Here is a 113,608-nt window from a genome sequence, read left to right on the forward strand (position 1 = left end):
GGGCTGCTGGAACGGGCCGGAAAACAGGGGTATCGGTCCTCTATACAAACGACAAAGTCCAGAAGGTTCCGATTAGGATATGCCTCTCAGAGCAATTTGCTCCCATTTACTACAGTTGTGACCGATGGGCTGATTACTGCTGCAAGTGCAGCGAATGTCGATCTGCTAATCCTCAACAATAAATTTAGTTCTCGGATTGCATTGCAAAACGCCGAAACCTTTGTGTCTGAAAATGTGGATCTAGTTATCGACTCGCAGATCAATCTAAATGTGGCAGCACAAATTGCCGCGAAATTTTCGGACGCGCGTATCCCGTTTATAGCACTTGATATCCCTCATCCTGGAGCTGTTTATTTTGGTGCGGACAACTATAAAGCGGGGCGTCTCGCGGGTCGTTACTTAGGAAAATGGACGATTAAGCATTGGAAGGGCCAGGCAGAACAATTGATTCTATTGGGAGTCGATGCTGCTGGGCCACTTCTTAATGCGCGCCTTACCGGGATTGTTGACGGTCTTGCGGAGGCATTGCCGAGTGCCGCGGCGATTCCGCACCATCACTACGATACAAAAGGGGGACAATTCGAGGCGACCCTGGATTTGGTGCGAAAGCATTTGCGACGCCGGAAAGTTGAACGTGCACTGGTGGGTGCAGTGAATGACACGACTGCGATGGCGGCACTCCAGGCATTTCGAGAGGCCGGCTTAGAAAGAGAGTGCGCTATTGCTGGACAGGATGGTAGTCCTTTGGCCCGAGAAGAAATGCGGAGACCCTCTAGCCGGCTGGTCTGTTCAGTTGCTTATTTTCCCGAAACTTATGGAGTACGAATTATTCAATTAGCGCTCGATATCCTGAATCGAAAACAGGTATCGCCCGCCATTTTCGTCGAGCATGAAGTGCTTACTCCAGACAATGTGAATAAGGTTTATCCGAACGATGCATGGATGAAACTGCCTCCGCGCCGATTAGGTTAATGGATCGCGCTCCGGGAGATGGCTTGGTTTTCGGACGATCCTGATTTTACTAGACAAAACAAATTAGCGTATTCATCGCCACGGTTTTCTGTGGGTACGAATCAATGTGCTTTGAGATGCGAAGAGGATGTATCCCCTCTTATTAGCGAGCGTAATTCGCTTCTTTAAGAGATTTTCTCGATAGTTTCCCGGTCCTGATGGGGTCAGCTTTCGAAATTTGAAGAGATCCGATGAGGGATTCAAAAATAAAACAAATGTCACTTTCTGTAAAAGGCACAACGAGCATGTTGACACTCCATCATCACGCACAATACAAACCGTTGTCGGAATCATGAATAACGTATCTGGCAGGGTGACGGCTCGTTCCCATCGTTGTATCCGTTCCATCAAACTGCTGAAGGTTGTTCGTGATTGAGGAAAATGCGGGCGAAATGCATTGGCGTTGATAGGGGCCGTCAGTAGTCGGTCCAGGAGGATTTGAGGATGGCCATTTTGAAAAATTTCATGTTCCGGATGATCTGTCGGGAACACACAGGTCGGGGTGTACAGCACGTATTCCAAATGTCCGGTTTGCTCAGTGTATTGATGATTGCGATGGTTCTGCTTTCAGGGAATTTAATTGCACAGACAGGACAGGGTTCGATTGCAGGGACTGTACGAGACTCGAGCAGCGCATTTATCCCAGGTGCTGACGTCGAGGTTCTTAATACGGCAACAGGAGTTAAGCAGGTCACAAAGACGAATAGCGCGGGAGCTTTCAGTGTGGTCTCGTTGAATCCTGGGAATTACAACGTAACGGTTTCAAAAGAAGGATTCGATCGTGCTGTTACCAATGCTGTAACTGTTAGCGCGGCACAAGCGACAACATTGAATGTGGCGTTGCAGATTGGCGCATCTACGCAAACGATTACAGTCAATTCAGACGCTGCTCTTCTTTCGAAAGACACGTCAGACGTGACGACGACAGTGGATCATGCCATTGTTGAAGCTTTGCCTTATCCAGAACGAAGTTCTCTTGGAGCGACGCTGTTAGTGCCCGGCGTCAATGGCGACCCGCTGCAGCCAGGAGGTATTGCGACGGAGAATCCAAACGCCTATACAAGCTATGTTGTGCCAGGCGCGAGCATCAGCATTGGTGGCGCGCCTCCAGGAACAGCGTCGATTCTTGTGGATGGATCAGATGTGACGCAGGGAAGTTATGCCAGGGCCGGCGTAAATCTTTCGGGGCGCGATGTGCAGGAGACTACCGTAATTGTGACAGGTCTGTCTGCCAAATATGGTCGCACCAGCAGCGGTGTGATTGTGCAAACCAGCGCTCCGGGAACGAATGCTTACCATGGCGCGATTACGTGGCGTCACACGGATCCGTATTTCAACGCATATCCGCTGGGCTCGAGTATTCCAAATGCACAGCATGAGAATTACTACGGTTTTTATGTCGGTGGCCCTGTGTGGCTTCCCAAGATTTACGATGGGCATGACAAGACTTTCTTTTTTGTGGGTGCGGAGCCGGCGCGCATGAGGAACCAGTTTGCGTTTCGAGGCACCTTCCCGACGCCGGATGAGCTAGCAGGTCACATGCATAATTCGTTGACCCTATTGAATCAGTCCGTGCTAAAGAGCCAAGGCTATGCTGCCGCGCTCGCAGCTCCGAGAATTGGTGGGATCAACTATCAGTCGACTGTGGATGCGAATGGCTTTCCGAACGGCCCTTATAGCCAGTCGCAGATACGGGCCATTCCTGGAGATGACGTCTCTCAACAGTTAGCGAACAATCCTTTCGCGAAGATGGTTCTGTCGTATTTCCCGACACCAAGCAATCCTGGACCGTACATTCAATTTGATAATTCCACAGCGGCTTCGCAGAATGATGGATCTAACGCGGTATACCGGCGAGGTGTTCTGAACCAGGACAATCGCTACTCCTTCCGCATCGATCATCAATTCAGCAACACAGATCAGATTTTTGGCCGATATACATCGATTCCTGTGACTGCGAATCGCTTCTTTGCTGTGGATGCGAATAACCCGCTGACGATTGTGCCGACCGATTCGGCGCGCACGCACGATGTGGCGCTGGGTTATACGCACATGTTTTCGAACTCGGTGGTGAATGTCTTCCGTTATTCGTTTATGCGTGTGAATCAGCAACGGCTTTCTCCACCAAGCGCACAGACGCAGGATTTTGCAGCGAAATACGGTTTGACCCCGGCAACCTTCGGCAAAGGATTTCCCAGCCTGGGGAACCTGAATGCGAATGGTGTGGGGTATACGATGCAGATGGGCCTGGGGACTGCCGCGATCCAGGTGGACCAGAATTTTATTGCCGGCGACGATGTGACCTGGACGCATGGCCGCCACGTCTTCCAATTCGGCGGCGATATCCGCTGGATTCAGTCGAACCAATATGATTTGAGCGGTGCGACGGGCGGCAAGTACACGTTCTCTGGAAATCAAACCAACAATGGAATTGCGGGCGGCGCTCCCCTGGCTACCTTTATCTTGGGTACGATTTCGACCTTCTCAAATACTCCGCAACAGGTGCCGGGATACTATCGGTGGCACTATTACGCGGGCTACTTCCAGGATGACTGGAAGGTGTTGCCGAACCTTACGTTGAACCTTGGCGTGCGATATGAGGTAGAGACTCCGCGTTCGGAGAAGTTCAATAACCAGGCGTATCTGAAGCTGGATGTTCCGGGAACGTTGAATGGGCTGCCGACGGCGGCGGCGTTCTGCTTCTCAGGCGCTTGCGGTTTGCCACATTCGATGTGGCCAACTAATTATTACGGATTGGAGCCACGCATCGGCATCTCGTATGCGCCGACAGAAAAGTCGACGATCCGTGCGTCTTATGCGATGTCGCGCTTGCCACTGACCGGTTACGAGAATGTGCCCGACCCGAACTTCAATGTGGCTTCGCAAACGGTCACCTATCTGGCGGGTGGTGTTTCGCCGAGCGCGATGACTAACTACATCACCAATCCGGTGGGGTCGCTGACCTCGGCTTTCACGGCATTGAATGGAAACCGTGGGCCGATCCTTTTCTCGACGGGGCTGGCTCCTGTGTATGTTTCGCAATCGAATGCGGTGCCGTATTCGCAAACGTGGTCATTGACGGTACAGTATCAGCCGGCATCGAAGACGTTGTTGCAGGCAACGTATCAGGGGTTGAAGGGCACGCACCTGGCTGGGGCGTTCAATGGAACGAACCCTAATAATGCGGGCAATAAGCTGTTGAATGTGCCAAATCTTGGCAGGCTGATTACAGCGGTACAGAACCATGAGAACCTCGGCGGTACAAGTCCGAATCCTTACGGCATCACGCAAAACGGAGTGGTGGTTACGGAGAGCAATCTGCAACTGCTCAACCCGTATCAGAACTTCTTCAATCAGTCGTTGCCCGAAGTCTTTCCGCGGTTTGGAACCTCGGAGTATCACGGCTTTTATGTCAGTGTGAACCAGCGGTATGGCAGCGGTTTGTCGCTGTTGGCGAATTACAGCTGGTCGAAGGTGATGGACAACGTTCCGGATACGAATACCGGGGCGAACTCCGGTGGATTTGGAGCTGCCGTGGCGCAAAACCCGCTTGATCCTTCGAGTGAGTGGGCGATCGCCAGTTTTGATCAACCAAGCCGCTTGAAGGCAGGTTATGTCTACCAGCTTCCGTTCGGCAGGGGGCAGAGGTTCGATACTCATGTTGGGATTCTGAATCAACTGATTGGGAACATCTCAACTTCGGGAATCTTTACGATGGGTTCTGGTTTCCCCAGCCAGGTTGCACTTGGAACGACGGGTTACTTCACGTCGTTTACCCCAAAAGGGACGGCTGGTTGCACAACAACGGCAAACTACTGCAGTGCAGCGGCTCTGCCAGCGAGTTACAGGCTGAGACCTAATATTGTTCCGGGAGTTCCGCTGATCAATAAGAACTGGAAGAAGAACGCGTTCAATCCGCAGTTCACGCCGTATTTGAATCCTGCTGCGTTCACAACGCCGGGGTCGCCAAACGACCCTGCGCTTGGGAATGCTCCGCGTACTCTTGCGGGGGCGAGGAGCCCTCGTGAGACGATGTTTGATGCGATGGTGAGCAAAGGCTTCAGCTTTACCGAGAGGTATAAGTTGAACGTTACGGGAACCTTTAGCAATGCTTTCAATCATCCTGTGTACTACGGATCGAATGGTACTTTGCAAAGCTCGATTGCAGCGAACAACAATACCGGAACGGTTACGCTGAACGGATCATCCAATTTCGGGCAGTTCAACTCCAGCAATACGGCGGGCATGTCGCGCATCATCCGGGTGGGAGCGGAGTTTATCTTCTAGCTGCGTGTCGGGGCGCGATCAGGTGCAAATGATCTGATCGCGCCCTTGCTACTGTTCTATGTTGTTTCTCTTTAAATGAAAGACCTCAAATTGAGTTGTATTGCGAATTGCATGACAGGAAGACTGAGTTACTTGTTGCAGTCGTTATGGTTGTCTACGGCGCTTCTTTGCATAAGCAGTCATGCCCAGATGACGACCGGGGCAAAGATGCCGGGGTATGCAGAAACATTTGGTCTTACGACAACCGAACAAGCCATCGACTATGCAGTGCAGCAGATCACTGTAAAAGCAGGGAATAGCACAATGGCAAATGTGTTGCTCCCAAATGAGCATGTTGAGCTGACGTATCGATTTACGAATAAAACAAAGCAGCGCCTTCAAGCTAAAGGCGCTGTGCATCTTATCCGTTATCGCACGAGTGTTCCTCCAGGCGATATTTGGGTGCCTCATGTTTTCAAAATTGCAGAAGAGAGTTCAACTCCGATAGATGTCGACCTGCCAGCATCCGGATTTCAGGACATAACCGTACATCCGGAGGTCCCTGAAAGCTTTGGCGGATATGTATTGGTGGTTGATCTTTCGGGACATGGACGTGCTTTTGCCTCGGCTCTGGTTCGTTCGATCAAACCAGATGCGGGACGTGTGCAGTATCCCACTTATGCGCTCGATGCTACGTGGCCGCAATACATGAATGAAGGGGTGCTTGTTCTTTTCGAGAAGCTCGGAGTGAAAGGGATGCGTTTAAGCGCTTCGTATAGTCCGGAGAATGCTCCCGAATATGCGAAGAACATGCAAGACCTCGACCGTTACATGCAATGGACGAAAAAGCATGATGTCACGGTGATGTTGACGCTTGATAACGGAAGCATGGTGACCCAGCCTCTTGGCAGGCCGAGACCCTGGTTGACCCCCGATGGGAAGATGCTGAAGACCAAGTCCGATATGGCATGGCTTCCGCAATATGATTCCGATTTCCAGAACTGGGTGCAGCGTATCTCAACACGTTATGGTTGGCCGAATGGAAACCTTAATGCGGTGGAGCTATGGAATGAGCCGTGGGAGAGCATCTCTATCTCAGGATGGGGAGCAGACATCCCTCGGTATCAGGAGATCTTCACTCATATGGCACTTGGCGTGGAAGCCGCACGCGCAAAGGTTGGAGTGAAGATTTTGATTGGAGGAACATGCTCATCCTCCAATGCACGAGACAAACTTTTTGCAGATGGTTCTGACCGTTATCTAAAGTGGTTGGATTTTGTCAGCGTCCATTATCAGATGCTTGCTGCCGATCCGGCGGAAGTTCCGGAGTGGGTAAATCGTAAAAGTGAATATGGACCTGTTCGGGTATGGGATACCGAAAGCTGGATTGCGAATTCCGAGGATCGCTTTGCCGCGGTGATTGCTTCTATGCGTGCGGAGGGACAGTCGCGCACAGCTGGTATTTATGGAGGCAATGTATATGACAGCAAGAATGTGAAATTTGGAGATCAGACTTTTCCTATCGTTCAGGCATGGGCTCCTGCAGCAGCAGTTGCAGCGACTCAAAAATTTATTGGGCAACGAGACTTCAACAAGCTGCTCTTCCAGAATGGGCTGCCCTGGATATTCGTATTCGACGGACTGCCTTCAAAGACGCCACAAACACAAACTGAGGATGGGACGGTTGTCGTTCTCGGTGATCTTAAAGCGCTTTATGACCCCAACCGCACAGTCTTTCGTTCTATTTATGTTGCCCCCGATGCACATTTAGCGATTTCGAATCGAGGCCATTTTCTCCGAGCTTTCGATTTTTACGGCAATCCGATGCCCGAAAGCGATACGATTCGCATTCCGCTCAATGGACAGGGATATTTTCTGCGAGGAGATGGCCGACCGGGATCCTTCGCCAAACTATTGACCGCACTAAAGAGCGCTAACATCTCGGGTTATAGTCCGGTAGAGTTGGTAGCTCACGACATGACCGCTCCAGTCGATCAAGGTACCTCTCTGCGCCTTTCGTTGACCAATGTTTTGAACCACCCTCTAAAGGGGCATATCCAAGCGTCATTGAGTGGTTTGACCGTTCGTTCTGAATCTCAAGGAGTCTCCATCGGAGCGAACGAAACGAAGGATGTTGTTCTCCAAATTGAGAGAGGCAAAGCTGTAGCCAGCAATATCTATCATTTATCTGCGGAGTTTGATGCAGGTGCGGACGGCAAATCATCTCTGCAGGAAGATCTGCATGTGAATCAGATCGCTCATCGCACAATTCAGGTCGATGGGGACCTTAGCGACTGGAAGGGAGTGCTCCCCCAGACCCTTCCAGGAACCGGCATTGGCGCGAACACGACTGAAGAGGCCTGGTTGCCGTTCAAGGACTTTACGCAAGGCGCTGCAAATGGGCTTGAGACTGCATACCTGGCCTATGACGATAAGAATTTCTATTTCGCAGCGAAGATTGCTGATGCTACTCCTGATGCCGGAATGCTCCGCTTCGAAAAACGTGATGATGATTCCTACTACTACCCTGACCGCGTAGAAGATTCTGATGGGAAGGAACTCTTCTGGCCCAAAGGTGTTCGGCATTATTCCTATCGCAGGCACTTCGATGTTCCTTCAGGAAGCGGAGAACACGATAATGTTCAGATTGCTTTCAATGTTCTCGAGAAAAAACCGTGGCTGCCGCATCCACCAGGAGTGATGCCGCACTTCATTACATACTGGGACACGGACTATGAATATGCACTCAATCCTGTTGCCAGCGAATATGGCGGCGGTACGGAGATATGGCGACTGCAATCTCCGGGAATGCCACGCAAACACTTTTTTCCACGACAGCCGAAGTCTCCTATCGACGGTGGTCCAGTAGCAGGAAAGCTCGTAGTGCGTCGCGAGGGCAACACGCGGCTGGTGGAAGCTTCAATTCCGTGGAGCGAGATGCCTGCGGTGTATCAACAGATCGCTGCCGGAAAGCCAATCAAATTTACATGCCGGATCAACGACAACAAAGGGCCGGCGCATGAACTGGCGACCGGCCGAAGTGTTTCCATCACAAACTCCATCACGTTTCATGATGACTGGAAGACACATTGGGCGAATGAGCTCGAATTTGGTGTGGAGAAGTAACTAGAAAATTTCGCAGCTTTCTAGATAATCCGAAAACCAGTTACAGGAACATCCTTCGGGTGTGCCTGTCCGAGACAATTCTGTAATCCGTGAATTCGGGCATTGCTTATATAGGAAGAAGGTGTTTCTTTCTTATGTCCCCTCCCACTATTTGGATACAAAGTATTCAAAGGACAATACTTACGTGTGTACCTCATACGCTCTTCGTGAATAGAAGCTCATAAAATCAATAACTTATCATTCCACTTGCTCCAAAATATTGATATCAATATAGTTATCAAGCAAACCTATGTTGAAAAGAGAACGCCCCGATTCTGGCCGGGGCGTTCTCTTTTCTATCGTTAATTAATTATAGCTATTGAGATGATATGGTCCTGCAGTGGGCAAGAGATTCTTTTTGACCGTATAAATCATTGTCTTTGTTTGGTTTGGGACGTTAGAGTACGGGTCTACCGGGACGGGAGGAGTTGACAGGAGAAAACGATAATGGCTTCGAGCCAAATCTGCTTCTGATTGCTGTCCGCAGTCCGATTTTTGACAGGTCGCTGTTGATTTCAAGTTATCCATAGTTTGAAGATTGTTTTTGAATGAGGACTAAATTAGTCTTATATCTAATTTGCAGGCTGGCAATGGAAGTCTTTTTTGGCGAAGCGTCATTGCTGGTTTGGAGATTCGGCGATAAACCGTGCGTTCAGGCGCAGCACTGATCTAAAGAATTCTGGGGGAGAGATGGCTGATACGAACTTGATATTGGCGGAGCATGCAGGGTTGGGAGAGGTGCGCATCTGCGGATGCAATTCGATCCATCTCCGTGTGGGACCAGTGACGATTACGCTTGCGCCTGAGGCGTTTGCGCAAACCGCGATTCTGATTCGCGAGGCGATGGAGTCACTCTCAGTCCTTGTGGCAGCGGGGGAGCTGGAGACACAATCGCAGACTCAGTATGCGAACTGAGTGATGCTTGGGTTGTATCGAAATGAATAAATGAGGAAGGGATTTGTCTGGCGGAGAGAGGGGGATTCGAACCCCCGATAGAGCTTTAGACCCTATAACGGTTTAGCAAACCGCCGCCTTCAGCCACTCGGCCATCTCTCCGGATCTTGCTTGTGTCAGTTTCTTGCTGATTTCTGTATGCCAGCTTTCTGCTGATTATACCGGATGCATGTTGATCCCGCCGGGGAGGCGAAAGGATTTAAAGAGCCACTGCAAAAGTGACACCAGAAACTCGGCCCCTCAGGGGCTAAAGCCCCGTTCTTTGATCTTGCGGCACGGCTAAAAGCCGTGCCCTTAACCAGCTGGGTTGAGTTCTTACTTCGATCCAGCGTTTGCTTTTTGATCGAGGAAACGCTGCTGGGCCTCAAGGACCTTAGCACGGGCGAAAGCAGCATCGCGCCAACCCTTTACTTCGACGCGCTTGCCTTCGAGGTCCTTGTAGATCGCAAAGAAGTGGGTGATCTCCTTGAGCATGTGGGGGTAGATCTCGGAGAAGTTCCAGACGTCCTTATAGCGTGGATTTCCTTTACCGACGGCCAGCACCTTTTCGTCGCCGACGCCCTGGTCACGCATCTCGAGCAGGCCGATGGGGCGGACCTCCATGACGCAGCCGGGGAAGCTGGGTGCATCGACCAGCACGAGCACATCCAGCGGGTCGCCGTCATCGCCCAAGGTGGAGGGGATGAAGCCGTAATCTCCGGGGTAATGCACGGGGGAGTAGAGATTGCGGTCCAGTCGAAAGACGTGGAGCTTCTTGTCGTACTCGTACTTGTTGATTCCTTCGAGGGGAATTTCGATTACAGCGTTAATCACCTCGGGCGAATTTTCGCCTACGGGGAGTTCAAGATAGTTCGGCATAAGGTTTTTAAATTCTCTTCTCGTATTCGCTAAAAGGCCGAGATTGGCCGGGGAACGCTTGCGTTTGACTTCAGGGGCGAAAACCGCACCATGTCTATAATCAAACAAGATGAAGGCTCATGTCTATGTCACGTTGAAACGGACCGTGTTGGATGCCCAAGGGCAGACCGTCGCGGACGCGCTGCGCAGGATGCAGTATCGCGGAGTTGCCGATGTTCGGCAGGGGAAGTACTTTGTGTTGACGCTCGATGACGGAATCGGGCGCGCGGAGGCGGAGGCCGAGGTCGGTCGCATTGCCCGCGAGGTATTAACCAATCCGGTGATCGAGGAGTGCAGCTTTCGCCTGGAGGATTAAGGCGGGCCTTTGTCTTCCGGCGGTCTGAGGCCACGGTGGAACAAGGATTGAGCTGTCTGTTCATCGTCTGTTCTGTTCGATCAAGGAGAAAAAGTGTTGAAGGATGCATCGGTAGAACCGAAGAGCGTCGCGACCCGTGAGAACGAATCGACTGGCGTGAGCCGGTTTGTCCGGGCGTGTCTGCGGCAGCCGGTTGATCGGACGCCTGTCTGGTTGCTGCGGCAGGCTGGGCGCTACATGCCGGAGTATATGGCGGTGCGGAAGCACCATTCGCTGCTGGAGATTTGTAAGACTCCCGAGATCGCTGCCGAGGTAACGATTACCGCCGCGGAGAGGCTTGGTGTGGATGCGGCGATCATCTTTGCTGATCTTCTGCTGCCCTTTACTCCAATGGGTGTGGATTTCGAGTTTCTCGCTGGTGAAGGTCCGGTGGTACATGCTCCGATACGAACATTGGAGCAGGTGCAGGCGCTGCGTACCGATCGAGTTGAAGATCTGAAATATGTGGCTCACGCCATCGAAAAGGTAGCGCGGCATTTCTCTGCGCCTCGTGCCGATGGCGACCAGCTCGGCATCATCGGATTCTGTGGGGCTCCGTTCACGCTGGCCAGCTACATGATCGAAGGTGGATCGTCGCGCAACTACATCGAGACCAAGCGCATGATGTACAGCGACCGTGCAGCGTGGCCGTTGCTGATGCAGAAGCTGGTGGATGTTCTAGTGGGCTATGCCGCGCAGCAGGTGGAGGCAGGCGCCGATGTCATCCAGATCTTCGATAGCTGGGTTGGCGCATTGAGCGTGACCGACTATCGCGAATACTGTCTTGAGCCCACTAGAGAGCTTGTGCGTCGCGTGCAAGCGCTGGGTGTTCCCGTAATCTACTTTGGCGTGGATACTGCTTCGCTGCTGCCTGCGATGCGCGAGACGGGCGCCGATGTGATCGGCCTGGACTGGCGCATTCCTCTGGATCAGGGATGGAAGGCTTTGGGTTATAGCTGTGCGGTGCAGGGAAACCTCGATCCCATCACGTTGTTCGCGCCTGAAGATGTTCTTGAAGCGCGGGTGCGCGAGGTGCTCGACGCAGCGGCCGGACGACCAGGGCACATCTTCAATCTGGGACACGGCATTGTGCCGGGAACTCCGGTCGAGAATGTGATCCAGACCGTGAAGTGGGTAAAGGAGTACGAAGCGCGATGAGTCGGGCTGTGCTGCTGCTGGCTCATGGTACTCCCGATGTGCTGGGAGAGATGGCCGAGTATCTGAGCAAGGTGACGAGCGGCCGGCCCATGCCGGAGAATGTCGTCGAAGAGCTGAAACATCGTTACGCACAGATTGGGCTGGGGGAAATTCCTGGTAGCGAACCACCTCCACTGACGAAGTGGACGCTGGCACAAGGTCATGCGCTGGACCACGAGCTTGGCGATACGTCTGTCTACGTCGCCATGCGGAACTGGCATCCTTATATTGCAGATGTCGTCGACGAGATGCGCAGGGACGGTGTAACCGAGATTCGCGCTATTTGTCTGGCTCCGCAGAACTCCCGCACAAGTGTTGGCCTTTATCGCAAGGCGCTGCTCTCAGCTGCTGCCGGGTTGGAGGTTGAGTTCCTCTCCGCGTGGGCTGAACATCCTCTTCTTGTGCAGGCCTTTGCGGAAAGGCTTGAGCCGGCATGGCGGGACGCCTGCGCCGAGGCGGGACGAAAGGTTCCGGTACTCTTTACGGCGCACAGTGTTCCTACCCGCACCGTGATGACTGGGCCAGCCTCGATCGAGGGAGCCCGCCCTGGAACACCCATGCAAGATACTCCTGATCCTTATCCGGAGCAGGCACAGAAGACAGCAGCGTTAGTTGCGGAGCGGCTTGGGCTGACCGGACACGACTATCGGTTTGCTTTTCAGAGTCAGGGCGTGAGCGGTGGACCATGGCTTGGGCCGACGGTGGAAGAAAGCCTGAAAGCTCTACAACAGGAGGGGCATCCCGGTGTTGTGATCCAGCCGGTCGGCTTCGTCTGCGATCACGTGGAGGTTCTGTACGACATCGACATCGCCTTCAAGGAACTGGCCTCAGGAATGGGGTTGAAGCTTTGGCGTGCCGAGAGCTTGAATGACTCAGCGACGTTGACCAGAGCGCTGGAGGACTTGGCGACCTCAGCGACCGTTCCTTTCGAGAAGGCCGGTGCATGAAGCGCATTGCGATTCTTGGGGGCGGAATTGCGGGACTCGCTGCGGCCTACGAACTAGCGCAACTTTCAAGCAAAGGTATATCGATCCGGGTAGAGCTTTTTGAGGCGTCCCCCCGCCTGGGTGGTATCGTCGAAACCATTCGTGAGGGCGGTTTTGTCATCGAGGGTGGGCCGGATGGCTGGGTCAGCGAAAAGCCCTGGGCGCGGGAGCTTGCAGTTGAGCTTGGGCTTGAAGAGGAGCTGATCTACTCGAACGACGATCAGCGCAAGACCTATGTGCTGATCGATGGCGCGCTCAAGGCGATGCCGGATGGAATGCGCATGATGGTTCCGACAGACCTTGCGGCGCTCGATGCCTCAGAGTTGTTCAGCGATGAGGCGAAGAGAGCTTTTCATTGCGAGGTGGGTCGTGCTGAAGAGTTGCGCAAAGCTGTTCCTGAGCACGACGAGAGCGTGGCTGAATTCGTTAGACGACACTTCGGCGATGAGGTGCTGACGAAGATTGGTGCACCTCTGCTAAGCGGTGTCTTTGGTGGTGATGTGACGCAGTTGAGTGTCCGCGCCGTGATGGCTCCGTTTGTAGCGCTGGAGCGCGAGCATGGCAGTTTGATCGCAGGACTTCAGGCTCGCGAAGCGAAGGCGACAAAGAAGACGCCCATCTTCACTACGTTGCGGAGTGGATTGGGGGCGCTGATTGATCGTATGGTTGCTGCGATTCCGCAGGAGTGGATTCATCTCAACAGAGAGGCGAATGGGCTGGAGCGTGATAGCCAGGGATGGCTGGTTCGAACCAGCTCTGGAGTGGAACATTTTGACGCAGTTTTGCTTGCTACACCGCTCCATGTCGCACGAGCTCTGTTGGAGCCTATCGATTCGCGTTCAGCTGAGTTGATGCAGATGGATGCCAGCTCAGCAGTTGTTGTGGGCTTCGGCTTTGACGATGCAGCAAAGGCACCTGTTCCTTCAGGATTCGGATTCCTCGTTCCGCCGGATTCGAACAGCCTCCTTCTCGCCTGCACGTTTATGGACCAGAAGTTCAAGGATCGCGTTCCTGCTGGCGGTCGCTTATTGCGAGCCTTCTTCGGAGGGCGGTCGGCGGAGCGTGTTCTTGGGTGCGGCAACGACGAGATTGTAGCGATCGCGCGGATGGAGTTGGCGCGGATTCTCGGTCCACTTCCGGAGCCGCAGATCAGTGTTGTAAGACGCCTGCCATTTTCGCTTCCGCAATATGCCGTCGGGCATCTGGAGCGCATGGCAGAGCTGGATGAGCGAATCCGCGGACTCGGCGGTCTTTGGCTATTGGGAAATGGATATCGCGGTGTCGGGCTGCCGGACCTCATTCGCGATGCGCGCGCAGCCGTTCGCGCCTCTTGCTGATTTTCGTAATTAACACGGCTCGCAATCCAGCATAGTAAATCGGCCTCGAACCCGATTTGGTACACGTTATCCACGGAAATTTAACACTGGATGCTTCAAAACTCTTGAAGGACACGGGCTTTCGAAGGATACTCCAGATGAGGAAGACGGTTGTTGCCTAGAACCCGATCGTGACCCGATATAGCCGTCAAGACGTCCTTCGAATCCTACACCTGAACGCACGACAGATTGTGTCGTGGGAGCGGGCCGAGCTGATCGCCCTTAAAGAGGAGTATTCCTTCGAGGATCTGGGCCAACTCCGGGCATTGCGCGATCTTCAGGCCCATGCGGCGACCACAAAGAAACGCATCTCGGCCAGTAGTATTCGAGCTTCGATTGCTGCGATGGAGCGTGTGGCGGGGATGCGGAATCCTTTGCTGGAGACCTCAGCTGTACGGCGTGGATCACGTCTGGCATTTCGATTTGATGGAGTTCTGGTCGATCCACTGACACAACAGCTGGTCTTTGACTTTGACGCCCAAACCGGGCAGCGACTTGAGGTTGTGCGGACCAGAGAGGCCCAAGCCCAAAGCCCGGCGCAGAGGGATGCCGAGTTGCAGGACATGTTTCTTCGGGCGGTCCAGTTTGAAGAGAATCCCGCGACCCTGCAGCAGGCCATCCTGCTCTATGAGGCTATTCTGATTGTGGAGCCTTCCCATGCACCAACGCTGATCAATCTGGGAACGATTCACTACAACATGCGGCACTTCGAACGGGCCGAAGGACTTTATCGGCGGGCAACGATGGCAGATCCGGAATATGCCCTGGCATTTTTCGACCTGGGAAATGTGCTGGACGAGATGCAGCATCTGGAAGAGGCGATCTGCGCCTATCAGAAGGCGATTGCACTGGTTCCGCAGTATGCGGATGCTCACTACAACCTGGCGCTGGCCTATGAGCGGCAGGGGCAACGGAGGCGTGCGTTGCGACACTGGCTGATGTATGTTCGGCTCGATCCGGTGGGACCGTGGGCGAGCCATGCACGTGATCAGGCAAGAAAGATTCTGAAGGTGGAGAAGCTCTCGATCGTAAGTCGCCGAGGCCACCTGGTTCGGGCAGGCTGATCTCTCTGATAGAGCATGAGTTAGCTTTCCCGGCCTAAAAGAAAAGGCGGGGGTGCGATATTTCAGGGAAAACAGTCGTTCTATGGCGCACCTAAACGATAAGAGTTATCATCTATTAGATAGAGCGAGGACATTCCCATGGCATATAGCGAGAAGGTCGTAGATCACTACAACAACCCACGGAACGTCGGCACGCTGGATAAAGCTGCGCAAGAGGTCGGTACAGGCCTGGTAGGCGCACCGGAGTGCGGTGACGTGATGCGCTTGCAGATCAAGGTCAATCCTGATACGCAGGTGATTGAAGAAGCGAAGTTTAAGACCTTCGGCTGCGGTTCGGCAATTGCTTCCAGCTCGTTGGCCACCGAATGGGTCAAGGGCAAGACAGTGGAAGAGGCCCTGGCGATCTCGAATACCGATATCGTTAAAGAACTCGCGCTTCCCCCGGTCAAGATTCACTGCTCGGTGTTGGCTGAGGATGCTATCCGTGCTGCGATCGGCGACTGGAAGAAGAAGAATAGCGTTGCTGAGACGGCCCCTGCTGCGGTTGCGGCTCAGTAAAGTTTGGCCCAAAAAGTTCTGCACCCCGCATGATGGCGGGGTGCTTTTGCATGATTAGAAAATCCGCGGCCTACTATAGGACGCGGTGAGGCTTGTTTATGTCGATGGTTTCGATTCAGCCGACTACTTCGCAGGATGCTACTGCGGCTGCTCCTGAGCAGGTGAAGGACCCGTTTGCAGGAATGACGCTTTTGACTGCGGAGGGGCAGCAGCCTCGCGCGAAGGCAGCGGTGGAGATTACGAAAAATGCGCTGAAGCGTATCCGTGTGGCGATGGCTAAGGAAGGCGTCTCTCCCGAGCAGGGCGGCCTGCGCCTCGGGGTTATGGGCGGAGGGTGTTCCGGCCTGAGCTACTCGATCCGGTTCGATTCGCAGCCGAGGGAGCGTGACCGGGTGTTTGTGTTTGGGGCGGGGGTAGAGACGCCAGGCGATCCTACAGACGCGAAGCCAGTGCGGGTGTTTGTCGATCCGAAGAGCTTCCTGTATCTGGCCGGGATGGTGCTGGACTTTGAGGAGACCCTGATGCGACAGGGGTTCAACTTTATCAATCCCAACTCAACCAAGAGCTGTGGCTGTGGTTCGAGTTTCACAGCTTAGAGTTAACGCCTTATCTCCAGCCTGAAGAGAGAGGTTTCGTCAAAATGAAAAATCCCCGTTTTCGGGGATTTTTCATTTTGGAGCTACGAAAATTTGTGCTTAGGTCAGGCCTGTGCAGTGACAGGTTCGGTCGAGCCCGACTCAGGCTTTGCAGGAGCCGGTTTCTTGGGGGCCGATTCGGCTTTTTTGGAAGGAGCGAGGATGGCGTGGAGAGTGGTCCCTTCCATGCGTGGCATGAACTCAACAACTCCAGCGTCACCGATATCGGTGATCAGACGATTAATGATCTTGTAGCCCAGATCGCGATGGGCCATCTGCCGGCCTTTGAAGCGGAGGGACGCCTTGACCTTATCGCCTTCATTCAAAAAGCGCACGGCCTGATTCTTCTTCGTCTGATAGTCATGTTCGTCCACTGTGACGGAGAACTTCACCTCTTTGATGGTGATGACCTTCTGCTTTTTACGGGCAGCGCGCTCGCTCTTGTCTTTTTCGTAGAGAAACTTGCCGTAGTCCTGGATCTTGCAGACCGGGGGGACAGCATTGGGAGATATCTCGACCAGATCAAGCGAACGTTCACGAGCCATTTTCAGGGCTTCGAAGGGAGGCATCACACCGAGCTGTTCGCCGTTTTCGTCAATGACGCGGACTTCGCGAGCACGGATTCGTTCGTTCGTTCGGATGAAGGACTTGGCGGAGCGTTTATCGATCGGTGGAATAATTCGCCTCCACAGCAGGCGTCAGGGCCTGCCATGCATTTTCTATTCTGGATTTACGGCACTTTTACTACAGAACGCCGTAGAACGAAGTATAGCACTCCTTGGGATGCGCCTCGGGTGCTGTAGGGCTCGTGGAATTTCCACTTTATGCAGCAAAAATCAGCAATTGCAGGCTGTATCGATTTTGCCCTTGCCTAAGGGGGAGAAGCAATTCAGGGGCATATGTGTGTATCGTAGAAGCGATACGGAAACGGGCTTGGCGGAGAATGGAGTACGTTTGCAGGAGAAAGAGATGAAAAGGCGCATTCTACTGGTCGACGATGAGGTTGCAGTGCTGCTGACCCTGAAGGCGGTGCTGGAGATCAATGGTTTTGATGTGGATACGGCTGCTTCGGGCCGAGAGGGCAAGTTGAAGCTGCGCGCGAACGAGTATCACATGGTGATCAGCGACATGCGTATGGAAAGTGAGAAGGCCGGGGCGGCCGTCATTGAAGCGGCGCGGTCGGCATCGTATCGTCCTGCGGTGGCCTTGCTAACCGCATTTCCGCTGGCGGAGGAAGACTGGCAGGAGTTGGGTGCGGATCGCATGCTGGTCAAGCCGATGCAAACGCGCCTGCTGCTGGAGCAGATTGATCGATTGATGGAAGCTCATGCGACCCAATCGAATGGGTCCATCGCTTCTGTTGCTGGAGCGGCCCAACAATCGAGCGGTTCGGATACGAGCCGGGCTGCAAAGAAGACTGGCGCGAAGCGCGCCTCTGCTTCCGAGTCGAAACAAGCACCCAGCAAGAAGTCAGCACAAAATGTAAAGGCAGAGAAAAAGGCTGCGGTCAGAGGAGGACGCAGGGGTTAGGCGAATCTGTTATGGCTGTGTATGCGTTTTAATGTAGTTGCGTAACGAGAGATTGATGTCCATGGCTTTATGGACGCCATTATCCATCATGCGAAGCCAATCCGACCCTGGTTCCTTGAGGTTGAGTGTCCCCAGAAGATAGCTGGTCTGAACGATGATTTCGAGAGCATTGCTCAGCTCATGAGCGAGTTTACGGATCTCGGTTGCCAAGTCGGGCGGAATCGTCTCAGAAGACAGGGATTGGTTCTTCGGTGGTTGTTCCATCAGGGGCGTTCCCTCCTCGCAATCTTTATTCAGTCTAGATGACGATACAATTGACACAAAAGCTCCGTCTTTGCGACACTTAAAACTCGCGGTTGTTGTGTTCAGCCTTTGTGGGCAGAGCGCGGAGACACCGTTGCCGAAGTGGCGGAATTGGCAGACGCGCATGGTTCAGGTCCATGTACTCGCAAGGGTGTGGGGGTTCGAGTCCCCCCTTCGGCACCAAAGAATCAATATCTTATAAAGAGCCCTGGGCAATCCCAGGGCATTTTTGTTTTTCTGCGAAAGCGAGAGCAACCGCCTTGTTATTGGATGTGCGCATACGGTCGAATTCAACCTCTCCGTATACCTGGGAAGTCGTGTGCGTGTCGGCGTGCCTCATTAGGTCTCTCTGTACAGTCAGATCGGCGCCGGCTCGTTCAAGCAGAACTTTATAGCTATGCCTGAATGTGTGCCATCCGAGGTTGAATCCTAGATCGATCTTGTCTCCAGCAGGGGAGAGGTCCCTTGTTTGTATTCCCCTTGAATCTCGTGGCTTTTTCCCGCCGTTGAGTGGGCTTGCAAATACCCAGTCTGTTGGCTCTTTCAGATCTACTGAATGGTAGTAGCTTAGGAACGCCTCCATCACTTCCCATGCGAGAGGCAGAGGAGCCTCAGATCGTTCAGTTTTTACTTCTCCAGTATGCGATTCCACGATAGCTCTCCGAATCCATACCTTCTCCTCTAGGAAGTCAAAGTCTTGCCATTGAAGCGCGAACAGCTCGCTAACCCGTAGTCCAAGACAATAGGCTCCTATCATCGCAGTCTGTAGAAATAGTGGTGCTCCGTTCATGAGCTGCCAAAATTGCGATGCGTTTATGACGCGAGGCTTTCTGCGCCGTTTGGTAACTCCCGGTATGGTGAAAAGCGACATGGGGTTTACTGACGCCGGAATCCACTTCCATAGCATCGCAAACCTAAACATCGACCTCATTTGTCCGAGGATGTTCCCCTTTGTTTTTGGGGCTAGATCAAGTTCTAGTAGCCATTTCCTTACCTCCATTGCGTCGAGCTGCTCTAGAGGTGTCGGTCCCCATTTTGGGCGTATGTGGTTGCGGTGGATTTGAGAGTATCCTCTGCGGGTCGAGTAGCGCTTCGGCATCTCTTCCTTTTCGTATCTGTCGATGACGTCGCCGAACGTGCGTGCTGCTTTCTTTTCTATCCCAGGTCCATTGAACTGATCTCTTAGTAGCTGGGCGGCTCTAGAGGCTTTGGCCTCGGTGGAGTATTCCGAGAGCAATCCGATGCGAAATCTGGGGCGCTTGCCGTTGGTTTCCGTGAAACGGATGTACCAGCAAGGCCCCAGAGATGTCTTGATCTTCTCGATCGTTCCGGCTTGATATCTTCCTTGTCTTTCCATAATTGCCTAAATTTACAACAAATCTATACAAATTGCTCTATAGATTTACGGCTAAATCTCCACAAAGAGCCGATCTGTTTTCCGGGTAATTCTCCCCTGATAGCTCGATTTATGACCGTTTTATGGGACATTCTCAGATATTCTGCCACTTCTTTGGCCGTCATGATGTCGTGAAGGTGCTCTTTTGTGCTGTCTTTTATTGCTTCCATGGGGTTCCTCTTTATGGACAAAATTACTAATAATTTATCTATAACAAATTTCTCGTTGACTTACGACAAATTTGTCGCTAATGTTGCGACATTGTGCAACAGGAAAGGAGTGGAATGACTGCCATTCAGGAGTTTGGAAGACAGAATCTCGAAGTTCATGCAAGGCGATTTTCTGTAACGGAGGCTATTCGGGCAATTTGCGGCCTTTTTGCTTCCTGCCCGCACGTAAACACTCACTTTGATGGATTCCGCCAGCGTTGCTGGGACTGCGGTCGCGTTCGCACTGATCGCGGCTTGTGGTATCGGGAGGTGCGCCGGTGAATCAGCCTCTTCTCGATCCGAAACACCTCTATACGCACCCAGTAACGAAAAGCGACTGCGTGAGTATCGCCGATGACTACGGATACGCGTCCGCTGAAGGTGATGGCGCTACTGCGGCCTCGGCTGGCGACCTCTCTGTCTCAGAAGCGAATGGTGACAGTGCGAAGTCGGCGAGTGCCGGTAATGGCGCTACGTCCATCGCGAGAGGTTATGCCGCTCGGTCCTCTGCTGCCGGAGACTTTGCAAAAGCGCATACAGAAGACGACTTCAGCATGGCGTCCGTGGCCGGAGATCACGGCTCAGCGTTGAGTTCTGGCGAGTGCTCTATCGCAATGGCTGCTGGCGTCGGCTGCAAGGTGCAGGCTGGCGAACGCGGAGTCTTTGCTACTTGCTACTACGCTCCGGGGAATGTCCTCCGCATACTTGTTGGCTATGTCGGCGAGAACGGCATAAAGGCTGACACTCCGTACCGAATCATCGTTGACCGCGAGGGTAACGCGACGTGGCGGGAGGCCGACTAGATGCTCTTCGACCTCGCTATCGTCATCGGTTCTTTTGCCTTCGTCCTCCTCTGCCACGGTGTCCATCTCTGGCTCCGTTACAAAGAGCGCCAAAACCTCTACAGACTTCGCAGTGAAAGGAGAAACCATGCAGACACACAGTCTTTTTGAGCAATCCGCAGAGCCCATTCCCGCTGTTCAGTTCTCTGGGTCCGACTACGAGGAGTCGCGCGATAAGAAGCGTCTCACAACACAGCTTGAGCGCGTTCGCCTTCTGATGGCCGATGGAACTTGGCGGACTGTCGAGCGCATCGCGTCGGAGCTTCGACGAGCATATCCCGGCGTAAGGTTCCCTGAAGCATCCATCTCCGCTCAGCTCCGCAATCTACGCAAGATCGACTATCTGATCGAGACGAGGAATGTATGTCAGGGTGGCCTCCTTTATGAATATCGCCTGACGGGAAAAGTGGGGGTGCAGGTTGGCTAAGCTCTTCCACTGGCGTATCGATGTAGCTGCCGAGCTGAAGAGGAAAGATGAAGAGCTTACCTCTTCATTCGTCGGCGATGGCGGAGTTCCTCTGGCTGCGGACAAAATCCGCGTCGACCTCACTACTCTTCTCGAAACAGGTGTTCGCTATCTCCCGGCAGATTCTCGCTGTGATTGCTTCGACCCTCGCCGTGGCTGCATCGGCCACGATTTAGAGCGTGCGGAGGTGGCGGCGTGATTACTGCGGAAGAGTTGAAAGTAAAATGGCTGGCCGACCGGCGCAAAGGTATTGGTGGTTCAGATGTTGCTGCGGTGTTCGGCGAGAAGTACGGATGTCCGCGAGCTTTATTTCTCGACAAGACGGGAGTGGAGCCGGATTACGAGCATACTGAAGCGAGCCTCGATCTGTTCGACCGTGGCCACTCTTTAGAGCCGCTCATCGCTGATAGATTCCAGCGCGAGACTGGCCTTGCCGTCCGCAGGATGCCATCGCGGGTATCGAAGGATAGGCCGTGGATGAGGGTCAATGTCGACCGCATCATCCTCTCCAGCGCAGAGCTTGGACCGGAGTTTGAGGGACCAGGGTATCTGGAGTGTAAGTCAGCGGATCGTGAAGTGTTCTTTGAGATGCGGGCTCACGGAATGCCGGAGCATTACATCCTTCAGCTTCAGCATGGTCTGGCGGTGACGGGATGGGGTTGGGGTGCGTTCGCTGTACTTGAGCCTTATACATTCAAGTTCCTTCACTTCAAGGTGAAGCGTGACGAGCGGCTGATCGACGTTATCAAGCAAGTCGAAGAGGTGTTCTGGAAGCGCGTAAAGGCTGGCGATATCCCCGACAAGCTGGAGGACTTCAATGATTCTCGCTGCCAGAACTGCGGCTATCGGTTGAGTTGCCGCAATGCTGAAGCTCTTCCGAAAGAGAAGAAGCGTAAGCGGATATACGAGCCCGACGACTCCGAAGAGATGGACATCATTGTCGGAAATATCAAGATGCTCGACGCCTCGATAGAAGAGGCGGAAGCGCAGAGGAAGATTGAGCGGCAGAAAGCCGTGATCCTCATGGGGGACCGCGAAGCCATTCTCGTTTCCGGCCAGGGAAAGAAGCTGCTCAATTCCATGCGAAGCGGTCGCCAGTCCTGGGACACGAAGGCTCTCGATACAGAGCAGCCGCAACTCGCTGCGAGGTACAAACGACGCGGCGAAGCATACAGCGTGCTCCTGATGTACGACGTAAACGGCAACGACGAATAACCGAAAAAGGGATTTGATTCATGGCTATTTTCAAAGCACCTGTAACGCGGGCAGATGGCCTCGCAAACGCTGATTACGCAATGACTCTTGAGGAGATCGGTGCGATTGAGGGTGTTACCCGAGAACGCGTCCGGCAAATCATCAATCGTGCGCTGAACAAGCTGAAGATTCACCACATGGATGAGCTTCTGACGATGCGCGGCCTCGCAAACGAACAGCGCAGAAACAGCGGCATAACCGCTCATGGGGTGATTCGGTAATGCAGATAACGCGCATCTCTGTAAGTTCACAGCTCAAGGTTCAGCATCCGGCGCAAGAATTTTCTACTATCTCGAACCTCGTGACGTTAGAGGCTCAGGTTGCCGATGACGAGTCGCCCTCGGCCTGTCTCCAGAAACTCCAAGCTCAGGCGGATTCGTTCAATGACGCTCACATGGAGCGCCGAGTAAAAGCGATTGCGGATCGCGAGTTCAACAAAGCTGCATCACGTCGGGCGGCTGACGCTACCGCTGAGAAGTCGGCAAAGCTCGCCCAGAAGCACGAACAGTTTTAGCCCTACAAACCAACACTGAAGGAGAAAGTAAATGGCAACAGCAGTAATAGAAGCTCCCATGGTAGGAGTGAAGGCGGGTAAGGTTGTTCTCCCGCTCTCGTCTCTGCAAGCAGCCCTCACGAAAATATCACCGGCCATCCCCGGCGCGTCATGCGCGGTTCCCGTCCTCCGCACGATCAAGATCGAAAACACCAGCACGGCTACCACGTTCACGGCAACAGACCTTGAGATGGCTATCCGTGCTTCTGTGCCGGTAGAGCAAGAGCCTGGCGGTGCATTCCTGATTGCAGCAGAGCGCTTCGTCGGATACGTGAAGCTGCTTGAAGGTGAAGAGGTGTCGATTGCGCCGCGTGATCGACGTGCCACGCTCAAGTGTGGCAGAGCCACTACGCAACTCCCCCTCGACATCCTCGCCAATTACCCGGCCACTGAGTTCGTCGGTGAGTCTGGTTCCGCTCTGAAGATTCCACAGAACGTCGCGCTACGCCTGCTGAAACATACGGGGTTCGCCATTTCTGCGGAGGAATCAAAATACATCCTCTCGGGTGCATTGCTTGAGGTCTTTGATGGCAAGGTGCGGATGGTTGGCACGGATGGGCATCGCATGGCGATATACACCGTATCTCTTGAAAGCTTGGTAGGACATGGTGCGGTTGGCTCGTTACTCCCATTGCATCTACTGAAGGCGCTTGAGAAGGGCATGAAGGATAGCTCTGACCAGCATGTCGCGCTGTCAGACGACCCGAACGCTTCGAGCCTGTCTCTCCGTGTGTCCGGCGCTCTTCCCGTAGATATCGTCTGCCGGAAGATGGTCGGCACCTTCCCGAACTATCGCGGCGTTATCCCCCAGGGAAGCCCTGAAGTCTTCGTTACCGTGAACGCGACGGAAATGCTGGCTTCCATTATGCGATGTGTTGCGATGAGTGACCGTGAAAATTTTGCGGTCCGGCTTACTGTGTCGAGAGATTCCATCGGCATGAAGTCGGTCGATTCCACGGCGGGAGAGACTGAGGAGTCGATACAGGTTGGCCCTGTCGGTGAGTGGGAGCCGTTCACGACAGGATTCAATGGCCAGTACCTCGTCGATGTCCTCAAGGTGTGCAAGGGCGACGTAGAGATCAAGTTCTCGAAGCCCGCAAACAATGTGCCGATGGTTATGTCGTGCTCCCCGGAAGATGGCGAGGAATTCGACTACGTCGTCATGCCGATGAAGGTGTAGCGATGGTTATTCCTTCGCTTGAGCCATCGAGCACAGAAGCAAAACTCAAGTACTGGAGAGAGCTGGCGCGGGCTTACGAGGACAGTGAGACGCGCTACCTCTATCAGGTAGCAGAGCTTGAGGAAGAGGTTGGCGATTTGAGAGAGCAGCTCGCAGGGGCTCATCGCATCATCGACCACTTACGGAAAAGGGTTAGACAACAAGCCGCATAGCGTATCAGGGGTTCAGTAGTGCTTATAGATCAATCAGGATTACTTTACGGAGACCGTATCGGTGCTTGCAGCGACGAGGCCCAGCTCCATTTCCCACGCCTCTTGGTTGCCAGCAATGGATTCGGGAGGATAGAGATGAGCTATAGCAAGCTCGTCTCTGCGGTATATGGAAGGTTCAAGCGGAAGCCATCCAAGGAGGAAGTTACCCGGTGGATGCATGAGTACCGGGACAATTTTCTCCTGTTTGTTTACCAGGCCGCAGATGGATCGGTATGGGGTCAATGGGATGTGCCCGCTAAGATGCTTCCTCGATTCAAGCGCGACGAAGATAAACGCAGCCCTGAGCCGGACGCAAATAGGTTTCATGCGTTCAGGACTGCTTACATCGAATCGCGCCGGGCGGCATATGCGAAGCACGACGACTATGTAGATTTCGGAAGTATTTCGGAAGGCTTCGGAAATGCTTCCGAAGGCTTACAAAACGTTTCCGAAATGGTTCCGAAGCATTCACAAAACATTTCGGAAGACTTCCGCGTGAGTAGGAGAGGTGTAGGTATTGGTGTAGGTATAGGTATTGGTATTGGAGAGGAGAGGTATGTATGCTCGGAGCCTTCGGCTACCGAGCCCTCCCAGCCTGCCATTGCCCATCTTCCCACCAACCGTAAGGGTGAAGTTTTCGAGGTGACCGCCGAAATGGTCGCGACCTGGAAGCGCCTGTATCCCGCCGTCGATGTCGACCAGCACCTCCGCAACATCGAGGGATGGCTCGACGGGAATCCCGCGAAGCGCAAGACACTCGGCGGGATGAAGAAATTCATCAATACGTGGCTCAGTGACGAGCAGAACAAGGGCGGGCGCGCGTCCGCAGGAGTGGCTTATGGCAGAGGGAATGGAGCTGGCGCTAGACCGAATCCTGCGAGCGCCAGAAACGAACAGTCTCGCTCAAACATCCGGAAAGTCTTTGACTCGTTTGGAGCTTCAGCAAGTGGGAATACTCATGGAGCAGACGAAGAACTCGTATCCAGCGCAGGAGATTCCAGAGGAGACGGTGGAGATGTGGGCTCCGGCTTGGATTGCCCTGTCAACTTTGTACGGGATTTCGGCGATGAAGAAGGCGCTACAGCGTCACATGCTGGCGTCGAGGTTCTTCCCCCTACCCTCGGAACTGCGAGAGCACCTGGACGCCCTCACGCCCCGGCAATCTACGGTCTATGTCCCGCAGACACGGCGTGAAGTCGCCAAGCTGTGCGGATCGAAGGTCGCGGAGTCGATGAGCGAGATGACGGTCGAGGACGTTGAGAAACATTACGGAGCGGAATCGGCCAAGCGGTACAAAGCAAAACTGGACACGGAGCGAGGCGGAAATGGTCGTTAGAGTGTTCGAGAAACGAATGGTAAAGCGGGCGCGGATTCGTCAGCCGAAGGATGAATCCATTCGTTGCATCCCGCTTACACAAGGGCAAAAGGCGGTCGTTGACGCCGAAGACTATGAGTTCCTGATGCAGTGGAACTGGTTGGCAAAATGGGATGACGGCACACAGAGCTACTACGCTCGGCGACGGGTTCAGAAGCTAGATGGGCTCGAAGCCACTCACCTTGGAATGCACAACGCGCTGATGGGAGCGTTCAATGGAACGATTGTCGATCACATCGACGGCGATACGTTGAACATGCGGAAGAGCAATCTGAGAATTGCTACGCATGGCCAGAATGCCTGGAACCATCCGACGCGGAGGGATAACCGTCTCGGCGTGAAAGGTGTCCGGTAAAAGGGGCGGCTGTTCGAGGTGCGTATCGCGGTCAACGGAAAGCGCGAGAGTAAGACGTTTTCGACGGTAGAGGATGCGCTGTTGTGGCGCTACCAAGCCGCAACAGAGATGCACGGCGAGTTTAGGAGGGTGGCGTAATGGCAAACATAATCGACAAACTGCAAAAGCTGATATCGCACGAGAGAAGCGCCCGTGAGATAGGCAACGTGGCTGAAGCTGAGGCTTTCGCGAGTAAGGTGCAGCGGCTTCTAGCTGAACACAAGCTCACGATGTCAGAAGTGGAGTTTGAGGCCCAAGATAAAGACAACCCTATCAATTGCGAGGATGCCACTTTTCCGGGAAGCAGTACTCCGGCGTGGATGAAATATCTCTCCCATGGAATCGCATCAAGCTGCTTCTGCGAGGTCTACTCTATTGCTCGCGCGAATACCCAGACTTTCGTGGGGAGAGATTCTGACCGTTTAGCCGCAGTCGAGATGTATCGATACCTTGTGGCCACAGCAAATAATCTCTGCAAAAAGGAGACGAAAACCTTCACCGAGAAACCCGCTTTTGTGTTGCTGAATAAGCTGGCTCGCCACGGAAGTAAGGAGGCATGCGCCATGAAATCGAGGCACCTGCGGGCCTTCAAAGCGTCCTTTCTTTTGGGATTCGGAACCGCCATTTACAAGCGGCTTATGGATGACAAGAGGGTTGCTGAGGGCAATGCTTCGGAGCAAGCTTTCGGCCTAATCCTTCGTGATTCGGTAGCCATCCGTCGTTTTGCTGAAGAGCAGTTCGGAGTCGTAAATGGACGCACGGTGAAAGCTGGGTTCCGCTCGGAAGAAGGCTTTCAGGCTGGAAAAGCGCATGGCTATACTGTCGCGCTTAGAAGCAGATTAGCGCTGGGGGTGGCGTAATGGCAGGACTCAACGTTTCAAAGTGGCAGGCGGCACGGCGCAAGCAATTTTATGACCCGGCCATGCAGTTCTTTCTTCGTATGATCCGCACGGCTCTCGATGAAGCCAAGGCCGTGAAGGGCGTTGCTTGCCCTTATGTCGGCGGATGGTACGCCAATGGTTCGCCGATGGAATTTGCTGTTGCTAACAAGGTGTTCAAGCTGTCGGACTGGCAATCTTGGGATGACGCAATCATGGCGCGTCACTGGATTGCACGAGAGACGCCAGACCGTCATCTTGATCCTTGCGGATACCTGCTTAGCTTCGAGCACTGCTGTGAGTTGCTCAGCCTGAATCCAGATTATGAGGCAACGTGGATGCTTCGCGAGATAGACGAGTGTGCAGACTTCGATACGGAAGAGGTGCATACCCGCATCGAGTTTCTAACCAACAATCCGCCTGATGATGTCGAGGAGGAGCTTTTCGAGGGATTCCGCGTCGTCGCGAAGGTAGATCAGATGTCGATGTTTGGAGGGATGGCAGCATAAGCCTGTTTAGTGCGTGGCCTGTGCGCTTTCTGGCCACGCACTATTCGTCTGCTTTGTATCCCCTTCGCTGTAATTCGTCCATGTCTACTGATGCCTCAGAGATTAACTGTCTGCGAATGTCGGCAACGTACTTTGTGCGGGTTCCCATGTTGGTCTTTATCGTCATGCCAAGCGACTCCATTTCGAGCCACGCGTCATGCTCAGTCCGGTAGGTTTTCCGCCAAACACGTGAGCCTTCGTGGGCGCACACCGTGAGAGCGCCAGCGGGATCGGGAGGGATGATTGAAACTGTAATAGGAGCTATATTTGCCATAACACCGTCAGCTTACCACTGGACTTTTCAACAGGTAGTCGTGTTGCTAGCCCAGTCTGCGATATTGCTCGTCGGTTAGATTGACATAAATACTTCCTCTACCCCAGGCGCGGATGTCGTGCTCGAACTCTTCGAGTTGCTCCGCGTCTGGGTTGCATCGCTTCACGAAATACCGAAGCTCTTCGATGCTTACGAAATCGATGTAACGAGTCTTCTTCCCGATAGGCGTGCGGCAGTTGGCGTCGATGAAATGAACACTCCAGATACCTGTGTATGACTGGAAGTTCATCAAGACTCGGTGATAGCGGATCGGTGGTTTCGTGAACGGCTTGGAAGTGTAGTATGCGCCCATGACCAATCCAGGCTAGGCGAAATAAAGGCGAAAGTCATCCACAGATGTTATGTGCTTTATTTACCGCTATTTGGTTATGCGGCATCTGAAAGTGTCGTGATGTGTAGCGTCTTTCCGAGCGCTTTTAGTGCAGAGGCAATGCCGTCGATTTTGGAAGTGTGACGTATGTTTACCAGGCGATTTACCTCTTGCGGTGTGGTGTGAAGTCTCCGGGCAAGTTCGACGGGGCGCACCTTCTGACGGATCATCTCGTTCAGTAGTAGAACCTTCGCCGACACACTTACCGGAAGTTCCACGAAAGCCTGACGCTTCTTCAGTGGTGAGGGCTCTGGAACTTCCCGTCCATCATCGAAGTAGAAGTCTAGGGCCGTCTCAAGAGCATCCTTAGCGGCCTCAAGTGCTTCCTCTTCCGTTCTTCCTTGAGTGATGGCCTCGGGGATATCGGGAAAGGTAACGAGGAAGTAGTTGTCGTCGCGCCGCATTTTGATTGGATATCGCATCATCGTCTCCTTATTTGAGGCCAAGTTGTTTTTTGATGGCATTGACCAGACCAGTGCCGAGTTCTTTGTTGTGCATAGGGAGAACAGATTGTTTCCCGTTCAATGTCACCTTCAAGTGTGAACCCTTGCCGGGCTTGAAGTTTGCCCCCTGCTCTGTCAGCCAACGTTTGAACTCGCTGCTCTTCATAAGAAGAATATAAACAAAAATGTTTATAAACGCAACAAAGAAAGATTAGCTCAATACATAATTTGCCGCATTTCAGGCAATAGCCATACACAGGAATCAAGAGCAGGCGAGAACTATCAGGGCGTTGAGCCGAACCGGTCTCCGGTGACACATCGATAGGAATTCTCAGCCTGCTCTTGCTTTGTCCTATGCTCGCATTTCCGAAACCAGGTAAGATGCCGCGTCGATCAATCTTCAGTGAAGGCCGGGAAGTGTGCCGGGATAAAGCATGGGAGCAACGGCGTAAGGAATGCCATGACAGGGCTGGTGGACGATGCGAGAAGGTACGGAATCGGAGGCGGTGTAACCGTATAGCTCCGCTCCATAACGTCATCGACCCGGATTATGGCGAGGTGATGACTCCGGCTGGCCACGCGCACCATAAGAACGGAACGCGAGGGCTGGGCGGAGGAAAGCGTGACGATAGCTTAGAGAATCTGGACTGGCTTTGTTCTCGCTGTCATTGGGGTGAGCATATACCGGCGAAGGTGATACCGAGCAAGAGGTGAGACGACCATTTCGTTGACGTGCACGAAATGGTCTAAGAGCACACAGGATGGTGCTTCCGTAGTTCTCGTTCGCCCATCAGTGCTCCACACTTAGAACACTGGCGCTTTACTTTCGGCCTTCCGCCTCGATACGTGCGACGGCGTTTGCTGTTTCTGCGGCCAGCCTCGGCGCTTAGGAGCCTATCAGGGACGTGCTTGAGCCACTCGCGGATTGAGTCATGATCGTCCATGCACTAACTACTGTTGTTTGTGCCGGAATTTGCGCGGATTCGGCAAGTGGAGAGATAACCATCTCAGAAAACTTCACGGCGCTGGCATCCATTGACGGTAAGCGACAGCGGCATCCTGCTCTGACGTGAAGGAGGCGAGGTGTGATGCGAGCCCTCGTACTACTGGCCCGTTCGTGTAATGCGGCGGGCTGGTTTTCGTGTGCTTACCTATTGTTTGATTGATAAGATTGACGAATACCACTGAATCGCTTTTGCCAAAGTTCTCTTCCGAGGAGATGAAAGACCGTGTTCTGCCGTAAATCTGTGCTTTGCAATATAGCTGTCGCTTTATCGTTTGCGCCGTTGCTTGTGGGGTGTGGTGCCGCACAAGCTAAACCCTCAGATACGTCGCCTAGTCAGGTAGCCGGACCTCCTGGGCCTCCTGGCATGGTGTACCGCAAGGCGTATGATCCATCGGCGCAGTATGCTGCCAACGATGCGGTGACGTATCAGCGATCTACCTACATCGCGATTGCGAGCACTACTGGCGTCCCGCCCGTTGGAGCTGCGCAGAGTGAATCGAAGTGGGCTCTGCTCGCGGGTGCGGGAATAGATGGAGCATCTGGGGCGGATGGTAAGCAGGGCGCGCAAGGCATACCGGGAGTTCCTGGGCCTACTGGTCCAACTGGGCCACAAGGGATTCAGGGTGCAGTCGGACAGGACCGCACGTCATTCCTCGCCGGTAAGCGGTTCTTTGTGCTCGGGGATAGTATTTCTTCTACCGACTATTCCAATAAGGAGTGGCAGCGCGTAGTCGTGCAACGTACAGGTATGGTTCCGACCTATACCGACGCGTGGGCGGGTCGACGCTTGCGCGATGCGTTTCTCTGCTACGGAGCTACCAATCCGGGTGATGCACTGGGTGCGTATACGTTGAGCCCAACCTGCACGACGGATGGGGGTAAAGAGGGTGCCACGCTCGCGCAGAACCTGGCTGACTCTGACATGGCAATTATCGCGCTGGGAACCAATGACCAGGCACAACCTGTAGGCCAGCTAGGTGATGATGTTACGTCTGGCACGTCTATGGGGATGTTGCGATGGATTGTGGAGACCATCGAGACGGCGAATCCCAAGATTCGAGTAGTGGTCGTGACTCCGCAGTTGAATAAATGGGCTACCGCGAATCAAACAAAACTTCTGGCCGATGCCGAAGTGTCGTATGCGGAAAGCGTTGGCGTGCCCGCCGTCAATATGTTCCGGCATGGGGGCGTGAGCGCGGTAAATCTCTACACGCTGACGAAAGACGGGATACATCCTACGCAGTGGGCATTCGATAACTTCTATGGCCCGCTCATCGCTCAAAAGCTCATGCAGATTTTCTAAAGCACCGCTCCATCGCAAATGAAACACAAACTGCTGTTGTTTGTGATTGCATCGAAATTCGCCACGTTTTCTTATCTGGCCGCATTGTGGCTGTGAGGAAAGATAAGTGTGGCTTTACATTCCCAAAACTTCATCAGCCTCTTTGCCGGAGCCGGAGGTCTTGACCTCGCCCTCGGACTCGCTGTGCCAGATGCTCGCTGCATCTGCTACGTCGAGAGGGAAATTGAAGCAGCCGAAATACTGGCTGCGCGCATTGCAGACGAGGCTCTTGACGACGCGCCTATCTGGTCTGACGTTACAAACTTCGACGGTAAGCCGTGGCGTGGACTTGTGGATGGAATTACTGGCGGCTTCCCATGCCAGGACCTCAGCGTCGCAGGAAAGCAAAAGGGGTTCTTCGCCTGCTCTGAATGTGGCGTGTCATCCGAAGGGCCAGACGGAACCGCGTGCGGAGAATGTGGGGGGGGCGTCACTACAACCCGAAGCGGACTTTGGTTTGAGTATGTTCGGATCATTCGGGAAGTTGAACCCCGATGGGTCTATATCGAAAACGTCGATGCAGTCCTCGCTTTTCCAGCAGGAGGAATTGTTCTCGGAGAGCTTGCCCGCTTGGGGTTCGATGCGGAATGGGGAACTGTTCGCGCGTCCGGCGTGGGAGCCAGCCATCAGCGCAAGCGCAGATTCATCCTGGCCTACCGCCACGGTACACGGAAACCACAACTTTCCCGGATCGTCAGAGAACAGTGGAGCGGGATTGGCGACAGCGGTCATGGCGTGGGGAACGCCGACGACGCGAGACTGGAAAGATGGAGATACATCTCAGGCAGACGTGGAAGTGAATGGTCTTCTGGGGCGGCAGGTTGCGAACTGGAGTTCTCCAACCGTGCTGGATGCGGAGATTCAATCGGGCTCCATGCGGCCATCACGCCTAGCAACGAATCGATCCACGGATTATCTCGCTCGACAAGCTCATATGTGGATAGTCCCGATAGAGCAGTCTTCGCACCGGGCCCGAGAGATTCCATCTGGGGCGAAGTGTTGGTGCGGGATTATGAACTGCGGCCAGCGCTCGCACAGGCGGAAGCTGAATCCATTGTTTGTGGAGTGGCTGATGGGGTGGCCAATCCGCTGGACCAACGTATCGACCGCCTTAGAGCCTGCGGTAATGGCGTCGTGGCGATTCAGGGCGCGGCGGCATTTATTGAACTTGTTCGACGTGCGAGCTTGTGATGTGGCTGCATAAACACAAACGCCTGCTGTTTGCGTAGAAGAGTTGCCGTAAATCAGCGAGTGAGTACAAGGTGTGCTTATGGCGAATCACTGGGACACGAAATGCACCAATGAAGGATGCGGGCATCGGAAGGGTAGTCACAACCTCAGATTCGGGAGTGACCTGGCTGGTCCGCTATATCGAGGGCTGGGAACGATCGGCTATTGCCATGTGCAATTTGAGTTTGGTGGCACCGTAAAGCGAATCTGTCACTGCAAGGGATTCAGCGACGGGAAAAGATGGAAGGACGGCAAGCGGATATGAGGACCTTGGTAGGCATCGCTCGCGAGATGATGCCATTGGCGGATGAGACAAGCGTCGGGACTCTTGCCAGTTCTGGACTAATTGAGATGCTTCTTGAGGCTGAATATGTACAGGCTTCAGTGGGTGCGAGTCGTTCTGGGGTGCATAGCGATGTGACCGGGTATTACCAGCGGAAAGGCATCCGGGGATGAGCGGCGTATCGAAGGCAATGAATGAGATACAGCGAATTGCGGATGTCTTGCAGGCATTGGAGGTCACCGAAGAGGCGCTTGCGGTTGCTAAGGCCACATCTGAGTGTGACTGGTCTGTTTTGATGGATGATGCCTCTCCGCTCGACATCATGGGACGAGAGGTTGTTTTGCTGACGAAGCTGGAAGCTCGCGAGAAAGAGATAGAGAAGGCTCGCGGCATAATCAGCTCGTTTATCGTGGCTATGGGACTGGACCAGGATGCACCAAAGCATTCGGCGATGCGAGAAGGTCGGATTTGGCTGAAGAGGTATAACGACTGCGTGCATCCGGTGAAGCGGACGCCATCATCTGATGATGAGTTTACGGCGGCGGACGATGATGCGCACATGGAAGGACACGCGCTGTCGGTCTACGGCGTTTGAGCACAAACAACTGTTGATTGTGTAAATGGAGGATGGATGGACGCCGAACAGGTGCAGCATGGACCCAAAGAGGCCGGATACAGCAGCGACGGGGAGAAGTATCGGCCATACATCGACTGCTTGTGTGGGTTCTCTACCGGGCGGTGCATCAATTGGATGGATGCGGGCGAAGTGTTTGACGATCACTTACGCGATGTTGGATTGGGCGATTGAACACAAACAACTGCTGTATGTGTGAAGGGAGATTAGATGAATTATCGGTACTGGTACTGGTCTTCAATGGATCGCATGTGGCGTGTGGTCACGTATACGGGATATTGCTTCGCTAAAGACCTATGTGTGTGTACGGCAAGGGAGAAGGTGGCATGAGGCGGCTCGCGATTGCGCTCTTGTTCTATGCAGTTAGCGTTCGTGAAAACCCAACGACGCGGGACTGTGTGCTGTTTGTGGTATCCGCGATAGTGTTATCTGCGCTTGAGGTATCAGAGACGCTCAAAAGAATGAATATATCGCTTCAGGTGGTGTCTCCGAAGGAGATGACGATCAGGACTGGCGAGAAGGCGGTAGAGCAATGAATGAGGCTTTGCCGTGTCCGCATGTGGAGCCTGGAGCGGGATATATATTCACGATGCACGGGGGAAGCAGGTTTGAATATTGCTTCGCCTGCAAAGAGGCGTTCGACAATGAAATGGCTGATAGAAATCTGTCTCCTATACAGTGGCAGCGCAATGGATGTCCTGAAAGGATTATGCCAGCCAGACTGGGTAAGCGGTTGCATGGGGAATTGGATGAAGACTCCGTTGAGACCGCTTTCAAGCGTTGGCAGCAGAAGACACATCCTCGGGTGAGTGCATCTGTGCGATTGTTTATGCTGGAATCTTGGATGGCTTGCTGGGAGGAATTGCGCCGAAGGAGATGAGGGTCAAGACCGGCAAGAAGGCAGGTTAGTAGGTATGTAGTTGGGGTTTATACTGCGGGAGAGGTGCGGCATGAGTTTCGTCAACAGTGATGACGCTATTCGAGCGGCAAACTTGGCAGTGCTTGAGAGTTCGATAGTTATCGGCCAGCTTACGGAAGAAGTGTTGATTCTCCGAAAGGTTATGAGCAAAGTTTATAACGCCGACGCGCTAAAGAAAGAGGCGGAGTCGGAGCGTCTACGGGGCGCGACTGGGTGAAAGAGCGCTTTATGGACGACAAGGGGCTCGATGTTATGACCTTGGATATGGTGTTTCCGAATGGCATGTGGCGCGATGTGGATGCGAGGACGACTGCGGATTCGCCTAGGCCGATGATCGTAGCCAATCTTATCGAGAAGCTGAAGGAATTGCCGCAGGATGCTGAGTGCTGGATTGATGTTGATGGCTTCGGTGAGGGCTCTTTACCTGATCCGCAGTTGAGGGTGGATGGTAAGGTGTGGCTGTAGGGCTTAGCTTCTCTTTTGTTGGCGCTCCATTGCTTCCTTCACTATAGCCACCATATCCTTACGTCATTTGCCCGTATATCTAGTATGGCTCCATGTTGGCGGCATGGATAGGCGCTATTGAACAGCAAACCCTTTGATATCAACGTTGGGTCCTTCCCAGAGGTTGCGCTTTGAGGGTGACGCGCCAGCGCATATATCTCCTAGCGCCAGCAAATTTTAGACCTCATTTCCATTTCCGCGATATGAACGGTTTGTGATCGCGAACGAAATGGAAACTTTGGAGCTTGAGGATGTCGCCTCGCTCCTCGGCGTGTCTGAACGTATGGTGCGCAACTACATAAAAGACAATGACTTGCCTTGCGTTGGGGATGGAAGAGGGAGGCGTTTTGTCTGGGCGGACGTGCGGGAATGGTATGTCGGATACCGTATCGAAAAAGACGGAAGTCGCGGAAATGAAGCCTGTCAAATTTCTGGCGATGATGACGAAAGCATGGAAGAAGCCCAGCTCCGGAAGTTGAAGGCCGAAGCTGACCTAAAAGAACTTGAGCTTGCGACAAAACGTGGCGAGGTCGTCGCTATCGAGGACGTGAAGCGGAGCGTGGAGAACGTCGCCGCCAGCCTCAAGTCGGCGATTCTGGCCATGCCCTCCAAGTTGGCGACCCGCCTTGTGGGAATGAAGGACAAGCGGGCGATAAACGATGTCTTGACTGGCGAAGCTGAAGAGCTTTGCACGAAGTTGCAGCACGTTGCCGATAAACCGGTCGATGATGAGGGGGAGTCTGACGGTGAGTAAGTATGTCTCAACGCCAGACAGTATCGATGCGCTGTGGGATGCGATACGCGCTGGCCTCTCGCTTCTGGAGCCTCCTCCGAAGCTAACCGTTTCGGAGTGGGCCGACCGCTATGCGTATCTATCCGCAGAGAGTTCGGCTCAGCCTGGTAAATGGATCACGGCGACGGCAGAGTATCAGCGCGGCCTCATGGATGCAGGTAGCGACCCTGCGATTGAGCGGATTGTCGCGATGTGGGGAGCCCAGCTCGGGAAAACGGCATGTCTCCTGAATATCAACTGGTACTACACGGCTCACGATCCTTCGCCAATGCTCATCGTGCAGCCGACGCTTGAGGCTGCGGAAGACTTCTCGAAGGAGCGTATCGCACCTGCAATCCGTGATACTCCCGCTCTCTCTATGCTCTTTCGTCCTTCTCGTTCGAGGGATTCAAATAACACTCTCCTCAAGAAAGAGTTCCCTGGAGGTGGCCTGGCGCTAGCTGGTGCGAATTCTCCTGCTGGTCTTGCCTCGCGCTCTCGACGCATTGTCGAGGGCGACGAGGTCGACAAGTGGGAGGCTTCGGCGGGCGCTGAAGGTGACCCTGGAAAGCTGATGGAAGCCCGTACAGTGACCTTCTGGAATAAGAAGATCATTTACACGTCAACGCCATCCATCAAGGGAGCTTCGCGCATTGAGCGCGAGTTTTTGAAGAGCGATCAACGTCGTTTCTTCGTTCGTTGCCCGCATTGCGACGAGGAGCAGGCGTTGGAGTGGGGAAACTTGAAGTGGCCTTCTCCGAAACCTGACAACGATGTCACCGAGCACAGGCCAGAGGAGTGCTATTACGTCTGCGCGGCGAACGGATGCGAGATACTTGAAGGCGATAAACCGGAGATGGTCAGGCATGGCGTATGGAGAGCGACAGCCAAGAGTATTGATGGTAAAACGGCTGGCTTCCACCTAAACGCTCTTTACTCTCCGTGGATATCCTGGCCTGACCTTATTCGTAAATGGCTAGATGCCCAGGGGAATCCTCACGAGCTGCAAACGTTCGTTAACGCCAGCCTTGCAGAGACGTGGGAGCTTCAGGGTGATCGCGTCGAGGCAGACGTGTTTCGCGACCGAGTCCATCGGTATAAAGCCCCGGCTCCGGCTGGCGTGCTTGTGATTACCGCTGGCGTCGACGTGCAGAAGGACCGCCTGGAAGCCAGCGCTGTAGGCTGGGGCGTCGGCGAAGAGTCATGGGCGATTGACCATCGCATCTTTCAGGGCGACCCATCGAGGCCGGATGTTTGGGCTGAGCTGGATGAGTGGTTGCAAAGCGAATGGGAGCACGAAAGTGGAGTCATGCTTCGTGTCCGATGCACTCTGGTTGACTCCGGAGGCCATCACACGAAACAGGTCTACTGGTTCACTAAGTCCAGAGAGCATCGTCGGGTCTATGCCTGTAAAGGGCGCGGCGGTAATCATCCGCTGCTCGGCAGGCCGACAAAGCAGGGAGATGCTCAGGCGCTGCTCTACATGGTCGGTGTCGATTCTGCAAAGGAGCTTTTCTATGCGCGGCTGAAAATCGAAAAAGAAGGGGCCGGATATTGCCACTTTCCTGATGATGCGCGTGTGTTTGACGAAGAGTTCTTTGCACAACTCACAGCGGAGCAGCAGCTCACTATTACGCGAAACGGATCTCCGGAGCGCATCTGGAGAAAGCGTCGGGATAGAAACGAGGCGCTCGACCTGCGAGTCTACGCGATGGCTGCGCTTGAGCGTATCAAGCCTAACTTCCCGCTGATCGCGTCGAAGATGCAACGCAAAGCGGAGCGCGTGAAGGCAGAGCCTGAGAATGAACCAATCATTCTAGGTACATCGCCAGAGCCGCAGAAGGCGAGGACGCAAAGGCGTCCATCTCGACCTACAGGATGGATCAACGCATGGAAGGGATAACTTGCTTGTTTCTTTCATTCCCCGGTAGAGGTGGATCGTGAGTTCATATATCGACCCTCAAGATGTTTACAACGCGGAGCCGCTTGCCTCGCGGCACGAGCCAGAGAGAATCGTCGCAGGCGATACGGTTACTTGGAGCAAGGTTGTTTCTGGTTATCCATCTGGGGCAAACACGCTGTCCTATACCATCATCAATCGAACGAACGTGTATCAGGTGAATGGCGAAGAGGTATCGCCTAGCGGAGATGGATTCAAGGTGACAATCCCCTCGTCTATCACGAAGGACTGGGCACCTGGGCATTATCGTTGGCAGGCTTATGTGCTCGACGGTGGTGGAAATCGATATACGGTGGGCACTGGCGAACTGGATATCTTTCCAGACCTTCAGGCGCAGACTACCGGCATCGATGATCGAGAGGACGACGAGAAGATTCTTGATGCAATCAAGACCCTACTTGCTGGGAAGGTGCTCGAAGACGCGCAGAGCTACTCGATTCACGGCAGGGCGCTAACCAGGTACACATTCACTGAGCTTCAGCAGTTGCGCGGTCAGTACGAGCGACGTGTGCGGGCTATCAGAATTCGGCGAGGCGAGAAGGTGCGTGGCCGGGGAATAGGAGTGGTTTTCCGTAATGGGTGCTAATTTGACAGTATTGGACCTGACAGAGGCTAAAGCCTCGATACCAGCGCGTAAACCGAGCGTATCGGTCGCTAAACGTACCTTTGCTGCTGCTCAGATGAATAGGTTTACGTTCGATTGGGCGGTGTCGATCCTAAGCCGCGATCAGAAGCTATGGCAGGATTTACGAAAGCTGAGGGCTCGTTCTCGTGAGTTAGCCGACAATGATCCCCTTGCAGCAAAGTTTCTCTCGCTTTGTGTGGCTAATATTGCGGGGCCAAAAGGTATCACCATGCAGTCAAAGGTGAAGATGCTGCGCGGCCCCCAACTCGCCGCTGCTCTGAATGAGCAGATTGAACAGGAGTGGAAGTCGTGGGGGCGTCTGGGTAACTGCACGGTCGATGGAACGATGAGTTTCTCTGACCTTGAGCGCCTGTTTGTGCGTACCGTTGCTATGGACGGAGAGTTCCTCTGTATTCTCAAGGCGGCAGATAATCCCTGGGGGTTTGCGGTTCAGGTAGTCGATGTCGATCAGCTCGACACGAATTACTCTGTGCCTCCTGCAAGAGGACAGAACGAGGTTCGGATGGGAGTGGAGGTCGATAAGAACCGAAAGCCGGTTGCTTATTGGCTATGGACCCAGCATCCAAACGAGTGGTCTGCAAGTGATCGGACTCGCGTGCGCGTTCCGGCCGAGGTTGTGATTCATTGCTTCCTGCCGGATAGCGCCAGGCAGACGCGCGGCCTTCCGTGGATGACGCCAGCTATGTATCAGATGAACATGCTGAAGGGGTACGAGGAGGCGGCTATTACTGCGGCCCGGGTAGCCGCTTGCCAGTCCTTCGCTATCACCGTGAAAGATTCTGGTGCAGATGATGCCTTTGAGGGTGACGGCGAGAACTTGGATGGAAGTACGGCTCTGGAGCTTACTCCTGGCGGTGGAATCCGTTTGGGACCGGGAGAAGATATCAAGTCCATCGCTCCGGAGCATCCCTCAACGAACTACGGCCAGTTTGTGAAGGAGTGTAAACGAAACATCGCCACAGCTCTCAGCGTCTCTTATACGTCGCTTGCTGACGACCTTGAGGGCGTGAACTTCTCTAGTATTCGCGCCGGTCTCCTCAATGAGCGAGATATGTGGAGGGTGCGTCAGAAGTTCGCTATTACACAGTTCCATCGGCGCATATCTCGTGCGTGGCTCTCAGCCGCCGTTTTATCCGGGCGTGTTGATCTTAGTGTGAGAGATGAAGATGAAGTCGCGGATTGTATCCACTGGCATCCTCGCGGCTGGGACTGGGTAGATCCAAAGAACGATCAGAATGCGAACGTGTTGGCGGTCGAGAACGGATTTACCACGAGAACGCGAATCCTTGCAGAACGTGGATACGATCTTGAGGAGACGCTTACAGAGTTGGCGGAAGAGGAGAAACTTATCGAACGTCTCGGACTGAAGCTGGGAACTGATACGACCGGTAAGGCTGATACGGCCTCCGACGACCAGAAGGATGACGGAGCACAGGGCCAGGACGATAAGTCGAAAGAGTAGAGGCACTGCAATCTGAAAGGAAACCCGGTAAAATTTGCCGGGTTTTTTCATTTGGGCGCATAACCGCGTTGTGAGCAAGCAACGTATACCCGACGCCTTACCCATTCAGCATCGAGCGGCGACTGTTTCTGGATTCGACTATGACAAGCGCACAGTAACATTCGCGCTCACGTCGGAGACGCCGGTTGATCGCTGGTATGGAGAGGAGATTCTCGACCATTCAGACGGTTCGATTGACGATGAGCGACTGAAGCGCGGGATTCCTCTCCTCTTCAACCATGACTCTAACCAGCATATCGGACGAATCGAGTCCTACGAGGTCAAGGATAAGAAGCTCTATGTAACCGCTCGTTTTGGAAATTCACCTCTCGCGCAGCAGAAGCTCGATGACGTTCGAGACGGTATTCTCGTAGACGCCAGCGGCGGTTATATCCCGCGAGACTACCAGTTCACAGAGGGAAAGAAGGGCTCTCCAGATACGGTGCGTTGGACGAATTGGATGCCCTGCGAGGGCTCTCTTTGTCCGGTTCCTGCGGACCCGACTGTAGGTATCGGTCGATCAGCCGATGGGCCTACAGTCCCGGCTGGAACCCCGATCTTTCCAGTTCGCAACCTTGGCGCTACGACTCCGGTAGAGGTTGCGAACACGGAGGCTGTTGAAGAGCCTGCCGCCGTTGATGTTCGTTCCAATCAGTCCAATCCGGCTCAGGCCGAAAACAAGGAAGAGGTAAGCATGTCCGCAAACGCTACCGGCCATAATGAGGCCGTTGCCGCAGAGCGCCAGCGCGTCAGCGAAATCAACGCTATCGCGAGTCGCTACTCGAAGTTTCTCAACAGTGATCAGCGCGATAAGTTCATTTCCGAGGAAACCTCGGTCGACGCTGTTCGCAAGTTTGTTATGGACAAGCAGGTCGAAGAGGCTCAGTCCAATGAAGTTCGCAACCTCAACCCGCTCGGTCTGAGCGAGGCAGAGCAGCGCAACTACTCTATCACTGCTGCACTTCGCGCCGCATCGGGCGATGCTCAGCGTGGATTTGAGCATGAAGTATCTGACGCGCTGGCGAAGGCTACCGGTCGTACTCCTCGCGAGAACGGGCTCTTCATCCCCATGAACATGAAGATGCGTGCAGGCGACCTGGACCGCATCGCCTCTCGCAATGGCCTGCCAATCGCCACGCGTGCGGCGAACGACACCAGCTCCAGTAATGGTAACGGTGCCGCCACTATCTTCACCGAATTCGTCTCGCTGATTGAGCTGCTGCGCAGTCAGGTGAAGGTTCGTCAGATGGGAGCCACTTTCCTCGCCGGGCTGACGGGAAACATCGCGTTCCCCAAGCAGACCGGTGCAACTACGGCATCCTGGGTTGCCGACAACCCTGGATCGGATGTGGCCGACTCGAATATCAGCTTTGCTCAGATGAGTATGACGCCGAAGATTCTTCAGGCATCGACCGGCTTCTCTCGCCTGCTCTTGCAGCAGAGTTCGGTTGATGTGGAAGCCCTTATCCGTATGGACCTGACTGCGGTTGCTGCGCGTGCAATCGACCTGGCTTCTCTCGTCGGAACCGGACTGAATAATCAGCCGAAGGGCATCCTGAACCAGACCGGCATCGGTTCTATCGTTACTGGCGGTTCTGCTCTTAGCTTCGACCATATCACCGAGTTCGAGACTCAGATCGCGGAAGCTAACGCCGACGTGCTCGGGACGATGGGGTACCTGACCACGCCTCGCGTGCGTAAGAAGCTGAAGAACGCTCCTGAGCTGGCCAACACCATCGCACTCCCGATTTGGCGCGACGGTGAGGTCAACGGATATCGTGCCGACGTAACCAACCAGTTGCCGAAGCCGATGTCCTCGGGCGGTTCGCCATATGCTCAGCACGCGATGATTGCGGGTGTGTGGAGCGAGCTTCTGATTGGTGAGTGGGTCGCCTATGAAGTCATCACTGACCCATTCCGTCTGAAGAAGCAAGGCGTTGTTGAGGTCACCACCTACGACACCTGCGACGTCAATGTCCGTCACCCGCAGTCTTTCGTTGCGGCCACAGACATCAACCCGAACGCATAAAAGAAACGCGTTCAACAGCGGGCCGGGATACACCGGCCCGCCAGTAAACCGCCGTGTGGCGAGAAAGAGGTTTTGTATGGCTGATGAGAAGCCGAAGGTGGCGAGTTTTATTACCGTCAACCCTGGCAAGCGCATGAAGGTGCGGACGATTGCCGAGACGCGCATCGCCGGACGGCACGTGTCTACAAACACGATTGCGGAAGTGACTGAGGATGTGGGTTACGAGTTGATTACTGCGGGCAAGGCCGAGAAGCACACGGACAAGCCCGAGAAGTCTGACAAAGATTCATAAACCTAAACAATGAGAGAGCCGGTGGGCCAGGAGTAAGGTGAGCATCCCTGTTGCGGCAGGGACACCTTACCAACCTGCAACGGAGTAAAAGGCCGGTAGATGACAACGGTGGCGGGGCCGCAACCTCGCCAGCTTCGGTGATTACATGGCTCGATTGAAGTGTTTTCAACTCGCCCCGGACATCTTTGCAAACCTCTTCACGATTGGCGATCACGCGGCATATGGCGTGGACGAGAATGGGTTTCCGCAGGGTGTAACCGTTGACAGCTTTAGTGAGGTTCGCGACCCGAGCGGGAACCTTGTGGGCGTCAAGGTGCTCATGGAGCACCAGACTTTTCCCGATATTGATCCGGGCGGCAGTGTGCCAATCGTTATCCCCGGAATTTCAAAGGTGACAGCTTAGTGCTGGAGGACTCGTGGCAAAGGGGATGAATAAGGTTTTTCTGCTGGGGAATCTTGGCAGAGCGCCAGAGGTGCGCACAGCAAACAATGGTTCAATCGTGGCGACGTTCTCGCTTGCTACTCCGGAACGATTCAAAGACCAAGGCGGCAATTGGCAAGACAGGACCGAATGGCACAACTGCGTGGCCTTCGGAAGGACAGCGGAGATCATCAGGGACTATGTCGGAAAAGGTTCAAAGCTCTTCGTTGAAGGAAAGATGCAGACGCGCTCCTGGGAAGACAAGGACTCCGGCCAGAAGAAGTACAAGACGGAGGTCTTTATCTCTGACGTTACGCTGCTCGGTGCTCCGATGGGTAAGCAGGCTTTCACGCCGACGGCTGACGACGAAGAGCAGCCCGGATACGCCTATACGCGCCAGGTGCAAGACGATGATGTTCCTTTCTGAGGGTGATAAATGAGGTCTTACAGCGACAAAGGAATAGCTATCACGGAGTCCTTCGAGGGGCTACGGTTAGTTGCCTATCAGGACTCCGTTGGTGTGTGGACGATTGGATACGGACACACGAAGGGCGTGAAGGCGGGCGACACATGCACGGCTGCGCAGGCCGACAGGTGGCTTCGTGAAGATGTTGCCTGGGCGGAGGATTGCGTAAACAGGTTGGTCAAGACGTCCATCACTCAAAATCAGTTCGATGCTTTGGTCGACTTCACTTTCAATCTGGGATGTAAGTCCCTGGAGGGGTCTGAGCTTCTTCGTCTTGTGAACGCCGGGCGATACGCGGATGCTGCCTGTCAGTTTGCTCGCTGGAATCATGCAGGCGGCAAGGTAGTCGCAGGGCTTACGCGAAGGCGGGCGGCGGAGGCAACGTTGTTCGTAATTGGCTTGATTTCTTAGATCGGCGGTATTTAGAGGATATGCCGATTGGTGATAACGACATCGCGTCCGGAGTGTTCTTCGGCGACTTCGCCGTCGATGTCGAGCTTGAAGGTCAGCCGACCGCTAAGGGGAATTTCGATAGTCCGGGGCAGGATGCAGTGTTTGGCGAGTATACGACCGCCAGAAACAGTAAGTACCGGATAGAGATGTCTGCAACCGCGTTTTCTCCGATGCCTGAAGCTGAATCTTTTCTGACGATCAAGGGTAATGTCTACGTTGTTACATCCGTGGAGCCTATTGACGACGGTGCAACTGTCGAGATTTGGTTGAGAAAACTATGAGCAGTCAGTCGCTTCGGGAGCAGGTCTTACAGATTGTCATCTCTCGCCTGGGTGCCACTGGTAGCCCAGCTAAGAAGGTGTTTCGGGCGAACACTGACCAGATACCTCCAAAAGACCTTCCTTGCTACAACGTTTTTCCTGGCGATGAGGACCCGACTGTCGGGGGAGATTTTGCTGACAGAGAGTCGACCGAGAGAAGGCTAGATGTCACTGTGCAAATTGTCGTAGATGCGGCAACACAGAAGACGAACAACTCTCCCGATTTGCGCGGTGTACCTCTTGATGATTCTGTGCTTGATCCGTTCTATGTGTTCGCTATCCAGCAGTTGACGGGGAGCGATGGTCGTCTCGGTGGGTTTGTGAATAAGGCGGATGAGGCGAGGCATGTAACGGTGTTTCGTCCAGAGGGCCGGGATTTGATCGGTCTGGAGATGGGATTTTCGTTTGAATTTTCGACATTGCGTGGCGACCCCACGCAGAGGGGGTAGTAAATGGCAGGAGGGGCAGCAAAGAAACTCCGTGGGTATGAGGGAAAACTTTACTACACGGTTGGCGCGAATCCGTCGAAGAAGTTGGCCAGGGTGGTCGACATCGCGATTGATGTAAAAACGGATTCCATCGATTTCAGCGATCACGACACCGAGGGGTGGAAGGATACGGGCTCCGGGCTGAAGGCGTTCTCTGGAACGGCGACGGTGAACTACTTCACTAACGACGCATCGCAGAAGGACATCTACGATGCTCTCATTGGGAATCTTGACTTGACGATTGAATTTCGTCCGCTTGATTCGGTCGGAGAGGACAGCTATAGCGGTGTCGTGAATATCACTAGCTATTCGCTGAAGTCGCCAAACAGCGGCTCTCAGACTACGGACATCGCTTTCGATGGTCGCGGGCCTCTTACCAAGACGGCAATCGTAGCGCCTGCCCCATAAGATTGTTCGGTTTTCTCCTGACGGGGTGCTCTCTGGGCAAGAGCACCCCGGTTTTTTAGATGAGGTGATTTATGGGAAACACGATTGCAGGGCGAGTACACCTTGATATCGGCGGAAAACGTCGGACGCTTGCTTGTGACATGAATGCTGGAGAAGTTCTGTTCAATCAGCGCGGCGAGCACTGGGTGTTGTGGCTTATTGAGCGGTTTGTGGGGACTCCCGTTCGTGACAGCGGCAAGGTGGTTAGTTATCGGCGCGAGAAGATGTCTCCTGTGGATGAGATAGCAACCCTGTACGCCTTGCTGGCCACAGATCGCGAAGACACAGGAATTGAGGACAGTGAAAAAGTGCTACGTCGCTCAGTCGGCATGTTCAACCGGCAAGACGTATCCGACGCCATCACGAAAGCCATACTTGCGAGCTTTGGTGTACCGGGGGAAGACGTCGAGGTCGTCGCGGACGCGGCGGACGCGCCTCGTGGAAACGCAGCCGCGTAAACGCCTGGAACTGGCATAAGGTTCTCAAGGTTGGACTTGTCGAACTTGCTCTCACTCCGGAGCGGTTCTGGAGAACTACTCTGGCCGAGTGGAGAGTGATGCTCGACGGTCTTGTCGATACACAGGCAACCGATATGCGCAAACGGGCGTGGGAGCTTTCTCACCTGTTGGTAGCTGCGGGATGCAAGCCCGAAAAGGTTACCGTAGCGAAGCTGCTGGGCGAGAAGGAGAGGCCACAGCGCGACCCGCACGCACGCGCAAAGCGTGATGCTGAGCGCATCTTCAAAGCGATTCACAAAGGACGGCAGGAGGGGTAATGGCTGGCTCTGGAGTAACAATCGTCATCGCCGGTCAGGACAACACTGACAAGGTGTTCAACCAGATTCAGGCTAATCTCAAGAGGACCGAGGAGAGGGCGCACGAGACTGAAAGCGCCCTTTCTCGGCTTGGAGAGAAGGGGAAGCAATCCTTAGAGTTGATTGGGATAGCACTTGGTGTCCGCGAGGTTATTGCGAGCTTCAAGGAAGCGGTACATGCTGCTTTGGAATATGGCGAAGCGATCAATGACGCCAGTACAAAGACTGGGCTTACGACAGAAACACTGTCTGTATTGCGCTATGCGGCCACTCAAGCGGGAGTAGACTTTGAGGGCGTATCCAATGCGGTGGCAAAGATGGATAAAACCATCGCTGCTGCTGCTAACGGAAATAGGCAGGCGTCGGCTATTCTGTCCGCCATCGGCTTGAACGCGTCCGACCTCGCAGATAGGGTTGACGGGGCGGAGATTGCATTCAAACGGGTTGCTCAGACCATAGGGGCCACAGAAAACCCGATTCGCAGAGTAGAGTTGGCTACCAGTCTTTTCGGAAAGTCTGGTGCCAATCTTATCGAGACGCTTATCAATATCGGTAACAATTGGGATGCGTTTCAAGAAAAGACCAGTCGGCGGGGATTGCTGCTCTCTCCCGAAATGGCGGAACGCCTTGAGGCTGCAAATAAGGCTCTAAAGGATTTAGATCAGGCTGCTCGGGGTACTAGTATTCGCCTTACCTCGGCTCTGGCCCCGGCCATTGAGCTGATAACCAATGCGTTCATTGATGCGACGAATGGTGGACAGACATGGACTGAGTTGGGGAAGAAGATCGGAGCTTTTGCGCTGACTACGGCGGAAGACTTCGCGTTGCTAGCTAAATACATACGGCTGGCGAAGGCGGAATATGACTCGTGGTCGTCGCATATTGATGCGATTGGAGACAAGGTTGATTCAAAGATAGGGTTTACGGCGTCTCAGCGTGCCAAATCTCAAAGCAAATATGAAAACGATATAAAGCGTTCCCTGGATGCAGCTCAAGAGTATCGGAATGCGAGTAACGATTACGAGAAGGCCAGAGGTGCCATTCTAGAGGCGATAAAAAAGACCACGGAGGATTCCTCCCAGGGGAAAGGAGATCTAAAAACTAAGCCCAAGCCTGGCGGTTTTGGTGGGGCGGGTGATGTTGGCGAACAAGACAAGCTGGAAGCTGCTCGCAAGCAGCGTGATGCCGCGCTTCTTCATCTCGCTGAGCAGGGCGAAAGCCTGCGCCAGCAGCGGGCTCGTAACGCGCAGGAGGTTGCTCTCGCTCAGCTTGAGAATGACCACAAACAGCAGCTCATCTCAGATGAGGATTACTACGCTCAGAAGCTCTCTATACAGAATGCGTCGTATGACCAGCAGCTCGCGGCTGCGAAGACGAAGATTGCCCAGATCAACGATGCAATCTCGAAGTTGCAAGCCGATGAGAGAAGGCAAGGCGCGGGAACTTCCAAAGGACTTGAGGATGCGTCGAAGATAGCGGACCTTCAAACGAAGCGCTTGCAGGTTGAGGGCGAGATCGCGAAGATTCAGACACAGGCCGCTAAAGATCAAAAGGAGTCCGCGCAGAGCGTCTATGGGCTTGCCCGTAAGAGGCTTCAATTGTCGGATGAGCTTGCGGCTAAGGTAGAGGCTCAGCACGGCCTTTCCGTCGATGCCCGTCTCAAGCAGAACGACGATCAGTACGCGATTGAACGAGAAAAGCTCGTCTTGGAGTATGGCGCGAACTCTGTCGAGGTTGGAAATGCCGACCAGATCGACAAGGCTCGGCGCGACCGGATCGCAGCTTCACTTCCAGAGGCGCAATCTGGTGTCGATATAGCGGGAATCAGTGCGCGTCGAAGTGGCGTTGCTGGTGCCCGCGCTCGCGGTGCCATCACCACGCTGGATGCCAAGCGCCAGATGATTGAACTGGATCGCGAAGAGGCTAGAGCGCTTCAGCCTGTCCTAGAAGCCTATCAGCGCTTAGCTGACGATGACGGCGACCTGGAAGCGGCGAAGAAGGTTGTTGAGCTTCAAGAGCAGATTCGGGATCTGAATTCACCGATTGACGACGTTGCGCAGAATATACGCGAAGGGTTAGACGGAGCGTTTGAGGGGCTCTTCGACAATATCGCTGCCGGTAAGAACGCCCTTGAAGGTTTCGCGCACGACGTAGAGCGAATCCTGAGTGACGCCGTTTATAAGCAGTACGTCGAGCCACTCATACAAAATATGCTAGCGGGGGTTATGCCCGGAGCCTCTGGCAATGGTTCGTCGTTGCCGAATGCTCAGACCGCAGGTAATCCCGGAGCTGTGCCGAAGGGCCTCAACGCTGGTGCGATCCTCGGTGGGCTCATCCCTGGTCTGGCGAAAGGACCGGCCACGACCGGCAATGCGTCGAAGGGTACGGGGATGAATGTCACTGTAACTCTCGTCAACGACAGCGATACTCAGCTAAAGATTGGCGACATCATGAAGCAAGGCGGGACAGACCTCGATAAGTTCGAGGCCCTGTTTGCGAAAAGCTTTGGAAGTGGTGGGATTGTTCGCCAGCTCATGATGGGATCGTAACTCAGATACGAATGCCGTTGGCGTAAACATATCTCCAGTTCGCTTCCCAGTTAGGGCCAAAGCGCTCTCTGGCTATTTGGTTCACTGTCTTCTCGGCCTCTAGTTTGGAGCGTTTCACGTTCGCACTGTGGATCAAAAGGTAATAGGGGTATGCGTACCTTTCGGCGACTGGCCTTCCCATGATGGCCAGGTCGCCTCCACGCATCCGCTGAACGAAGAATACGAACCCGTTGACAATACGCTGCGAGCGGAACCCAGATTTTCCGTTACCCTGGCGTACTGGAAAGCGTCCAGCCGATGCACCGAGAAGCGCTTTGGGGCGAAGCTCAGCAGGTATCACGCCGGAGGCCATGCGACGGAGGTACTTCGTCGGTACTGCAAGGTATTGATGGCCCCCGTATGGAACTTTCGTCCCGCCCGATTCCTGTCGGCCAAGGTAATCAGGAGCACCGGTCTTGCGGTTAGCCGTGTCGGTATGGACATCGGCCTCAATCCTGCCATTGTTGCCTTTCTTGTCGGCTGGTTTGAAACGGACGCCGCGAACAGTCCATTCGTTACGCAGTGTGAACGCCTGGCGCACGTTGCGCTGCACGCCTGCCTGCGCGTCTTTCGCCGTGTCGGTGAGAGTCTTGGCGGTGACGAATGGCAATTGCTTCTCTTCAAAATTTCGTCTTCCTGCGACGTACTGGCTGATGTCTAGTTTGACTTTGAATGTCGGCACGACTGCATCATGCCAAGATTTCCCCGATTTTCGCCAATAGAGAGATAAGTGGGGTATGCCGGTGTTTCCCCAACTGTCTCGTGCGCCAAAGATGGCGGTGGAGGAGAAATTTGAGGACTCTACAATCCGCGACGAGGTGGAGGGCGGATTCGTCTTCACGCGGCCTCGATACGTTCGTCTTCGTGAAACCAGAAAGATTCCCTATGAACACTGCACGGCGATAGATCGGGCGGTAGTCAAGGATTTCTATCGACAGGTCGGCGGGTGGGCTTCGTTCACTTACACGGATCGACGCGTTCCTAATATGGCCCCCGAGGTTATGACGGTGCGCTTCAAAAGCCCTCCAGAAATCAAGGATGGCGGCTGGGCGCGAGGAGAGAAGCGCTTCATTATCACGATTGAGATTGAGCAGGTATGAGCCTCAATAATATTTCAGTCGCTGCCAACTTGGAGAAGAGCAAGCTGGCCAGCTCTGATCCTTGGTATGCGCTCGTAAAGATCACCTGGCCTAGCGGCGAGGTGATACGACTCGTCAGGAATACCGATGATATTCCGTTCGACTGTGGCGACGGGGTTGGTGTGCAGGCGTATACGGCTTTCAATTGGGAGTTTGACGCTCTGGATGAGAAGTCTGACGGCTCTATTCCCACGTGGGCCGTGAAGTGCTCGAACGTGAATCGATCGATGGAATCTTTGATTGAGAAGTACGGTGGAGGTGTCGGAGGCCACGTTGCCATTTTCATTGTGAATGCGGCTAGGATGAAGCGCGAACCCGAGATCGAGCTTTACTTTGACATCGTTGAAAGCTCCACGAATTCAAAGCAGGTATCTTTCACGCTCGGCGCGGCAAGCCCCTTCCGTATTATGTACCCTCGCCACGCCTACTCTCCTGATCGTTGTATATGGCAGTACAAATCGGTTCAGTGTGGTTATACAGGGGCTATTGCGACTTGCTCGCTACAGTTGGGCGGAACGAACGGGTGTCGCGCTCACTCGAATCAGGCGCGGTTTGGAGCGTTTCCGGGGATTGATTCCAATGGTGTGAGGTCTGTACAGATCAAATGATCGTAGATGACCTCATTGGAAAACCATACAGGCTGGGCGGGCGTGGTCCTGATGGATATGATTGCGCGGGACTCGTCGTCGAGTTGCTGTGTCGGAGGAACATCCCGATTCGCATACCGGACACGACGGACAGTCGAACGCGAAACGTCATCGCCATGCAGACAATTCTCGCGGCGCGATGGGCCGGAGTAGAGAAACCGTTTCGAGGTTGTCTCGTTTTCTTGAAGCCTGACCATGTAGGCGTCATGGTGAATCGTCGGCAATTTATTCATGCGGCGGAAGACATCGGGCAGGTCTGCATTGAGTATCTCGATAGCGGCGTGTGGAGGCCGCGATTCGACGGATTTTATGAGTATGTGGGGGCGCGATGAAGTTAGTAGTGTGCCGGAATCCCTTCGACCCGACGAAGGATCGGACTGAGGTCGAAGTCGAACAGGACGGCATTGAGGCGAAGCTCGACGAGCTAGCAATCGTTCGCAGCCGTAACGTTCTCTGCTTGAACGGTGAAGTGCTTCCCCCGGAGCGCAGCCTGGCGACCCTTGGACCTGATGACTACCTGACTGTCGTTCCGAAGCTGGAGAATAGCACGCTCCGAATCATCGCTCAGATTGGAGTTGCTGCTGCTGCTATCTTCGCCTCTGGACCTCTAGGTGCTTGGCTCTCGGCCAGTCTGTTCACATCTTTGACAAGCGCTCAGGGGGTGGCGCTCGCCGCTTCGCTTATCAGTGTCGGTGGCAATCTTTTGATTGCTGGTATTTCATCTCTCTTTCAGAAGAAGCCGGTTCCATCCTATGGATGGAATGGTCCTCAGACGACTGGGCAGAGTGGGCTACCCATCCCTAAAGGATTCGGCATAATGCGGTCTGCCGGGAATATCGTGATGAGTTGGGTCGATCTACAAAACGCGGATACCGACGAGCACACCAATGATGACGGTGCGAACGACATTGGCCGGATGTGGATGAATATCCTCGTGTGTTTCGGATTCGGCCCGGCCAAGTCGATCAGCAATATCAGAATCAACGATAAGGATGTCGCCAGTTATTCCGATGTCGCCTATTTCACGCGGCTTGGGACAAATGATCAGACTGCGCAGACCGTTTACGACCCGTCCTGGCGAATCCTAAACCAGACGACAAATGGCACTGCTCCTAACACTAGGCCATTCACGAGCTTTGATCGCATAGTAAACAACTATCCTATTTCTCAGCGCATTCTTAGCGGAGTAACGAACAACTTCATTATCGTGGAGGGTCAGAGGAGCGATACGCAACAGCTAGAAGTTGTTGTACAGTTTCCGCAAGGCGTGTGGCGTATCGACGGCAATGGTGAGCTGCAACGCCTCTGTATCTACTACGACATCTACTACCGCACGGTCGCTCCTGGCCGCACTAGTTTCGGCGCGTGGGTTCTCGGAAGCTCTCACGGATACATCAATGTGAGGCAGTCGATTCTCCGTCAGATAACTACGATAAACGGTCTTGCGGCAGGAATGTACGATATCAAGGTCGTCAAGCGTGGCTCCGGCGCTGTCAATAACCCGATGGATGCCTATGAGCACGAGTCGAACAAGTTTGGCGATGAAATATGGATTGAGTCGGTGCAGGAAACATGCTTCGATACCCTCACCTATCCGAACATGATCTTGCTAGGTATGAGGATCATGGCAACTGACCAACTCGCGGGGAGCAATCTTCAGATCAGTGCAGACGTTGAATATGGGGCGAGGATGCCTCGTCCTGCGCAGCTTGCTGCATACAATGACGACAATCCCGCTGTCGTTGCATATGACATCCACGCTGACCCTCTTGTCGGTGGCGGTTCGAGTACAGGAAATATCGACGTCAATGCCCTTCAAGATTGGGCTGACCTGTGCAATACGTTGGTCAATAACGGTATAGGAGGCACACAAAAACTCGCTGTATTCAACGGCGTTTTCGATCAGGACGGTAAGACTGTTTGGGATGCTTTTCAGAGTGTTTGTGTGATGAGCAGAGCAACTGCCATTCAAGTTGGCACGAAGGTCAGTGTTGCCTTGGATCGCCCCGAGGATCCGGTCCAGATGTTCCATATGGGCAACATCCTGAAGGACAGCTATTCCACGAAATACCTCCCTCTCTCCGACCGCGCTCAGGAGGTTGATGTCGACTACGCGAACGCTGCCGACAACTATAAGACTCGCACCCCGCTCCGCGTCATTACGCTCGAAGACCAAGGAAGCTCGGAAGTTCTCAAGCGTACACGTGTCAATCTGCTAGGTTGCACAAACTCTCAGCAGGCATGGTATTGGGCGTATCATCGCCTGCTTGAGAACAAGATAAAGCTCCGCACCCATACGTGGGATTCACCCGCTCAGGCTATCGTCTGCCGGATTGGTAATGTGGCCTGGTTGCAGCACGACGTACCGCAATGGGCGAATGGTGGTCTTATGCTTGGTGGAACTTCGAGCGCTGTAACTCTTGATCGCTCCGACTATGACTACTCTCCCTCGGGTGGGTATACGCTCACCGTTGTGCATCCTATTCTGTGGCGTCAGACGCTTTCCGTGAGTAATGTCTCGGGAAATGTTGTCAGCCTCACCGGGTTCAATTCATCTGTGCGCGTGATGAGGGCTGTGAAGGGTGATGTGGATGTCGCCATTACTGATATTGGCTCTGGATCGATTACGGTGGAGGATGCCAGCCAGTTCCATAACGGCGACACGATCCAGCTTTACGATACGGATGCCATCGAGACGGTGAGCGTCACTGGTTACAGCAACGGCGTAGCGAGCGTTTCTCCTTCTCTCTCGGCCACGCCAACTCCGTATGCTGGTTACATCTACCAGTCCTCGACTAAGAAGGCAATCAAGGTGAGGATCAGCGGTATCAAGCGGACGGGAGACCAGAAGTTCACGATTACTGCGATGGATTATGTGCCGGATGTCTACAACGTTCCGGCTCCGCTCTAATTTTGCTTGGTTTTCGCTGATGGCGGCATAACTGTGCTATGGCTTCGCAATTGAAGATTGTCGCTCAGAATTGCCTCCGTCAGGCTGGTGGGGATTTTATTACCGCAGGTACTTTCTCGGTCGTCGGGACCGACGTTTTAGGGAGGCCGATTCCAGTCAGCGACTCGGCGGGGAATCAGTTCACGGCAACTCCATCGGTTCGCCAGATCAATAACGGGTCAATCGCCGGTCCCGACTTGAATATCCCGAATCCTGAGACATCGAGTCCGCGAAACTATCGGGTGCAGATCAAAATTGTCGACCAGAGCGGCCAGGTTTATACGACAACGACCTATCCGAATTGCCCCGTCAGCGATAGCGGTAGTGGAACGTGGAACTTCGCATCCATGAAGACGGGCTCCGGAAATCCAAACGCGCTTGTCGTTCAGGGGGCACAGGGTTTTTCCGCATACGATCTTGCTGGAGGGGATGCGGCTTGGGGTTCAATGGCGAGTTGGCTCGTCTCCCTGAAGGGCTTGCCGGGTGATGTCAGCTCCCCCCAGTTGTATAGTGCGGTTCTCCCGTTGGGGGGATATTACGACACAAATAGCGTTGGTGTATTGAATATCGTGCGCGCAACGCGCACCCCGAATGACTCAAGTTACTATACGATGATCGACAAGCAGGCAACCGCCGTTCTGGGCGATCTGGCTTCGGTGAGTACTGTATTGGGTAGCCCCACGGACCCGAATACTCCCGTTGCGGGGTCTAAGATTCAATTTGTCATCGCTTCAGTGGATTCGTCTACTACCCCCGTCAAGGCGACGATTACTGATACCTTCACTTGCACGGTAAAAGGCAATGGCCAGAACGATTTCTATGCAGGAACCGACTTCGATCCGAGGACCGTTCCTGCCGGATCGTGTATCGGTGTCGTGTCTAGGGTAGAGGACCCGGTCTATTATGGTGGTGGTGGCAGGAAATTGTGGTTATTCAACCAGAACACCCCTGTAGTCGTTTCTTCCACTCCTTATAACGTCAATGACAATGGGAACTCTTTCAATTGCCAGATGACGATTCGTCTGCGCACGTCCACGCAGAAGGTTCCATCTCCTTCTCAGATTGCACAGGTTGCCTCGACCAATAAGAACGCAAAACGAACTGTGCTTTACGACACCACATTTTCGGGGACAGCGTTGCCTGTAGGATGGACCGCGACTTCGGGGTGGGCTGCGAGTGATGGCCTCGTATCTCCTGCGAGTGGACAAGGGTACAGCTCAATTGCTTACCAGCAGTCCACCTACAACGTCGAGCAGCGTACTACACGTATTCTGTTTTCTCCGCTGGCTTCTAACACTACCGTTGCTGTCGGGGCGCGCAACGAAACTAACATCAGTGATCCATCTTTTGGGACGTTGGTCCTTGTTGATTGCGCAAATGGCAAACTGACTATTTCACAGAAGTGGAACGGCTCTGCTGATCCTGGCACGAATACTTCGGTCAATATACCGTTTGCAATAACGGTAGGAACTAAATATTGGCTGTCCGTGTATTGCAACAAGCAGGAGATTACGGCCACACTTGCCGACCCAATAACAGCGCAGACGATATCGGTACATGTTGGCAACAATTCTACGGATACAGGACAGAGGCCAGCATACGGTCTGATGATTGATTGGTTTGCGGCGGTGGCTCCTGCTGGCCAGTACAAGATATTCAGGATGCAGGTGCTGGCAGAATCGGTAAAGCCTCGTGTTTATATTGCCGGTGACTCGATAACTTATGGGTTAGGCGTGGCTCGTTCTGCCAGGTGGTCTGAGCAACTCGCGTCGGCAGTTGGCCCGTCCGCAATCATCAGCGCTAGGAGTGGAGACACCTCGTATAACGTGTTAGCAAAAATGACGTCTGAGGTGCCTTTCCTGCTGCCGGACACTGTGGTCATCTTGATTGGGACAAACGATGCTGTAAATGTCTCTAACCTGGTAGCCTTTGCGAACAACCTCTCGCAATCGGTAACGTTTGCTCGAAAATACGCTCAGCGTGTCGTTCTCGGTGTTATCCCTACAGCCACGTCTTCCTATATTCCAACGGCTGCTTACCCACAGTTTGTCTCGGCAATACAATCCGCAGGAGCCGATGCGATTCTCCGCTTTGATCTCGCAACGAGCGTGAACAATGATGGGGTGACGCAAAACGCAACGCTCTTTCAGGGAGACCTTTTGCATCCGAACGCTGCTGGACATGCGGCGATGTATGCCCGTATCGCGGCTGACGCGCCGTGGCTTATTGACTGACAGTAGCCGCCGTTTTGCCGCAATCAAAGATTGTGGTGCATAAACGTCTTGGCAGATGGTGGCCGATGCGATGAGACCAATTCTCCAAACTATGTGGGCGACCGACTTTGATGCCCTAAGAATGAAGCTCATCAGCATTGGCCAGTTTGTCACGTTCGTTGTTACCGCCTGTTCTGTGATCGCCAATGCAATTCCTAAGTACGAGAGTATGGCTCGTCCTAAGCTCCGATGGGTTTGCAGGCAGCTTGCGCGGATCGTAGCTTTTGGTGCTCTCAATTGGCGTCGACAGGTGCATGTTTTAGGGTGGCGAATCTGCCGGGAAGGAGAGGTGCGACGTGATGACGACCATGAATAAAGTGATGGTTGCCTTTCTGATTGGGATGGTGCTCGCCTTTTCGTATGCGCGTGAATTCAAGGCGCGAACAGTCGCCGATGCGCAGCGCGAGGCTAATAAGTCTGCTTCAGATCGTATCGCAGCTAATGAGCAGAAGAATCGGCAGGAGCTTGCGGAAGCCCTGAAGGGGCTTGAAGAGATGAAGCGCCAGGTAAAGACACCCGCTCAGATCGTCCGGGCTCTGCCGAAGGTTGTCGATGTTCCGGCCCCAATTGTTGAGGTCACCCCGGAGCAAGTAAAGGCGGTGAACGCGCTTCCTGATACTCCATCGCGGCTGAAGGATGGCGACCTGATTATCCCCGCTGAATCGGCGAAAGCGTTCTATGACTCGCAGGTCGACTGTAAGGCAAATGCAGTGAAGTTGGCCTCGTGTCAGGTTACGGTTGGCAATCGTGATGCAGAGCTGAGCTTGAAGGATGCGGAGGTAGCTCAGCTCAACATGGTTCTCAAAGGAGGCACTAAATGGGCTCGCGCTAAGGGTGCTCTCAAGTTTATCGGCGTCGGAGTTGTCGTCGGCGCTGCAACCTCAGCATATTTTCTAGCCCGATAGGAGGTGTCGGAGGGTGTTTGTATTCGCCTTGAAGTTGATCCTGGTGTTTGTGATTGCTCTTGCTGCTGGCGTAGCAGCTAAGAAGGCGATTACAAGGCTGGATGCGAAGTACGGATCAGGTGTTATTGACTCCGTTGAGGACGCGGCGGCTAAGGCGGCTCGTTCTGCTGAGAATGCGGTTGTGGAGGCCGCTGAGAAGATCACTGGTCATTGACCTGGTGATGCTGTACGGGTAAGCCGCGCAAAGCCCGACGAAAAGCCTAGAGCGGAGACAGCCGGAGAGACGGCCTCGATTCCTTCCACAATGTGAGGCGCTATGGCTCCGCAAGAAACCCAGAAGCTCGAAGAGATACGTGAGGAACTGGGAGAGTTTCGCGGAGACTTCCGCGTGTTCGTGACAAAGATGCTCGGCGATGATGAGTCGGAGAATAGCGAGGGCCGGGTCCCGAGGCTTGAGCGTGAGGTTGGCCGCTTGAAAAAGCAGGTGTCTCGCCACAACAAGATCATCGCTGGTGTGGCAGGCGTAATCATCTTTCTCAAATGCGTATCGTGGGGCGCGGAATCATACCGCCACGTGCTTGAGGTTATCGGTCGATAATGGGCGCGACTCTTCCAATCAATATGCACCATAAGGTACTAAAGCTCATCGCTGCCGGGAGTACTCACCGGGATATCGCTAAAAAACTTGGCGTGTCGATTAGCTATGTGAGTAAGGTTCGCAACTCGGCTGATAGTGCATCGGACAAGCCCGAGATGAAACGCTCTGACGAAGTGTCCGGGGATAAGTGGAGCATTTCCCTTCCGAAGACGCGGATACACACGCTCGATGAGCTTGTGAGGCAATGCGGTATCGACCTCAACGTTTGGGAGGTTGAACGCTTTGTCTGTAATAAGTGGGAGGTCGGCGCTGCGGACAAGCGCGACGGGGTATTGCGCGGAATCGTAGTTGAGCCACTCTTTCAGGTGAAGGCATTCCTGAAGAAGAAGAAGCACACCTCTGTGATCCTTGCAGACATTGAAAGCCTCAAGAAAGAGGCTCTCAAGTACTCGCCCAAGTTCACTGCGTTCAAGCCTCGTAAATCGTCTGGAACGGGTATCGCGGCTGAACTGTTCAATACAGACCATCATGTGGGAGGTCTGATTTGGGGTAAGGAGACTGGCGGGGATAGCTGGGATAGCAAGCTCGCAATGGAGTCTTGGCGAGACGGCTTCTGTACCCTCATGAATCGGGTCGATGGGTATAGGCCGGAGATGGCCGTCGTGCCTCTTGGAAGCGATCAACAGAACGCCGATAACAAGAATGGGACCACGACCAACCTTACTCCGCAATCGATGGACTCGCGCTTTCAAAAGGTCTATGAACTGTCGAAGGCGGCTTCGAGATTCGCTATTGATACGGCTCTCCAGAAGTATGGTAGAGTTCATGTTCCAATCGTTCCGGGGAATCACGACAGGCTTACGTCCTGGCACCTCGGCGACTACCTGGCCACCTATTACGCGAATTGTCCTGCGGTAACTATCGACAACACTCCTCTCCTCCGGAAGTGGTGGGAGTGGGGCATTGTTATGTTGATGTGGGAGCATGGCGACAAGGGCAAGTTTCCCGACTACGGAAAGATCATGGCCAGCGAGATGCCGGAGATGTGGGGGCGCACAAAATGGCGCGAAGCTCATACAGGCCATCTCCACACGCGACGGGTCTTCGAGGATAAGGGGTACACGGCGCGTATATGCCCGTCACTGAGACCTTCCTGTGCGTGGTCCGCAGAGAACCATCACACTGGATCGATCAGAGCGTCAGAGGCTTTCGTGTGGAGCAAGCTCGAAGGGCTCATCGGACAGGCGACGTATTCAATTCTTCCGAAGTTGAGGGTGGCGTAAGTGGAGAATCAGCAGGCTAAGAAATTCGATGTGGGTAAACCCCCTCTCGGCCTCATCCCCCGGCGAGCACTTGAGGAAGAAGCGCATGTGCTTGACTTCGGCAGACAGAAGTATGGGCCTTGGAACTGGGCAAAGGGAATGGAGTGGTCGCGGTTGATCGATGCAGGTCTCCGCCACATTGCCGCATTCGCAGACGGTGAAGATGTAGACCAGGAGAGCGGTCTGTCTCACCTTGCACACGCTCGGGCCTGTCTTGGCTTCCTACTGGACTACGAGAAAGAACATCCGGAGATGGATGATAGGCGTAAACGTTGTGTTCCGTGACTAAGTGGCGTTATGTTACGAACTTCGCGTCATCCCACTCCGGAAGGCCGATTAGACCGCCAACTTTCTTGAGTTTGTTGGAATCTGGACCAGTACTTATTTCAATTGAGATACGAATGTTGCTTTCCGCTCTCTTTTTACCGAGGGTTGCTCCTCCGGCTACTAATCTGCGGGTTATCTCTTCCTGAGACAGCGCCTTCCCGGCCTCTCTCAGCACCTGGCGAGTAGCTTCGAGGGGGCGCATCTGATAGAAGCGAACTTCTGGGCCGCTCTGCTTATCTAAAGCGTGTTTGTCGTAAGCCTTGAGCATGGCTTCATGAGATTTCAGCTCGGCTTTTAATTTCTCTATTTCGGCTATAAGATCGGCTCTCTGGAACACAACTATATCTCCGGCTAAAATCGCCCGTTATGGGCTAATTGCTTCTGTTAGAAGGCTCAAGACCTCAATCAATCCACGGTAGCGATCCAATAGCTCACTCCGGAATCGTTGGGTCGACCAGCCAATAAAGAATTCGATCAACAACTCAAGTACTGCAAGGCCCGAGACAAGCCTAATGTTTCGGCTGTCAGCGACTATTCTACGACAAATAAGTGTCAAACTTGCGTCTCGCTTATTTGTTGATGTAATTCTTGCAGATAAGTCGCTCGCATACAACGAGTTTTTGTATATTGCACGAATTTCTGAAAACGCCACTCCGTGAAGGTATTTTCCTCCCTCTGATTGCTTTAGTGGACTCAATAGAAAGGGCTTGCTGGTGATGGGGGCTTGCTCTACATAGGAGAAAAAGGCAGATTTCACTACATGGATTCCTTCAGGGAAAAGATAGATAAAGTATCAGTTAGTAACTGTTAGTTACGAATGGTATCGAATGTCTGACTTTTGTCAATAACCAGAGGGGGTTACTGTAAAAAGATGTGAGTGACTAAGAAAAGAGACAATCAGGCGGCGGTCCGGCTTACAGATGCGGAGATGCGCCTACTAGATAAATTGGCGGCTAAACGGGGTCTCCCGCGATCCGCAATGCTGCGATTAGCCTTCCTCGACTATGCTCATAGAAGTGGTGAATTAGAAAAAATCTCTGGGCAGTTAGAGGGCAGATAATTCAGTCAGTTGATGACTTCGTTACAAAAAACAACCGCAGGCGGCGCAGAATACTGCGAATATCGCGCTGTCTGCGGGTTCGAGTCCCCCCTTCGGCACCAAAGATTTTTTGAGGATTGAGTAAAAGGAGCGCTACGGCGCTTCTTTTTTGTTTCTGCCTGTCTATGAAATCTTCAGCACTTAGAATGAGAGATATGCCGACTCGACTGGACGAGATACTTGCTCATACCTCCGCTGTGGTCAAGGAGCGCAAAGCAACAACGAACCTCGCCGCGTTGGAGAAGAAGGCGTTGGCACACACTCCGCGCGGATTTGCGAATCGTCTGCGTAAGGTAAGCGTGAGCCGCCCGGCGATCATCTCGGAGATAAAAAAAGCTTCACCTTCCAAGGGATTGATTCGAGCGGATTTTGATCCGCCAACCCTGGCGAAGGGTTTTGAAGCAGCGGGGGCCGCGGCACTCTCTGTTTTAACCGACGAAAAGTTTTTTCAGGGCTCGTTAGAGGCCCTGGAAGCTGCTTCCGGCAGTGTGCAGATACCGTGCCTGAGGAAGGATTTTATGGTCGATTCTTTCCAGGTTGTTGAGGCGCGAGCCGCTGGAGCCGACGCGATCCTCTTGATTGTTGCTGCGCATACTGATGCGATGTTGGAGCAACTGCGAAAAGAGGCCCAAAGCCTGGCGCTGGATGTGCTCTGCGAGGTTCACTCGGCAGAGGAACTGAAGCGTGCAGTTGGGATGGAGTTCGATGTCATCGGAGTGAACAGTCGCGACCTTCGCACCTTCGAGATGCATCCGGAATTATTGTTCGATCTAGTGAAGGCGATGCCTGCGAATGCAGTTAAAGTCGCAGAGAGTGGCTTGCGCAGCGCGGAGGAGATTGCTGAACTCCGAGATGCCGGTTATGACGCATTTTTGATGGGCGAGACGCTGATGCGACAGCCAGATCCCGGAAGCGCACTGGCAGCGTTGCTCGGGCACTCTTATGCCGAACGAGCGCTGCGATGATGTGGGTCAAAATCTGTGGCAACACGAATCTTGAGGATGCGAAGCTTGCGGCGGAATTGGGAGCTGATGCGCTGGGTTTTGTCTTTGCAGAGAGCAAACGTCGTGTTACCCCGGAGCAGGTGAAAGCGATCACCTCGCATCTGCCTACCCATATTGAACGGGTTGGTGTGGTTTATGGCCACGATGCAGCGCAAATTGCAGAGATCATCGGGGCAGCGGGTCTTAATGGTGTTCAACTCCATGGCGATTTTGATCCGCGTCTTGTAACGCAAGTGAGAGGCTTGCTGGGGAATGAGATCGGCATTATTCAGACGTTGCATTGGGTGGTAGGTTCGGACAGCAGCACACAGATGCGCGCAGAGCTGCGGCAGATTGCCGCAACGAACATGGTCGATCGTGTCCTTATCGACTCACGAGTGGGGAGCGCGGGAGGAGGGACAGGGGTCGCGTTCGACTGGAAGGCGGCTCGCGCTGTCCTGGATGAGTTTGCCGATCAGCTCAAGGTGATTATTGCGGGTGGATTACGCCCTGAAAACGTGAGGGAAGCAATTCAAGAGTTGCATCCCTGGGGAGTGGATGTAGCGAGTGGGGTAGAGATGTCTCCGGGACGAAAAGATCCTGAGAAGCTGGCAACTTTTCTTCGTCTTGCGAAAGGCGTGTAGTAAGGCGTCTTTGCTAGCGGCGATGTGGCTGCGGAGCCCGTTGATGGATCTTGGGTGACCGATCGTGCGCCGTTTGAGTGCGTGTGCGTGTCTCAGTCGTTTTTTGTCCAGCCAAAGCAAAGACAGGGCTAAGTACTAACGAGAGCAGAACGATAGCGCCCAGTTTCATAAAGCCCCTCCCTCCTATTAGAGGCTTCAGAGAGTACTGCGATGCAAAATCGTTTGTCTATTTAACAATTCAAAGTGAACCTGTTTGCGACGTTTTCCAGCTCAGTCGTTCATCCTAAGTTGCTGGTAAAGAAATGCGAACTGATCAGCGACCAGATCGACTCGTTTTGTAAGGGGTGTTCCGGCACCATGGCCAGCACGGGTTTCGATACGAATCAGAATAGGCTTCGGGCCGGACTGTGCTGCCTGCATGGCGGCGGCGAATTTAAAGCTGTGCGCAGGGAAGACGCGATCGTCGTGATCTGCCGTGGAGATGAGAGTTGCAGGATAAGCAACGCCGGGCTTGAGGTTGTGGAGTGGAGAGTAGCGGTAGATTGCTTGAAACTCGCTTTCATCTTCACTCGGTGCGCCATAGTCGGTCTTCCAGGCCCAGCCGATGGTGAACTTGTCGAAGCGAAGCATGTCCATGACTCCCACAGAAGGAAGCGTTGCGGCAAAGAGATCGGGACGTTGAATCTCGCATGCGGCGACAAGTAGCCCGCCATTGCTTCCGCCAGAAATGGCGAGCTTTGCTGGGGCAGTGTACTGATTAGCGATTAGCCATTCAGCCGCAGCGATAAAGTCGTCAAACACGTTTTGCTTGTTAAGTTTTGTGCCTGCCTGGTGCCAGGCCTCGCCATATTCACCCCCGCCACGCAGGCTGGGCTGGGCATAGATGCCTCCCATCTCCATCCACAGCAGGTTACTCGAGGAGAACTCGGGACGAAGAGAGACGTTGAACCCGCCATAGCCATAAAGAAGCGTGGGGTTATTGCCGCTAAGCTGCAGGTCTTTTTTATGGCTGAGAAACATGGGCACGCGCGTGCCATCTTTGCTGGTGTAGAAGACCTGTCGAGTTTCGTATTGCGAAGGATCAAATTTCAATTTCGGCTGACGGTAAACGGTAGAGCGGCGGGTCTTCATGTCGAGGCGATAGATCGTAGCCGGAGTTGTGAAATTGGTGAACTGAAAGAACGTCTCGGTCTCGGTTCGTTTTCCTGCAAAGCCCGCTGCTGTGCCGATTGCGGGCAGTTCAAGCTGATCGATCCGAACGCCTTCCGGGGTGTAGAGTTCGACCACACTCTGTGCATCGGCAAGATAATTTGCAATCAGGGTGTTGTCGATCATGCTGACGCTGTCGAGGTTATGTTGGCTTTCGGGGATTACGGTCTTCCAATGTTCGCGATCCGGTCGCGCGAGATCAACTTCAATGACACGGCCATTTGGTGCATCCAGAGTGGAATGGATCCAGAATCGGGTGCCATCATTATCAATTGGGGCATAGAGAGCATCTGCGGTCGAGGCGATCTCGAGGATAGGAGAATCGGGCTGTTCAAGGTCTTTGACGGAGAGCTGGTTATTTGGACTCGATCCTTTGCTCTGATAGAGGATGAGGTATCGGCCATCGTCAGTGACTGCAGTACCAACGGTCATCTCCTTATCGTCAGGCCGATGGAAGATGAGCTGATCTTCGCTTTGTGGCGTTCCAAGCTTATGGAAGAAGACCTTGTGAAAATAGTTTGCTGACTTAAGGACATCACCTTCCGGAGGATCGTATCCCTCGTAAAAAAAACCGGAGCCGTCTTTAAGCCACGAGGCCGAGCTGAACTTTGACCACTCGATTACATCCGGCAGGTCTTTGCCGGTTGCGACATCGCGGACGTACCACTTGACCCAGTCGGAGCCGGCATCGGCGATGGAGTAAGCAGCGAGATGCCCATCGTCGGAGATGCTGAGTCCACTGATGGCGACAGTGCCGTCGGTGGACATCTGATTGGGATCGAGAAGAACGTTCGGCTCTCCGTCTAATCCTTCGGTCCAATAAATAGTGTTCTGGTTCTGTAGGCCGGAGTTGTAGGAGTAGAAATAGCGTGTGCCGCGGCGCACCGGCGGTGTGTAGCGCTCGAAATTGATCAAATCCAGGAGTCTCTTGTGAATCGTTTCGCGCGCAGGAATGCGGTCGAGGATGCTGCGCGTAAGCTGGTTCTCCTGATCGATCCATTTCTTTACCTCAGCGGAATCGAGATCCTCCATCCAGCGGTAGGGATCGGAAACTTTGACACCGAAATAGCTGTCTACCTGGTCGACTGTGTGGGCCTTTGGATAGGAGATGGCGTTCGTAACGGCAGGGAAATTCTCTATAGGCTTCATCTGGACTCATCTTGTGCGGAACTGGAGGATTTCAGGGGAGGAACTCCCGACATCTTCCGTGGTGTCTGGAATTGTTTTATAAAGGCAAGACCTGTACCGTCAAAGAATCCTTTTTGGGGAACCCGGGCCAGCAAAGGCTCTACGAGAAGAAACGCACCTTATGGCTATTCGTCTTCAGGACATCGCGGATGATCTCAATCTCTCGAAGATGACCATCTCCAAGGTTCTGCGCGGTCAGACGGACGTGAGTGCTGAGACGAAGGCACGTGTTCTGAAGCGCATGAAGGAGCTGAATTATCGCCCGAATATCTCGGCCCGCGGACTTCGTACCGGGCAAACCTACAGCATAGGCATGGTTGTCCCCAGTCTCGCGGATCCTGCTGTGGCGATGATTGCGCGCGGGATGAATGAGGTCTTTCGTTCTGCAAATTATGGCTTGGTGATCTCGTCTGCAGATGGCGATGGAGAGGCGGAAGAGAAGGAAGCGGAGTTGCATCTTTCGCGGCAGGTCGATGCCTTGATCTTCTATCCGAGAAGCGATGCATCCGATGTCCCACCAATTCTAAAGACAACGACGGTACCCGTGGTCTATGTTGGCCCATGCCCTCCGCGAATCCCTGGCCCGAATGTTGGTTTGCGAGAAAACGCTGTGGGCCAGATCGCAGCGGAGCATCTGCTGGAACGTCGATGTCGCCGCATTGCTTATCTACGTGGTCCGCGTACGGCGATTGCGGACCAGCGCTTTGCAGGATTTCTCGAGGCGATGCGAAGTGCAGCTGTTTCTGTTCGACAGGATTGGATTCTGGAGATCCTTCCCTGCGAAAAAGAGTATCGCAGCGGATTTGAGGCGTTGCGCAGGCTTATTACTGCCAAAGGGCGTCCTGATGGAGTGGTGGCGTATACCGATTGGCTTGCTGCAGGAGCACGCGATGCATTGATCGCTGCCGGGATGGAAGTACCTCGGCAGGTTCAGGTGATTGGCTGCGGAAATCAGCGTGATGTGTGTGAGACGGGAGTTGCGCTCACTAGCATAGACCTGGCATATGAGGAAGCGGGCCGCCGGGTGGCGCGTTTGGCACTCAAGCGCATTGGAAGTAAGGGAGAGATGAACCTCCGTGGCATAACTCTTTTGCCGAAGCTGGTGCAGCGAGAGTCCACGCAAAAGATAGATGGCTGATGCCGAGTCTGTTTTCGGCAGGAGAAGAGGATACGGAAGATGGCGCGAACGAATGTTCGATTGTTCGATCTGGTGGTGTTCGGAGAGTTCTTTTCGGACATGATCTTTTATCAGCTCCGGAACCAGCCGCGGTTTGGCGAAGAAGTTAAGACCGATTGTTTTTTGATCGCTCCGGGGGGAGGGCTGGCCACGTCGGCTATTGCAGCCAGTCGACTGGGAAGCACGACCGGCATCATCACCCGTGTGGGCGCAGACGCCAGCGTACTTCCAACGTGGAATGAGATTCTGAAAGAGGGACTGGATGTTACCGCTTGTGAGGTGCGGAAGGACCAGGCGACAGCTCTAACGGCTTCCATCGCATATCAGTCCAACCGCATGATGGTGACGCATGACCCCATCAATCAGAATTTGGAAGAGTTGCTTTCTCAGAAGCTGGTCCTTGAAAAATTGCATCGTTCCAGACACGTTCACTTTGCTTGTGCTTTGCGGCACCCGAGAAGGTGGATCCCGGTTTTAAAAGGCCTGAAAGAAAGTGGAATTACCGTCTCGGCAAATTTTGGATGGAATCCCGATCTTTCGCCAGTTCAGCTTCATTCCATCGTGAAACATTGCGAATTTATCTTTCCTAACGAACACGAAGCCAAGGCGATTACGGGAACACGCGATGCTGTGCGTGCGCTGGAAAAATTGCAGGAGTGGGTGAGGATTCCTGTCGTCAAACTTGGTAGGCGAGGCGCCATGCTGATGGCAGATGGTAAACTCTATCGTCAACAGGCTTTGCCGATTGCCATTGTGGACGCAACTGGCGATGGTGACGCCTTTGATGGAGGGTTTCTTCATGCTTTTCTCCATGGGGGAGACTGGGATGAGTGTTTACGAGCGGGAAATATCTGCGCAAGTCTGTCGGCCTCTCAGCCGGGCGGATCGCAAGGTTTGCCGGGCCCAAAAGAATACAGACATCACCTGTCGATGATGAAGGGCATGTCTGCCCGGAAGAAGATTAAGAAATAAAAAATTAAAAATTGTTGACACGGGTGTCCGGGGCCATCTAATGTTCCGGATAATCCCGTTACCGATAACGATACCGATAAATACGGTATTCAGGATGGCGTGACCATTGCATCCGGTCCCGCAAAGAGAGTCCGTTCAGGAGACGAGCAGATGGCAAAGCCGGTCGTTGTGCTTCCCAGAGTCGTTCGAGGACAGAGGTTCAGCAGGTGGATTGCAACACGCATGGTCTTGATGGGGATACTGATCTTCTCCGCATTGAGCGCCTATGCGCAATTTGATAATGGTTCGATTACTGGCACGGTACGGGATGCCAGCGGAGCTGTGATTCCTGGTGCGAAGATGACGATTCGCAATATTGCAACCGGAGTGACGACAGCGTTGCAGACCAACCAGGATGGAACCTATCAGGCGCTGGCCCTTATCCCGGGAACATATTCTGTTGAAGCAACAGCTACGGGATTTGGCACGGCAAAGAACCCATCTGTCGAGGTCCACGTAAAGACGCGGGCCCAGGTAGATTTTGAGATGAAGGCTGGCGCGACGGATACGGTAGAGGTAAATGCCGCCGCGGTGACGCTTCAGACGCAGTCGGCGGATGTGGGAAATGTCGTGGGAACAACACAGATCAACGATCTCCCGTTGAATGCACGACGTTATGCTGATTTGGCGTTGCTGGAACCTGGCATCTTTAAGAATCTTGCCGTTGCCAATCCAGCCCCTGATCGCTTTAGTTCGAACGGAAATCTCGAGACGCAAAACTACTTTGCGTTGGATGGTGTGGATAACAACTCCGGTTCGACAAACTTGCAAGAAGGCTCAGTGCAGAATGTGCAGCCTCCGCCGGATGCGATTCAGGAATTCCGTCTCCAGACTCGTACCTACTCGACAGAGTTTGGAACTTCCGCAGGTGCGGTTGTCAATGCTTCTACCAAGAGCGGTACGAATCAGTTTCACGGTAGTGCGTGGGAATATGCACGCAATAGTGTCTTTGATGCGAACAGTTGGGCGAACAATCATGTGACACCGAAGTTGCCCAAGGGTAATTTCAGCCAGAACCAGTTTGGCGGCACAATCGGCGGCCCTATTCTCCATGACCGACTCTTCTTCTTCGGGGATTATCAAGGTTTGCGTAGCACGCAGCAGACTACAGTGAATTCTGTTGTGCCATCCGCGAAGATGAAGCAGGGCGACCTATCTGAAGTGACAAATTACAACCCAATAGCCCTGCTTCCGAACCAGACGGGTTGCATAGTAGATAAAGTCATCAAACCTAGTTGCATCGATCCAGTAGCAGCAAAGATCGCCGCGCTTTTACCAGATCCGAACAACATTCAATCGGCTAACGGTGCCTGGGACGGCTCGAATAACTATGTCTTCACATATCAACTTCCACAACAGGTCAATTCATTCGATACCCGTATCGATGACAAGCTGAATGATAAGAACACAATCTTCGGTCGCTATAGTTTTCTCAACCAGCATCGCCAAGATCCTCCGTGGACCTCGAACTTCACAATTGGTAATGGTGGTTTTGCGACGGACTATAACATTCGCAATCAGGGACTGGCTTTAGGTTTGACGACAATTCTTTCGTCTACCGCAGTCAATCAGCTTCGTTTCGGTTGGAGTAGGGATAGCGCGCACAGTAATCCCATTGGCGTCACTCTTGGATCATCGGCAGCCGGGCAGGTAGGGCTGACGGGCATTCCCGCAACGCCATATTCCGCAGGGTTACCCCCTATTGACGTTTCAGGTTTCCGGCGAGTGGGTGTGGACCTGTACCGGCCACAGTTTCAGGCTGCTCAGGTGTGGCAGGTTTTGGAAAGCTTTACGAAGCTTGTCGGAACGCACAGTCTGATGTTCGGATACGAGTTTCACAGTAATACAGTGAATTTCCTTGACCTGGCTGCTCCGCAGGGTTTCATGGGATTCTCGGGATTATTTACGAACACGAATGGTTTTGGATATCCGGATTTTCTGTTAGGCAATGTAAACCAGACCTATTTCAACAGCGCGATTGTGGTGCATAACTATCTTCTGGGCAACTCATTCTACGCGCAGGATACGTGGCGCTTGAACAAGCGGTTGACCGTGAACTATGGCACGCGATATGAATTGTTTTCGCCCTGGTTGAATCGTACAAATTCACTTGCGAATTTCAATACTACAAACGGCGGTGGGTTGACGGTTGCCTCAAGTGGAGATTGGTATCAGCGTTCACTGATACATCCAGACAAGAACAACTTCGCTCCTCGTTTTGGTTTCAGCTATCAAGCAACGGACCGTATCGTACTACGTGGTGGTTATGGCGTTTTCTATCAATATGTTAATCGTATAGGCTCTGAGTCTCAGCTAGGTCAGAACCAACCGTTCATGAAGTTTGTTAACGATTCAAGGACAAGTTACACCCCTAACGTGACGACGCCTATTTTCTATCTGCAAAACGGGTTCCCTGGTGCGACTTATGCGAATTCGAACCCACCGCTCTATATTCAGAAGACCAACTGGCAGGACCCCAATCAACGCACAAGCTATGTGCAGCAGTTCAGTTTTGGTCCACAATTCCAGATTTCTCCGACGACGGTGCTTGAAGCTGTTTACGTTGGCAACCTGGGACACAAGATGAACCGCCTTCGCAACGCCAACCAAGGGTTGATCACTGGCTTTACTGGTGCCACACCGAATGTAGTTTTTCCATATGCGAATCTTAACAACGGTAGTGCTCATGCTTTCCTGGAGCTTGCGACCAACGATGGGAATACCAATTACAACGGCTTAGTCATGAGCTTACGCAAATCGATGAGTCATGGACTTGCCTATCAATTCAGCTATACCTATGCGCATAATTTCTCCGATTACGCGGATAACCTGACGGCAACTTCGACACCACAGAATGCTTATGACCGTCAGCACGAATACTCCAATTCGCCATTCGATCAGCGACACCGCTTTGTCGCGAGTGCGCAATACAAGCTCCCTATCGGTAGGGGTGGCATGGTGCTCAACAACGATTCGATGACCTCAAAGCTGGTTGGTGGCTGGCAGCTCAATGCAATCGTTACGATGGAAGCGGGAAATCCCTTCCTGATTACGGCGATCGATCTTACTCAAACGGGCGGCAATCACGCCATGTATGCCAATTGCATTGGTGATGCTTTTGCCGGTGCGACGAAGGATCGCTCGATAATTACGAACCAGTCAGCAACCGGACGATACATTAATCCTGTTGCATTTTCTCAGCCGGGAATCGGCCAATTCGGCACTTGCAAGCCTCGCCCTTACGCGGGCCCGGGGCGTCACAACGAAGACCTGAGTCTCTTTAAACAGTTCGAGTTTACCGACATCCGTAAACTCGAACTTCGGTTCGAGTTCTTCAATGCACTCAATCATGCTAATCTCGCGAATCCTTCAGCAAACTTTATTGGCCTCGCGAACCCGGGTCCTTTTGGCAAGGTGAGCAGTGTCTTGAATAGTGCTCGTCAGATCCAGATGGCTGCAAAATTCTATTTCTGATCTTCATCGCGGAACGAACAAGACAGAAAGGCTCTTTTGATGAATATTTTTAGAAGGCTGATCTGCGCCGTACTTATTCCGGCGCTTTCCTCGGGAGCGATGCTCTACGCGGCTGAAGTTAAACCGCATGTCGATGCAGAGGCGATTGCTCCTGATCAGGGTGCGGCGGCGACATGGCAGGCATTGAAGCGTCTGCATACCAGAGCCAGCCTTCTTATGATTGTGGCGCATCCAGATGATGAGGATGGCGCTACGCTCGCTTATGAGAGTCGCGGTGTCGGCGCGCGCGTGAGCTTATTAACATTGGATCGTGGTGAGGGTGGTGCGAATGTCATGTCGTCGGATTATTGGGATGCCCTCGGTCTGGTGCGGACGGAGGAGCTGTTGCAAGCAGATCGATACTACGGACTCGATGCGCAGTACTTCACCTCAATGGCCGATTATGGTTTCTCAAAGTCTCTAAATGAAGCTTTGGGGCAGTGGGGGCATGATCGAGTTCTTGAACAGGCTGTACGTGTAGTTCGCACAGTGCGGCCCTTGATCGTGTGTTCCGTCTTTGTTGGTGGCCCTACGGATGGTCATGGTCAACATGCAACCGCGGGTTTGATGGCTCAAGAAGTTTTCAAGGCAGCAGGGGACCCGAAGATGTTTCCTGAGCAGATCAAGGAGGGATTGCTTCCCTGGTCTCCGGTAAAGACTTATGCTCGTGTTCCGTTCTTTCGCGTGTCAGAGAAGGGAATGTATGACTATGCGAACCATACCTGGGGGCCTGTAGGAGTTACGAACCACATTACGGGGAAGTGGGAACCAGGCAAGCCTTCGGTAACGGTCAGCGTTCCATCTGGAACCTTCGATACTGTTATTGGGCAGACGTATACGCAGATATCTCACGAAGGGTTAGGTTTTCAGCGATCGCAAAATGGAGGGCCCAATGTTCCTTTGTCCGGCTCGCTGATGAGCGACTATCACCGGTTTGGTTCAACGATTGATTCAAAGCCCACGGAAGAGAGTTTCTTCGATGGCGTGGATGTCTCTCTGACCGGGATCACAGATCTTGCTGGAAACCAAGCGCCGCAGTCACTTCGTAGTGGTTTATCGGAGATCAATAGCCTGATCGAGAAGGCAATCACAGAATTTTCGGCAGCAAAGCCGGCGGCAATTGCTCCAGACCTTGCACAAGGGAAGAAAAGGTTAGAAGTACTCATTGGTGAGGTTGAAAAGAGTGCATTGTCTAATCCAGCCAAGGACAACGTGCTCTATGAACTGAGAGTGAAGGACAGGCAGTTCAACGATGCATTGGTTGCAGCGCTACAGATTTCGCTGAATGCAGATGTCACGGTGGGAGGCAAGGACGATCCCATGATGGCAATGTTTCGCGGCGCTCAATCGACCTTCCAGATGGCGACGCCGGGATTGTCATTTCCTGTTAAGGTGCATCTCTATCAGCCGTCTGTATCCTCGTTGGCAATCAACAGTGTGAGTCTGAAGGGAACATCAGGGAAAAATTGGGATGTAAAGGGACCTACTGCTCCAACGCAGGTAAATGCAACGAAGGCCGTAGAGGTGACCTACTCTGTCCAGGTGCCCGAGGATGAGCCGTTCACCCGCCCCTACTTTACGCGGGATGGATTGCAGAATGCCTTCTATGAAGTGGCGAAGGACGCTCCTCGAAATAAGCCGTTCAGCCCATATCCGCTTCAGGCTGAAGCAGAGCTGAACTACGAAGGGACTTCGATCCAGCTGGCAAGCGTGGTTCAGGTAGTGAGCAGAGTCAATGGGCCCGGTCTCTTGCGTTATCCAATGCCGGTGGGTCCTGCACTCTCAGTTGCGTTGTCTCCGGCTGCTGGAGTGATTCCATTAGGTAGCCAATCCACAACCGTAAGCGTTCGTGTTCGTAATAATGTTCAAGGTGCAGCAGAACCTGTTGTGCGACTGGCGTTGCCTTCCGGCTGGAGTGCCACACCGGATTCCATCCCCATTCATTTCACGCAGACAGGCGAGGAGCAGACGGTCTCTTTCTCTGTAAAGCCAAAGGCAGCAGAGGGGGCCCAATATACCGTAACTGCGGTCGCCTCGCTAAGTGGCAAGGAATATAGAGAAGGCTATACGACAGTAGGGTATGTCGGGCTGCGTCCGTATTTTCTCTATGCTCCGGCCAAGTACACCACGGTTGGCACCGATGTAAAGATGGCTCCGGGAGAGTCGATCGCTTATGTCGAAGGCAGTGGCGACGATGTTCCCTCTGCGCTGGAACAGATTGGCGTGCACGTTACGCATCTTTCGGCTCAGGATCTCGCAAGTGGAAACCTGCAGAAGTATGACGCCATTGTTTTAGGCGTAAGGGCCTATGCCGTGCGTCCAGATCTGATTGCGAATAATGCAAGGCTTTTGCAGTATGTCGAAAAAGGCGGTGTTGTGATCGTGCAATACAACACGCCGGAGTATGACCACAATTACGGCCCTTATCCATATGTCATGAGCGGTGATCCGGAAGAGGTGACCGATGAGAAGTCGGTGGTGAAGATTCTTGCGCCGAACAATCCTGTGTTCAACTGGCCGAACAAGATCACCGAGAAAGATTTTGATGGCTGGATTGAAGAACGCGGCTCGAAGTTTTTGCAGTCGTGGGATCCGAAATATACTCCGTTGCTGGAAACTCATGATGCCGGACAGCCTGAACAGAAGGGCGGTCTCGTCTATGCCCGGTATGGCAAGGGTGTGTATATCTACAATGCGTACGCGTTTTATCGGCAGCTTCCTTTAGGAGTACCTGGAGCATTCCGGCTCTTCGCAAATATGTTGAGTCTGCCCAAGAACCCTGAGATTCACTAGCTGAGCTTTATGGCAAATCAGGCGGTGCGAGCCGAACATCTCGAACGTGGCATGGGGCTGTGGGGAGCTCTCTCCGCCAACCTGCTTAATATGGTTGGCGTTGGTCCCTTCCTTACTATTCCTTTAGCGCTTGCGGCGATGGGTGGACCTCAGGCAATGTTGGGCTGGATATTTGGTGCGGTCCTTGCGCTTTGTGACGGCATGGTGTGGGCTGAGCTTGGTTCGCGGATGCCGGATTCAGGTGGTTCCTATCACTATCTGTCACAAGCGTTTGGACCCAATAGCGCAGGTCGTCTGATCTCATTTCTTTTTCTTTGGCAGACACTACTTATTGGCCCTATCTCGATCGCTTCCGGTGCGGTTGGGTTTGCGGAATATTCGAGCGTCTTTCATCCTTTCAGCCCTCCCCAACTCAAAATGATCGCGATAGTGCTCTGCCTGCTGAATCTGGTGGTGCTCTACCGCCCGATCCGTTCAATCGGGACCTTGTCTGTCGTTGTGATGACAGCAGTCGTTGCGACCTGTTGTTGGATCATCTTTGCTGGAGCTTCACATTTCCATCCGGCGCTTGCCTTCGACTTTCCTCCCCATGCGTTTCACCCCTCTCGATCATTCTGGATAGGATTAGGTTCCGCGGTCTTGATCGCCACCTATGATTACGGCGGCTATAACAATGTTTGCTACATCGGTGGTGAGATCAAGAACCCGCGTCGGAATATTCCGCGAGCAGTTCTAATCTCGATCCTCTTTGTTGCCGCTCTCTATCTTGCAATGAATATTGCAATCCTGAGTGTTCTGCCGTGGAGAGAGGCGATGCACTCCAAAGCAATTGTTGCGGATTTCATTCATGCGATCTACGGATCTTACGCGGCAAAGCTAGCTTCACTCCTGATTCTTGTGGCAAGTTGGGGATCAGCCTATGCAATTCTTCTTGGCTACTCGCGTATTCCGTATGCAGCGGCGGTCGATGGTCAATTTCCCGGTGTATTTGCACGTATTCATCCGCGAGGGCACTTTCCGACAACCTCATTGATCTACATGGGCATTGGTTCTGCGCTGATGTGTATTTTTTCGCTGGCTGAGCTGATCTCGATCCTTATTGTGATTCAGACGCTGCTGCAGAGCATCGCGCAATGCATTGCTGTTGTACTGCTGCGCAGGCGATCGAAGTCAGATCCAGAACTGTTTCGTATGCCCTTCTATCCGCTGCCTGTGGCGATTGCCCTTGTGGGATGGGTCTACATCATTGCAACCAGCGAGTGGAAGCATGTTGCGGTGGGTGTTGTGCTCGCCGCTTCCGGTGTTGGGTTTTACCTGATACAAGCACGTAAAAAAGAGGAGTGGCCGTTCAGGCAGGCATGATTTACGACGTAACAGTGATCGGGGAGATCTATCTTGACCATGTCTTCAGCGGGTTTGAGGCGTGGCCCAATCCAGGGGAAGAGATCTTTACGGAGCAGTACGCCTGGGAGCTTGGAGGCGGAGCTGTGACCACGGCATGCGCGCTTTCGCGGCTAGGCAGAGAGGTTAACCTGATCGGGATCGTTGGTGAAGATCAGTTCTCTGTTGTAGAGGCTCGTCTTGCGAGTTTTGGAGTGTCGGCTGCGAATCTTTGTCGCAGCAAAGGGAGAAGTGGTGTAACGGTAAGTATCTCGACTAGACAGGATCGCTCGTTCTTTACTTATCGTGGGGTCAACCAGAACCTCTCGCGTTATCTGACCCAGGAAAAACCTCTGCTGCAAGGAGCCTCTGCGGCGCGACACGTCCATCTTGCGATGCCGTTGAGCGCGGCTGATTGCAGTATGGTCGTTCCCATCCTGAAGTCTCAGGGGGCGACCGTATCGATTGATGTGGGACACCATCTCGAATGGCTCCAGAATAAGCAGAATCTCGAGGTCTTACGTCAGATGGACTTTACCTTGCCGAATGAAAAAGAGGCCGTCATTCTGGCGGGAACGCCTACGGATTATTTGCAGCTTTGTCGTAGTCTCGGTGTGCACCGTTCCTTGGTAAAGATGGGAGCGGCAGGAGCGGTTATGATGGTCGGCAATGAGGAGCATCGAGCAGCTTCGCCAGACGTAAAAACAGTGGATACGACAGGGGCAGGCGACGCGTTCGACGCGGGATTTATCGATGCTGTTCTCTCGGGGCTCCCACCCAAACAATGCCTCGAATGGGCGTGCGTCTGCGGAGCGCTTTCGACACGTGCGGTCGGTGCTTTGGATGCGCTTCCAACCCGTACTGAGGCGGAAGCCGTATGTGAGGAAAATTATGCCGCGTAAAATTGCGTTTCTTGGGGGCGGTGGAGTTCGGACCCCCTTGGTTGTTTTCGGTATTGATGAGTCAGCGAAAAAACTAGATGCAGAAGAGTTGGTTCTCTACGACATCGATACAGAACGCGTGGAGATGATTGCAGAGCTAGGCCGCGAGGTCGTCCGTAGCAATGGTGGATCGCTACGTGTCACTGTGGTACAAACGGAAGAAGAGGCCGTGGATGGCGCGTCGTTTGTTCTTAATAGTGTTCGTGTAGGCGGTATCGCGACGCGCGCACACGATGAATGTGCATCGATTTCATGTGGCTATCCTGGGCAGGAGACAACTGGTCCCGGTGGAGTTGCTATGGGGCAGCGCACTATCCCAATCGCAATTAAACAGGCGCGGTTAGTGGAGAGGCTTGCGCCAAAGGCATGGATTATCAACTTTACCAATCCTGCTGGACTGATCACGCAAGCCATCATGCATCATTCCAGTGCTCGCGTGGTCGGGATCTGCGATACCCCTACGGAGATGTTGCACCGCATCCAATCGGCGCTGAAGGTCTCCGCTTCGGAATTGGAGTGTGATTATGTAGGACTAAACCATCTCGGATGGATCCGCAGAATCGTTGTGCGAGGGCAGGATGTGACAGATCGTGTCTTGAATGATGATGCAATTCTCTCGCAGCTGTACTCGGCTCCTCTCTTCGACCATGAGTTGATTCGAGCCCTGCGGCTGATCCCAACGGAATATCTCTTCTTCTATTACTCACGGCGCAGGGCGCTTGAAAATCAGAAGAGGCAGGGCAGCACACGCGGCGAGCAGATTGCGCAGATGAATGAGTCCCTAACATTACGGCTGATGAATCTGTTCTCTAAGGGAGATGCTCCCGGTGCGCTGCAGGCATATATCGATTACCTTAACCTGCGTTCCGGCTCCTACATGAAGCTCGAAGGGGAAGGGCAATCGGCCTTCGACCAGCAGGCGCCCGAAGAAGACCCCTTCAGGGCCGCCAGCGGTTACCACCGCATCGCTCTCCAGGTGATGAATTCTCTTTGCAGCAACAAATCGGACCGCGTGATTGTGAATACCCGGAATGGCAGCGTGTTGCCCGAGATCGATGCGGATGATGTGATCGAGACCGCCTGCAATATCGGCAACGACAAGATAGAAGCGTTGCCCGCAGGATCTTTGCCGGAAGCAGTGCGCGGGCTTGTGCTCGCAGTTAAGGCCTATGAACGAGCTGCGATCGAGGCGGCAATCAGCGGCTCTGAACGGGATCTTCGCAAAGCGATGTTGCTGTACCCCAGCATAGGAGAGTGGGAACCATCACAGGATCTTTTGAAAGTGATGCGCTGGCGATAATCCGGGCCGCAATCCATTGGAAAGGTTTTGTTCTACATCGGTAAGATGGATGAGCCATGCAAAGCCACCTCCAGCCGCGTTCTATTCAGGTTCATCCTTCCGATAACGTTGCCATCGTGGTGAATGAGGGCGGCCTTCTTGCCGGAAGCCGTTTTGCTTCGGGCCTGGTTCTTCGAGAAGCGGTGCCAGAGGCACATAAGGTTGCACTGGTGACGATCCCCAAGGGCGCTGCCGTCATTCGTTATGGCGTGACCATCGGTTACGCCCGGGAAGAGATCGCATCAGGAAGCTGGGTGCATGAGGGCATCCTGAATTTGCCTGAGGCTCCAGCATTGGATCAGATCCCACTGCCTTCAACTGTTTCGTCTCCACCGGATCGTCTGGATGGTTTTACCTTTGAGGGATACGTTAACGATGATGGAACCGTAGGGACCAAAAATATTCTTGGTATCAGCACGACCGTGCAGTGCGTCTCTGCGACGGTTGAATATGCAGTGAAGAAGATCAAGGCAGATCTTCTCCCGCGATATCCGAATGTTGATGATGTCATCGCGATCACTCATCTCTATGGTTGCGGAGTTGCGATTGATGCACCGGGTGCGGAGATTCCAATTCGCACGCTTCGTAACCTTAGCCTTAATCCGAATCTTGGTGGAGAGCCTCTCGTTGTCAGTTTGGGCTGCGAGAAGTTGCAGCCCTCGCGTATGCTTCCTAATGCCACCTTGCCGGTTCTATCTTCACAGCCATATGTTGTGCGCCTGCAGGATGATGAGCATCACAGCTTTGGCGACATGGTCGAAGCCATTATGAAGATGGCTGAAGTTCGTTTGAAGCATTTGAATCAGCGTCGCCGTACGACTCGTCCGGCGTCTGATCTTGTCGTAGGTTTACAGTGCGGCGGAAGCGATGCCTTTTCCGGTGTTACCGCGAATCCTGCTGTAGGTTATGCCGCCGATTTGCTGGTTCGTGCAGGAGCTACGGTAATGTTCTCGGAGGTCACCGAAGTGCGTGATGCGATTCATTTGCTCACCGCTCGTGCGGCCTCACCCGAAGTTGCCCATGGCCTGATTCGCGAGATGCAGTGGTATGACAGCTATCTCGCACGTGGAGGTGCGGATCGCAGTGCAAATCCTACACCGGGAAATAAAAGCGGCGGTTTAGCAAACATTGTGGAGAAAGCGCTTGGATCGATTGCCAAATCAGGAACGAGCCCGATCAATGGAGTATTTGGTCCGGGGGAACGTGTGACTTCGAAAGGTCTTGTTTTTGCTGCAACTCCTGCCAGTGACTTTGTCTGCGGAACCCTTCAGCTAGCTGCTTCAATGAATATGCATGTCTTCACCACAGGTCGCGGAACTCCTTATGGCCTGGCAATGGCGCCAGTGATCAAGGTTTCTTCCAGAACAGCTCTTGCCGATCGCTGGTCCGATCTAATTGATATCGACGCAGGAACGATCGCGACAGGGCAAGCAACAATTCAGCAGGTGGGAGAAGCGATCTTCCAATTCATTCTGGATGTGGCCAGCGGCCGCAAGCAGACTTGCGCTGATCACTGGGGACTCCACAACGAGTTTGCACTGTTCAACCCAGCTCCCATTACTTAGGAGCTTATCGGCAAAGACAAGGACGTTTGGGATCGAACTTCCAGTTCGGCATCAGAAATTGCATCGCAGCTGCATCATCTCTCGCGCCAAGTCCCGCCTTCAGGTAGAGATTGTGAGCTTCTTCCACTTTCTCCATATCAAGTTCAATCCCCAGCCCAGGGCGCTCTGGCACAGTGATCTTTCCATCTTTAATCTTCAGAGGCTCTTTCGTGAGCCGTTGCCCATCTTGCCATATCCAATGTGTATCGATTGCGGTCACGCGTCCGGGAGCCGCCGCCGCCACATGCGTAAACATGGCAAGCGAAACATCGAAATGATTGTTCGAGTGCGAGCCCCAGGTTAGTCCCCACTCGCGGCAGAACTGCGCCACCTGAACAGCCCCCTGCATCGTCCAGAAGTGTGGATCAGCCAGAGGAATATCCACGGCGTGCAGCTCGGCTGCATAGCGGAGTTGCTGCCAGTCCGTAGCGATCATGTTGGTGGCTGTCGGAAGCCCCGTGGCGCGACGAAATTCAGCCATAATCTCCCGACCGGAGAATCCTCGTTCGGCTCCGCAAGGATCTTCTGCATAGGCGAGGACCTTCTGTCTTCCTGTACACAGTCGGATCGCCTCTTCGAGTGACCACGCTCCATTCGGATCGAGCGTAATGCGCGCTTCAGGAAAGTGCTCTGCTAAAGCGATAACAGTCTCGATCTCTTGCTCGCCCGGCAGCACTCCGCCCTTCAGCTTGAAGTCTCGAAACCCGTATCGCTCCTTTGCGGCTTTGGCCAGATCCAGGACTGCCTCAGTCGTTAGCGCCTCTTCGTGCCGCAACCGGAACCAGTTGTCTGGATTGCTGCTATCGCTCACGTAGGGAAGGTTGGTCTTTTTTCGGTCGGCAATATAGAAGAGGTAGCCAAGCACATCAACGCTCGAGCGTTGCAGTCCTTCGCCTAGCATTTCGGCAACAGGCATACCGAGAAACTGTCCCAGCAGATCGAGAAATGCGGATTCGATCGCAGTGACTGCGTGGATCGTGGTTCGCAGATCAAACGTTTGCAGGCCGCGGCCTTCCTGATCACGATCAGCAAAACACTCCCGCATCTTATTCAGGACACGTTTATAAAATGCAATCGGTTGTCCTTCTACCAGCGCACGGCTCTCTTCCAGAACCCGGCGAATCTTTTCGCCCCCCGGAACCTCTCCTACTCCTATTGCCCCGGTACTATCGGTTAGGATTACGAGATTCCGTGTAAAGCAGGGGCCATGAGCTCCGCTGAGATTCAGCAGCATGGAATCCCATCCCGCAACCGGAATCACACGCATCGATTTGATTCTGGGAGATTGGTGAACAGTTTCCTTCATCATGCTCTTCCATTCGCAGGTTCTGGCAGCTTCAAATCCACTCGTTTGATCTCACCCACAATTGGCAGATAGGCAACGATGGCCATCAATGCAGTTGCGACTACAAAGATCAAGGCGTCGTGGAATGAGCCGGTGCGTTTGACGATATATCCGATGATGATCGGTGTCGTGATTCCCGCGAGATTACCAATCAGGTTGAATAAACCGCCGTTGACGCCAATCAATGGTTTAGGAGAAGTGTCTGCAATCACGGTCCACCCTAATGCGCCGAATCCTTTCCCAAAGAAGGCAAGTGACATCAACAGCATCACCATCCATTGCGTGTTGACATAATTGCAGCCAATCATCGTGACGGAGAGCAGCATTCCAGCAACGATCGGGGTCTTGCGGGCAAACGAAAGCGAATGCCCAGTTTGGAGTAGTTTGTCGGAGAAAACACCCCCAAGAATGCCTCCTACGAATCCGCATAGCGCAGGGAGTGCCGCCATCACGCCCACCTTCGTAATCGACATGTGCCGCGCCTGACTGAGATAGACAGGAAACCACGTAAGAAAGAACCACGTAAGTGTCGTAATGCAGTACTGACCGATGTAGATGCCCACCAGCATTCGATTGCTTAACAACATACGGACCGCGGCCCAGGTCAGCTTTGGTGCCTTTTGCGGTGTACCCGCGCCGGGATCAATATTGACCAGTCCGCCGCCTTGCTCAATGTGGTTAATCTCTTTTTGATTGATGAGGGGATGCGTTTTTACGCCATGAACAACTCTCTGCCACACAAAGCTGAGCAGAATGCCGAGGATACCCACAAACCAGAAGCACTGCTTCCATCCCCAATAGTGAGTAATCCATCCAAGCGCAGGAGCAAACAGAACCAGGGAAAAATACTGTGACGAATTAAAGATGGCCGATGCCGTGCCGCGCTCCGCCGCAGGAAACCAGCTGGCAACGATGCGCCCATTGCCCGGGAAGACTGGAGATTGCACCAGCCCTGACACCAGGCGCAAGCCAAAGATAATGGCAAAGGCAGCAGTCGCAGGTAGATAGCCAGCAAAACCTGCAAGAATTGCACAGACCGACCATGCAACAATGCTGATGCCGTAGATGCGCTTGGATCCAAACCGATCGAGCAGGCCTCCGGCTGGTAACTGGCCAACGACATAAGCCCAGCTGAAACCGGAGAAGAGATAGCCCAGCTTTACCGCGTCCATATGCAGGTCTTTTGAAAAACTGATTCCTGCAATCGACAGCATCACGCGGTCGCCGTAGCTAAAGCAGCTTGCGACGAAGAGCATCAGTACGATCAGGTAACGAACCCGCGTAGGCCGTTGCTCCTGCGCAACGGTCATTAGTTACGGTTCCCAATTAGTTGCTTCAGGTCGTCAAGTTCCGCCTGGTTGAGATCGACAAGCGGAGAGCGAACCGGGCCTGCCGGACGGCCAATCGCATTCATGCCTGCCTTTACGATCGAAACCGCATATCCTTTGCGTCGATTACGAAGTGTAATGTAGGGCAGAACAAATTCCTTAAGACGTTTGTAAACCTCGTCTCGATCTCGCCGCCGGACCGCAGCGTAAAACTCTTGCGCGAAGTTTGGAAGAAAATTGAAGATCGCTGACGAGTATGTGGTGACGCCCATCTCCAGGTAAGGCAGCGCGAAGGTCTCCGCTGTTGGCAAGCCGCCAATGTAGGTCAGTCGATCTCCCATGCGCGCATAGATGCGAGTCATCAATTCAATATCGCCATATCCATCTTTGAAGCCGACCAGATTGGGACAACGATCACAGAGCTTCGCCAAGGTTACGTCGTCCATAATGGCGTTATCGCGGTTGTATACGATTACCCCGAGCTTCGTTGAGTTGCAGACCGCTTCAACATGCGCAGCTAATCCAGTCTGCTCTGAGTTCAGAAGATAAGGAGGAAGAAGAAGAATTCCATCAGCTCCGGCGCCCTCTGCTGCTTGAGCAAACTCCTTTGCGATGGCCGTGCCGTACCCGCATCCTGCGAGCACAGGAACACGTCCCGCCGTCTCATTGACGGCCGCCTTCACCATAGCAGAAAACTCATTCAGTGCCAGCGAGAAGAACTCGCCCGTTCCGCCCGCTGCGAACAGGCCATAAGGCCTATGTTCCAGCAGCCACGAGATATGTTCTCGATACGGTTTCTCGTCGAACTGAAAATCTTTCGTGAAATGCGTAACGGGAAAGGAGAGAAGGCCTTTCCCAATCTTCTTGGCCATTTCAGATGGACTTACTTTTGACATCCTACACCCTGCAAAAGTTTTGATTTACAACTATATCGCAACGCATGTTTTCTAACTTAAAACGGAGGTTATACTGGCCACCTTAGCGATGGCTGCGACCACGCTGGCTGCGGTAGAGAGATCCTTCGTAATATCGTCGATTTTATCTTTGATGCCGGATAGCGTGGTATTGCTGTCATCGATCTTTTGTTTCAATGCCGAGAATTGTTCCGTGTTCTCTTCAAGCTTGGCAACGTTAAGATCCGTAAGAATTTCGTAGATATTGTCTCTCGCCGCTTGAATTGTGTCTTTTGTATCGATATCCGTCGCCTTCCAATACGCGTTTCCCAGCGCATCATACAAAGACTTATATGCGTTGATCGTGTTTGGATCTGTAAGAACTGCTGCCCCGTTGTTATCCGTTGGAGGACTCATAAAGGCAGGTTTGATCGCTGGAATCGTTGCTTTCCCTCGAGATGATTTCGCGCGTGTCATGTCGATGTCCTTTACTTCGAGTTATTGGAAAGATCCTCATAGAAGGTCGCCAGCCGTTCTGCGGCAGCGCGGAGATCAGCAATTCGAGCCTGAAGCGAGGGGTTGTTCTTACTTGTCGCTGCTGCTGCGAGAGCATGGTGCGTAGCCACCAGTTTATTCAGAGATGTCTGGAGGTCGACAAACATATCGTCCGTGGCCTTCTTGTCTGCAAGAATCCGGGGTAGCCGTTGGATTTCAGTACGTCTCTCTGTTGCCGAAAGCGACGGAGCTGCATGACGGATAAAGCTGTCCTGCTGCGCAAGAATCTGCTCGTAGTCTCGGCCTGTCTGGTCGCGAAGAATATCGATATCGCTGGTAAGCAGCTTCGACAACGTATCGATATGGGGATCCATCTCGCGAATTACCTTTGGGACCGACGACTTGGTCTGGCGATTCACCAGGAAGTCCCCCAGTGCCTTAAGCGCGGTACTGGTGGCATTCGCCTCTGTTGGAGTGATATTGATGTGGATCGGCGTTGAACTGGAGAGAGCGTCTCCAAGCGACTTTAGGTTCGCCCCGGAGGCGGTAGCCGCTTCATCGAGCTTCGGCGAGGACACTCCGCCGGCCAGATCCGCAATAGTCTGGGCATAGGTGCGGAGCCCATCCAAAACGTCGGTGCGGGCCTGGAGCCCCTTTTCATCGATCAGCGGACGAATGGAATGTGGATCCATCGGTTGCGCAGTGTCGTAGCGCGCAACCAGCAACGACGCCTGAGCATCCTCGTTCAATCGCACAGCGGTGCGATAGGCGTTCTGTGTGTTGTCGACCAATAAATTGGTTGCGTTGGAAAATGCAGCAGTATTCCTTGCCAGGGGAGAGATGGAACAGCCGGCCAACGCCAGGCAGAGGATCAACGCTCCGGGCAGAAGTTTACGTTTACGCATGTTGCAAGAAAAACGGTACGATCCTTGTTTGTCAAGATCTGCCTGGATGTATCTTTCTGAAATAGCAGCACTGGAGGACTGGTGTGGGGCGAATTGTATTGCGGGCGTTCATGTGGGTGCTCATGGTTGCGGCGGGGATCTGGGCTGCTGACTGGCTCATCTGGCAGGGTAGAGCCTTGGCCGGGGCCGGATATGGATCGATCTCTGTCGATCGCATCGTTGTCGCTCCATTGAAAAACAACAAAGAAGAGTATTATCCAGACGGAAAAATAGAGATTCGCTGTACACGCTCTCTCTTGCCAGAAGGTTTTCCGCAGCAGGGAGGAAGACCATGTTGGTGGGTAGAGCGGAGTCCTGTCGATTTCGAGCGATAAAGTAATTGGAACGAATAGAGCGACGGTGCAATCTTTTCGGTCAGCTGAGCATCACACAGGAAAATTGCATAGGAGCTAGACTGGAAACAGAAGCCTTGTACGTTTGATGGCGATGATCTCAGGTGAGGAGAAGTCTGCGATGAGCGTTGAGGAAGAAAAGAAACCACGAAAGACCCCAGCCAAAAAGGCTACAACCGCAAAGAAAGCAACCACTTCCAAATCGGTGAAAGCTGCCTCTGGAACCTTAAAGAAGGCAACCGCAAAATCAGCAAATGGAGGTGTAAAAGAACCTGCCGTTGTAACAGTGGCTGCCCAAATACCTCCAACGCATGCGCAGATTGCCGAACGGGCGTATCACTACTTTGTTGCGCGTGGCCGTCGGCACGGGTTTCACGAGCAGGACTGGCAGAGGGCAGAGCTAGACCTGCAGCCGAAGCGTACTTGATTACGATAGAACGTTAATTTCAGCGGGAAGCAGCGCGAAAATTCGGTCGCTCACGGTTCAATAGAGACTGCGAGGACGGCAACCATTCGTGTGTACTCTGTTGAGACAAGAGCGCATTGCCAAGCCATACGCTGCTCATAAAAAAGACCAATCCATCAAGTGCTTCTCCTGTCATGGATAACCAGAACGGCTTCCAGAGCAGTGCGAGGATCAGGATGGCAGCGGGTACAGATCGAAACGAACGTCCCTTGTTGATATCTTCAACCAGCCAGGCGAGCGGTCCCGTGAGATAGAGAAGCCGATAGTCGTAACTTGCGCCTAAGATAAAGGCAAAGCAGAAGATCGAAAGACAGGCAATCGCAATTGCGCCCCGCGGCTTGCTGGAATCGAGCGGGGGCAAGTAGTGATGTAGTTTGCTACCGAATGCCGCTCCGAGAAACAGACATATGCCTCCGATGATAAGTGCTGTCAAAGGTGCGACTGCGCGATACGTGGCAACGATAGTTGCGAATGAATGAAGAGTGTGATGGCCGACAGCATATAAGAACGGAAACGCTCCGAAGGACTGATTTGTATCGCGAGGTGTATTGGCCATCATGAGGGCGATCTTTTGTCCGTTCGTTAGAAGCAAGGCCGAGACAGCAAAAACCACAGTTAGACTCGCGTATTTCCAACCGCGCCGGTTGCGCAGAAAAACCGTCGCTGCTGCAATCGGATAGATCTTAAGAACTGTCAGCAAGACCAGCAGAGCGCTGGTGAAGAGTGCACGCAGTTCGGGACGCAAGCGATCGATCAGGAAAAACCCGAGCACCAACAGAAAGAAAACGAACTGATCATTGTTACCTCGCTCGATTGAAAAGAGAACACATCGCGAGATGACAGCAAGAAAGATAAGAATTGCGCTCAGAGTGGTGCGGGCTTCAAAAAGCAAAATGTAGGCGCTCAAGGCGACGAGCGCGAAAAGAACGCCGATGAAATTTGAGGCACGTGAGGTAACACCGAGATAGTGGGTGAGCAACCATACAGATGGATAGTTATAGGGTCGATGCCAGGGGTCGCAGGGATTTGCGATATATGGGTTGCGCCCATCGAGGACACAATCAATGGCGTGAGTAAAACCGCGAGTGTCAGAAAACAGCGGGGTATTTGCTGGAATGTGAATCATGTTCCAGGCCGCAGGAATACTTCCGCGCAAATGAACTCCTGCAGCAAGTGTTAACGCAAGCAGTGCGATAGCAGAGATCGCAGGTAGCTTACGAAACATAAAACTCTTCATAATGAGCAAATTTCCTTTTGGAAGATGAGAGCCAAAAGTGGGGAAAAATCTGCAAAATGTCTTGTGTCGTTAGATGAATTCAAGCCAGGCTCTGTTGTCTGCTTCGACATACGTCGGCTGATTCATCTCAACCGCAAACTCGGAATGACCTGTCTGTTCCAAAGAGATAGAAGAGAGGTTTGCTAGGATAAAGGCTGGTCAAAGGAGGCCAATTACAAACGATGACTCCCCTAACTCGTTTTGCTCTCACTGCAACTCTTTTGATGACAGCAGCTTCTGGAATCGCCCAGGGCCCTCCAGGACGCGATCCGTATAACCCTCCTCCTGGGCACGGCGGTGTTCCCCCAGGACAAGCTAAAAAGCAAGGCTACGGCAACATGCCTCCCGGACAGGCGAAGAAGTATGACCGGCAGAATGATAACTGGCGTTTTAGAGACGAGGATCGCGATCACTTCTACTCACACTATCGGCGCGATGCTGACCGTTGGAGAGGAAAGAAACGTCCGAAATTTGCGCGCGGATATGCGATTCCGCAGGGGTACTATATTCGTCCAGTACCCCGGTCGTACTGGCAGGGAGTTCCTCCTCCACCGCCGGGATATCAGTACGGCTACTACGATGGATATGTAGTTTCTTACGATCCGACGACCCGAATTATTGCCGATGTGCTGGATCTGGTGAGCGCGGCCACGCAAAGGTAGATAGCGAATTCAACGGCCGGGACAGACCTCTGTCCCGGCCGCTTGCTTTTTGCTCGAGATATTAGTTGAGGAACATCGTCCGATAGAGCGTATCGCGCTGCACAGGTTTGAAGCCGGCGTCACGGATGATACGACGCAGCTCTTCTTCGGTAGTGCAGTTTGCCGTTCCGGCTGCTTTGACGACGTTCTCTTCCAGCATGACCGAGCCGACGTCATTACCACCGAAGCGCAGGCCCATCTGCAGAACTTTGAGTCCTTGCGTGACCCAGCTGGACTGTACATTCTCGATGTTGTCGAGGTACATCCGCGAGATGGCGAGTGTCTTCAGATACTCGACTGAGGTGGCCTCGTCCCATCCTCTGCCGCCCAGAGCGGTGTTGTTCGGCTGGAAGCTCCAGGGGATGAAGGCGGTAAAGCCACCCGTCTCCTCTTGTAGGCGGCGAACAACCTCGAAGTGGTTCACGCGCTGCTCAAAGGTTTCGCCCACGCCGAACATCATGGTTGCGGTGGTCCGCATGCCCAGTTCGTGGGCGGTGCGATGCACGCTGACCCAGTCTTCGGTCTTGCACTTCAACCGCGCGATGCGATGGCGGACCTCGTCATCGAGGATCTCTGCTCCGCCGCCGGGGATGGACTGCAGACCGGCATCCCGCAGGCGCATGATCGTGTCGCGCAGGCTTAGTTCGGAGTACTCGGCGATGGCAAGAATCTCACTGGCCGAGAGGCAATGCAGCCAGATCTCGGGAAAGCGCTCTTTGATTCCGCGGAAGAGCCGCTCAAACCAGTCGATCTTCAGGTCGGGGTGCAGGCCGCCCTGCATCAGCACACCGGTGCCGCCCATCTCAAGCGTCTCAGCGATCTTCTGATAAATGGTCTCGAAGTCGAGGATGTAGCCTTCGGAGGCGAGCTTTCCCTTCAATGGGCGATAGAACGCGCAGAAGGTGCAGTACTCGGTGCAGAAGTTCGTGTAGTTGATGTTGCGGTCGATGATGTAACTGACCACACCCTCGGGGTGAAGGCGGCGACGGACAGCATCGGCCTCCATGCCGATGCCGATCAGGTCGTCGCTCCTGAAGCAATCGAGGGCTTGTTCGCGGCTGATTCCCATGGAGCTATTTTACGCCGTAACCCTGTCTTAGATTGTGATGCAGCGAGGATGAGGCGCCCGTCCAACCTTACTTTCGCAGCAACAGTCCGAGGATGATGAGCAGTAGCACTGTGCTTATGCTGACGCCCATCCTGATCCACAGGGTCAGCGAGGAAACCTTTTGTTCGAGTGCAACGATACGGCGGTCTGCCTGGTCCAGAGATGTGCGGGTACTGCGAACGTCGTCCGCGACGATGGAGATTTGCGCGCCTTGTTCCTGAAGCTGCCTGTAAAGACCGGCATGGGCTTTGGTGACTTGGCCTAGATCGGCTTGAACACCTTCGGCCATTGCGGCCAGGGCAGCCTCGTTGGCACGGTCATTGGCAGCCTTCGAGTTAAAGTAGCGTTCTGCGATCGGCAACAGTCGAGTCGCATGCGGCAAAAGTTCAAAAAGCTGCATCAGTACCTTGGGCCACATCGTTTGCTCGCTACCTCTCGAATCTTTGTGCGCTCATCCTGTGCGCGGCCAGCATGATTCCTGTGACCAGCAGAATAGCGGTTAGGATTCCTTGTGACCATAAGCAATAGATGCACCATTTCTCAAGTACGAATGCTTCGAGGTAGCTCAAAAAGCTCGCGCAGAGAAAGCCGATGAGTGCCGCCTGGAAGGCAAGCCATCGCCATCCGGCCAGAGCAAACGCGGCGATCAGAACGTATCCGATGATGCCTACTGTGGCCACTGGAATATGGTGTCCGCCGGTTGGAGGCTCATCGAAAGTGCGTGGCGGGAAGACCGCAAAGCGGCTGTGGTTGACAGCTCCACAATCGAATCTTTCAGTGACGGCGCAGGGAGGAGCCTGCGAGGGATCCATGTAATGCACGTGCAACGCCATTGCAGATACGACGATGCCTGCCACTGCGAGCAAAACCACCAGATACTTCATCGTTTGATGATACCGTCCTTGAGATGCCGATACGCTTTAAGACGTTTGGAATGTGTCTTTGATTCTTCTTCCTGTTACAAAACGACTCTAAAATCTTTCTCGTGACTACCCGACGCGAGTTTCTGAACCTTCTTAGCGCTGTAGGCGCCGTTGCCGCCATGCCCTCATCGTTTGCCGCTGCTGCTCCGGCACACGAGTCGTTTTCCTTCCTCTTCCTGACCGACACCCACATCCAGCCAGAGCTGGATGCAGCGAAGGGGACCGACATGGCCTTTAAAAAAGCGCGTAGCCTCAAGGCTGATTTTGCGATTCAGGGTGGGGATCACGTCTTTGACTCGCTCGCTGTTCCCAAGGAGCGTGCGCTGTCGCTCTTCGATTTGTACGAAAAGACGGAACAGGACCTCGGGATGAAGGTCCACCACACCATCGGCAATCACGATGTCGTTGGAATCTTTCCTCAAAGTGGAGTGGCTCCGACCGATCCGCTCTATGGCAAGAAACTCTTCGAAGAGCGCTTCGGAAAGCGGTATTACACCTTCGATCACAAAGGTCATCATTTTATCGTTCTGGATTCGATTGGCCTTACCTCCGATCGCGCCTATGAGGGCCGTATCGACGATGAGCAGAAGCAGTGGCTGGCGAATGACCTGTCTTCACTCCCGAAGGGAACCCCGGTGATCGTCTCGGTGCACATCCCTCTGGTGACGGCTTTTTCGTCCTATGTCCCCGTTCCGGTAAAGCCGGAGGAACATCACGGAATGTCGGTGGCGAATGCCGACGAAGTGATCAAACTATTTGAGGGGCACAACGTCCTCGGAGTGCTACAGGGGCATACGCACATCAACGAGCGGGTGGACTGGCACGGCGTCCCGTACATCACCAGCGGGGCCGTCTCGGGCAACTGGTGGCGTGGAATACGCATGGGAACTCCGGAGGGATTCACCGTGGTGAACGTTGCGAATGGAAAGCTGACTACGCGCTACGAGACCTACGGATTCAAGTCCGTCGATCCGCACAATACATAACTCAGGGAGTAGCGAAAAACCGGCCTCTGAGCGCGCGGAACGAGTCGTAGGGAGAGTTGAGGAATTTGTATTGCTTCGCAGACATTCCCAAAATCCTGTCAAGTCCCTAAAAATCACAACCTAAACAATCCAAACGAGATAAAGTCCAAAAAATCTGCAAAAACACCCCATCCAGCCTGTTACTCTTAAATCAGATCGAAAAACAAATAAGCTCTCGCTGCAAGCGGGAGCTAACTCTTTTGGGATCTATATTTTTAGGCTTAAGCTGTTTGGTTTCTATATTTTACCTTGTTTGATCCGCGTAAGTGATTGAAATAAAGTATGTTTACGCGATCTCTCCAGGGGGGTGGGGCATGAATATGGAGATGCGTCTCTGCTAGCACCAAACTCGCAGAGTACATAGTCCGATGATGAGGACTCAGTCGAGATAAGCGGCGAGACGACGCTTCATAATCCGGACGGCCTGTGGGTTTTCGTCCACGAGCAGGAAGCTGCGGCCGTGTTTTGCGGCGGCCTCGCCCGTAGTTCCGCTTCCGGCAAAGAAGTCGAGTACTGTCTCATCCCGATTGGAGTGGACCTTCACGATGCGCTCGAGGATTCCTAAGGGTTTCTGCGTGGCGTAGCCGGTCTTCTCCTTGCCTGTGGGGGAGACGATCGTGTGCCACCAGACATCAGTCGGGGTTTTGCCGCGAGCCGCCTTTTCTGGGCCAACCAGCCCTGGAGCCATGTAAGGGATCCGGTCGCACTCCGCGAGGTTGAAGGTGAAGCGTTTCGGGTCCTTCGTGTACCAGAGGATATTGTCGTGCTTTGCGGGCCATCGCTTTTTGGAGCGTGCTCCGTAGTCGTAAGCCCAGATGATCTCGTTCTGGAAGCAGTCGCGTCCACGGAATTCTCCGGTGCTGAAGATCTCGTCGAGCATCACCTTCGCATAGTGGACCTCACGATAGTCGATGTGGAAGAAGAGGCTGCCGGTGGCAGAGAGAATTCTCCATGCCTCTTCCATACGAGGACGAAGGAAGCCGAGGAAGTCGTCGAACTGATCGTGGTAACCGTTATTGCTGGTTTTGGCGGGTACCCTCTCGGAACGATACCGGCGGCCTCCGAAGCCGATCCGGTCTCCGGCTTCATCGCGGACCGTTTTGAGCCGAAGACGGGTCTGCCTGCGGCCCGTGTTGAAGGGAGGGTCGACGTAGATCAGCTCTACGGATTCGCTCTCCATCTGTTTCAGTGCGCGCAGGTTATCCATCCGCAGGATGCGGTTGCCGTTTTCAGCCATCGTGATCTCTTAGGTCTATTCCTAACACGAACGGCGGGCTTTGCTCTTGAAGGTGCCTGGTTGTATTGTTTTGTGCGGGTCGCATATTTTCTGGTGGCAGTTCGGAACCCCATCTTCGCCATGTTGTCGGACCGCGGCCGCGTTCGCCGCAATAATGAGGACGCGTGTGCCGCCTCGCCGAGTGCCGGAATTTTTGTTGTTTGCGATGGCATGGGAGGAGCCGCGGGTGGCGAGGTGGCCAGTCATTTAGCCGCAGAGACCTTTCTGGCGCATATGGCCCGGCGGGAACCAGTCGCTCGTGTCCCGGTCCGGATCAGTGCAGCAGTGCAGGCAGCGAATCGCGCGATTTATTCGCAGGCACAGCGGACGCCGAATCTCTCGGGGATGGGCACTACATTGGTGGGTTTGCTTTATCCCGGTGCACAGAATGGAGCGAATGGTTCTACAGGAGAACCTTCTGAAAACTCCGGCATCTGGCTGGTGCATGTCGGCGACAGCCGTTGTTATTTATGGCGTGAAGGGCATCTCCGACAATTGACACGGGACCATTCTCTGGTCGAAGAGCAGGTTTTGGCGGGGCAGATTACTCCTCAGCAGGCGGAGGAGTCCCCGATGCGCAACATCCTCACGCGTGCGGTGGGTTCTCATGCCGTAATAGAACCGGAGATCCAATGTTGTCGACCGCAGGAGGGTGATCTGTATCTTCTTGCAACGGACGGCCTGACCCGTGAGCTTTCCGAGGAAGAGATTGCTGCGTTTCTTCCTCAGAATGGAAAGATGGCTACACAGGCCGCCTTGTACGGAGCTTGTGGCGATCTGATTCGCGCTGCCAACGCCAAGGGGGGCGCAGATAACATTACGGTGCTCATGGTGGTTGTTGGCCGATAGGCCGGACGCAATACGGACTGTTACACTGCGGGCGCATCCAACAACGCTATGAATGAGATCCGGACGATTGCAGTGCTCGGCGCAGGAACGATGGGGAATGGAATCGCCCATGTCGCAGCGCGGTCAGGTTTCCGTGTCCTGCTGTGCGATGTCGCGCAGAACTTGTTGGACCGAGGATTGGCGACGATCGAGAAGAACCTCGGCCGCGAGGTGACCAAGGAGAAACTTACGAAGCAGCAGGCCGAAGAGGCGCGGGCTCGGATCACGCCAGTGCTGGATCGCGAATCGCTCTCTGGTTGCGACTTCGCTATTGAGGCGGCGACCGAAAGATTTGAGGTAAAGAGCGCGCTCTTCCAAGACCTCGATCGCATCCTGCGCCGTGAAGTGATTTTGGCGACGAATACAAGTTCTATCTCGATCACGAAGCTGGCGGCTCAGACCTCGCGTCCACAGCAGGTGATTGGGATGCACTTTTTCAATCCTGTCCCGGTAATGCAGTTGGTCGAGGTGATTCGCGGGCTGCAGACCTCGCAGGCTACTTACGACGCTGTGCAGGCATTGTCGGTGAAGATGGGGAAGACTCCAGTCGAGGTGAACGATGCGACAGGGTTCATCTCGAACCGGGTGCTGATGCCTCTGATCAACGAGGCGATCTTCGCGGTGATGGAAGGAGTCGCTACTCCTGAGGCGGTGGACAAGATCTTCCAACTCGGTATGGCGCATCCAATGGGGCCGCTCACACTGGCTGACTTTATCGGTTTGGATGTCTGCCTCGACATCATGCGTGTGCTGGAGGAGGGAACCGGCGATCCGAAGTATCGTCCGTGTCCGCTGCTGGTGCGTATGGTGGATGCGGGATGGAAGGGGTGGAAGTCTGGACGCGGATTCTATACATATTCGTAGGACTAGAGACCAAGGCCAGCTTGGTACCTATGCAGGTACACTACCGTGCAGGAGATCCCATGCCGAAAGAGATGTACTTTGAGGACTTTTATGTCGGCCAGAAGATGAACTCGGTCGCCAGCGCCAAGGTGACTGCTGAAGAGATCAAGGAATTTGGCCAGAAGTATGATCCGCAGCCTTTCCATCTGGATGAGGCTGCGGGCGAGGGCTCGTTCTTCAAGGGGCTGGCTGCTTCGGGGTGGCTGACGGCAGCGATCGTGATGCGGCTGCGGGTGCAGTCCGTTCCTGTGGCCGGAGGGATGATCGGAGCGGGTGTCGAGGAGATGCGCTGGACGCAGCCGGTTCGCCCAGGAGACGCCATTCGCACTGAGATCGAAGTGGTAGGCGTCCGGCATTCCAATTCGCGTCCGGATTACGGCGTTGTACGCACCCGCACACTGGCTTATAACCAGCGCAATGAGGTGGTGCTGCGTTCCACGGTCAACTTTCTCGCTCCGCTGCGTCATCCCGTTCAGAAATGACTCCGGCAGAACGCGCTGATCTTCCATCGCTGACTGAGAAGATTGTGCACCTTGAGACGGTTCAGGGTGACAAGCTGATGGCCAAGCTGCTCTTCGTCTTCGATGAAGGGGAGACGCCGGATCTCTTTTGTGTAGAGGTCGAGCGAGGGCAGGAAGGGACATGGATTGAGAAGCCAGAGGCCGGTTACTCCATCCTGTTGGCAGACGTTGCAAGCGTGAAGGTGGAACCAAACCAGTAACTCTGTGCAGAAACTCACAGTTTTCCGTCGTATTGTAGAGAAATGATGCGGATGACGGTGCTTGCCTCGGGTTCAAAAGGGAACAGCACAGTCATCTCCTCTTCTCGCACACGAGTGCTGGTCGATGCCGGGCTCTCCTGCCGTGAGCTTCTGAAGCGCATGGCCATTGCCGGAGAAGACCCGACGACGCTCGATGCCCTCCTGATCACACACGAGCATCAGGACCACGTTGCTGGTCTGGGTGTACTGGCGCGAAAGTTGGATATCCCCGTTTACTTCACCGAATCGACGCATCGCGCGTGGGTGCGGATGTTGACGCCTCGTACAACGATGTCATATGCGCAGTGGCTGGATCATGTGCAGAAAGAAAAAGAGACTCGTGCTAATGCCGCTGCGGCGAATTTTGACGAGCAGCCGGAGCCTGGGGTCTGCGACAGCATGACGGCGGCAGTCGAAGGTTCATCGGCGGAGTGCTCCGAGCCGGACGATCCTGAGGAGCCCGTCCAGCCGACCAAGAAGAAGCTTGATGCGACGTACCTGCCTGCGGTGGAATACTTCCATTCCGGACGTCAGTTTTCGATTGGCGACATCGAGATTACTCCGTTTACGATTCCGCACGACGCTGCTGATCCCTGCGGCTTCGTCTTCGCTGCCGAGGGCATGAAGATGGCCGTGGCGACTGACCTGGGCTACATGCCTCCAAATGTGAAGGCTGCGCTCAAGCGCATCGATGTCCTGCTGCTGGAGTCGAACCACGATCTGGAAATGCTGAAAGATGGGCCATATCCCTGGAGCGTGAAGCAGCGTGTGCTCTCACGGGTTGGGCATCTCTCCAATGTAGCGACTGCCGAGTTTCTGGAGCGAGATTACGATGGCTCTGCCGCATATATCGTCCTGGGACATCTATCGGAGTCGAATAACGCACCGGAGTTGGCGCGGCTCTGTGCAGAGCAGGCCTTGACGAATCATCCGAGTTTATTGGGAAATCGGGTTCTGCTGGCAGAGCAGATGGCTCCTTTAGAACCCATTACCCTTTAAACAGGCAAAATTTTAGTCTTTCGCACTCAGATTTCCTCCTGTTTGCTGTCCAGCTACCTCAAAAGGAATCTTTTGGTTCTCGCGAGCTATCAAACAGGCTAGAATGAAGTCTTACAAGATGATGAAAATTTCTGCATCAGAATCTTCTGCCGACCGACAACGTTCGTGCACCGATCAGGTGGTCGGGGATATTCTCTCCGGATGGCGTTATGACATCTCAGGACTTTCGCCGGCGATGCGGACCGATTATGAGCAGCATTTTTCAGAGTGCGGTTACTGCCGTCGTCGTCAGCGTATCGCAAGAACGATCGATGTTCTGCTGATCTCAGTCAGCACGCTTTCGATCGCTGCCTTTCTCCTCGCCGCAGTGATCATCCATCGAGTGGAACTGGTCACACATATCGGTCGAGTAGAACTTCATCTGAACCAGACCCATGCCATTGCGATCTCGCTGGAGGCTGTTGCCATCATCGGAGTCGTACTTTCCACACTCATCTGGCTTCTGGTGGCAGTTGCGACGCCGCTCCCCGGTTTCCTGGGAGAGATCGTTCAGCAGCGCATCCCCTCGGACCTGCGAGACCGTTTCACGAAGGCCGCCTGAGTCATTTCCAACATCCGAGATAGAAAAGAAGAGAGCTAGCGACTCTCTTTCTTTTTTGCGATCTCGCGCTCTCCATGTCGGATTTGATAGCGTAGAAAGAACGCTTCATGTCAACTTTTCCCCAACCTGAAGGCCAGATCCTTCCGCCGCACGACCCTCCTGGCGCCTATATTGCCGAAGATGCCCCAGCTCCGCGCCGAAGTGCGCGCAGTATTCTTTCCGCTCCCGGAACATACGTCCTGGTGGGGATCAACTGCGCTGTCTTTCTATGGATGGTGCTGCACGGAGTAGATCCGGCCTCGCCTACACCAGGCCAGTTGATTCACTTTGGCGCGAATGTTCCGGCCTTGGTGTTGCACGGGCAGTGGTATCGTCTGTTGACGGCGACCTTTGTCCATGTCGGTCTGATCCATCTGCTGACCAACATGTGGTGCTTGTGGAACCTGGGGCTGCTGGGCGAGCCACTGCTGGGGCCGTGGGGGATGGTTGCGGTGTATCTGCTGACCGGTGTTGCGGGAAATCTTCTGAGCCTGCTGATCAACATCCTGATGCGGGACTTTGTCTCGGTGGGAGCAGGCGCCTCGGGAGCGGTCTTCGGGATCGCGGGAATCCTCATCGTTCTGTTATCGAACCACAAGCTTCCAATCCCTACCTTTGAACTTCGGCGGCTGCGCAAATCGGTGATGCAGTTTGCGGGTCTCAATCTGGTGATTGGGCTGGCCACGATCGTCATGCCGGTGATCCGAATTGATAACTCGGCGCACGTTGGAGGCTTTCTCTCCGGGCTGGCGCTTGGAGTTCCTCTGGTTCCCAGAATGACCAGCGGAAGGGCGCGGTACCTTGCGCGGCAGAAGGTGACCTTTGCGGTGGCAGCATTGCTGCTTGCATTGTTCGGACACTGGATTGCAAATCTACGATAGAGGCAGGGCCCTGGCCTCTACGTCTCTGTTTTAGCTCAACGCGGTCTGAGCGAACTTCTTTACCATTGCCAGCAGAAGCCTACGGTCGCTCTCTCCCAGATGGGAGGAGTAGCGCTGCACCTGCGTCAAGAAGCGTATCTCATCTTCCTTCAGATGGAGAGAGGACATCTCCTTGCTGACGATCTCCTCGGCGAAGAACTCGGCCAATTGCAGGTCGAGCGCACGAGCGATCTTTTGCAGCGTCTCGAGTGAAGGCACGGTATGGCCGTTTTCTACACGCGAGAGATAACAGCGCAGAAGGCCCGTGCGCTTTTCAATATCGCCTTGAGACATACCCTTCTGGAGCCGATAGCCCCGGATCGTATTCCCAATATTCATCGCAATCGAAAGAGCCTCGGGGGACTCGTTCTCCAGGTCGGCAGGAAGTGTTTGCATGAGGGCCATTAGCCACAAAGTAAACACGTCTGAAGAGACGGTCAATCCCTAAGTTGATAAATCGATGTAACTTCTGTACCAGCGGAGGTTCATGCCGGCGTCTTTATTCGAAAAAACCTAAAGTCTTTCTTGAACCCGATGGAGAAAGAGAACCTATTACGGCAACAAACTTATTCACGTTATCGGACGTGATTTTCAGGGTTTTGAAGATAGTAGTCCTCTTATTTTTGGAGTGATATCAGTTCATTCTTCTCCCCCGATTTCAAAAATTTGATTGGTCCATTGCTTGTGATTCAGGATAGCCAATGGTGTCCTGCAGATTCTGGCACGCATCGCTGGAGAGTCAGGGCCGGCCTGCCATGGTTCTTTCACATTCCAGCATCCGCTTTTGTCCTGCTCAGCTCGTGTGGAAACGTAGTAGCGGACATGATACTTGCGAAGAACATCCATAAGATCTTTCTTTTCTCGAATATTCTCCAGATAATTTTTGTCCATCATGAGACCTTCTAGTTGGATGACAGGTTGCGATCCGAAATATCCAACAACTCCAGCTCGGTCTCCCATTCCATAGATCCCGGGATGTTTCTTTTCAAATTCTTTGATCTTCAATGCTGCTTGGTAGGGAAGATTGTGGCTTGGATTCGAGTAAACACCGACCATTAGTGCGTAGAGCACAAGGAATCCGGCACAGCAATAGACCGAAATTGTTTCGTATCGTTTGAGTCCTGATTCAAGCGCAGTCACCTTATTGCCACCAAAAACTATAATTCCAGCAGCAACAAAGGAGATTATCCATGGATAGATATACCAGAGGAATAATTCCCAGTCGCTTGCCGATGTGATCACTAGGAGATGCACGATCGGGAACCAAAGCATCGTCAGGAAGATCGCGCGGTATTTTGTTTCTCGTCGTGAGAATGTTCTGAAATAGAAAAAGGCAATGATCGTAAGGCCAACCTGGAGTATGAGCAAAGAAGAGTTTTTGGCGAAGAAGAATCCCAAAAACGTTTGAAGCGCGTGTAACGCTGGCAGGTGGTGGGTTCTTAGCTGTTTGGCCGCGCCAGAAATTGGCATCAAAGTATGAAAAAGGAAAAGATTGCTAAAAAGATATCCGAAGAGCGGAAGAAGCCCACAAACGATAGCTAGACTAACCTGTAATCTTGCTCTCCAGCTCTTTATTTCCGTGAAAATATCGTAGACGACCATTGGGCCCACGATCAGAGCAACATCCAGTCGCGAAAGAATTGCGAGCGATCCCAAAACTCCATATGCAAGGCTATTCGCGAGGTTCCATTGGAATTCATCGCGGATACGAAAAATTACCAGGGCCAGAACCATCATGATTGCCAAACCGGTTTCCATCCCGGTTCTTATCTGCATAAGCGTGGCAGCAGCGGTCAAAAGCTGAATGCATAAGCTGACGTTTTCAGAACAGAATTTCGAAGCGATCTGGAAGGATAGATAAGCAGTCCCAATGACAATCAGTGTCTGAAGAATTTCGATTGAAATTGCAAAGGGGTATATGGTTTTTGCGCCAAGGAAACTCCCGATTCCAAAGATCTTGGTGATACCGGCAATGATCAGAAACCATAGGGGATGGTATCCATTGGTGAGGTGAACTCCGTCAAAGCTGGATGCACCGGAAAACACAAGATTTTTCGCTGCCTGAGCGTAGTAGAAAAAATCGTCTTCGAGGCCGACGGCAAGAACCTGCTCATGAAAACGTAGGTTCGCAAAGAAGACAACAACGCAGGACATTCCGATGAGGGACCAAGAGAGAATACGAAGGAAGGGAAGGGTTCGTTTCTTCCTTGAAATATGTGTCTGAGTAGAAAATAGAGACGGTGATGCGGTGGGCGATGGCATGCGGACATCCCTGGGTAATCTGAATGTGGGGAGATGTCAGCGAGTATCCTATTTTGTAAGCCAATAGCCAAGCGCATCTTTTTGCATATGACCAATAGGGCTTCTCTTGTTTCTTCCACTTAGAGCGGTCATCCCATGTACATTCCACCATTGACGTCGAGGGTGTGGCCGGTAATGTAGCTGGCTCCTTCGGAGGCAAGGAAAGCGACGGCGTGGGCAATATCCTCATCCGTCCCGACGCGGCCCAAGGGAATGTGTTGGGTCATGGCGTTCTTCTGCTCCTCAGTCAGTACGGCAGTCATGGCTGTTTCAATGTAGCCAGGTGCGACTGCATTCACCGTAATGGAGCGGCTGGCGAGTTCGCGGGCAAGCGATTTCGTCAGGCCGATCAGTCCGGCCTTTGAGGCGGCGTAGTTCGCTTGTCCTGCCTGTCCGGCTTCGCCGACGACGGAGGTGATGTTGATGATGCGTCCCCAGCGGTTCTTTACCATTTGCATCATGAGGGCTTGCGAAAGCAGGAAGGCACCAGTGAGGTTGGTGTTGAGGACGTCGTCCCAGTCGGCGCGCTTCATGCGCATGGCGAGGATGTCGCGAGTGATGCCCGCGTTATTGACCAGGATCTCGACCTTGCCAAAGTGGGCGAGTACGGCCTTCGCGCCTTCTTTAATGGATTCTTCGCTGGCCACGTCGAGTGCAAACGTTTTGGCGGTTCCACCAGCGGCGGCGATCTCGGACTCGACGGCGGAGAGTTTTTCCACATTTCTGGCGGCGAGGGCAACGTGCGCTCCCTGGCGTGCGAGTTCGAGGGCGATGGCTCGGCCAATTCCCTGGGATGCTCCTGTAACCAATGCGATGCGATTGCTGAGAGTGCTCATGGACCTCCGGAAAGACAACCAGAGTGAATTATACGAACCTTCCGGAGAGTGTTACGGAGGTTCGTCGTATGACGTATCCTGAGGTTCATCATGTCAGCTGACGAGAAAAAAAACTCCTCCCCGGATAGCGCGCCTGCGCCGAGTGAAACCGATGTTTACGCGATTCATGGGGCCGACCCCGAGGTTCTGGCTTACGCAATGGCGAAGTACTCGCGTTCGGCGCTAAGCATGAAAGAGTCGCTCGCGGAGATAAGCTCGCAGCGCGCCGAGCAGTTTCTGAATACCTTCTACTTTCAATACGGCCATCGTTCTATCGCCGATCTGGCGCATATTCCATTCGCGGTTGAGCGGCTGAGCCTACTAGCCGCTATCGAGCTGGTGGACGAGCAGCGATGGGACGGGCAGGAGCGCTCGACGCGCTACCAGGACTTTCGCCGCTCCGGCTGGTACACGCCCGATCTTGGGGAGCAGAAGGTTGCATATACCGCGGCGGTCGAATCGTTGTTTCTGGCCTACCAGCGTATGGGTGCCGGGATGCTGGACGCTCTAAAGCGCGCGATTCCCCTGCCGGAGGAGATGAAGCCCGAGAGCTATGAGCGAACCTTGAAGGCCCGCGCCTTCGATGTGGCTCGTTATCTTCTCCCGTTGGCGACGAATACCTCTCTGGGGCAGATTGTGAATGCAAGAACGCTGGAGACGCAGGTCTCACGGCTGCTGACGAGCGAGTTCGCTGAGGTCCGTCAGATTGGAGAGAAGCTGCGTCGTGCGGCGACTGAACCGGCATGGAATGTCTTTCACGGTGATGCGCAGGTTCTGTGCGAAGAAATCGGTTCGGCCGATGGCAAGTGCAAAGAGCGTGCTGCCGAGATGCTATTGCGTCCGGTAAAGACTGCGCCAACGCTGGTGAAGTATGCGACACCAAATGCATATCTCGAGCAGAGCCGTAAGGAACTTACTGCGGCGGCGGCCGAGCTGATGGCGGGCCAGTCGATCGATCCTGCTCCTGTGGTCGATCTGCTGGACGATGCTGAGCCGCTTGAGGTGGAGCTTGCGACCTCGCTTCTCTATCCACACTGCCATTACAGCTATCGGCAGCTTCGTTCGCATGTGGCCGCTTTGAATGAAGCGAAACGGGACGAATTGATCGCTGTGGGTACAAAGCATCGTGGAAGGCACGACGAACTGTTGCGGGCCTTCAGCGCAGGACAGAGCTTCCGTTTTGACATCCTGATGGACATCGGCGGCTTCCGCGACATGCACCGCCATCGCCGTTGCGTGCAGCTCTTGCAGGGATACACAGATGCTCATGGCTATGAGGAGCCGGTCTGCCCAGGCCAGCCAACGCTCGCCGAGGCGGGACTCGAGACGCAGTACAAGGCCGCAATGGATGCTGCACTGGCAGCGTATCGCGCATTGCGTGATTCGGACGCGTTGGATGCGGCCCAGTCGGCGCAATACTGTCTACCGCTGGGGATGCGCTGTCGGTCAATGTTCAAGATGGACTTCGCCGAGGCACTCTACATCGCCGAGCTACGCTCGGGTGTGGCAGGGCACTATAGCTACCGCCGCATTGCGTGGGAGATGTACCGGGCCATTGCCGCGAGGCATCCGGCGCTGGCGAAGCACTTCCGTATTGAGGATGTGACCGAACCGGTGGATCTGCTGAAGCGATGACAGACCTGCATCGAGACGCTACTCAGAACGGAGAGCCTGCATTGGGTCAATGCGGACGGCTCTTCGACCCGGGATAAGGCATCCCACCAGCGCAACGATGGCCAGCAAAAATGCAATCGTTGTAGGGGTGACCCAGTCATGAGGCTTTACTCCAAAGAGCATGCTGGAAAGCACGCTGGTCGAGAGCGTAGCGCCAATAGCGCCGATTGCGATTCCAATAACGACAGGAGCCATTCCGTTCCGGAGCACATTGAACAGGATCTCGCGTCGCGTGGCTCCTAATGCAATGCGGATACCGATCTCCTTGGTGCGGCGCGTGACGCTGAGCCCCAGAGTTCCGGTTACACCGACGACCGTAATGAAAAGGGCAAATCCGGCAAAGGTCCCAAGGAGAATCGACGTAACGCGCGGCGTGCCTAGTTGTGCGTTGCGTAGCTGGTCTATGGTTCGGACCTCCGTTAAAGGCTGCTGCGGATCGATCTGATGGACGATGGCCGCGACCTGATTGGCCAAGAGCATGGGTTCGCCGCGGGTACGGATAAGGAGCGAAGGATCGCCCATGAAAGTAACCTGCGATTGTGGGAAATAGATGACATCCCTGAAATCCTGGCCCAGGCCATATTGATGCACGCTGCTGACTACGCCGACGATGGTGGTCCATGTCTTGCCTTCATCGGTGGAGACGCGCCGGCCAACAGGATTCAGGTGTGGCCAATAATGCTGCGCCATCTGCGCATTGACGATGGCTACAAGAGCGGAATCAATCGTGTCGGCGTCTGTAAAGGTTCGGCCGGAAAGCATAGGGACCCCAAGAACGCGGAAGTAGTCCGGCGTTGAAAGCTGATGGTCGACCTGCGGAAGAGGCTCGCCGGGGACAATGGGACGGCTTTCAATCGTAATCCCTCCATTCATTCCCCCATCTGCATCGTTGAGAGGGACCGTGCTTGAGAGGGCGACCGTTTGTGCTCCCGGAATCTGTTGCACTCGGTCAAGAATCTGCTGGAAGAAAGTGTTTTGCGTCTTCAAGTCGGCGTACTTGGTCCAATTGAGTGGGAGATTCATGGAGAGGACCTCCGCAGTCTTGAAGCCGGGATCGACCGAGAGCAGATTGTAGAGGCTGCGCATCATCAGCCCAGCGCCAACGAGAAGGACGAAGGAGAATGCCACCTGTGCGACCACCAGCATGTGACGCATACGCGTAGCGCTTTCGCTACCGGTTGTGCGTCCGCCGGAGCCCGTGATCAAGCTGAGCCGGACGCGGCTCGCGATAAAACCGGGAATGGAACCAAAGAGAACTCCGGCGATGAGAGCGACCACAAGACTGAAGAGGAGCACGCGGCTGTCGAGATGAATATCCGTGGCCAAAGGAGTCATGCGGGCTGCATAGCTGACGAGTGCACGTGTTGTTGCCATCGCAATCCCCAGGCCCAGGACACCACCTGTCAGGGCGACGGTGATGCTTTCCACCAGCATCTGGCGGAAGATGTCCCACGCCGTTGCGCCGGAGGCAATCCGGATAGCCGTCTCGCGAGAGCGACGTAGCTGGCGAGAGAGAGCAAGGTTCGCAAGATTGGCGCAGGCAAGCAGAAGCACCATTCCTGAAGCTCCCAATAGCATAAGGAGCGTGGGGCGAGCGGCATGCGTCATCTCCTGCTGAAGCGGAGTAATCTTCATCGCCAGTCCTGCGGCTGGAGGATAGGACCTGGGATAGGAGAGTGCGAGCCGGTTGCCAATTGTATTGAGATCGGCCCGTGCCTGGGTGAGAGTGACTCCCGGCTTCAGACGCGCCAATACGGTGAGCGCCCGGGCATCGCGATTAGCAATCATGCCCGGGCTGGAACGGAAGGGACACGATGTGGTTGGCATGTAGACGTCATTGGCGTCAGGAAATTCTGGCAGAGGAGGAAGAACGCCGATGACCGTGTGTACACGATCGTTCATGGTGAAGGGTCTACCCAGGATCTTCGGATCAGCTCCAAACTCTTTGACCCAGTAGGCATAGCTAAGTACGAGAACCGGCGGAGCGTTCAGCTTCTCATCGGACGGATGGATGAGTCTTCCTAGAACAGGCTTTACTCCGAGGACATCGAAGTAATTCGCAGAAACCACGCCGGTGACGACGCGCTCCGGCACTTTCGCTCCCAGAAGCGTAAATGTCATGGAATGGTATTCGGCCAGATCGGAGAAGGATTGTGACTGCTGGCGATAGTCCAGAACCTCCTGGACAGAGAAGCCGATACGATCGCGGCCGACGCGGGTTGCTGTCTGCTCAAGATGCACGATCTGGCTGGGATTGGAGTATGGTAACGGCCGTAAAAGAACGCCATTGATAACCGTGAAAATAGCAGTATTGGCGCCGATGCCCAATGCAAGCGTAATCACCGCCAGGATCGTGTACCCAGGGCCGCGCAGAAGGGTACGGATGGCATAAGACAGGTCACGCCGAAGTTTTTCAAAAAAGGTCACGCTGTTCCTCTTCCAGATGTCTTCCCTTACCCGTTGCCGGGAACCGAACTTAATCAGGGCCTGACGGGTCGCTTCTTCTCCACTCAGACCTCGCTCAAGATTAAGATCGCGTTCCATCTCGATATGTTCGTCGATCTCTCGCTGCAACTCCTCATCGATTCGTTTGCGGAAAAAGAAACGGCGCATATTTATGCTTCTTCCTCTCCGATCACGAGACCAATCGCACGAACGATCTGCCGCCAACGGTTGGTTTCATGCACCAGTTGCCGTTTGCCTGTAGCTGTTAACTTGTAGAACTTGGCCTTGCGATTGTTTTCGCTAGCTCCCCAGAAGGAGGAGAGCCAGCCACGATCTTCCAGCCGATGGAGCGCAGGGTAAAGAGAACCCTGCTCCACCTGAAGGAAATCCTCGGATGTTTGCTCAATGACGTGCGCGATTGTGTGACCATGCGCAGGGCCCATCAACAACGTTTTGAGGATGAGCATGTCGAGAGTGCCTTGCAACATCTCGGAGTCGGACGTCTTCTTGTGGCGCGTCATCGATGTGCCTTTCACCTAGAATGTCTATGGGAGTTAATCTTATACCACTCGAATGTCTATGGGAAGACCACTGGTAATGTGGAAGAAAGAAGGCGCGTTTTGTTATTACGCCGCCTGGAACGATAAGGAGTCCCGATGGTCATCAAAGACAACCTTGTACAGGACATTCCGACGGCCAATGGCCCGATGCGGACGTATTTCTTTCACCCCGCCGTAGAGGGAGCGAAGTTCCCTGGCATCATTCTTTATTCCGAAATCTTTCAAATGACCGGGCCGATTCGGCGCTTTGCCGCGTTTCTGGCAGGACATGGATATCTGGTTGCCGTGCCTGAGGTTTACCACGAGCTTGAGCCTGCGGGGACCGTGCTGGCCTATGATCAGGCTGGGTCGGACAAAGGCAACTACGACAAGTACGCCAAGCAGCTTTCCGCCTACGACGATGATGCGCGCTCGCTGCTGAAACACATGGCCGCGATGCCCGAGTGTAACGGACGATTGGGCGTAGTCGGCATTTGCCTCGGCGGTCATCTCGCCTTCCGCACTGCGATGAACCCCGAAGTCCGCGCTGCGGTATGTTTCTATGCGACTGATATCCACTCGGGAACGCTCGGCGCGGGTAAGAAGGATGATTCGCTGGCTCGTGCAGGTGAGATCAAGGGCGAGCTGCTCCACATATGGGGGCGCCAGGATCCTCATGTTCCTCTCGAAGGCCGTCGCAAGATCCTCGCGCGTCTTGATGAGGTTGGCGCCAATTATCAGTGGATTGAGGTCAACGGCGCACACGCCTTTATGCGCGACGAAGGCTACCGCTACGATCCTGAGCTGGAGGCGCAGCTCAAGAGCATGATGCTTGCGGTCTTCCATCGCAAGCTGGCGTTAGGTCTGTAAGAACGTTAGAGAAACCGTTAGCTTGATGATGGCGGGAACCAGCGCTCGATTGCTTCGCGCACGTCGACGGAGTGGTTGTAGAACAGTATCTTTGCCTTTGGAGCGACTTCATGGGTGACATCGATGATCTGCTCCATGAAGTAGGTCAAAGTTGGGTTCCCCACAACACCACCACCGATGAGTATCCCTTGGGGCTGCGCCTTTAGCCGATCCCTGAAGTCTTCGAGGTCACTTTCCGGAGAGGCGTGGACGATGTCGTAGTAATAGCCAGCATCTCTCATCCGCTGTTGCAGGTCGGTGAGTCGTTTCGCAATCTTTGAGCGATCTTCTGGTGGGATCGATGGATGATCCAACGGCAGACCGATATGAATGATCGAGATGGGCATCGCTTCCTCCTGTCTGTAGCGGTTATGGATCGCGGTATTCGCGATGTTTGAGTTCGCGCTGTGCCTGTTCGTGACCCTGTTGTGCGGCCTGGCGGATCCAATGGCGCGACTGGGTGTAGTCGTGCTCAACGCCCTGGCCGGTAGCGTAGAGATGGGCCAACTGGAACTGCGCTTCGGCGTTGCCTTGTTCAGCGGCGCGGCGGTACCACTCGGCGGCCTTGGTGTAGCTGAGCGGGACGCCCTGGCCGAAGTAGTAGAGATCGGCGAGCTTCTGTTGCGCTTCGGGGAAGTTCTGCGTGCCAGCCAGACGATACCAGTAGGCGGCATCAGTGTTGCTTTGTTGAACTCCCTCGCCTTTGCGGTACATCAAGCCCAGGTTGTACTGCGCCCAGGCGAGATTGCTATAGGCGGCGCGCTGGCACCAGGCAAAGGCTTCAGTGAAATCATTCGCGGAGTAATAGCGAAAGCTCAGATTGGCTTGTGCATAGGCATGGCCTTGCTCTGCCGCTTTGCGCTCCCAGTGTGCAGACTGGACTTCGTCACGAGCGAGACCTCGACCCTCGTCGTACATGGTGCTGAGGAGATACTGCGCCTCGGCGTGTCCTTGTTCCGCAGCGAGTGTGAAGCCCTGGACAGCAGCGATGTAGTTGCCCGCGTTGTAGTCAGCGACGGCTTGTTTGTAGTGCAGATTTGAGGCTGCGTTTGCGGCGTCGCGACGGCCGCGGGCGATGATGCCCGAGCGCGTGGAGTGCAGGGAGAGCGTTGTGCCGGTGGAGACGTGTTGGAGACCGCCGCTGGCTTTATCGTTCATCATCCCTCGTTGCTCTGGCGCCGCTGCACGTTGACCTGACGGTTGACGAAGTCAAGACGGTAGCGCGCGTCGGCAACCTGTTCCCGCAGGTTGGTTGCGAGTTCGGTGAGCAGGTCGCGATGTTCTCGCGCAGCCGTTTCGGCTTCGAGATGGAGCTGCGCGATCTCACTGGCGAGCAGCGTGTGGCGCTCGGCCTCGAGATTGGCGATGTCGCGCTCGGCGTGATGGGTCTGACGCGTGATACGGGCAAGCTCGGCGGCGGCTCCTTCGCCTGCGATCGCGGCATTAATCTCGCGATGATCGTCGAGCAGGCGTTGGAGGGTTTCGGTATCTCCACGACTGTAGGCTTGATTGGCGCGCGCCATGAGCAGGGTGAAATGCTTCTGTTCTGCCTCGTCGCGGGCGAAATCAGGATGAATGCGACGAGCAACCTCGCGGAAGAGTGTCTTGAGACTGGGAGGAGGATCAAACTCCTCGGCCTCGTGCGCAGCCGCGAAGGCGGCGTCATGGGTTTCCTGCGCCTGGCGACGGGCTTCGGCGGCGCGGTTGCGGGCGGAGTCGGAATCGTAGAGATCGACCTCGCGTTCGGCGATGCGAGCTTCGAGATCATCGAGCTCGGCATAGAGGACGCCGACCTGACGGAGGTAGCGGCCCTCGAAGGTGCGAAGCTGAGCACGTAGCTGGGCCAGCTCGGACTCGCGCTCCGCAAGCAAGGAACGAGTGGCTGCAAGTTGCTCGCGCTTGTCGAGGAGCGCGACTGCTTCGGGGCTTTGTTGGAGGATGATCTCGGCGGTCATACGGCTTCCAATAGACGGAACTTTTAGTTTAGTGGAGCAGTGACTGGCTTTTGCCGAGGAACATAGATGCGGCTGAAGCTGTTCGAAACGAAGGTTGAGGTGAATTTCGCTTTTTATTTGCCTTTCCGGGATTAACTGCTAGAATCCGTTTTGACGCTATCCAGAGGAGAATCGCAACGTGGCAGATGACCGCAGCAAAGCTATAGAGACAGCGCTTTCACAGCTAGAAAAACAGTTCGGCAAGGGCTCGATTATGCGACTCGGAGCCAAGGAGGCGATCGTCCCGATCTCGGTCATCTCCACCGGTTCCATCTCGTTCGACGCGGCGTTGGGTGTGGGCGGAGTTCCACGGGGGCGCGTTGTGGAGATCTTCGGTCCGGAATCGTCGGGTAAGACGACGATCACGCTGCAGATCGTAGCCGAGGCCCAGAAGGCCGGCGGTCTAGCTGCCTTCGTTGACGCCGAGCACGCGCTTGATCCCGCGTATGCGAAGAAGCTGGGCGTCGATGTGGACAATCTGCTGGTCTCGCAGCCAGACTACGGAGAGCAGGCGTTGGAGATCGTCGAGGCTCTGGTGCGATCGGGTGCGATCGATGTGCTGGTCGTCGACTCGGTTGCTGCCTTGGTTCCGAAGGCCGAACTGGACGGCGAAATGGGCGACTCGCATATGGGTCTTCAAGCACGACTGATGAGCCAGGCGCTTCGTAAACTGACGGGAACCGTGGCGAAGTCGAGGACCTGTCTGATCTTTATTAACCAGATCCGGGACAAGATCGGAGTGATGTTCGGTAATCCAGAAACAACGACCGGAGGCCGCGCACTAAAGTTCTATTCTTCGGTCCGCATCGACATTCGCCGCGTGGGAGCGGTGAAGGAAGGCGATGTCGTTACAGGGTCGCGAACCAAGGTCAAGGTGGTGAAAAACAAGGTCGCTGCACCCTTCCGCGACGCCGAATTCGACATTTTGTATGGCGAGGGCATCTCGCGCGAGGGAGATGTGCTCGACCTCGCGGTGTTGCACGGTATCGTGGAGAAGAGCGGAGCCTGGTACAGCTATGCCGGTGAGCGCATCGGGCAGGGACGTGAGAACGTCCGAACCTTCCTTAAAGAGAACCCGGAGACCTTTGGCAGGATTAACGCTGAGATTCGCAAGAAGCTCAATATCGGTACGGCTAATGGAGATCCAGAGGTTCCGGCGGTTCCTGCCAATGGAGCGGCGGCAGCAACCGAAGCGGTCAAAGGAAAAAGGTAGCCCCCTCCTTCTTCTTTTTGGAAAAGCGTTTTATTTTCTGCTACTTATCTGTTTTTATAAGTGCAAAATATAGAAAATAAATGGTTTAGATGCCAAAATATTGATTCTAAATAAGAAAGGCCCTCGTTATGGTACGAGGGCCTTTCTTATTTCAACTGGAAGACGACAAATTTTCTTGATTGCACTCGCTCAGCACTTGTTCTCTGACTCTGATTTAAGTTTAGCAAGCGGAAAGGGGTAGATCTGCAAATTGGATTCCTTTTGGATTGTGGAGGTTAGGCGAATTTGGGGCTTGACAGGTTTGGAGGGCGCTTCGGGAAGTGAAATGCGGGGATCCCCTTGCTATGGTGGCTGTGCCGCCTTCAGGCGGGGTGGGCGAATCCTCTTTTCATGTCCTCTTTGCAGAATTAGAAATCGATATCGTCAGGGGATCCGATCTGAATATCGAGGTCTGGGCCATCGGGGGAGAGGCCGCCAATAATGGAGCCGAACTCAGGGCCAGAGCCCGGTAGAGGAGGAAGCGTAAGGAGGCTGAGCGGGCCACCGGGGGCGAATCTGAAGTTGGTCTTGGGGCCGGGACCTTTGGGGCTCGGGCCGGAGTCAAAATCATGTCCCTCGAAACGGCCGGGGCCGTTGGGGCCTCGGAAGATCATGAAGCGTTGGTTGGCGCGCTGCTCGGCCTGGAGCTTCGTCCATTGGTCGGCGGAGAGGACGCCACGGATGCCGAGGAGCATTTTGGCATTGGCTTTCTCCAACTCAGCGCGGGCGCTGGCGACCTTATCGATCTGACCCAGGACTTTGTTGGTGTCTGGAGGATTGGCAGAGAGCATAGGTTCGAGCATTACCTCCTGCTTTTCGACATTGGCCTTGAGGTCGATGAGCTGGAGGCGGCTTTGCTGAAAGATGTCGTCCATGCGCTTCTGCTGATCCTGCGAGAGGGTGATCTTCTGGACGATGTCCGGATTCTTCCACCACATGCCGGGAGGCGCGATGCGCAGGTCAGGATGCATCCCAGGACCGCGGTCGGTGGTGACACGATACTGGACGTTATGGGCATCGCGCGGGGAACGGGGACGAATGACCTTTGTACTGGCTGAAGGCGGAGTCGGCGCGGTGGAGGGAGGCGCAGGCGGCTCCTGGGCCAGGACCGTCGAGGCGCAGAGGAGAGTAACAGGGACAAGGGTGAAGAGTGGATTTCGGGTCATCTTAGTTCTTCCTTGGTGTGGAATCGATCTGGCTGGAGCGGCCGGCGGTAGGGTCGGCGAGCGGTTGCATGGGCGCAGGAATGGAGGAGGAGAGGGTCTGGTCGATCTCCTCTAAGAGCGCCTCGTCTGCGATACGGTTGGCGGCGCGAACCTGGGCGGGCGGATTGGAGTGCGATGTCGTGACCGGTTGCTGGCGGTGATGGAAAGCGAAAGGCACAGCGGACGCGATGAGAAGCATGGCGGCAGAGGCCCATAGGATGGGCTGAGCAAAGAGATGTTTCGGGACGCGGTTTCGCCGAGGGGTCGAGGCAGAAAGCAGATGAGTGGGCGAGGACGAGGCGCGATTGGCGGAGACATGGCCGGCCCAGGCGATGGTGGTCGAGCGGAAGAGCGAGATCGATTCCTTGAGAGAGTTGTACTCAGCAGAGCAACGGGAGCAGATGCGAAGGTGCTCAACCTGCTGTAGAGGTGGGGTAGCGTCCTCCAGCAAGAGGTCGCAGAGCTGTTCGTGTGTGAGATGGTGAAGGTTCATAGGGATGATTTCCTTGTGGTCTGGGCAAAGCGTGTCCGGATATGAGCCAGGGCGCGGTAGAGGTGGCTCTTGACGGTGCTGAGAGGAATTCCGGTGGCCGAGGCGATCTCCGTGAGATCCATTTCCTCAACGAAGCGCAAAAGGAAGATGGTGCGTTGCCGGTCCGAGAGAGTTTTTACGGCCTGCCAGAGCAGAGAGACCTGCTCGGAGGCGATGAGACGGGATTCGACTAGAGAGTCGGGATGGGGCAGAAAGGCTGCGATCTCGGTTGGGTCAACTGCCTGTGCGGAGGCACGGCGCCAGAAACGAAATCGCTGAGTCCGGGTGTGGTCGCGAACGAGATTCAGGGCGATGCGGGTGAGCCAGGTGGCTACGGAACAGTCGCCACGGAAGGAGGCGCGGGAGTTCCAAGCGCGAAGAAAGGTCTCCTGAGTGAGGGTTTCGGCGAGATCGGAGTCGTGAAGCGAGGCCAGGAGAAAACGGAAGATACGGGAACGGTGGGTTTCGATGACGGAAGCCAGGTCGTCAAAGGGAGTTGGGAGTGCGGCGACGGGATGCTCCGCATCGGCGAGAAGGTTCGTAGCCAGGGCTTCAGTCGACATACGTTTCATGGGGCGGGACGAATTAGCTTCCGCCGGATAACAGAACAGACGGGCTGGCGGCTGGGAAGACTACAGGAATACAGATATTTTTGTCGGGAAAGGATATGCTGCTGGGAAATGCATACGATAAAGGCAATTTATCCTGGCACGTTTGATCCGCTGACGAATGGTCATCTTGACCTGATCGCGAGGGGAGCCAAGATTGTGGACCACCTGGTGGTCGCGATTCTGCGTAATTCAGAGAAGGGAAGCCCGCTGTTTACGGTTCCGGAGCGGGTGGAGATGATCACGGAGACGACCCGGAGTCTGGGAAATGTTTCGGTGGCGACCTTTGATGGTCTATTAGTGGACTTTTGTCGTCAGCAGGGGGCCAAGGCGGTTTTGCGGGGTATTCGGGCGATCTCGGACTATGAATACGAGTTCCAGATGGCGATGATGAACCGCAAGCTGGATCCGGAGCTGGAGACGCTGTTCATGATGCCGGCAGAGAAGTACACCTATGTGAGCTCGCGGTTGATCAAGGGTGTATTTGAGCTGGGAGGGGATGTGTCGTCGCTGGTGCCTCCACTGGTGGTGGAGAGGCTAAAGGCGAAAGTGAGTGGGCGGTAGGGATTCGCGCAGCGCGCGCGGATGAACCACATCAAATCAGCTTTGCTGACACCCAAAAGGGTTTACTTTGGCAGAGCGAAGGCGACGTAGACTCCGCCTGTATCTCCGCGAGGGTTCAGGCCGGAGCCTCCGGCGGCAATGACGACGTATTGCCTGCCTTCTACTTCATAGGTCACTGGAGTGGCATTTCCGGCGAAGGGCAGTGTGGCTTCCCAGAGAAGTTTTCCGGTGGCCTTATCGAAGGCGCGAATCTTGTGATCGAAGTTGGTCGCGGCGATGAAGAGAAGGCCGCCTGCGGTGACGATCGGCCCGCCGTAGTTTTCGCTGCCGGTATCGGGCATGCCCTGCGCTACCAGTTCGGGATACTGGCCGAGCGGAATCTTCCATAGATATTTGCCGGTTTTGAGATCGAGGGCGTTGAGGGTTCCCCAGGGAGCAGCAGTGGCGGGGTAGCCGTCGGGGTCGAGAAAGCGGCGATAGCCAGTCATCGTGTATTGCGAGGAATGGCTGGGAGTAGATCGATCGGGAGATGTGTCAGGAGTGGCCTGTTCTTCTTTGGTTAGAACAGGTGAGTCGGAGGGAGTTTCGAGATAGGTGAGGAGATCGTTGAGAGACTTCCCTCGTATGGGGATGGCAGGCATACGTCCGCGGCCTGCGTGAAGAATGGACGTGATCTGATCGGCAGAGAGGCGCTGAGTGACTCCGAGGAGCGAGGGGAAGGCGGGAGGCGAGCCCTGGCGATGATCGCCATGACAGAGGCTGCACTGCGAGAGATAGGTGGCGCGGCCGGGGGATTCTCCGGTATGGACGGCGAGCGCCCCGAGCGAGGCATAGTTGTTGGCGTTGATGTAGAGGATGCTGGTCTGGGGATCGAATGCAGGCCCTCCCCATTCAGCGCCTCCTTCGAAGCTGGGAGTGATGAGAGTGTCTTTGTCTATGCTGAAGGGAACGTAGGGGCCTTCGTTGCGTATCTCACGAAGCCGCTGGACGGCCCAGGCGTGCGCCGCAGGGGTACGGTCTGTGAGAGTGTCCTCGGTGACTATTTGAGGAGCGAAGGGTTCAGGTTGCAGAGGATAAGGCTGTGTCTTCGAAGCCGTTTCGCCTGGAATGTTGCTGGCAGGATAAGAGCGTTCTTCAATAGGGAAAAGCGGTTTGCCTGAAGTGCGGTCGAAGACGAAGAGGATGCCCTGTTTGGTGGTCTGGACGATGGCGGGGATTGTCTTCCCGTCGCGTTTCATAGAAACGAGGATCGGGGCAGAGGGGAAGTCGCGGTCCCATATGTCATGGTGGACTCCCTGAAAATGCCAGATGCGTCTGCCGGTCGCAGCATCGAGAGCGAGCAGGGTGTTGGCGTAGAGATCGTCTCCTGTGCGCGAGGCACCGTAGAAGTCGGGCGCGGCAGAGCCTGTCGGAACAAAGATGATTCCTCGCTCGCGATCAAGGGCCATGCCTGCCCAGTTGTTGGCGGCCCCAGCTGTCTTCCAGGCATCGGATGGCCAGGTTTCGTAGCCGGGTTCTCCGGGATGAGGGATGGTGTGAAAGGACCAGCGCATCGCGCCTGTGCGGACGTCGTAAGCGCGAATGTCTCCAGGAGGGGCAGGGAGGGTTTCGGGTGTGCGGCCACCGACGATAAGTAAATCTTTGTAGATGACACCGGGAGTAGTGAGGGCTATGGACTGTTGCTCGGGAGCACGCCCGAGACCTTCGCGCAGATCGATTCTGCCGTAGTGGCCGAAGCCGGGGATGATCTTGCCTGTGGCGGGATCGAGAGCATATACAAAGTTTGCAATTCCAACAAAGAGGCGTTTGTCTTTTCCGTCGATCCAGTACGAAAGACCGCGACTAGGACCAGCAGACATTACGGTGGAATCGAACTTCCAAATTACTTTTCCTGTGGCGGCATTGAGGGCGAAGACCTTCTGGGTAGGAGTGAGTCCATAGAGGATTCCATCGATGACGAGCGGTGTGGTTTCGAGGCCTCCAGGTTCGCCAGTGTCGTAGGACCAGGCGACTTTGAGTTGCGCGACATTCGAACGGTTGATCTGGCGAAGCGCAGAGTAGTGAGAGTTGCCAGGTGTAGCCCCCATCCGGAGCCAGTTTGCCTGTGCGGCATCCTGCGCGAATGCGCAGGCTCCGAGGGGCAAGAGCGAGAGCAGCGAAGCAAGCTTGATTCCCTGTGTGAGAAGCACGGCGAAATCATACCGGATGAACGTTATGCCGAGGAGGCATGATCGGCGGGAGCATCCTGACCGTTCCAGATCTTTGCCTCAGTCCAGGGCTTGGCGGGACCGGACCAGAAGGAATCGTTGGCGGGGAGTCCGAGTGGCAGCCAGGCGACCGCGCAGAGATAGAGGCTTCCGGTGGAGATGTAAGGCTCGCCGAGACCAGGTTGATGTCCTGCAAAGCCGATGGTGAGCCAGCCTTTTGCGTCAAAGGTGCCGGGGCGTTCGATCATACGTCGCATGACGGCGGTGAGAGCGCAGCGGACTTGTTCCGGTGAGACAAGTTCTGGCAGTTGTCTGCGCAGAGCGATGTCAGCAAGAAGATGGAAGGCCCCGAAGCGATAGGTGATGGAACGGCCGATGACAGGGAAGGTAGCCTCGGGGCTGATGAGGCGCTCCTGAATTGCAGCATAGCGACGTGCGCGTTCGAGTGCGACAGGTTTGAGATCGCGCCACATGGCGGAGCGGGCGGGTAAGGTATCGAGCACCTGCAGGAGCATGGGCTGAATGACGAAACTGTTGTAGTAGTCCCAGTGGAAGTGGGCTCCGTCGCCGTAGGTTCCATCGCCGAGGAACCACTCTTTATGCATCTGGATGGCGTAGTCGACGCGGAGAGAGTCCCACTCCTCTCCCATGAAGCAAAGACCGGCTTCGACCATGGCGGAGAAGAGGAGCCAGTTGGACTGTCCGGGGAGAACCTGACGGGTGGCTTGCAGAGCTTTGACGAGGTTGGCGCGGGTGGTGCGGTCGAGAGGTTCCCAAAGCTGTTTGGGTGCGCGCAGGATGCCAAGGACGAGAAACGCTGTATCGACGACAGACTGTGAGGTCATGCCGAAGTTCATGTAATCCGGTGAGGAAGGATCGGTGCCATGGTGGATTCCTGCACGTGCCCACTCGCGGTATTGGGTCTGAAGCGCAGCTTCTTCCGGGCTGATGACGGTGGTTTCGAGCCAGGGCGCGATTCCGCTGAGGAGCCGGCCGAAGGCTTCGAGATGCGTTGACTTTCGTCGCTCCTCTTCGAGTCCTGGCTTGGCTTCGACAGGCATGATTGCGCGAAGCTGTGCTTTGCTGACAGCAGAGAGAACAGGGTGAGAGACACGGCGCACAATCTCGATCCAATAGGTACGGTCGGCGGTGGGAGAGGCAGAGGTCTGCGCTTCAGTGGTGTGAGATGGGAGAGTCGATGCGAGCCCAAGTGCAACGGTGCTCTGAAGGAATTCGCGACGGGAAGAGAGATTGTCTTGGTTGGACATAGATCTATGGGCGTTCTGACCCGTAGCCACCTTACTTCAGACCAGCAGGGATCACAAATGTATGAAGTATGAGCGAACGCTTGCAGCGAGAAAAGAACCAGGCCCGGAGAAGAGATGCCGTTTTCCGTAACCGCTTACGTAGCTAAAACGAAAAAGTAAAGGAGTTTTACACTTTGGGACTCACAATTGGTGCTTGACAAGCGTGCATTGCAGATTGGTTAATAGCTATCGCTTGAAAAAGCACTCTGCGAAAATAGCGAATTTGTTGTAAGCAAGAACATGATGTGCCTGAAGAGGCTGCAAACAAGAAAACAGCCCATTCGTTGTAGAAAATTTCGTTTGAGTCATTTGAGGAGGTAATGATGCGTAAACATTTGTTGAAGATTGCAAACGCCCTGTTTGTGATCGCACTCGTTTTCTCAGGTTACAGGGCAGATGCGCAAACAAGCTTTGGACAGATTTCAGGAATCGTTTTAGACCCGAGTGGTGCCGCTGTTCCTGATGCAGCAATCACGATCACGTCAACGAATACACAGGCGACTCGCACAGCCACATCAGATTCGAGCGGCAACTATATCGTGACGAACCTGCCGATTGGCATGTACTCGATCTCGGTCACGAAAACCGGATTCCAGACGGCAAAACAATCGGGTGTTTCGATCAGCGCGGACGCGAAGGTGACGTCGAACTTTACGCTCCCTGTAGGACAAACAAGCGAGACCGTTGAAGTGCAGGGCGGAGCGATCGAGTCGCTGAACACGACTTCGGGCGAGCTAGCGCGTGTGATTGACTCGACGCAGGTATCGAACCTGGCGTTGAACGGGCGCAATTATACGCAGTTGCTGACGCTGGTACCAGGCGCAGTTGTAACCAATCCAGACATTTTCTCGGTTACGACTTCGCTTGCATCGACGAATCAAACGATCAATGGCAATCGTAGCGATACGAATAACCTGACGGTGGACGGAGCCTATAACCAGGTTGCAGGTTCGAACGGCTCGCTGATGAACAATGTCGGTGCAGACTTCATCCAAGAGGTGAAGAT

The 113,608-nt window shown here is 54.1% G+C and carries 122 protein-coding genes and 2 tRNA genes (2 of these 124 cut by a window edge); 85 read left to right on the forward strand and 39 right to left on the reverse strand.

The features are described from left to right. The 4 genes from H7846_RS03990 to H7846_RS04005 form a co-directional block, all read left to right on the forward strand. Positions 1-972, forward strand: the 3' portion of a protein-coding gene (locus tag H7846_RS03990) for a substrate-binding domain-containing protein (protein WP_186695234.1). Its footprint begins 162 nt before the window's first position; 972 of the gene's 1,134 nt are visible here — the last part of the coding sequence; its start codon lies beyond the left edge, outside the window; its stop codon occupies positions 970-972. A 483-nt stretch (positions 973-1,455) separates the two neighbouring features. Then, positions 1,456-5,298, forward strand: a complete 3,843-nt coding sequence (locus H7846_RS03995; protein WP_222597546.1) for a TonB-dependent receptor domain-containing protein — start codon at positions 1,456-1,458, stop codon at positions 5,296-5,298. Positions 5,299-5,487: 189 nt separating this feature from the next. Beyond that, a complete protein-coding gene (locus H7846_RS04000) occupies positions 5,488-8,403 on the forward strand; it encodes a DOMON domain-containing protein (RefSeq protein WP_186695236.1) in 2,916 nt (971 codons plus the stop codon). A gap of 729 nt (positions 8,404-9,132) precedes the next feature. Further along, entirely contained in the window at positions 9,133-9,357 is a 225-nt protein-coding gene (locus tag H7846_RS04005) for a hypothetical protein (protein WP_186695237.1), read from the forward strand. A 48-nt stretch (positions 9,358-9,405) separates the two neighbouring features. Here the strand turns inward: H7846_RS04005 and H7846_RS04010 are convergent. Both H7846_RS04010 and H7846_RS04015 read right to left on the reverse strand, forming a co-directional pair. Next, a tRNA-Ser gene (locus H7846_RS04010) sits at positions 9,406-9,498 on the reverse strand. A 213-nt stretch (positions 9,499-9,711) separates the two neighbouring features. Further along, positions 9,712-10,254 (reverse strand): inorganic diphosphatase, encoded by a 543-nt coding sequence (locus tag H7846_RS04015; protein WP_186695238.1) that lies wholly within the window; start codon positions 10,252-10,254, stop codon positions 9,712-9,714. Positions 10,255-10,363: 109 nt separating this feature from the next. Between H7846_RS04015 and purS the strand changes: the two genes are divergently transcribed. The 7 genes from purS to H7846_RS04050 all read left to right on the forward strand — a co-directional run bounded on the left by purS (position 10,364) and on the right by H7846_RS04050 (position 16,425). Beyond that, positions 10,364-10,609 carry a phosphoribosylformylglycinamidine synthase subunit PurS gene (gene purS, locus H7846_RS04020; protein WP_186695239.1) on the forward strand — a complete coding sequence of 82 codons (246 nt, stop codon included), beginning with the start codon at positions 10,364-10,366 and terminating at the stop codon, positions 10,607-10,609. Positions 10,610-10,705: 96 nt separating this feature from the next. Continuing rightward, positions 10,706-11,806 (forward strand): uroporphyrinogen decarboxylase, encoded by a 1,101-nt coding sequence (gene hemE, locus H7846_RS04025; protein WP_186696167.1) that lies wholly within the window; start codon positions 10,706-10,708, stop codon positions 11,804-11,806. After that, positions 11,803-12,792 (forward strand): ferrochelatase, encoded by a 990-nt coding sequence (locus tag H7846_RS04030; protein ID WP_186695240.1) that lies wholly within the window; start codon positions 11,803-11,805, stop codon positions 12,790-12,792. The genes hemE and H7846_RS04030 overlap by 4 nt, the downstream gene beginning before the upstream one ends. After that, positions 12,789-14,168 carry a protoporphyrinogen oxidase gene (gene hemG / locus H7846_RS04035; protein ID WP_186695241.1) on the forward strand — a complete coding sequence of 460 codons (1,380 nt, stop codon included), beginning with the start codon at positions 12,789-12,791 and terminating at the stop codon, positions 14,166-14,168. The genes H7846_RS04030 and hemG overlap by 4 nt, the downstream gene beginning before the upstream one ends. A 170-nt stretch (positions 14,169-14,338) precedes the next feature. Next, positions 14,339-15,271, forward strand: a complete 933-nt coding sequence (locus tag H7846_RS04040; protein ID WP_186695242.1) for a tetratricopeptide repeat protein — start codon at positions 14,339-14,341, stop codon at positions 15,269-15,271. A gap of 138 nt (positions 15,272-15,409) precedes the next feature. After that, positions 15,410-15,829: a Fe-S cluster assembly scaffold IscU gene (gene iscU / locus H7846_RS04045; protein ID WP_186695243.1), complete on the forward strand. Its 420-nt coding sequence runs from the start codon at positions 15,410-15,412 to the stop codon at positions 15,827-15,829. A 98-nt stretch (positions 15,830-15,927) separates the two neighbouring features. Further along, positions 15,928-16,425 (forward strand): HesB/IscA family protein, encoded by a 498-nt coding sequence (locus tag H7846_RS04050; protein ID WP_186695244.1) that lies wholly within the window; start codon positions 15,928-15,930, stop codon positions 16,423-16,425. 104 nt (positions 16,426-16,529) lie between these two features. Here the strand turns inward: H7846_RS04050 and infC are convergent, their stop codons facing one another. Next, positions 16,530-17,159: a translation initiation factor IF-3 gene (gene infC / locus H7846_RS04055; RefSeq protein WP_449240081.1), complete on the reverse strand. Its 630-nt coding sequence runs from the start codon at positions 17,157-17,159 to the stop codon at positions 16,530-16,532. A 274-nt stretch (positions 17,160-17,433) separates the two neighbouring features. Here infC and H7846_RS04060 point away from each other — a divergent pair, with 274 nt between their 5' ends. After that, on the forward strand, positions 17,434-17,994 hold the full coding sequence (locus H7846_RS04060; RefSeq protein ID WP_186695245.1) for a response regulator: 561 nt from the start codon (positions 17,434-17,436) through the stop codon (positions 17,992-17,994). 9 nt (positions 17,995-18,003) lie between these two features. Here the strand turns inward: H7846_RS04060 and H7846_RS04065 are convergent, their stop codons facing one another. Then, positions 18,004-18,258 (reverse strand): hypothetical protein, encoded by a 255-nt coding sequence (locus tag H7846_RS04065; RefSeq protein WP_186695246.1) that lies wholly within the window; start codon positions 18,256-18,258, stop codon positions 18,004-18,006. 135 nt (positions 18,259-18,393) lie between these two features. Here H7846_RS04065 and H7846_RS04070 point away from each other — a divergent pair. Beyond that, a tRNA-Leu gene (locus H7846_RS04070) sits at positions 18,394-18,480 on the forward strand. A gap of 13 nt (positions 18,481-18,493) precedes the next feature. Here H7846_RS04070 and H7846_RS04075 read toward each other — a convergent pair. Together H7846_RS04075 and H7846_RS04080 are read right to left on the reverse strand one after the other, a co-directional pair. Beyond that, on the reverse strand, positions 18,494-19,654 hold the full coding sequence (locus tag H7846_RS04075; protein WP_186695247.1) for a tyrosine-type recombinase/integrase: 1,161 nt from the start codon (positions 19,652-19,654) through the stop codon (positions 18,494-18,496). Between the two features lie 23 nt (positions 19,655-19,677). Continuing rightward, positions 19,678-19,863 carry a helix-turn-helix domain-containing protein gene (locus H7846_RS04080; protein WP_186695248.1) on the reverse strand — a complete coding sequence of 62 codons (186 nt, stop codon included), beginning with the start codon at positions 19,861-19,863 and terminating at the stop codon, positions 19,678-19,680. A 317-nt stretch (positions 19,864-20,180) separates the two neighbouring features. On the opposite strand from H7846_RS04080, the gene H7846_RS04085 reads away from it, so the two are divergent. From H7846_RS04085 to H7846_RS04120, 8 genes are all read left to right on the forward strand, one after another. Beyond that, positions 20,181-20,705: a hypothetical protein gene (locus tag H7846_RS04085; RefSeq protein WP_186695249.1), complete on the forward strand. Its 525-nt coding sequence runs from the start codon at positions 20,181-20,183 to the stop codon at positions 20,703-20,705. Positions 20,706-20,832: 127 nt separating this feature from the next. Further along, positions 20,833-21,171: a hypothetical protein gene (locus H7846_RS04090; protein ID WP_186695250.1), complete on the forward strand. Its 339-nt coding sequence runs from the start codon at positions 20,833-20,835 to the stop codon at positions 21,169-21,171. Further along, entirely contained in the window at positions 21,164-21,409 is a 246-nt protein-coding gene (locus H7846_RS04095; protein WP_186695251.1) for a hypothetical protein, read from the forward strand. Before H7846_RS04090 ends, H7846_RS04095 begins: the two co-directional genes overlap by 8 nt. Then, positions 21,406-22,425, forward strand: a complete 1,020-nt coding sequence (locus tag H7846_RS04100) for a YqaJ viral recombinase family nuclease (protein WP_186695252.1) — start codon at positions 21,406-21,408, stop codon at positions 22,423-22,425. The genes H7846_RS04095 and H7846_RS04100 overlap by 4 nt, the downstream gene beginning before the upstream one ends. A 20-nt stretch (positions 22,426-22,445) precedes the next feature. Next, positions 22,446-22,685 carry a sigma factor-like helix-turn-helix DNA-binding protein gene (locus tag H7846_RS04105; protein ID WP_186695253.1) on the forward strand — a complete coding sequence of 80 codons (240 nt, stop codon included), beginning with the start codon at positions 22,446-22,448 and terminating at the stop codon, positions 22,683-22,685. Then, a complete protein-coding gene (locus tag H7846_RS04110; protein WP_186695254.1) occupies positions 22,685-22,978 on the forward strand; it encodes a hypothetical protein in 294 nt (97 codons plus the stop codon). The genes H7846_RS04105 and H7846_RS04110 overlap by 1 nt, the downstream gene beginning before the upstream one ends. Before the next feature lie 31 nt (positions 22,979-23,009). Further along, complete coding sequence (dnaN, locus tag H7846_RS04115) at positions 23,010-24,197, forward strand: DNA polymerase III subunit beta (RefSeq protein ID WP_186695255.1); 1,188 nt, start codon at positions 23,010-23,012, stop codon at positions 24,195-24,197. A gap of 2 nt (positions 24,198-24,199) precedes the next feature. Beyond that, entirely contained in the window at positions 24,200-24,409 is a 210-nt protein-coding gene (locus tag H7846_RS04120; RefSeq protein ID WP_186695256.1) for a hypothetical protein, read from the forward strand. A 39-nt stretch (positions 24,410-24,448) separates the two neighbouring features. On the opposite strand, the gene H7846_RS04125 is transcribed toward H7846_RS04120, so the two are convergent. Then, a complete protein-coding gene (locus tag H7846_RS04125) occupies positions 24,449-24,775 on the reverse strand; it encodes a hypothetical protein (protein WP_186695257.1) in 327 nt (108 codons plus the stop codon). Positions 24,776-24,916: 141 nt separating this feature from the next. After that, positions 24,917-25,153 carry a hypothetical protein gene (locus H7846_RS04130; RefSeq protein WP_186695258.1) on the reverse strand — a complete coding sequence of 79 codons (237 nt, stop codon included), beginning with the start codon at positions 25,151-25,153 and terminating at the stop codon, positions 24,917-24,919. Positions 25,154-25,286: 133 nt separating this feature from the next. Between H7846_RS04130 and H7846_RS04135 the strand changes: the two genes are divergently transcribed. From H7846_RS04135 to H7846_RS04150, 4 genes are all read left to right on the forward strand, one after another. Beyond that, positions 25,287-25,784, forward strand: a complete 498-nt coding sequence (locus H7846_RS04135; protein ID WP_186695259.1) for a hypothetical protein — start codon at positions 25,287-25,289, stop codon at positions 25,782-25,784. A gap of 16 nt (positions 25,785-25,800) precedes the next feature. Then, entirely contained in the window at positions 25,801-26,178 is a 378-nt protein-coding gene (locus H7846_RS04140) for an HNH endonuclease (protein WP_186695260.1), read from the forward strand. Positions 26,179-26,315: 137 nt separating this feature from the next. After that, positions 26,316-27,077, forward strand: coding sequence for a DUF2786 domain-containing protein (locus tag H7846_RS04145; protein WP_186695261.1), 762 nt, complete (start codon positions 26,316-26,318; stop codon positions 27,075-27,077). Next, a complete protein-coding gene (locus H7846_RS04150; protein WP_186695262.1) occupies positions 27,077-27,604 on the forward strand; it encodes a hypothetical protein in 528 nt (175 codons plus the stop codon). The genes H7846_RS04145 and H7846_RS04150 overlap by 1 nt, the downstream gene beginning before the upstream one ends. A gap of 40 nt (positions 27,605-27,644) precedes the next feature. Here H7846_RS04150 and H7846_RS04155 read toward each other — a convergent pair whose 3' ends face one another. From H7846_RS04155 to H7846_RS04170, 4 genes are all read right to left on the reverse strand, one after another. Continuing rightward, positions 27,645-27,917 (reverse strand): hypothetical protein, encoded by a 273-nt coding sequence (locus H7846_RS04155; RefSeq protein ID WP_186695263.1) that lies wholly within the window; start codon positions 27,915-27,917, stop codon positions 27,645-27,647. Positions 27,918-27,963: 46 nt separating this feature from the next. Next, complete coding sequence (locus H7846_RS04160; protein ID WP_186695264.1) at positions 27,964-28,269, reverse strand: hypothetical protein; 306 nt, start codon at positions 28,267-28,269, stop codon at positions 27,964-27,966. Positions 28,270-28,343: 74 nt separating this feature from the next. Then, entirely contained in the window at positions 28,344-28,772 is a 429-nt protein-coding gene (locus H7846_RS04165; RefSeq protein ID WP_186695265.1) for a type II toxin-antitoxin system HicB family antitoxin, read from the reverse strand. Positions 28,773-28,779: 7 nt separating this feature from the next. Further along, positions 28,780-28,956, reverse strand: a complete 177-nt coding sequence (locus H7846_RS04170; protein ID WP_186695266.1) for a type II toxin-antitoxin system HicA family toxin — start codon at positions 28,954-28,956, stop codon at positions 28,780-28,782. Between the two features lie 1,063 nt (positions 28,957-30,019). Here H7846_RS04170 and H7846_RS18060 point away from each other — a divergent pair. The 22 genes from H7846_RS18060 to H7846_RS04280 all read left to right on the forward strand — a co-directional run bounded on the left by H7846_RS18060 (position 30,020) and on the right by H7846_RS04280 (position 47,866). After that, positions 30,020-31,099, forward strand: a complete 1,080-nt coding sequence (locus H7846_RS18060) for a GDSL-type esterase/lipase family protein (protein WP_186695267.1) — start codon at positions 30,020-30,022, stop codon at positions 31,097-31,099. A 108-nt stretch (positions 31,100-31,207) separates the two neighbouring features. Further along, positions 31,208-32,329: a DNA cytosine methyltransferase gene (locus H7846_RS04180; protein ID WP_186695268.1), complete on the forward strand. Its 1,122-nt coding sequence runs from the start codon at positions 31,208-31,210 to the stop codon at positions 32,327-32,329. A 300-nt stretch (positions 32,330-32,629) separates the two neighbouring features. After that, complete coding sequence (locus H7846_RS04185; RefSeq protein WP_186695269.1) at positions 32,630-32,824, forward strand: hypothetical protein; 195 nt, start codon at positions 32,630-32,632, stop codon at positions 32,822-32,824. Between the two features lie 17 nt (positions 32,825-32,841). Further along, positions 32,842-33,246, forward strand: coding sequence for a hypothetical protein (locus H7846_RS04190; protein ID WP_186695270.1), 405 nt, complete (start codon positions 32,842-32,844; stop codon positions 33,244-33,246). A 36-nt stretch (positions 33,247-33,282) separates the two neighbouring features. Beyond that, positions 33,283-33,459, forward strand: a complete 177-nt coding sequence (locus H7846_RS04195) for a hypothetical protein (RefSeq protein WP_186695271.1) — start codon at positions 33,283-33,285, stop codon at positions 33,457-33,459. Between the two features lie 776 nt (positions 33,460-34,235). Continuing rightward, on the forward strand, positions 34,236-34,421 hold the full coding sequence (locus H7846_RS04200; RefSeq protein WP_186695272.1) for a hypothetical protein: 186 nt from the start codon (positions 34,236-34,238) through the stop codon (positions 34,419-34,421). Next, complete coding sequence (locus H7846_RS04205; protein WP_186695273.1) at positions 34,418-34,669, forward strand: hypothetical protein; 252 nt, start codon at positions 34,418-34,420, stop codon at positions 34,667-34,669. The genes H7846_RS04200 and H7846_RS04205 overlap by 4 nt, the downstream gene beginning before the upstream one ends. A 253-nt stretch (positions 34,670-34,922) precedes the next feature. Beyond that, entirely contained in the window at positions 34,923-35,462 is a 540-nt protein-coding gene (locus H7846_RS04210) for a helix-turn-helix domain-containing protein (protein ID WP_186695274.1), read from the forward strand. Beyond that, positions 35,455-37,383, forward strand: a complete 1,929-nt coding sequence (locus H7846_RS04215) for a phage terminase large subunit family protein (RefSeq protein ID WP_186695275.1) — start codon at positions 35,455-35,457, stop codon at positions 37,381-37,383. Before H7846_RS04210 ends, H7846_RS04215 begins: the two co-directional genes overlap by 8 nt. 37 nt (positions 37,384-37,420) lie before the next feature. Next, entirely contained in the window at positions 37,421-38,026 is a 606-nt protein-coding gene (locus tag H7846_RS04220; RefSeq protein WP_186695276.1) for a hypothetical protein, read from the forward strand. Beyond that, positions 38,016-39,548 carry a phage portal protein gene (locus tag H7846_RS04225; protein WP_186695277.1) on the forward strand — a complete coding sequence of 511 codons (1,533 nt, stop codon included), beginning with the start codon at positions 38,016-38,018 and terminating at the stop codon, positions 39,546-39,548. Before H7846_RS04220 ends, H7846_RS04225 begins: the two co-directional genes overlap by 11 nt. Positions 39,549-39,618: 70 nt before the next feature. Further along, entirely contained in the window at positions 39,619-41,616 is a 1,998-nt protein-coding gene (locus tag H7846_RS04230; protein WP_186695278.1) for a phage major capsid protein, read from the forward strand. Positions 41,617-41,692: 76 nt separating this feature from the next. Further along, a complete protein-coding gene (locus H7846_RS04235; RefSeq protein ID WP_186695279.1) occupies positions 41,693-41,908 on the forward strand; it encodes a hypothetical protein in 216 nt (71 codons plus the stop codon). A gap of 145 nt (positions 41,909-42,053) precedes the next feature. After that, complete coding sequence (locus H7846_RS04240; RefSeq protein ID WP_186695280.1) at positions 42,054-42,311, forward strand: hypothetical protein; 258 nt, start codon at positions 42,054-42,056, stop codon at positions 42,309-42,311. Positions 42,312-42,324: 13 nt separating this feature from the next. Next, positions 42,325-42,756, forward strand: a complete 432-nt coding sequence (locus H7846_RS04245) for a single-stranded DNA-binding protein (RefSeq protein WP_186695281.1) — start codon at positions 42,325-42,327, stop codon at positions 42,754-42,756. Between the two features lie 9 nt (positions 42,757-42,765). Next, a complete protein-coding gene (locus tag H7846_RS04250; protein WP_186695282.1) occupies positions 42,766-43,206 on the forward strand; it encodes a lysozyme in 441 nt (146 codons plus the stop codon). Positions 43,207-43,226: 20 nt separating this feature from the next. Beyond that, positions 43,227-43,529 (forward strand): head-tail joining protein, encoded by a 303-nt coding sequence (locus H7846_RS04255; protein WP_186695283.1) that lies wholly within the window; start codon positions 43,227-43,229, stop codon positions 43,527-43,529. After that, positions 43,526-44,017, forward strand: coding sequence for a hypothetical protein (locus H7846_RS04260; protein ID WP_186695284.1), 492 nt, complete (start codon positions 43,526-43,528; stop codon positions 44,015-44,017). Before H7846_RS04255 ends, H7846_RS04260 begins: the two co-directional genes overlap by 4 nt. A 3-nt stretch (positions 44,018-44,020) precedes the next feature. Further along, on the forward strand, positions 44,021-44,464 hold the full coding sequence (locus H7846_RS04265; RefSeq protein ID WP_186695285.1) for a phage tail protein: 444 nt from the start codon (positions 44,021-44,023) through the stop codon (positions 44,462-44,464). 71 nt (positions 44,465-44,535) lie between these two features. Beyond that, positions 44,536-44,961, forward strand: coding sequence for a hypothetical protein (locus H7846_RS04270; RefSeq protein WP_186695286.1), 426 nt, complete (start codon positions 44,536-44,538; stop codon positions 44,959-44,961). After that, the gene (locus H7846_RS04275) at positions 44,853-45,278 is read left to right on the forward strand and encodes a phage tail assembly chaperone (RefSeq protein WP_186696169.1); all 426 of its coding nucleotides are present in this window, start codon (positions 44,853-44,855) and stop codon (positions 45,276-45,278) included. The genes H7846_RS04270 and H7846_RS04275 overlap by 109 nt, the downstream gene beginning before the upstream one ends. Then, positions 45,278-47,866, forward strand: a complete 2,589-nt coding sequence (locus tag H7846_RS04280; RefSeq protein WP_186695287.1) for a coiled-coil domain-containing protein — start codon at positions 45,278-45,280, stop codon at positions 47,864-47,866. Before H7846_RS04275 ends, H7846_RS04280 begins: the two co-directional genes overlap by 1 nt. 1 nt (position 47,867) lies before the next feature. On the opposite strand, the gene H7846_RS04285 is transcribed toward H7846_RS04280, so the two are convergent. Next, entirely contained in the window at positions 47,868-48,587 is a 720-nt protein-coding gene (locus tag H7846_RS04285) for a hypothetical protein (RefSeq protein ID WP_186695288.1), read from the reverse strand. 55 nt (positions 48,588-48,642) lie between these two features. Between H7846_RS04285 and H7846_RS04290 the strand changes: the two genes are divergently transcribed. From H7846_RS04290 to H7846_RS04340, 11 genes are all read left to right on the forward strand, one after another. Further along, positions 48,643-49,005 carry a hypothetical protein gene (locus tag H7846_RS04290; RefSeq protein ID WP_186695289.1) on the forward strand — a complete coding sequence of 121 codons (363 nt, stop codon included), beginning with the start codon at positions 48,643-48,645 and terminating at the stop codon, positions 49,003-49,005. Further along, positions 49,002-49,652: a phage minor tail protein L gene (locus tag H7846_RS04295; RefSeq protein WP_186695290.1), complete on the forward strand. Its 651-nt coding sequence runs from the start codon at positions 49,002-49,004 to the stop codon at positions 49,650-49,652. Before H7846_RS04290 ends, H7846_RS04295 begins: the two co-directional genes overlap by 4 nt. Further along, positions 49,649-50,023, forward strand: coding sequence for a C40 family peptidase (locus H7846_RS04300; RefSeq protein ID WP_186695291.1), 375 nt, complete (start codon positions 49,649-49,651; stop codon positions 50,021-50,023). Before H7846_RS04295 ends, H7846_RS04300 begins: the two co-directional genes overlap by 4 nt. Continuing rightward, entirely contained in the window at positions 50,020-52,602 is a 2,583-nt protein-coding gene (locus tag H7846_RS04305) for a phage tail protein (protein ID WP_186695292.1), read from the forward strand. Before H7846_RS04300 ends, H7846_RS04305 begins: the two co-directional genes overlap by 4 nt. A 38-nt stretch (positions 52,603-52,640) precedes the next feature. Beyond that, complete coding sequence (locus H7846_RS04310; protein ID WP_186695293.1) at positions 52,641-54,875, forward strand: SGNH/GDSL hydrolase family protein; 2,235 nt, start codon at positions 52,641-52,643, stop codon at positions 54,873-54,875. A 70-nt stretch (positions 54,876-54,945) separates the two neighbouring features. Beyond that, positions 54,946-55,230: a hypothetical protein gene (locus H7846_RS04315; RefSeq protein WP_186695294.1), complete on the forward strand. Its 285-nt coding sequence runs from the start codon at positions 54,946-54,948 to the stop codon at positions 55,228-55,230. Then, entirely contained in the window at positions 55,211-55,819 is a 609-nt protein-coding gene (locus H7846_RS04320) for a hypothetical protein (protein WP_186695295.1), read from the forward strand. Before H7846_RS04315 ends, H7846_RS04320 begins: the two co-directional genes overlap by 20 nt. A 13-nt stretch (positions 55,820-55,832) precedes the next feature. After that, complete coding sequence (locus H7846_RS04325) at positions 55,833-56,033, forward strand: hypothetical protein (RefSeq protein WP_186695296.1); 201 nt, start codon at positions 55,833-55,835, stop codon at positions 56,031-56,033. 102 nt (positions 56,034-56,135) lie between these two features. Continuing rightward, positions 56,136-56,417, forward strand: coding sequence for a hypothetical protein (locus H7846_RS04330; protein ID WP_186695297.1), 282 nt, complete (start codon positions 56,136-56,138; stop codon positions 56,415-56,417). After that, entirely contained in the window at positions 56,417-57,700 is a 1,284-nt protein-coding gene (locus H7846_RS04335; RefSeq protein ID WP_186695298.1) for a helix-turn-helix domain-containing protein, read from the forward strand. Before H7846_RS04330 ends, H7846_RS04335 begins: the two co-directional genes overlap by 1 nt. Then, complete coding sequence (locus tag H7846_RS04340; protein WP_186695299.1) at positions 57,701-58,024, forward strand: dATP/dGTP diphosphohydrolase domain-containing protein; 324 nt, start codon at positions 57,701-57,703, stop codon at positions 58,022-58,024. It abuts the gene before it with no gap. A 10-nt stretch (positions 58,025-58,034) separates the two neighbouring features. On the opposite strand, the gene H7846_RS04345 is transcribed toward H7846_RS04340, so the two are convergent. Beyond that, positions 58,035-58,403, reverse strand: coding sequence for a hypothetical protein (locus H7846_RS04345; protein WP_186695300.1), 369 nt, complete (start codon positions 58,401-58,403; stop codon positions 58,035-58,037). Between the two features lie 540 nt (positions 58,404-58,943). Here H7846_RS04345 and H7846_RS18100 point away from each other — a divergent pair. The 3 genes from H7846_RS18100 (at position 58,944) to H7846_RS04360 (ending at position 60,792) form a co-directional block, all read left to right on the forward strand. Further along, positions 58,944-59,126, forward strand: coding sequence for a ribbon-helix-helix domain-containing protein (locus H7846_RS18100; RefSeq protein WP_186695301.1), 183 nt, complete (start codon positions 58,944-58,946; stop codon positions 59,124-59,126). A 194-nt stretch (positions 59,127-59,320) separates the two neighbouring features. Continuing rightward, the gene (trpC, locus tag H7846_RS04355) at positions 59,321-60,130 is read left to right on the forward strand and encodes an indole-3-glycerol phosphate synthase TrpC (protein WP_186695302.1); all 810 of its coding nucleotides are present in this window, start codon (positions 59,321-59,323) and stop codon (positions 60,128-60,130) included. After that, the gene (locus H7846_RS04360) at positions 60,127-60,792 is read left to right on the forward strand and encodes a phosphoribosylanthranilate isomerase (RefSeq protein ID WP_255460833.1); all 666 of its coding nucleotides are present in this window, start codon (positions 60,127-60,129) and stop codon (positions 60,790-60,792) included. Before trpC ends, H7846_RS04360 begins: the two co-directional genes overlap by 4 nt. 13 nt (positions 60,793-60,805) lie before the next feature. Here the strand turns inward: H7846_RS04360 and H7846_RS04365 are convergent, their stop codons facing one another. Continuing rightward, on the reverse strand, positions 60,806-60,961 hold the full coding sequence (locus H7846_RS04365) for a hypothetical protein (RefSeq protein WP_186695303.1): 156 nt from the start codon (positions 60,959-60,961) through the stop codon (positions 60,806-60,808). Between the two features lie 101 nt (positions 60,962-61,062). After that, a complete protein-coding gene (locus H7846_RS04370; protein ID WP_186695304.1) occupies positions 61,063-63,150 on the reverse strand; it encodes a prolyl oligopeptidase family serine peptidase in 2,088 nt (695 codons plus the stop codon). A 160-nt stretch (positions 63,151-63,310) separates the two neighbouring features. Between H7846_RS04370 and H7846_RS04375 the strand changes: the two genes are divergently transcribed. The 8 genes from H7846_RS04375 to garD all read left to right on the forward strand — a co-directional run bounded on the left by H7846_RS04375 (position 63,311) and on the right by garD (position 76,908). After that, positions 63,311-64,327: a LacI family DNA-binding transcriptional regulator gene (locus H7846_RS04375; RefSeq protein WP_186695305.1), complete on the forward strand. Its 1,017-nt coding sequence runs from the start codon at positions 63,311-63,313 to the stop codon at positions 64,325-64,327. Between the two features lie 39 nt (positions 64,328-64,366). Then, positions 64,367-65,338 (forward strand): carbohydrate kinase family protein, encoded by a 972-nt coding sequence (locus H7846_RS04380; RefSeq protein ID WP_186695306.1) that lies wholly within the window; start codon positions 64,367-64,369, stop codon positions 65,336-65,338. Positions 65,339-65,488: 150 nt separating this feature from the next. Next, entirely contained in the window at positions 65,489-68,851 is a 3,363-nt protein-coding gene (locus H7846_RS04385; protein ID WP_186695307.1) for a TonB-dependent receptor, read from the forward strand. Positions 68,852-68,890: 39 nt separating this feature from the next. Beyond that, positions 68,891-71,683: a PIG-L family deacetylase gene (locus H7846_RS04390; RefSeq protein ID WP_186695308.1), complete on the forward strand. Its 2,793-nt coding sequence runs from the start codon at positions 68,891-68,893 to the stop codon at positions 71,681-71,683. Between the two features lie 9 nt (positions 71,684-71,692). Continuing rightward, positions 71,693-73,045: an APC family permease gene (locus tag H7846_RS04395; protein WP_186695309.1), complete on the forward strand. Its 1,353-nt coding sequence runs from the start codon at positions 71,693-71,695 to the stop codon at positions 73,043-73,045. After that, positions 73,024-73,965, forward strand: a complete 942-nt coding sequence (locus tag H7846_RS04400; RefSeq protein WP_186695310.1) for a carbohydrate kinase family protein — start codon at positions 73,024-73,026, stop codon at positions 73,963-73,965. The genes H7846_RS04395 and H7846_RS04400 overlap by 22 nt, the downstream gene beginning before the upstream one ends. Next, on the forward strand, positions 73,955-75,304 hold the full coding sequence (locus H7846_RS04405; protein WP_186695311.1) for a family 4 glycosyl hydrolase: 1,350 nt from the start codon (positions 73,955-73,957) through the stop codon (positions 75,302-75,304). The genes H7846_RS04400 and H7846_RS04405 overlap by 11 nt, the downstream gene beginning before the upstream one ends. Before the next feature lie 56 nt (positions 75,305-75,360). Beyond that, positions 75,361-76,908 carry a galactarate dehydratase gene (garD, locus tag H7846_RS04410; protein WP_186695312.1) on the forward strand — a complete coding sequence of 516 codons (1,548 nt, stop codon included), beginning with the start codon at positions 75,361-75,363 and terminating at the stop codon, positions 76,906-76,908. A gap of 4 nt (positions 76,909-76,912) precedes the next feature. Here garD and H7846_RS04415 read toward each other — a convergent pair whose 3' ends face one another. From H7846_RS04415 to H7846_RS04435, 5 genes are all read right to left on the reverse strand, one after another. Further along, on the reverse strand, positions 76,913-78,256 hold the full coding sequence (locus H7846_RS04415) for an enolase C-terminal domain-like protein (RefSeq protein WP_186695313.1): 1,344 nt from the start codon (positions 78,254-78,256) through the stop codon (positions 76,913-76,915). Further along, entirely contained in the window at positions 78,253-79,602 is a 1,350-nt protein-coding gene (locus tag H7846_RS04420; protein ID WP_186695314.1) for an MFS transporter, read from the reverse strand. The genes H7846_RS04415 and H7846_RS04420 overlap by 4 nt, the downstream gene beginning before the upstream one ends. After that, positions 79,602-80,492, reverse strand: a complete 891-nt coding sequence (kdgD, locus tag H7846_RS04425) for a 5-dehydro-4-deoxyglucarate dehydratase (protein WP_255460834.1) — start codon at positions 80,490-80,492, stop codon at positions 79,602-79,604. Before kdgD ends, H7846_RS04420 begins: the two co-directional genes overlap by 1 nt. A gap of 75 nt (positions 80,493-80,567) precedes the next feature. Beyond that, the gene (locus H7846_RS04430) at positions 80,568-80,990 is read right to left on the reverse strand and encodes a hypothetical protein (protein WP_186695316.1); all 423 of its coding nucleotides are present in this window, start codon (positions 80,988-80,990) and stop codon (positions 80,568-80,570) included. A gap of 11 nt (positions 80,991-81,001) precedes the next feature. Continuing rightward, the gene (locus tag H7846_RS04435; protein ID WP_186695317.1) at positions 81,002-81,913 is read right to left on the reverse strand and encodes a hypothetical protein; all 912 of its coding nucleotides are present in this window, start codon (positions 81,911-81,913) and stop codon (positions 81,002-81,004) included. Positions 81,914-81,996: 83 nt separating this feature from the next. Here H7846_RS04435 and H7846_RS04440 point away from each other — a divergent pair, with 83 nt between their 5' ends. Further along, positions 81,997-82,287, forward strand: coding sequence for a hypothetical protein (locus H7846_RS04440; protein ID WP_255460835.1), 291 nt, complete (start codon positions 81,997-81,999; stop codon positions 82,285-82,287). A gap of 139 nt (positions 82,288-82,426) precedes the next feature. Then, positions 82,427-82,732: a DUF2934 domain-containing protein gene (locus tag H7846_RS04445; RefSeq protein ID WP_186695318.1), complete on the forward strand. Its 306-nt coding sequence runs from the start codon at positions 82,427-82,429 to the stop codon at positions 82,730-82,732. A 19-nt stretch (positions 82,733-82,751) separates the two neighbouring features. Here H7846_RS04445 and H7846_RS04450 read toward each other — a convergent pair whose 3' ends face one another. After that, positions 82,752-83,996: a hypothetical protein gene (locus H7846_RS04450; RefSeq protein WP_186695319.1), complete on the reverse strand. Its 1,245-nt coding sequence runs from the start codon at positions 83,994-83,996 to the stop codon at positions 82,752-82,754. A gap of 233 nt (positions 83,997-84,229) precedes the next feature. Between H7846_RS04450 and H7846_RS04455 the strand changes: the two genes are divergently transcribed. Beyond that, positions 84,230-84,709 (forward strand): hypothetical protein, encoded by a 480-nt coding sequence (locus H7846_RS04455; protein ID WP_186695320.1) that lies wholly within the window; start codon positions 84,230-84,232, stop codon positions 84,707-84,709. Between the two features lie 61 nt (positions 84,710-84,770). On the opposite strand, the gene mqnC is transcribed toward H7846_RS04455, so the two are convergent. From mqnC to H7846_RS04470, 3 genes are all read right to left on the reverse strand, one after another. Next, positions 84,771-85,817, reverse strand: coding sequence for a cyclic dehypoxanthinyl futalosine synthase (gene mqnC, locus H7846_RS04460; protein ID WP_186695321.1), 1,047 nt, complete (start codon positions 85,815-85,817; stop codon positions 84,771-84,773). A gap of 67 nt (positions 85,818-85,884) precedes the next feature. Continuing rightward, on the reverse strand, positions 85,885-86,274 hold the full coding sequence (locus H7846_RS04465; protein WP_186695322.1) for a hypothetical protein: 390 nt from the start codon (positions 86,272-86,274) through the stop codon (positions 85,885-85,887). A 10-nt stretch (positions 86,275-86,284) separates the two neighbouring features. Then, the gene (locus tag H7846_RS04470; protein WP_186695323.1) at positions 86,285-86,740 is read right to left on the reverse strand and encodes a vitamin K epoxide reductase family protein; all 456 of its coding nucleotides are present in this window, start codon (positions 86,738-86,740) and stop codon (positions 86,285-86,287) included. Between the two features lie 101 nt (positions 86,741-86,841). On the opposite strand from H7846_RS04470, the gene H7846_RS04475 reads away from it, so the two are divergent. After that, on the forward strand, positions 86,842-87,765 hold the full coding sequence (locus H7846_RS04475) for a metallophosphoesterase family protein (protein ID WP_255460836.1): 924 nt from the start codon (positions 86,842-86,844) through the stop codon (positions 87,763-87,765). 418 nt (positions 87,766-88,183) lie between these two features. Here the strand turns inward: H7846_RS04475 and H7846_RS04480 are convergent, their stop codons facing one another. Beyond that, on the reverse strand, positions 88,184-89,041 hold the full coding sequence (locus H7846_RS04480) for a DNA-methyltransferase (protein ID WP_186695324.1): 858 nt from the start codon (positions 89,039-89,041) through the stop codon (positions 88,184-88,186). 93 nt (positions 89,042-89,134) lie between these two features. On the opposite strand from H7846_RS04480, the gene H7846_RS04485 reads away from it, so the two are divergent. From H7846_RS04485 to H7846_RS04515, 7 genes are all read left to right on the forward strand, one after another. Next, complete coding sequence (locus tag H7846_RS04485; RefSeq protein ID WP_186695325.1) at positions 89,135-89,929, forward strand: PP2C family protein-serine/threonine phosphatase; 795 nt, start codon at positions 89,135-89,137, stop codon at positions 89,927-89,929. 48 nt (positions 89,930-89,977) lie between these two features. After that, positions 89,978-90,832 (forward strand): 3-hydroxybutyryl-CoA dehydrogenase, encoded by an 855-nt coding sequence (locus H7846_RS04490; protein WP_186695326.1) that lies wholly within the window; start codon positions 89,978-89,980, stop codon positions 90,830-90,832. 59 nt (positions 90,833-90,891) lie between these two features. After that, the gene (locus H7846_RS04495) at positions 90,892-91,353 is read left to right on the forward strand and encodes a MaoC family dehydratase (RefSeq protein ID WP_186695327.1); all 462 of its coding nucleotides are present in this window, start codon (positions 90,892-90,894) and stop codon (positions 91,351-91,353) included. Continuing rightward, on the forward strand, positions 91,350-91,592 hold the full coding sequence (locus H7846_RS04500) for a hypothetical protein (RefSeq protein WP_186695328.1): 243 nt from the start codon (positions 91,350-91,352) through the stop codon (positions 91,590-91,592). Before H7846_RS04495 ends, H7846_RS04500 begins: the two co-directional genes overlap by 4 nt. Positions 91,593-91,634: 42 nt before the next feature. After that, positions 91,635-92,630, forward strand: a complete 996-nt coding sequence (locus H7846_RS04505; protein WP_186695329.1) for an MBL fold metallo-hydrolase — start codon at positions 91,635-91,637, stop codon at positions 92,628-92,630. A gap of 118 nt (positions 92,631-92,748) precedes the next feature. Beyond that, entirely contained in the window at positions 92,749-93,231 is a 483-nt protein-coding gene (locus H7846_RS04510) for a hypothetical protein (protein WP_255460837.1), read from the forward strand. A gap of 107 nt (positions 93,232-93,338) precedes the next feature. After that, positions 93,339-94,151 (forward strand): rhomboid family intramembrane serine protease, encoded by an 813-nt coding sequence (locus H7846_RS04515; protein ID WP_186695330.1) that lies wholly within the window; start codon positions 93,339-93,341, stop codon positions 94,149-94,151. A 30-nt stretch (positions 94,152-94,181) separates the two neighbouring features. Here the strand turns inward: H7846_RS04515 and H7846_RS04520 are convergent, their stop codons facing one another. From H7846_RS04520 to fabG, 3 genes are all read right to left on the reverse strand, one after another. Beyond that, positions 94,182-94,586: a helix-turn-helix domain-containing protein gene (locus H7846_RS04520; RefSeq protein WP_255460838.1), complete on the reverse strand. Its 405-nt coding sequence runs from the start codon at positions 94,584-94,586 to the stop codon at positions 94,182-94,184. A 243-nt stretch (positions 94,587-94,829) separates the two neighbouring features. Continuing rightward, positions 94,830-96,452, reverse strand: coding sequence for a hypothetical protein (locus H7846_RS04525; RefSeq protein ID WP_186695331.1), 1,623 nt, complete (start codon positions 96,450-96,452; stop codon positions 94,830-94,832). A gap of 128 nt (positions 96,453-96,580) precedes the next feature. Continuing rightward, positions 96,581-97,327 (reverse strand): 3-oxoacyl-ACP reductase FabG, encoded by a 747-nt coding sequence (gene fabG, locus H7846_RS04530; RefSeq protein ID WP_186695332.1) that lies wholly within the window; start codon positions 97,325-97,327, stop codon positions 96,581-96,583. 90 nt (positions 97,328-97,417) lie between these two features. Here fabG and H7846_RS04535 point away from each other — a divergent pair, with 90 nt between their 5' ends. Then, positions 97,418-99,001 carry an FAD-dependent thymidylate synthase gene (locus tag H7846_RS04535; protein WP_186695333.1) on the forward strand — a complete coding sequence of 528 codons (1,584 nt, stop codon included), beginning with the start codon at positions 97,418-97,420 and terminating at the stop codon, positions 98,999-99,001. An 18-nt stretch (positions 99,002-99,019) separates the two neighbouring features. On the opposite strand, the gene H7846_RS04540 is transcribed toward H7846_RS04535, so the two are convergent. Beyond that, positions 99,020-101,653 (reverse strand): ABC transporter permease, encoded by a 2,634-nt coding sequence (locus H7846_RS04540; RefSeq protein WP_186695334.1) that lies wholly within the window; start codon positions 101,651-101,653, stop codon positions 99,020-99,022. A gap of 2 nt (positions 101,654-101,655) precedes the next feature. Further along, positions 101,656-102,006, reverse strand: coding sequence for a PadR family transcriptional regulator (locus tag H7846_RS04545; RefSeq protein ID WP_186695335.1), 351 nt, complete (start codon positions 102,004-102,006; stop codon positions 101,656-101,658). A 135-nt stretch (positions 102,007-102,141) separates the two neighbouring features. On the opposite strand from H7846_RS04545, the gene H7846_RS04550 reads away from it, so the two are divergent. After that, entirely contained in the window at positions 102,142-102,894 is a 753-nt protein-coding gene (locus H7846_RS04550) for a dienelactone hydrolase family protein (protein WP_186695336.1), read from the forward strand. A gap of 17 nt (positions 102,895-102,911) precedes the next feature. Here the strand turns inward: H7846_RS04550 and H7846_RS04555 are convergent, their stop codons facing one another. The 3 genes from H7846_RS04555 to H7846_RS04565 are packed head-to-tail and all read right to left on the reverse strand — an operon-like array spanning position 102,912 to position 104,888. After that, the gene (locus H7846_RS04555; protein ID WP_186695337.1) at positions 102,912-103,280 is read right to left on the reverse strand and encodes a hypothetical protein; all 369 of its coding nucleotides are present in this window, start codon (positions 103,278-103,280) and stop codon (positions 102,912-102,914) included. A 22-nt stretch (positions 103,281-103,302) separates the two neighbouring features. Further along, the gene (locus H7846_RS04560; protein WP_255460839.1) at positions 103,303-104,094 is read right to left on the reverse strand and encodes a tetratricopeptide repeat protein; all 792 of its coding nucleotides are present in this window, start codon (positions 104,092-104,094) and stop codon (positions 103,303-103,305) included. Then, on the reverse strand, positions 104,091-104,888 hold the full coding sequence (locus tag H7846_RS04565; protein ID WP_186695338.1) for a hypothetical protein: 798 nt from the start codon (positions 104,886-104,888) through the stop codon (positions 104,091-104,093). The genes H7846_RS04560 and H7846_RS04565 overlap by 4 nt, the downstream gene beginning before the upstream one ends. A gap of 178 nt (positions 104,889-105,066) precedes the next feature. Here H7846_RS04565 and recA point away from each other — a divergent pair, with 178 nt between their 5' ends. Further along, complete coding sequence (recA, locus tag H7846_RS04570) at positions 105,067-106,140, forward strand: recombinase RecA (protein WP_186695339.1); 1,074 nt, start codon at positions 105,067-105,069, stop codon at positions 106,138-106,140. Positions 106,141-106,547: 407 nt separating this feature from the next. Here the strand turns inward: recA and H7846_RS04575 are convergent, their stop codons facing one another. Genes H7846_RS04575 through H7846_RS04585 form a run of 3 tightly spaced genes read right to left on the reverse strand, consistent with a single transcriptional unit; the run spans position 106,548 to position 108,479 of the window. Beyond that, positions 106,548-107,345: a Spy/CpxP family protein refolding chaperone gene (locus H7846_RS04575; protein ID WP_186695340.1), complete on the reverse strand. Its 798-nt coding sequence runs from the start codon at positions 107,343-107,345 to the stop codon at positions 106,548-106,550. A 1-nt stretch (position 107,346) separates the two neighbouring features. After that, positions 107,347-107,877 (reverse strand): hypothetical protein, encoded by a 531-nt coding sequence (locus H7846_RS04580; RefSeq protein WP_186695341.1) that lies wholly within the window; start codon positions 107,875-107,877, stop codon positions 107,347-107,349. Continuing rightward, positions 107,874-108,479 carry an RNA polymerase sigma factor gene (locus H7846_RS04585; RefSeq protein WP_186695342.1) on the reverse strand — a complete coding sequence of 202 codons (606 nt, stop codon included), beginning with the start codon at positions 108,477-108,479 and terminating at the stop codon, positions 107,874-107,876. The genes H7846_RS04580 and H7846_RS04585 overlap by 4 nt, the downstream gene beginning before the upstream one ends. A gap of 117 nt (positions 108,480-108,596) precedes the next feature. Here H7846_RS04585 and coaD point away from each other — a divergent pair, with 117 nt between their 5' ends. Next, positions 108,597-109,088: a pantetheine-phosphate adenylyltransferase gene (gene coaD, locus H7846_RS04590; RefSeq protein WP_186695343.1), complete on the forward strand. Its 492-nt coding sequence runs from the start codon at positions 108,597-108,599 to the stop codon at positions 109,086-109,088. Positions 109,089-109,150: 62 nt separating this feature from the next. On the opposite strand, the gene H7846_RS04595 is transcribed toward coaD, so the two are convergent. Continuing rightward, on the reverse strand, positions 109,151-111,277 hold the full coding sequence (locus H7846_RS04595) for an outer membrane protein assembly factor BamB family protein (RefSeq protein WP_255460840.1): 2,127 nt from the start codon (positions 111,275-111,277) through the stop codon (positions 109,151-109,153). A gap of 23 nt (positions 111,278-111,300) precedes the next feature. Then, complete coding sequence (locus H7846_RS04600) at positions 111,301-112,563, reverse strand: DUF2264 domain-containing protein (RefSeq protein WP_186695344.1); 1,263 nt, start codon at positions 112,561-112,563, stop codon at positions 111,301-111,303. A gap of 359 nt (positions 112,564-112,922) precedes the next feature. On the opposite strand from H7846_RS04600, the gene H7846_RS04605 reads away from it, so the two are divergent. After that, positions 112,923-113,608: the 5' end (the start) of a TonB-dependent receptor gene (locus H7846_RS04605; protein ID WP_255460841.1), read on the forward strand. It continues 2,692 nt past the right edge of the window; only the first 686 of its 3,378 coding nucleotides appear in the window; the start codon lies at positions 112,923-112,925; its stop codon lies beyond the right edge, outside the window.

This window comes from Edaphobacter sp. 4G125 (genome assembly GCF_014274685.1).
Taxonomy (GTDB): Bacteria; Acidobacteriota; Terriglobia; order Terriglobales; family Acidobacteriaceae; genus Edaphobacter.

Bases quoted from the DNA above. Each gene is read 5' to 3' on its own strand.
- H7846_RS04580 (WP_186695341.1), bottom strand. From the start codon at position 107,877: ATGAACCTTCACCATCTCACACACGAACAGCTCTGCGACCTCTTGCTG.
- H7846_RS04490 (WP_186695326.1), top strand. From the start codon at position 89,978: ATGAATGAGATCCGGACGATTGCAGTGCTCGGCGCAGGAACGATGGGG.
- H7846_RS04575 (WP_186695340.1), bottom strand. From the start codon at position 107,345: ATGACCCGAAATCCACTCTTCACCCTTGTCCCTGTTACTCTCCTCTGC.
- H7846_RS04195 (WP_186695271.1), top strand. From the start codon at position 33,283: ATGGACGCCGAACAGGTGCAGCATGGACCCAAAGAGGCCGGATACAGC.
- H7846_RS04495 (WP_186695327.1), top strand. From the start codon at position 90,892: ATGCCGAAAGAGATGTACTTTGAGGACTTTTATGTCGGCCAGAAGATG.
- H7846_RS04135 (WP_186695259.1), top strand. From the start codon at position 25,287: ATGGCAGAGGGAATGGAGCTGGCGCTAGACCGAATCCTGCGAGCGCCA.
- H7846_RS04525 (WP_186695331.1), bottom strand. From the start codon at position 96,452: ATGCCATCGCCCACCGCATCACCGTCTCTATTTTCTACTCAGACACAT.
- H7846_RS04385 (WP_186695307.1), top strand. From the start codon at position 65,489: ATGGCAAAGCCGGTCGTTGTGCTTCCCAGAGTCGTTCGAGGACAGAGG.
- H7846_RS04435 (WP_186695317.1), bottom strand. From the start codon at position 81,913: ATGCGTAAACGTAAACTTCTGCCCGGAGCGTTGATCCTCTGCCTGGCG.
- H7846_RS04565 (WP_186695338.1), bottom strand. From the start codon at position 104,888: ATGACCGCCGAGATCATCCTCCAACAAAGCCCCGAAGCAGTCGCGCTC.
- H7846_RS04155 (WP_186695263.1), bottom strand. From the start codon at position 27,917: ATGGCAAATATAGCTCCTATTACAGTTTCAATCATCCCTCCCGATCCC.
- H7846_RS04190 (WP_186695270.1), top strand. From the start codon at position 32,842: ATGAATGAGATACAGCGAATTGCGGATGTCTTGCAGGCATTGGAGGTC.
- H7846_RS04365 (WP_186695303.1), bottom strand. From the start codon at position 60,961: ATGAAACTGGGCGCTATCGTTCTGCTCTCGTTAGTACTTAGCCCTGTC.
- H7846_RS04535 (WP_186695333.1), top strand. From the start codon at position 97,418: ATGTCAGCTGACGAGAAAAAAAACTCCTCCCCGGATAGCGCGCCTGCG.
- H7846_RS04160 (WP_186695264.1), bottom strand. From the start codon at position 28,269: ATGGGCGCATACTACACTTCCAAGCCGTTCACGAAACCACCGATCCGC.
- H7846_RS04470 (WP_186695323.1), bottom strand. From the start codon at position 86,740: ATGAAGTATCTGGTGGTTTTGCTCGCAGTGGCAGGCATCGTCGTATCT.
- H7846_RS04110 (WP_186695254.1), top strand. From the start codon at position 22,685: ATGCAGATAACGCGCATCTCTGTAAGTTCACAGCTCAAGGTTCAGCAT.
- H7846_RS04125 (WP_186695257.1), bottom strand. From the start codon at position 24,775: ATGAAACCTATTTGCGTCCGGCTCAGGGCTGCGTTTATCTTCGTCGCG.
- H7846_RS04015 (WP_186695238.1), bottom strand. From the start codon at position 10,254: ATGCCGAACTATCTTGAACTCCCCGTAGGCGAAAATTCGCCCGAGGTG.
- H7846_RS04140 (WP_186695260.1), top strand. From the start codon at position 25,801: ATGGTAAAGCGGGCGCGGATTCGTCAGCCGAAGGATGAATCCATTCGT.
- H7846_RS04405 (WP_186695311.1), top strand. From the start codon at position 73,955: ATGCCGCGTAAAATTGCGTTTCTTGGGGGCGGTGGAGTTCGGACCCCC.
- H7846_RS04235 (WP_186695279.1), top strand. From the start codon at position 41,693: ATGGCTGATGAGAAGCCGAAGGTGGCGAGTTTTATTACCGTCAACCCT.
- H7846_RS04270 (WP_186695286.1), top strand. From the start codon at position 44,536: ATGGGAAACACGATTGCAGGGCGAGTACACCTTGATATCGGCGGAAAA.
- H7846_RS04170 (WP_186695266.1), bottom strand. From the start codon at position 28,956: ATGAAGAGCAGCGAGTTCAAACGTTGGCTGACAGAGCAGGGGGCAAAC.
- H7846_RS04305 (WP_186695292.1), top strand. From the start codon at position 50,020: ATGAAGTTAGTAGTGTGCCGGAATCCCTTCGACCCGACGAAGGATCGG.
- H7846_RS04080 (WP_186695248.1), bottom strand. From the start codon at position 19,863: ATGGAAGCAATAAAAGACAGCACAAAAGAGCACCTTCACGACATCATG.
- H7846_RS04250 (WP_186695282.1), top strand. From the start codon at position 42,766: ATGAGGTCTTACAGCGACAAAGGAATAGCTATCACGGAGTCCTTCGAG.
- H7846_RS04065 (WP_186695246.1), bottom strand. From the start codon at position 18,258: ATGGAACAACCACCGAAGAACCAATCCCTGTCTTCTGAGACGATTCCG.
- H7846_RS03995 (WP_222597546.1), top strand. From the start codon at position 1,456: ATGGCCATTTTGAAAAATTTCATGTTCCGGATGATCTGTCGGGAACAC.
- H7846_RS04105 (WP_186695253.1), top strand. From the start codon at position 22,446: ATGGCTATTTTCAAAGCACCTGTAACGCGGGCAGATGGCCTCGCAAAC.
- H7846_RS04375 (WP_186695305.1), top strand. From the start codon at position 63,311: ATGGCTATTCGTCTTCAGGACATCGCGGATGATCTCAATCTCTCGAAG.
- H7846_RS04145 (WP_186695261.1), top strand. From the start codon at position 26,316: ATGGCAAACATAATCGACAAACTGCAAAAGCTGATATCGCACGAGAGA.
- dnaN (WP_186695255.1), top strand. From the start codon at position 23,010: ATGGCAACAGCAGTAATAGAAGCTCCCATGGTAGGAGTGAAGGCGGGT.
- H7846_RS04370 (WP_186695304.1), bottom strand. From the start codon at position 63,150: ATGAAGCCTATAGAGAATTTCCCTGCCGTTACGAACGCCATCTCCTAT.
- H7846_RS04510 (WP_255460837.1), top strand. From the start codon at position 92,749: ATGATGAAAATTTCTGCATCAGAATCTTCTGCCGACCGACAACGTTCG.
- coaD (WP_186695343.1), top strand. From the start codon at position 108,597: ATGCATACGATAAAGGCAATTTATCCTGGCACGTTTGATCCGCTGACG.
- H7846_RS04185 (WP_186695269.1), top strand. From the start codon at position 32,630: ATGAGGACCTTGGTAGGCATCGCTCGCGAGATGATGCCATTGGCGGAT.
- H7846_RS04240 (WP_186695280.1), top strand. From the start codon at position 42,054: ATGGCTCGATTGAAGTGTTTTCAACTCGCCCCGGACATCTTTGCAAAC.
- H7846_RS04450 (WP_186695319.1), bottom strand. From the start codon at position 83,996: ATGTTTCGTAAGCTACCTGCGATCTCTGCTATCGCACTGCTTGCGTTA.
- H7846_RS04295 (WP_186695290.1), top strand. From the start codon at position 49,002: ATGAGCCTCAATAATATTTCAGTCGCTGCCAACTTGGAGAAGAGCAAG.
- H7846_RS04310 (WP_186695293.1), top strand. From the start codon at position 52,641: ATGGCTTCGCAATTGAAGATTGTCGCTCAGAATTGCCTCCGTCAGGCT.
- H7846_RS04150 (WP_186695262.1), top strand. From the start codon at position 27,077: ATGGCAGGACTCAACGTTTCAAAGTGGCAGGCGGCACGGCGCAAGCAA.
- H7846_RS04090 (WP_186695250.1), top strand. From the start codon at position 20,833: ATGCAGACACACAGTCTTTTTGAGCAATCCGCAGAGCCCATTCCCGCT.
- H7846_RS04290 (WP_186695289.1), top strand. From the start codon at position 48,643: ATGCCGGTGTTTCCCCAACTGTCTCGTGCGCCAAAGATGGCGGTGGAG.
- H7846_RS04280 (WP_186695287.1), top strand. From the start codon at position 45,278: ATGGCTGGCTCTGGAGTAACAATCGTCATCGCCGGTCAGGACAACACT.
- H7846_RS04445 (WP_186695318.1), top strand. From the start codon at position 82,427: ATGAGCGTTGAGGAAGAAAAGAAACCACGAAAGACCCCAGCCAAAAAG.
- H7846_RS04265 (WP_186695285.1), top strand. From the start codon at position 44,021: ATGGCAGGAGGGGCAGCAAAGAAACTCCGTGGGTATGAGGGAAAACTT.
- H7846_RS04560 (WP_255460839.1), bottom strand. From the start codon at position 104,094: ATGATGAACGATAAAGCCAGCGGCGGTCTCCAACACGTCTCCACCGGC.
- H7846_RS04390 (WP_186695308.1), top strand. From the start codon at position 68,891: ATGAATATTTTTAGAAGGCTGATCTGCGCCGTACTTATTCCGGCGCTT.
- H7846_RS04260 (WP_186695284.1), top strand. From the start codon at position 43,526: ATGAGCAGTCAGTCGCTTCGGGAGCAGGTCTTACAGATTGTCATCTCT.
- H7846_RS04380 (WP_186695306.1), top strand. From the start codon at position 64,367: ATGGCGCGAACGAATGTTCGATTGTTCGATCTGGTGGTGTTCGGAGAG.
- H7846_RS04075 (WP_186695247.1), bottom strand. From the start codon at position 19,654: ATGGAAAGACAAGGAAGATATCAAGCCGGAACGATCGAGAAGATCAAG.
- H7846_RS04060 (WP_186695245.1), top strand. From the start codon at position 17,434: ATGAAAAGGCGCATTCTACTGGTCGACGATGAGGTTGCAGTGCTGCTG.
- H7846_RS04520 (WP_255460838.1), bottom strand. From the start codon at position 94,586: ATGCAAACACTTCCTGCCGACCTGGAGAACGAGTCCCCCGAGGCTCTT.
- H7846_RS04360 (WP_255460833.1), top strand. From the start codon at position 60,127: ATGATGTGGGTCAAAATCTGTGGCAACACGAATCTTGAGGATGCGAAG.
- H7846_RS04555 (WP_186695337.1), bottom strand. From the start codon at position 103,280: ATGCCCATCTCGATCATTCATATCGGTCTGCCGTTGGATCATCCATCG.
- H7846_RS04430 (WP_186695316.1), bottom strand. From the start codon at position 80,990: ATGACACGCGCGAAATCATCTCGAGGGAAAGCAACGATTCCAGCGATC.
- H7846_RS04165 (WP_186695265.1), bottom strand. From the start codon at position 28,772: ATGATGCGATATCCAATCAAAATGCGGCGCGACGACAACTACTTCCTC.
- kdgD (WP_255460834.1), bottom strand. From the start codon at position 80,492: ATGGCCAAGAAGATTGGGAAAGGCCTTCTCTCCTTTCCCGTTACGCAT.
- H7846_RS04585 (WP_186695342.1), bottom strand. From the start codon at position 108,479: ATGTCGACTGAAGCCCTGGCTACGAACCTTCTCGCCGATGCGGAGCAT.
- H7846_RS04395 (WP_186695309.1), top strand. From the start codon at position 71,693: ATGGCAAATCAGGCGGTGCGAGCCGAACATCTCGAACGTGGCATGGGG.
- H7846_RS04515 (WP_186695330.1), top strand. From the start codon at position 93,339: ATGTCAACTTTTCCCCAACCTGAAGGCCAGATCCTTCCGCCGCACGAC.
- H7846_RS04465 (WP_186695322.1), bottom strand. From the start codon at position 86,274: ATGTGGCCCAAGGTACTGATGCAGCTTTTTGAACTTTTGCCGCATGCG.
- H7846_RS04505 (WP_186695329.1), top strand. From the start codon at position 91,635: ATGATGCGGATGACGGTGCTTGCCTCGGGTTCAAAAGGGAACAGCACA.
- H7846_RS04540 (WP_186695334.1), bottom strand. From the start codon at position 101,653: ATGCGCCGTTTCTTTTTCCGCAAACGAATCGATGAGGAGTTGCAGCGA.
- trpC (WP_186695302.1), top strand. From the start codon at position 59,321: ATGCCGACTCGACTGGACGAGATACTTGCTCATACCTCCGCTGTGGTC.
- H7846_RS04420 (WP_186695314.1), bottom strand. From the start codon at position 79,602: ATGACCGTTGCGCAGGAGCAACGGCCTACGCGGGTTCGTTACCTGATC.
- H7846_RS04330 (WP_186695297.1), top strand. From the start codon at position 56,136: ATGGCTCCGCAAGAAACCCAGAAGCTCGAAGAGATACGTGAGGAACTG.
- mqnC (WP_186695321.1), bottom strand. From the start codon at position 85,817: ATGGGAATCAGCCGCGAACAAGCCCTCGATTGCTTCAGGAGCGACGAC.
- fabG (WP_186695332.1), bottom strand. From the start codon at position 97,327: ATGAGCACTCTCAGCAATCGCATCGCATTGGTTACAGGAGCATCCCAG.
- garD (WP_186695312.1), top strand. From the start codon at position 75,361: ATGCAAAGCCACCTCCAGCCGCGTTCTATTCAGGTTCATCCTTCCGAT.
- H7846_RS04600 (WP_186695344.1), bottom strand. From the start codon at position 112,563: ATGTCCAACCAAGACAATCTCTCTTCCCGTCGCGAATTCCTTCAGAGC.
- H7846_RS04545 (WP_186695335.1), bottom strand. From the start codon at position 102,006: ATGACGCGCCACAAGAAGACGTCCGACTCCGAGATGTTGCAAGGCACT.
- H7846_RS04255 (WP_186695283.1), top strand. From the start codon at position 43,227: ATGCCGATTGGTGATAACGACATCGCGTCCGGAGTGTTCTTCGGCGAC.
- H7846_RS04030 (WP_186695240.1), top strand. From the start codon at position 11,803: ATGAGTCGGGCTGTGCTGCTGCTGGCTCATGGTACTCCCGATGTGCTG.
- H7846_RS04455 (WP_186695320.1), top strand. From the start codon at position 84,230: ATGACTCCCCTAACTCGTTTTGCTCTCACTGCAACTCTTTTGATGACA.
- H7846_RS04550 (WP_186695336.1), top strand. From the start codon at position 102,142: ATGGTCATCAAAGACAACCTTGTACAGGACATTCCGACGGCCAATGGC.
- H7846_RS04000 (WP_186695236.1), top strand. From the start codon at position 5,488: ATGACGACCGGGGCAAAGATGCCGGGGTATGCAGAAACATTTGGTCTT.
- H7846_RS04480 (WP_186695324.1), bottom strand. From the start codon at position 89,041: ATGGCTGAAAACGGCAACCGCATCCTGCGGATGGATAACCTGCGCGCA.
- H7846_RS04005 (WP_186695237.1), top strand. From the start codon at position 9,133: ATGGCTGATACGAACTTGATATTGGCGGAGCATGCAGGGTTGGGAGAG.
- H7846_RS04050 (WP_186695244.1), top strand. From the start codon at position 15,928: ATGTCGATGGTTTCGATTCAGCCGACTACTTCGCAGGATGCTACTGCG.
- purS (WP_186695239.1), top strand. From the start codon at position 10,364: ATGAAGGCTCATGTCTATGTCACGTTGAAACGGACCGTGTTGGATGCC.
- H7846_RS04335 (WP_186695298.1), top strand. From the start codon at position 56,417: ATGGGCGCGACTCTTCCAATCAATATGCACCATAAGGTACTAAAGCTC.
- H7846_RS04120 (WP_186695256.1), top strand. From the start codon at position 24,200: ATGGTTATTCCTTCGCTTGAGCCATCGAGCACAGAAGCAAAACTCAAG.
- iscU (WP_186695243.1), top strand. From the start codon at position 15,410: ATGGCATATAGCGAGAAGGTCGTAGATCACTACAACAACCCACGGAAC.
- H7846_RS04415 (WP_186695313.1), bottom strand. From the start codon at position 78,256: ATGATGAAGGAAACTGTTCACCAATCTCCCAGAATCAAATCGATGCGT.
- H7846_RS04300 (WP_186695291.1), top strand. From the start codon at position 49,649: ATGATCGTAGATGACCTCATTGGAAAACCATACAGGCTGGGCGGGCGT.
- hemG (WP_186695241.1), top strand. From the start codon at position 12,789: ATGAAGCGCATTGCGATTCTTGGGGGCGGAATTGCGGGACTCGCTGCG.
- H7846_RS04315 (WP_186695294.1), top strand. From the start codon at position 54,946: ATGAGACCAATTCTCCAAACTATGTGGGCGACCGACTTTGATGCCCTA.
- H7846_RS04200 (WP_186695272.1), top strand. From the start codon at position 34,236: ATGAGTTTCGTCAACAGTGATGACGCTATTCGAGCGGCAAACTTGGCA.
- H7846_RS04500 (WP_186695328.1), top strand. From the start codon at position 91,350: ATGACTCCGGCAGAACGCGCTGATCTTCCATCGCTGACTGAGAAGATT.
- H7846_RS04225 (WP_186695277.1), top strand. From the start codon at position 38,016: ATGGGTGCTAATTTGACAGTATTGGACCTGACAGAGGCTAAAGCCTCG.